Origin of the sequence: Mycobacteroides sp. H001, from assembly GCF_001440005.1 — a bacterium.
In the GTDB taxonomy this organism is placed as follows: Bacteria; Actinomycetota; Actinomycetes; order Mycobacteriales; family Mycobacteriaceae; genus Mycobacterium; species Mycobacterium gwanakae.
In genome coordinates this window covers 1-110,010 of record NZ_LJYH01000029.1, presented here as the reverse complement: position 1 = coordinate 110,010, position 110,010 = coordinate 1, and the positions used below count along the sequence as shown (strand labels likewise).

General features: G+C 64.4%; 123 protein-coding genes, 2 tRNA genes, 1 other RNA gene and 2 pseudogenes (1 of these 128 only partly in view). 45 read left to right on the top strand and 83 right to left on the bottom strand.

What is annotated here, in order from left to right; all coding sequences use genetic code 11:
• Positions 1–289: the start of a PfkB family carbohydrate kinase gene (locus AOT83_RS12775; protein ID WP_057963569.1), read on the bottom strand. 638 nt of this gene lie to the left of the window's left edge; the window shows 289 of its 927 coding nt (coding positions 1–289); its start codon is at positions 287–289; its stop codon lies beyond the left edge, outside the window.
• 49 nt (positions 290–338) lie between these two features.
• On the bottom strand, positions 339–992 hold the full coding sequence (locus AOT83_RS12770; protein WP_057963568.1) for a sensor domain-containing protein: 654 nt from the start codon (positions 990–992) through the stop codon (positions 339–341).
• Positions 993–1,114: 122 nt separating this feature from the next.
• Here AOT83_RS12770 and AOT83_RS12765 point away from each other — a divergent pair, with 122 nt between their 5' ends.
• Positions 1,115–1,729 carry an isoprenylcysteine carboxylmethyltransferase family protein gene (locus tag AOT83_RS12765; protein ID WP_057963567.1) on the top strand — a complete coding sequence of 205 codons (615 nt, stop codon included), beginning with the start codon at positions 1,115–1,117 and terminating at the stop codon, positions 1,727–1,729.
• Here AOT83_RS12765 and AOT83_RS12760 read toward each other — a convergent pair.
• A complete protein-coding gene (locus AOT83_RS12760) occupies positions 1,713–3,038 on the bottom strand; it encodes an ammonium transporter (RefSeq protein WP_030095969.1) in 1,326 nt (441 codons plus the stop codon). The genes AOT83_RS12765 and AOT83_RS12760 overlap by 17 nt on opposite strands.
• A gap of 182 nt (positions 3,039–3,220) precedes the next feature.
• Between AOT83_RS12760 and AOT83_RS12755 the strand changes: the two genes are divergently transcribed.
• A complete protein-coding gene (locus AOT83_RS12755) occupies positions 3,221–4,354 on the top strand; it encodes a nitronate monooxygenase family protein (RefSeq protein WP_030095970.1) in 1,134 nt (377 codons plus the stop codon).
• On the opposite strand, the pseudogene AOT83_RS12750 reads toward AOT83_RS12755, so the two are convergent.
• The 7 genes and pseudogenes from AOT83_RS12750 to AOT83_RS12720 form a co-directional block, all read right to left on the bottom strand.
• Positions 4,329–4,700: pseudogene (locus AOT83_RS12750) on the bottom strand (DUF6199 family natural product biosynthesis protein). The gene AOT83_RS12755 and the pseudogene AOT83_RS12750 overlap by 26 nt on opposite strands.
• Before the next feature lie 8 nt (positions 4,701–4,708).
• Entirely contained in the window at positions 4,709–5,356 is a 648-nt protein-coding gene (locus AOT83_RS12745; RefSeq protein WP_057963566.1) for a sensor domain-containing protein, read from the bottom strand.
• Positions 5,353–5,967, bottom strand: coding sequence for a sensor domain-containing protein (locus AOT83_RS12740; protein WP_057963565.1), 615 nt, complete (start codon positions 5,965–5,967; stop codon positions 5,353–5,355). The genes AOT83_RS12745 and AOT83_RS12740 overlap by 4 nt, the downstream gene beginning before the upstream one ends.
• Positions 5,967–6,395 carry an organic hydroperoxide resistance protein gene (locus AOT83_RS12735; RefSeq protein WP_030095973.1) on the bottom strand — a complete coding sequence of 143 codons (429 nt, stop codon included), beginning with the start codon at positions 6,393–6,395 and terminating at the stop codon, positions 5,967–5,969. Before AOT83_RS12735 ends, AOT83_RS12740 begins: the two co-directional genes overlap by 1 nt.
• Positions 6,396–6,457: 62 nt before the next feature.
• Positions 6,458–7,921 (bottom strand): catalase, encoded by a 1,464-nt coding sequence (locus AOT83_RS12730; RefSeq protein ID WP_057963564.1) that lies wholly within the window; start codon positions 7,919–7,921, stop codon positions 6,458–6,460.
• Between the two features lie 21 nt (positions 7,922–7,942).
• Positions 7,943–8,371 carry a Fur family transcriptional regulator gene (locus tag AOT83_RS12725; RefSeq protein ID WP_030095975.1) on the bottom strand — a complete coding sequence of 143 codons (429 nt, stop codon included), beginning with the start codon at positions 8,369–8,371 and terminating at the stop codon, positions 7,943–7,945.
• Between the two features lie 46 nt (positions 8,372–8,417).
• Entirely contained in the window at positions 8,418–8,768 is a 351-nt protein-coding gene (locus tag AOT83_RS12720) for a DMT family protein (protein ID WP_030095976.1), read from the bottom strand.
• A gap of 56 nt (positions 8,769–8,824) precedes the next feature.
• On the opposite strand from AOT83_RS12720, the gene AOT83_RS12715 reads away from it, so the two are divergent.
• A complete protein-coding gene (locus tag AOT83_RS12715; protein WP_057963563.1) occupies positions 8,825–9,658 on the top strand; it encodes an alpha/beta fold hydrolase in 834 nt (277 codons plus the stop codon).
• Here AOT83_RS12715 and AOT83_RS12710 read toward each other — a convergent pair.
• The 5 genes from AOT83_RS12710 to AOT83_RS12685 all read right to left on the bottom strand — a co-directional run bounded on the left by AOT83_RS12710 (position 9,655) and on the right by AOT83_RS12685 (position 14,220).
• Complete coding sequence (locus AOT83_RS12710; RefSeq protein WP_030095978.1) at positions 9,655–10,140, bottom strand: hypothetical protein; 486 nt, start codon at positions 10,138–10,140, stop codon at positions 9,655–9,657. The two genes, AOT83_RS12715 and AOT83_RS12710, sit on opposite strands and share 4 nt — an antisense overlap.
• A 63-nt stretch (positions 10,141–10,203) precedes the next feature.
• Positions 10,204–11,289: a DUF4185 domain-containing protein gene (locus AOT83_RS12705; RefSeq protein ID WP_308290158.1), complete on the bottom strand. Its 1,086-nt coding sequence runs from the start codon at positions 11,287–11,289 to the stop codon at positions 10,204–10,206.
• A gap of 155 nt (positions 11,290–11,444) precedes the next feature.
• On the bottom strand, positions 11,445–11,858 hold the full coding sequence (locus AOT83_RS12700; protein WP_125911129.1) for a hypothetical protein: 414 nt from the start codon (positions 11,856–11,858) through the stop codon (positions 11,445–11,447).
• A gap of 62 nt (positions 11,859–11,920) precedes the next feature.
• A complete protein-coding gene (locus tag AOT83_RS12690; RefSeq protein ID WP_030095981.1) occupies positions 11,921–12,958 on the bottom strand; it encodes an aspartate-semialdehyde dehydrogenase in 1,038 nt (345 codons plus the stop codon).
• Entirely contained in the window at positions 12,955–14,220 is a 1,266-nt protein-coding gene (locus AOT83_RS12685) for an aspartate kinase (protein WP_030095982.1), read from the bottom strand. Before AOT83_RS12685 ends, AOT83_RS12690 begins: the two co-directional genes overlap by 4 nt.
• An 86-nt stretch (positions 14,221–14,306) precedes the next feature.
• Here AOT83_RS12685 and AOT83_RS12680 point away from each other — a divergent pair, with 86 nt between their 5' ends.
• Positions 14,307–14,909 (top strand): nitroreductase family protein, encoded by a 603-nt coding sequence (locus AOT83_RS12680; protein ID WP_057963562.1) that lies wholly within the window; start codon positions 14,307–14,309, stop codon positions 14,907–14,909.
• Positions 14,910–14,915: 6 nt separating this feature from the next.
• On the opposite strand, the gene AOT83_RS12675 is transcribed toward AOT83_RS12680, so the two are convergent.
• The 4 genes from AOT83_RS12675 to AOT83_RS12660 all read right to left on the bottom strand — a co-directional run bounded on the left by AOT83_RS12675 (position 14,916) and on the right by AOT83_RS12660 (position 19,110).
• Complete coding sequence (locus AOT83_RS12675) at positions 14,916–16,283, bottom strand: FAD-dependent oxidoreductase (protein WP_057963561.1); 1,368 nt, start codon at positions 16,281–16,283, stop codon at positions 14,916–14,918.
• 73 nt (positions 16,284–16,356) lie between these two features.
• Positions 16,357–16,962 carry a TetR/AcrR family transcriptional regulator gene (locus tag AOT83_RS12670; RefSeq protein ID WP_057963560.1) on the bottom strand — a complete coding sequence of 202 codons (606 nt, stop codon included), beginning with the start codon at positions 16,960–16,962 and terminating at the stop codon, positions 16,357–16,359.
• Positions 16,963–17,050: 88 nt separating this feature from the next.
• The gene (locus AOT83_RS12665) at positions 17,051–17,926 is read right to left on the bottom strand and encodes a hypothetical protein (protein ID WP_057963584.1); all 876 of its coding nucleotides are present in this window, start codon (positions 17,924–17,926) and stop codon (positions 17,051–17,053) included.
• Between the two features lie 146 nt (positions 17,927–18,072).
• On the bottom strand, positions 18,073–19,110 hold the full coding sequence (locus AOT83_RS12660; protein WP_057963559.1) for a hypothetical protein: 1,038 nt from the start codon (positions 19,108–19,110) through the stop codon (positions 18,073–18,075).
• Between the two features lie 186 nt (positions 19,111–19,296).
• On the opposite strand from AOT83_RS12660, the gene leuA reads away from it, so the two are divergent.
• Positions 19,297–21,120 carry a 2-isopropylmalate synthase gene (gene leuA / locus AOT83_RS12655; RefSeq protein WP_057963558.1) on the top strand — a complete coding sequence of 608 codons (1,824 nt, stop codon included), beginning with the start codon at positions 19,297–19,299 and terminating at the stop codon, positions 21,118–21,120.
• A gap of 71 nt (positions 21,121–21,191) precedes the next feature.
• Here the strand turns inward: leuA and AOT83_RS12650 are convergent, their stop codons facing one another.
• Together AOT83_RS12650 and AOT83_RS12645 are read right to left on the bottom strand one after the other, a co-directional pair.
• Positions 21,192–21,434 (bottom strand): type B 50S ribosomal protein L31, encoded by a 243-nt coding sequence (locus tag AOT83_RS12650; RefSeq protein ID WP_030095989.1) that lies wholly within the window; start codon positions 21,432–21,434, stop codon positions 21,192–21,194.
• The gene (locus tag AOT83_RS12645) at positions 21,434–22,621 is read right to left on the bottom strand and encodes a GTP-binding protein (RefSeq protein WP_057963557.1); all 1,188 of its coding nucleotides are present in this window, start codon (positions 22,619–22,621) and stop codon (positions 21,434–21,436) included. The genes AOT83_RS12650 and AOT83_RS12645 overlap by 1 nt, the downstream gene beginning before the upstream one ends.
• Before the next feature lie 131 nt (positions 22,622–22,752).
• On the opposite strand from AOT83_RS12645, the gene rpmB reads away from it, so the two are divergent.
• From rpmB to rpsR, 4 genes are read left to right on the top strand one after another with little or no spacing between them, the layout of a single operon-like run.
• Positions 22,753–22,989 (top strand): 50S ribosomal protein L28, encoded by a 237-nt coding sequence (rpmB, locus tag AOT83_RS12640; protein ID WP_030095991.1) that lies wholly within the window; start codon positions 22,753–22,755, stop codon positions 22,987–22,989.
• The gene (rpmG, locus tag AOT83_RS12635) at positions 22,989–23,153 is read left to right on the top strand and encodes a 50S ribosomal protein L33 (protein ID WP_030095992.1); all 165 of its coding nucleotides are present in this window, start codon (positions 22,989–22,991) and stop codon (positions 23,151–23,153) included. The genes rpmB and rpmG overlap by 1 nt, the downstream gene beginning before the upstream one ends.
• Before the next feature lies 1 nt (position 23,154).
• Positions 23,155–23,460, top strand: coding sequence for a 30S ribosomal protein S14 (gene rpsN / locus AOT83_RS12630; protein WP_030095993.1), 306 nt, complete (start codon positions 23,155–23,157; stop codon positions 23,458–23,460).
• Positions 23,460–23,705, top strand: a complete 246-nt coding sequence (gene rpsR, locus AOT83_RS12625) for a 30S ribosomal protein S18 (protein WP_057963556.1) — start codon at positions 23,460–23,462, stop codon at positions 23,703–23,705. The genes rpsN and rpsR overlap by 1 nt, the downstream gene beginning before the upstream one ends.
• Before the next feature lie 7 nt (positions 23,706–23,712).
• Here the strand turns inward: rpsR and AOT83_RS12620 are convergent, their stop codons facing one another.
• From AOT83_RS12620 to AOT83_RS12600, 5 genes are read right to left on the bottom strand one after another with little or no spacing between them, the layout of a single operon-like run.
• Entirely contained in the window at positions 23,713–24,864 is a 1,152-nt protein-coding gene (locus AOT83_RS12620) for a serine hydrolase domain-containing protein (protein ID WP_057963555.1), read from the bottom strand.
• A complete protein-coding gene (locus AOT83_RS12615) occupies positions 24,864–25,847 on the bottom strand; it encodes a DEDDh family exonuclease (RefSeq protein WP_057963554.1) in 984 nt (327 codons plus the stop codon). The genes AOT83_RS12620 and AOT83_RS12615 overlap by 1 nt, the downstream gene beginning before the upstream one ends.
• A gap of 34 nt (positions 25,848–25,881) precedes the next feature.
• Positions 25,882–27,063, bottom strand: coding sequence for an acyl-CoA dehydrogenase family protein (locus tag AOT83_RS12610; protein ID WP_057963553.1), 1,182 nt, complete (start codon positions 27,061–27,063; stop codon positions 25,882–25,884).
• Positions 27,060–28,127 (bottom strand): phosphotransferase family protein, encoded by a 1,068-nt coding sequence (locus AOT83_RS12605; protein WP_057963552.1) that lies wholly within the window; start codon positions 28,125–28,127, stop codon positions 27,060–27,062. The genes AOT83_RS12610 and AOT83_RS12605 overlap by 4 nt, the downstream gene beginning before the upstream one ends.
• Before the next feature lie 24 nt (positions 28,128–28,151).
• Positions 28,152–28,598, bottom strand: a complete 447-nt coding sequence (locus tag AOT83_RS12600; RefSeq protein ID WP_078284953.1) for a MarR family transcriptional regulator — start codon at positions 28,596–28,598, stop codon at positions 28,152–28,154.
• A 285-nt stretch (positions 28,599–28,883) separates the two neighbouring features.
• Here AOT83_RS12600 and AOT83_RS12595 point away from each other — a divergent pair, with 285 nt between their 5' ends.
• The 3 genes from AOT83_RS12595 to AOT83_RS12585 all read left to right on the top strand — a co-directional run bounded on the left by AOT83_RS12595 (position 28,884) and on the right by AOT83_RS12585 (position 31,521).
• Entirely contained in the window at positions 28,884–29,429 is a 546-nt protein-coding gene (locus tag AOT83_RS12595; RefSeq protein WP_057963551.1) for a hypothetical protein, read from the top strand.
• Positions 29,430–29,542: 113 nt separating this feature from the next.
• On the top strand, positions 29,543–30,811 hold the full coding sequence (locus AOT83_RS12590) for a Mur ligase family protein (protein ID WP_109365377.1): 1,269 nt from the start codon (positions 29,543–29,545) through the stop codon (positions 30,809–30,811).
• Complete coding sequence (locus AOT83_RS12585) at positions 30,808–31,521, top strand: type 1 glutamine amidotransferase (RefSeq protein ID WP_030096002.1); 714 nt, start codon at positions 30,808–30,810, stop codon at positions 31,519–31,521. The genes AOT83_RS12590 and AOT83_RS12585 overlap by 4 nt, the downstream gene beginning before the upstream one ends.
• 230 nt (positions 31,522–31,751) lie before the next feature.
• Here the strand turns inward: AOT83_RS12585 and recR are convergent, their stop codons facing one another.
• The gene (recR, locus tag AOT83_RS12580) at positions 31,752–32,360 is read right to left on the bottom strand and encodes a recombination mediator RecR (protein WP_030096005.1); all 609 of its coding nucleotides are present in this window, start codon (positions 32,358–32,360) and stop codon (positions 31,752–31,754) included.
• A complete protein-coding gene (locus AOT83_RS12575) occupies positions 32,353–32,697 on the bottom strand; it encodes a YbaB/EbfC family nucleoid-associated protein (protein ID WP_030096006.1) in 345 nt (114 codons plus the stop codon). Before AOT83_RS12575 ends, recR begins: the two co-directional genes overlap by 8 nt.
• 205 nt (positions 32,698–32,902) lie before the next feature.
• On the opposite strand from AOT83_RS12575, the gene AOT83_RS12570 reads away from it, so the two are divergent.
• The gene (locus tag AOT83_RS12570) at positions 32,903–33,646 is read left to right on the top strand and encodes an Rv3717 family N-acetylmuramoyl-L-alanine amidase (RefSeq protein WP_030096007.1); all 744 of its coding nucleotides are present in this window, start codon (positions 32,903–32,905) and stop codon (positions 33,644–33,646) included.
• On the opposite strand, the gene AOT83_RS12565 is transcribed toward AOT83_RS12570, so the two are convergent.
• Genes AOT83_RS12565 through AOT83_RS12555 form a run of 3 tightly spaced genes read right to left on the bottom strand, consistent with a single transcriptional unit; the run spans position 33,643 to position 36,167 of the window.
• Positions 33,643–34,089 carry an SRPBCC family protein gene (locus tag AOT83_RS12565; RefSeq protein WP_030096008.1) on the bottom strand — a complete coding sequence of 149 codons (447 nt, stop codon included), beginning with the start codon at positions 34,087–34,089 and terminating at the stop codon, positions 33,643–33,645. The two genes, AOT83_RS12570 and AOT83_RS12565, sit on opposite strands and share 4 nt — an antisense overlap.
• A gap of 49 nt (positions 34,090–34,138) precedes the next feature.
• Entirely contained in the window at positions 34,139–34,960 is an 822-nt protein-coding gene (locus tag AOT83_RS12560; protein ID WP_057963550.1) for an enoyl-CoA hydratase/isomerase family protein, read from the bottom strand.
• A gap of 13 nt (positions 34,961–34,973) precedes the next feature.
• Positions 34,974–36,167: an acyl-CoA dehydrogenase family protein gene (locus tag AOT83_RS12555; RefSeq protein ID WP_057963549.1), complete on the bottom strand. Its 1,194-nt coding sequence runs from the start codon at positions 36,165–36,167 to the stop codon at positions 34,974–34,976.
• 91 nt (positions 36,168–36,258) lie between these two features.
• Between AOT83_RS12555 and AOT83_RS12550 the strand changes: the two genes are divergently transcribed.
• From AOT83_RS12550 to AOT83_RS12530, 5 genes are all read left to right on the top strand, one after another.
• Positions 36,259–36,930: a TetR/AcrR family transcriptional regulator gene (locus AOT83_RS12550; RefSeq protein WP_198530407.1), complete on the top strand. Its 672-nt coding sequence runs from the start codon at positions 36,259–36,261 to the stop codon at positions 36,928–36,930.
• On the top strand, positions 36,917–37,891 hold the full coding sequence (locus AOT83_RS12545; RefSeq protein WP_057963548.1) for an aminoglycoside phosphotransferase family protein: 975 nt from the start codon (positions 36,917–36,919) through the stop codon (positions 37,889–37,891). Before AOT83_RS12550 ends, AOT83_RS12545 begins: the two co-directional genes overlap by 14 nt.
• Positions 37,888–39,162, top strand: a complete 1,275-nt coding sequence (locus AOT83_RS12540) for an enolase C-terminal domain-like protein (protein WP_057963547.1) — start codon at positions 37,888–37,890, stop codon at positions 39,160–39,162. Before AOT83_RS12545 ends, AOT83_RS12540 begins: the two co-directional genes overlap by 4 nt.
• Before the next feature lie 76 nt (positions 39,163–39,238).
• Positions 39,239–40,609: an FAD-binding oxidoreductase gene (locus AOT83_RS12535; protein WP_057963546.1), complete on the top strand. Its 1,371-nt coding sequence runs from the start codon at positions 39,239–39,241 to the stop codon at positions 40,607–40,609.
• On the top strand, positions 40,606–41,916 hold the full coding sequence (locus tag AOT83_RS12530) for a class I SAM-dependent methyltransferase (RefSeq protein ID WP_057963545.1): 1,311 nt from the start codon (positions 40,606–40,608) through the stop codon (positions 41,914–41,916). Before AOT83_RS12535 ends, AOT83_RS12530 begins: the two co-directional genes overlap by 4 nt.
• On the opposite strand, the gene AOT83_RS12525 is transcribed toward AOT83_RS12530, so the two are convergent.
• Positions 41,913–43,928: a DNA polymerase III subunits gamma/tau gene (locus AOT83_RS12525; RefSeq protein ID WP_057963582.1), complete on the bottom strand. Its 2,016-nt coding sequence runs from the start codon at positions 43,926–43,928 to the stop codon at positions 41,913–41,915. The two genes, AOT83_RS12530 and AOT83_RS12525, sit on opposite strands and share 4 nt — an antisense overlap.
• 95 nt (positions 43,929–44,023) lie before the next feature.
• Between AOT83_RS12525 and AOT83_RS12520 the strand changes: the two genes are divergently transcribed.
• Complete coding sequence (locus tag AOT83_RS12520; RefSeq protein ID WP_052399521.1) at positions 44,024–44,749, top strand: hypothetical protein; 726 nt, start codon at positions 44,024–44,026, stop codon at positions 44,747–44,749.
• Positions 44,750–44,782: 33 nt separating this feature from the next.
• Complete coding sequence (locus AOT83_RS12515; RefSeq protein ID WP_057963544.1) at positions 44,783–45,439, top strand: hypothetical protein; 657 nt, start codon at positions 44,783–44,785, stop codon at positions 45,437–45,439.
• On the opposite strand, the gene AOT83_RS12510 is transcribed toward AOT83_RS12515, so the two are convergent.
• Together AOT83_RS12510 and ffs are read right to left on the bottom strand one after the other, a co-directional pair.
• Positions 45,436–46,719 carry an aminotransferase class I/II-fold pyridoxal phosphate-dependent enzyme gene (locus AOT83_RS12510; protein WP_057963543.1) on the bottom strand — a complete coding sequence of 428 codons (1,284 nt, stop codon included), beginning with the start codon at positions 46,717–46,719 and terminating at the stop codon, positions 45,436–45,438. The genes AOT83_RS12515 and AOT83_RS12510 overlap by 4 nt on opposite strands.
• Positions 46,720–46,766: 47 nt before the next feature.
• Positions 46,767–46,863: signal recognition particle sRNA small type (ffs, locus tag AOT83_RS26845), an RNA gene on the bottom strand.
• 124 nt (positions 46,864–46,987) lie between these two features.
• Between ffs and AOT83_RS12505 the strand changes: the two genes are divergently transcribed.
• Positions 46,988–47,443, top strand: coding sequence for an acyl-CoA thioesterase (locus AOT83_RS12505; RefSeq protein ID WP_030096020.1), 456 nt, complete (start codon positions 46,988–46,990; stop codon positions 47,441–47,443).
• Here the strand turns inward: AOT83_RS12505 and AOT83_RS12500 are convergent.
• The 6 genes from AOT83_RS12500 to AOT83_RS12475 are packed head-to-tail and all read right to left on the bottom strand — an operon-like array spanning position 47,440 to position 54,463.
• On the bottom strand, positions 47,440–48,390 hold the full coding sequence (locus tag AOT83_RS12500) for an amidohydrolase family protein (protein WP_078285065.1): 951 nt from the start codon (positions 48,388–48,390) through the stop codon (positions 47,440–47,442). The genes AOT83_RS12505 and AOT83_RS12500 overlap by 4 nt on opposite strands.
• Before the next feature lie 5 nt (positions 48,391–48,395).
• The gene (locus tag AOT83_RS12495; RefSeq protein WP_057963541.1) at positions 48,396–50,252 is read right to left on the bottom strand and encodes an anthranilate synthase family protein; all 1,857 of its coding nucleotides are present in this window, start codon (positions 50,250–50,252) and stop codon (positions 48,396–48,398) included.
• Positions 50,249–50,884, bottom strand: coding sequence for an isochorismatase family protein (locus AOT83_RS12490; RefSeq protein WP_057963540.1), 636 nt, complete (start codon positions 50,882–50,884; stop codon positions 50,249–50,251). Before AOT83_RS12490 ends, AOT83_RS12495 begins: the two co-directional genes overlap by 4 nt.
• Positions 50,885–50,887: 3 nt before the next feature.
• On the bottom strand, positions 50,888–51,646 hold the full coding sequence (locus tag AOT83_RS12485; RefSeq protein WP_057963539.1) for an SDR family NAD(P)-dependent oxidoreductase: 759 nt from the start codon (positions 51,644–51,646) through the stop codon (positions 50,888–50,890).
• Positions 51,640–52,821, bottom strand: a complete 1,182-nt coding sequence (locus AOT83_RS12480) for a 3-deoxy-7-phosphoheptulonate synthase (RefSeq protein WP_057963538.1) — start codon at positions 52,819–52,821, stop codon at positions 51,640–51,642. Before AOT83_RS12480 ends, AOT83_RS12485 begins: the two co-directional genes overlap by 7 nt.
• Before the next feature lie 16 nt (positions 52,822–52,837).
• On the bottom strand, positions 52,838–54,463 hold the full coding sequence (locus AOT83_RS12475; protein WP_057963537.1) for a carboxylesterase family protein: 1,626 nt from the start codon (positions 54,461–54,463) through the stop codon (positions 52,838–52,840).
• A gap of 314 nt (positions 54,464–54,777) precedes the next feature.
• On the opposite strand from AOT83_RS12475, the gene AOT83_RS12470 reads away from it, so the two are divergent.
• Positions 54,778–56,064, top strand: coding sequence for a transposase (locus AOT83_RS12470; RefSeq protein ID WP_030096027.1), 1,287 nt, complete (start codon positions 54,778–54,780; stop codon positions 56,062–56,064).
• Here the strand turns inward: AOT83_RS12470 and AOT83_RS12465 are convergent.
• The 8 genes from AOT83_RS12465 to AOT83_RS12430 all read right to left on the bottom strand — a co-directional run bounded on the left by AOT83_RS12465 (position 55,960) and on the right by AOT83_RS12430 (position 67,108).
• Entirely contained in the window at positions 55,960–57,747 is a 1,788-nt protein-coding gene (locus AOT83_RS12465; RefSeq protein ID WP_057963536.1) for a helix-turn-helix domain-containing protein, read from the bottom strand. The genes AOT83_RS12470 and AOT83_RS12465 overlap by 105 nt on opposite strands.
• Before the next feature lie 186 nt (positions 57,748–57,933).
• Entirely contained in the window at positions 57,934–59,310 is a 1,377-nt protein-coding gene (locus AOT83_RS12460; protein ID WP_057963535.1) for a lyase family protein, read from the bottom strand.
• On the bottom strand, positions 59,307–61,247 hold the full coding sequence (locus tag AOT83_RS12455; protein WP_057963534.1) for an FAD/NAD(P)-binding protein: 1,941 nt from the start codon (positions 61,245–61,247) through the stop codon (positions 59,307–59,309). The genes AOT83_RS12460 and AOT83_RS12455 overlap by 4 nt, the downstream gene beginning before the upstream one ends.
• Positions 61,248–62,453, bottom strand: coding sequence for an FAD-dependent monooxygenase (locus tag AOT83_RS12450; protein WP_057963533.1), 1,206 nt, complete (start codon positions 62,451–62,453; stop codon positions 61,248–61,250).
• Positions 62,453–64,018 carry an AMP-binding protein gene (locus tag AOT83_RS12445; protein WP_057963532.1) on the bottom strand — a complete coding sequence of 522 codons (1,566 nt, stop codon included), beginning with the start codon at positions 64,016–64,018 and terminating at the stop codon, positions 62,453–62,455. Before AOT83_RS12445 ends, AOT83_RS12450 begins: the two co-directional genes overlap by 1 nt.
• Entirely contained in the window at positions 64,015–64,563 is a 549-nt protein-coding gene (locus tag AOT83_RS12440; RefSeq protein WP_057963531.1) for an SRPBCC family protein, read from the bottom strand. The genes AOT83_RS12445 and AOT83_RS12440 overlap by 4 nt, the downstream gene beginning before the upstream one ends.
• 124 nt (positions 64,564–64,687) lie before the next feature.
• Positions 64,688–65,662: an NADPH:quinone reductase gene (locus tag AOT83_RS12435; protein ID WP_057963530.1), complete on the bottom strand. Its 975-nt coding sequence runs from the start codon at positions 65,660–65,662 to the stop codon at positions 64,688–64,690.
• 66 nt (positions 65,663–65,728) lie between these two features.
• Positions 65,729–67,108 carry an alpha/beta hydrolase-fold protein gene (locus tag AOT83_RS12430; protein WP_232784681.1) on the bottom strand — a complete coding sequence of 460 codons (1,380 nt, stop codon included), beginning with the start codon at positions 67,106–67,108 and terminating at the stop codon, positions 65,729–65,731.
• A 137-nt stretch (positions 67,109–67,245) separates the two neighbouring features.
• Here AOT83_RS12430 and AOT83_RS12425 point away from each other — a divergent pair, with 137 nt between their 5' ends.
• From AOT83_RS12425 to AOT83_RS12415, 3 genes are all read left to right on the top strand, one after another.
• Positions 67,246–68,427: an MFS transporter gene (locus AOT83_RS12425; RefSeq protein ID WP_057963529.1), complete on the top strand. Its 1,182-nt coding sequence runs from the start codon at positions 67,246–67,248 to the stop codon at positions 68,425–68,427.
• A gap of 5 nt (positions 68,428–68,432) precedes the next feature.
• Positions 68,433–68,521, top strand: a tRNA-Ser gene (locus tag AOT83_RS12420).
• Between the two features lie 25 nt (positions 68,522–68,546).
• A complete protein-coding gene (locus AOT83_RS12415) occupies positions 68,547–69,236 on the top strand; it encodes a hypothetical protein (protein ID WP_057963528.1) in 690 nt (229 codons plus the stop codon).
• Here AOT83_RS12415 and AOT83_RS12410 read toward each other — a convergent pair.
• From AOT83_RS12410 to ligD, 3 genes are read right to left on the bottom strand one after another with little or no spacing between them, the layout of a single operon-like run.
• Complete coding sequence (locus AOT83_RS12410; protein WP_057963527.1) at positions 69,233–69,739, bottom strand: hypothetical protein; 507 nt, start codon at positions 69,737–69,739, stop codon at positions 69,233–69,235. The genes AOT83_RS12415 and AOT83_RS12410 overlap by 4 nt on opposite strands.
• Entirely contained in the window at positions 69,739–70,995 is a 1,257-nt protein-coding gene (locus AOT83_RS12405) for a glycosyltransferase 87 family protein (protein WP_057963526.1), read from the bottom strand. Before AOT83_RS12405 ends, AOT83_RS12410 begins: the two co-directional genes overlap by 1 nt.
• Positions 70,995–72,023, bottom strand: a complete 1,029-nt coding sequence (ligD, locus tag AOT83_RS12400) for a non-homologous end-joining DNA ligase (protein WP_030096040.1) — start codon at positions 72,021–72,023, stop codon at positions 70,995–70,997. Before ligD ends, AOT83_RS12405 begins: the two co-directional genes overlap by 1 nt.
• Before the next feature lie 18 nt (positions 72,024–72,041).
• On the opposite strand from ligD, the gene AOT83_RS12395 reads away from it, so the two are divergent.
• From AOT83_RS12395 to AOT83_RS26840, 3 genes are read left to right on the top strand one after another with little or no spacing between them, the layout of a single operon-like run.
• Entirely contained in the window at positions 72,042–73,106 is a 1,065-nt protein-coding gene (locus AOT83_RS12395; RefSeq protein WP_057963580.1) for an ATP-dependent DNA ligase, read from the top strand.
• Positions 73,103–73,978, top strand: coding sequence for a tRNA glutamyl-Q(34) synthetase GluQRS (gluQRS, locus tag AOT83_RS12390; RefSeq protein WP_057963525.1), 876 nt, complete (start codon positions 73,103–73,105; stop codon positions 73,976–73,978). The genes AOT83_RS12395 and gluQRS overlap by 4 nt, the downstream gene beginning before the upstream one ends.
• A gap of 44 nt (positions 73,979–74,022) precedes the next feature.
• Complete coding sequence (locus AOT83_RS26840; protein WP_075908854.1) at positions 74,023–75,453, top strand: ABC transporter permease subunit; 1,431 nt, start codon at positions 74,023–74,025, stop codon at positions 75,451–75,453.
• Here the strand turns inward: AOT83_RS26840 and AOT83_RS12375 are convergent.
• The gene (locus AOT83_RS12375) at positions 75,450–76,679 is read right to left on the bottom strand and encodes a cytochrome P450 (RefSeq protein ID WP_057963524.1); all 1,230 of its coding nucleotides are present in this window, start codon (positions 76,677–76,679) and stop codon (positions 75,450–75,452) included. The two genes, AOT83_RS26840 and AOT83_RS12375, sit on opposite strands and share 4 nt — an antisense overlap.
• A 63-nt stretch (positions 76,680–76,742) precedes the next feature.
• On the bottom strand, positions 76,743–77,963 hold the full coding sequence (gene tgt, locus AOT83_RS12370) for a tRNA guanosine(34) transglycosylase Tgt (RefSeq protein ID WP_057963523.1): 1,221 nt from the start codon (positions 77,961–77,963) through the stop codon (positions 76,743–76,745).
• A gap of 85 nt (positions 77,964–78,048) precedes the next feature.
• On the opposite strand from tgt, the gene AOT83_RS12365 reads away from it, so the two are divergent.
• Positions 78,049–78,600 (top strand): DUF4334 domain-containing protein, encoded by a 552-nt coding sequence (locus AOT83_RS12365; protein WP_030096045.1) that lies wholly within the window; start codon positions 78,049–78,051, stop codon positions 78,598–78,600.
• 50 nt (positions 78,601–78,650) lie between these two features.
• Positions 78,651–79,112 carry a hypothetical protein gene (locus tag AOT83_RS28175; protein WP_232784682.1) on the top strand — a complete coding sequence of 154 codons (462 nt, stop codon included), beginning with the start codon at positions 78,651–78,653 and terminating at the stop codon, positions 79,110–79,112.
• On the opposite strand, the gene AOT83_RS12355 is transcribed toward AOT83_RS28175, so the two are convergent.
• Positions 79,091–79,181 (bottom strand) — tRNA-Ser (locus tag AOT83_RS12355). The genes AOT83_RS28175 and AOT83_RS12355 overlap by 22 nt on opposite strands.
• Positions 79,182–79,539: 358 nt before the next feature.
• Between AOT83_RS12355 and AOT83_RS12350 the strand changes: the two genes are divergently transcribed.
• Complete coding sequence (locus tag AOT83_RS12350) at positions 79,540–79,836, top strand: hypothetical protein (RefSeq protein ID WP_030096046.1); 297 nt, start codon at positions 79,540–79,542, stop codon at positions 79,834–79,836.
• Positions 79,837–80,027: 191 nt separating this feature from the next.
• Positions 80,028–80,360 (top strand): hypothetical protein, encoded by a 333-nt coding sequence (locus AOT83_RS12345; protein ID WP_057963522.1) that lies wholly within the window; start codon positions 80,028–80,030, stop codon positions 80,358–80,360.
• A gap of 61 nt (positions 80,361–80,421) precedes the next feature.
• On the opposite strand, the gene AOT83_RS12340 is transcribed toward AOT83_RS12345, so the two are convergent.
• Together AOT83_RS12340 and AOT83_RS12335 are read right to left on the bottom strand one after the other, a co-directional pair.
• Positions 80,422–80,880, bottom strand: a complete 459-nt coding sequence (locus tag AOT83_RS12340) for a nucleoside deaminase (RefSeq protein ID WP_057963521.1) — start codon at positions 80,878–80,880, stop codon at positions 80,422–80,424.
• Positions 80,877–81,407 carry a tRNA adenosine deaminase-associated protein gene (locus AOT83_RS12335; protein ID WP_046252206.1) on the bottom strand — a complete coding sequence of 177 codons (531 nt, stop codon included), beginning with the start codon at positions 81,405–81,407 and terminating at the stop codon, positions 80,877–80,879. The genes AOT83_RS12340 and AOT83_RS12335 overlap by 4 nt, the downstream gene beginning before the upstream one ends.
• A 71-nt stretch (positions 81,408–81,478) precedes the next feature.
• Between AOT83_RS12335 and AOT83_RS12330 the strand changes: the two genes are divergently transcribed.
• Positions 81,479–82,438 carry a prephenate dehydrogenase gene (locus AOT83_RS12330; RefSeq protein ID WP_057963578.1) on the top strand — a complete coding sequence of 320 codons (960 nt, stop codon included), beginning with the start codon at positions 81,479–81,481 and terminating at the stop codon, positions 82,436–82,438.
• Here the strand turns inward: AOT83_RS12330 and AOT83_RS12325 are convergent.
• Both AOT83_RS12325 and AOT83_RS12320 read right to left on the bottom strand, forming a co-directional pair.
• On the bottom strand, positions 82,435–82,983 hold the full coding sequence (locus tag AOT83_RS12325) for a putative glycolipid-binding domain-containing protein (protein ID WP_030096051.1): 549 nt from the start codon (positions 82,981–82,983) through the stop codon (positions 82,435–82,437). The genes AOT83_RS12330 and AOT83_RS12325 overlap by 4 nt on opposite strands.
• Before the next feature lie 100 nt (positions 82,984–83,083).
• Complete coding sequence (locus tag AOT83_RS12320) at positions 83,084–83,893, bottom strand: class I SAM-dependent methyltransferase (RefSeq protein WP_057963520.1); 810 nt, start codon at positions 83,891–83,893, stop codon at positions 83,084–83,086.
• A 93-nt stretch (positions 83,894–83,986) separates the two neighbouring features.
• On the opposite strand from AOT83_RS12320, the gene AOT83_RS12315 reads away from it, so the two are divergent.
• Entirely contained in the window at positions 83,987–84,649 is a 663-nt protein-coding gene (locus tag AOT83_RS12315) for a helix-turn-helix domain-containing protein (protein WP_057963519.1), read from the top strand.
• On the opposite strand, the gene AOT83_RS12310 is transcribed toward AOT83_RS12315, so the two are convergent.
• From AOT83_RS12310 to AOT83_RS12290, 5 genes are all read right to left on the bottom strand, one after another.
• Positions 84,581–85,339 (bottom strand): ABC transporter permease subunit, encoded by a 759-nt coding sequence (locus AOT83_RS12310; protein ID WP_057963518.1) that lies wholly within the window; start codon positions 85,337–85,339, stop codon positions 84,581–84,583. The two genes, AOT83_RS12315 and AOT83_RS12310, sit on opposite strands and share 69 nt — an antisense overlap.
• On the bottom strand, positions 85,336–85,989 hold the full coding sequence (locus tag AOT83_RS12305) for an ABC transporter permease (protein ID WP_057963577.1): 654 nt from the start codon (positions 85,987–85,989) through the stop codon (positions 85,336–85,338). Before AOT83_RS12305 ends, AOT83_RS12310 begins: the two co-directional genes overlap by 4 nt.
• Before the next feature lies 1 nt (position 85,990).
• Positions 85,991–87,097, bottom strand: coding sequence for an ATP-binding cassette domain-containing protein (locus AOT83_RS12300; RefSeq protein ID WP_057963517.1), 1,107 nt, complete (start codon positions 87,095–87,097; stop codon positions 85,991–85,993).
• A gap of 4 nt (positions 87,098–87,101) precedes the next feature.
• Positions 87,102–88,034, bottom strand: coding sequence for an ABC transporter substrate-binding protein (locus AOT83_RS12295; protein ID WP_057963516.1), 933 nt, complete (start codon positions 88,032–88,034; stop codon positions 87,102–87,104).
• A 63-nt stretch (positions 88,035–88,097) separates the two neighbouring features.
• Complete coding sequence (locus tag AOT83_RS12290) at positions 88,098–88,718, bottom strand: TetR/AcrR family transcriptional regulator (protein WP_057963515.1); 621 nt, start codon at positions 88,716–88,718, stop codon at positions 88,098–88,100.
• A 71-nt stretch (positions 88,719–88,789) separates the two neighbouring features.
• Between AOT83_RS12290 and AOT83_RS12285 the strand changes: the two genes are divergently transcribed.
• From AOT83_RS12285 to AOT83_RS12270, 4 genes are all read left to right on the top strand, one after another.
• On the top strand, positions 88,790–89,572 hold the full coding sequence (locus tag AOT83_RS12285; protein ID WP_057963514.1) for an SDR family oxidoreductase: 783 nt from the start codon (positions 88,790–88,792) through the stop codon (positions 89,570–89,572).
• Entirely contained in the window at positions 89,569–90,651 is a 1,083-nt protein-coding gene (locus tag AOT83_RS12280) for a dihydrodipicolinate reductase (RefSeq protein WP_057963513.1), read from the top strand. Before AOT83_RS12285 ends, AOT83_RS12280 begins: the two co-directional genes overlap by 4 nt.
• Positions 90,652–90,754: 103 nt before the next feature.
• Positions 90,755–91,123: a lipopolysaccharide assembly protein LapA domain-containing protein gene (locus AOT83_RS12275; RefSeq protein ID WP_046252196.1), complete on the top strand. Its 369-nt coding sequence runs from the start codon at positions 90,755–90,757 to the stop codon at positions 91,121–91,123.
• 22 nt (positions 91,124–91,145) lie between these two features.
• The gene (locus AOT83_RS12270; RefSeq protein WP_057963512.1) at positions 91,146–92,447 is read left to right on the top strand and encodes a threonine/serine exporter family protein; all 1,302 of its coding nucleotides are present in this window, start codon (positions 91,146–91,148) and stop codon (positions 92,445–92,447) included.
• On the opposite strand, the gene AOT83_RS12265 is transcribed toward AOT83_RS12270, so the two are convergent.
• Positions 92,431–93,672: an acyl-CoA dehydrogenase family protein gene (locus tag AOT83_RS12265; RefSeq protein WP_057963511.1), complete on the bottom strand. Its 1,242-nt coding sequence runs from the start codon at positions 93,670–93,672 to the stop codon at positions 92,431–92,433. The genes AOT83_RS12270 and AOT83_RS12265 overlap by 17 nt on opposite strands.
• Before the next feature lie 48 nt (positions 93,673–93,720).
• Between AOT83_RS12265 and AOT83_RS12260 the strand changes: the two genes are divergently transcribed.
• A complete protein-coding gene (locus tag AOT83_RS12260; RefSeq protein WP_057963510.1) occupies positions 93,721–94,413 on the top strand; it encodes an SHOCT domain-containing protein in 693 nt (230 codons plus the stop codon).
• Between the two features lie 17 nt (positions 94,414–94,430).
• Complete coding sequence (locus AOT83_RS12255) at positions 94,431–95,102, top strand: histidine phosphatase family protein (protein ID WP_057963509.1); 672 nt, start codon at positions 94,431–94,433, stop codon at positions 95,100–95,102.
• Here AOT83_RS12255 and AOT83_RS12250 read toward each other — a convergent pair.
• The 5 genes from AOT83_RS12250 to AOT83_RS12230 all read right to left on the bottom strand — a co-directional run bounded on the left by AOT83_RS12250 (position 95,099) and on the right by AOT83_RS12230 (position 99,756).
• Positions 95,099–95,608: a hypothetical protein gene (locus AOT83_RS12250; RefSeq protein ID WP_057990366.1), complete on the bottom strand. Its 510-nt coding sequence runs from the start codon at positions 95,606–95,608 to the stop codon at positions 95,099–95,101. The two genes, AOT83_RS12255 and AOT83_RS12250, sit on opposite strands and share 4 nt — an antisense overlap.
• Entirely contained in the window at positions 95,605–97,503 is a 1,899-nt protein-coding gene (locus tag AOT83_RS12245; RefSeq protein ID WP_057963507.1) for an alpha/beta hydrolase, read from the bottom strand. Before AOT83_RS12245 ends, AOT83_RS12250 begins: the two co-directional genes overlap by 4 nt.
• The gene (locus tag AOT83_RS12240; RefSeq protein WP_057963506.1) at positions 97,503–97,796 is read right to left on the bottom strand and encodes a hypothetical protein; all 294 of its coding nucleotides are present in this window, start codon (positions 97,794–97,796) and stop codon (positions 97,503–97,505) included. The genes AOT83_RS12245 and AOT83_RS12240 overlap by 1 nt, the downstream gene beginning before the upstream one ends.
• 68 nt (positions 97,797–97,864) lie before the next feature.
• A complete protein-coding gene (locus tag AOT83_RS12235) occupies positions 97,865–99,454 on the bottom strand; it encodes a GMC family oxidoreductase N-terminal domain-containing protein (RefSeq protein ID WP_057963505.1) in 1,590 nt (529 codons plus the stop codon).
• Between the two features lie 77 nt (positions 99,455–99,531).
• The gene (locus AOT83_RS12230; RefSeq protein ID WP_044104904.1) at positions 99,532–99,756 is read right to left on the bottom strand and encodes a hypothetical protein; all 225 of its coding nucleotides are present in this window, start codon (positions 99,754–99,756) and stop codon (positions 99,532–99,534) included.
• A 113-nt stretch (positions 99,757–99,869) separates the two neighbouring features.
• Here AOT83_RS12230 and AOT83_RS12225 point away from each other — a divergent pair, with 113 nt between their 5' ends.
• Together AOT83_RS12225 and AOT83_RS12220 are read left to right on the top strand one after the other, a co-directional pair.
• Positions 99,870–100,463, top strand: a complete 594-nt coding sequence (locus AOT83_RS12225; protein WP_057963504.1) for a TetR/AcrR family transcriptional regulator — start codon at positions 99,870–99,872, stop codon at positions 100,461–100,463.
• Positions 100,460–101,023 (top strand): GNAT family N-acetyltransferase, encoded by a 564-nt coding sequence (locus AOT83_RS12220; protein WP_057963503.1) that lies wholly within the window; start codon positions 100,460–100,462, stop codon positions 101,021–101,023. The genes AOT83_RS12225 and AOT83_RS12220 overlap by 4 nt, the downstream gene beginning before the upstream one ends.
• On the opposite strand, the gene AOT83_RS12215 is transcribed toward AOT83_RS12220, so the two are convergent.
• Complete coding sequence (locus AOT83_RS12215; RefSeq protein WP_030096073.1) at positions 101,008–101,439, bottom strand: SRPBCC domain-containing protein; 432 nt, start codon at positions 101,437–101,439, stop codon at positions 101,008–101,010. The genes AOT83_RS12220 and AOT83_RS12215 overlap by 16 nt on opposite strands.
• Before the next feature lie 246 nt (positions 101,440–101,685).
• Between AOT83_RS12215 and AOT83_RS12210 the strand changes: the two genes are divergently transcribed.
• From AOT83_RS12210 to AOT83_RS26835, 3 genes are read left to right on the top strand one after another with little or no spacing between them, the layout of a single operon-like run.
• Positions 101,686–102,594: a tyrosine-type recombinase/integrase gene (locus tag AOT83_RS12210; protein ID WP_057963502.1), complete on the top strand. Its 909-nt coding sequence runs from the start codon at positions 101,686–101,688 to the stop codon at positions 102,592–102,594.
• 24 nt (positions 102,595–102,618) lie between these two features.
• Positions 102,619–102,849, top strand: coding sequence for a hypothetical protein (locus AOT83_RS12205; RefSeq protein WP_057963501.1), 231 nt, complete (start codon positions 102,619–102,621; stop codon positions 102,847–102,849).
• 48 nt (positions 102,850–102,897) lie between these two features.
• The gene (locus AOT83_RS26835; RefSeq protein WP_082628291.1) at positions 102,898–103,167 is read left to right on the top strand and encodes an excalibur calcium-binding domain-containing protein; all 270 of its coding nucleotides are present in this window, start codon (positions 102,898–102,900) and stop codon (positions 103,165–103,167) included.
• Positions 103,168–103,172: 5 nt separating this feature from the next.
• Here AOT83_RS26835 and AOT83_RS12200 read toward each other — a convergent pair whose 3' ends face one another.
• The 13 genes and pseudogenes from AOT83_RS12200 to AOT83_RS12145 all read right to left on the bottom strand — a co-directional run.
• Positions 103,173–103,577, bottom strand: coding sequence for a hypothetical protein (locus AOT83_RS12200; RefSeq protein ID WP_057963500.1), 405 nt, complete (start codon positions 103,575–103,577; stop codon positions 103,173–103,175).
• 143 nt (positions 103,578–103,720) lie between these two features.
• A complete protein-coding gene (locus tag AOT83_RS12195) occupies positions 103,721–104,113 on the bottom strand; it encodes a hypothetical protein (RefSeq protein ID WP_057963499.1) in 393 nt (130 codons plus the stop codon).
• On the bottom strand, positions 104,113–104,328 hold the full coding sequence (locus AOT83_RS12190; RefSeq protein WP_057963498.1) for a hypothetical protein: 216 nt from the start codon (positions 104,326–104,328) through the stop codon (positions 104,113–104,115). The genes AOT83_RS12195 and AOT83_RS12190 overlap by 1 nt, the downstream gene beginning before the upstream one ends.
• The gene (locus AOT83_RS12185) at positions 104,328–104,624 is read right to left on the bottom strand and encodes a hypothetical protein (protein WP_237113717.1); all 297 of its coding nucleotides are present in this window, start codon (positions 104,622–104,624) and stop codon (positions 104,328–104,330) included. Before AOT83_RS12185 ends, AOT83_RS12190 begins: the two co-directional genes overlap by 1 nt.
• On the bottom strand, positions 104,621–104,845 hold the full coding sequence (locus tag AOT83_RS12180) for a hypothetical protein (RefSeq protein ID WP_057963496.1): 225 nt from the start codon (positions 104,843–104,845) through the stop codon (positions 104,621–104,623). The genes AOT83_RS12185 and AOT83_RS12180 overlap by 4 nt, the downstream gene beginning before the upstream one ends.
• 72 nt (positions 104,846–104,917) lie before the next feature.
• Positions 104,918–106,051 carry a hypothetical protein gene (locus tag AOT83_RS12175; protein ID WP_057963576.1) on the bottom strand — a complete coding sequence of 378 codons (1,134 nt, stop codon included), beginning with the start codon at positions 106,049–106,051 and terminating at the stop codon, positions 104,918–104,920.
• Positions 106,052–106,053: 2 nt separating this feature from the next.
• Positions 106,054–107,223 carry an N-acetylmuramoyl-L-alanine amidase gene (locus AOT83_RS12170; RefSeq protein ID WP_057963495.1) on the bottom strand — a complete coding sequence of 390 codons (1,170 nt, stop codon included), beginning with the start codon at positions 107,221–107,223 and terminating at the stop codon, positions 106,054–106,056.
• Positions 107,220–107,465: a hypothetical protein gene (locus AOT83_RS12165; protein WP_057963494.1), complete on the bottom strand. Its 246-nt coding sequence runs from the start codon at positions 107,463–107,465 to the stop codon at positions 107,220–107,222. Before AOT83_RS12165 ends, AOT83_RS12170 begins: the two co-directional genes overlap by 4 nt.
• 136 nt (positions 107,466–107,601) lie before the next feature.
• Positions 107,602–107,955, bottom strand: a complete 354-nt coding sequence (locus AOT83_RS12160; RefSeq protein WP_057963493.1) for a hypothetical protein — start codon at positions 107,953–107,955, stop codon at positions 107,602–107,604.
• Positions 107,956–107,965: 10 nt separating this feature from the next.
• The gene (locus AOT83_RS12155) at positions 107,966–108,349 is read right to left on the bottom strand and encodes a hypothetical protein (protein ID WP_057963492.1); all 384 of its coding nucleotides are present in this window, start codon (positions 108,347–108,349) and stop codon (positions 107,966–107,968) included.
• 14 nt (positions 108,350–108,363) lie between these two features.
• The gene (locus tag AOT83_RS12150) at positions 108,364–109,383 is read right to left on the bottom strand and encodes a hypothetical protein (protein ID WP_240488006.1); all 1,020 of its coding nucleotides are present in this window, start codon (positions 109,381–109,383) and stop codon (positions 108,364–108,366) included.
• Between the two features lie 135 nt (positions 109,384–109,518).
• Complete coding sequence (locus tag AOT83_RS27860) at positions 109,519–109,695, bottom strand: hypothetical protein (protein WP_165589966.1); 177 nt, start codon at positions 109,693–109,695, stop codon at positions 109,519–109,521.
• 18 nt (positions 109,696–109,713) lie between these two features.
• Positions 109,714–110,010 (bottom strand): annotated as a pseudogene (locus tag AOT83_RS12145) (hypothetical protein); the annotation flags it as partial.

Sequence of the window (110,010 nt, the reverse complement as noted above, 5' to 3'; positions counted from 1 at the left end):
GGGCGACACCCAGCTCGTCGACTTCCGCGATGGCCAATGTCGTAGGAACGTCATGACGTATCACCAACGACTCGTCGACACCCGCCGCGGTCAGGTTGTCGATGCACCGGCGCCCGAAGACGTCGTGAGACACCTGCGTGAGAAGAGCGGTTCGCGTGCCAAGCCTGGCGGCGGCGATCGCGGTGTTGTACGGACCACCGCCTGGTACCGAGCGCCACAATCCGTCGGCCGCGGGCACCACGTCGACCAGCGTCTCGCCGCAGACGACGAGGCCATCTCTGTCGGGCACGCATCGAGGCTACCCGAGAGAGGTTTTGTCACAGCATCTTTGAGTGTTCCTACGCCTGAGCCACCCACGGCAGCAGGGCCTGGATGAGGTCGAGTGCACGGTTCCCGTCGCGCTGACCACAAACCCGCACGTCGATAGCCACGTTCCGTAGTGGCGCGAGCGCGTGCTGGCAGTACATGGCTCCGCCGTAATCCGTCGGCCACGCGTACCCGACCACCAGAACCTCCTGCACCTGGACGATCTTGCGAAGCTGCACCCATTCACGACGCGTGCTTCCGTCAGGTTGCGGCAGGAGCGAAGTGACCCGCTGGTTTTCGCAGGCCCGCCAGCGATCCGCCTCACCGAGCGCGAAGTTCGTCGCATCCGACCACTCGGGAAAGATCACCATGCTCTGGTCCACCAAGCGCGTCCAGCTCGGCCCGTCCGTCAATGACCGGTACCGCCCAGACAAGTAATTGGAGGATTCGTAACTGGCTGCCGACGCCAAAACCACACTGCCGCATTCGGGTCTGTCGGTCCGGTCCGACACCAGCCCGGCCCAATCTCCGGACACAGACATGCCGGACCCCATGACGGGACTCACGTCCCCGGGCTCAAGCATCAGACCGGGGAGCGCGTCCACCAGCACCGGTAACTCGTCAGGATTCGCCGAGGCGGTGCCCGACGACGCCGCCATCGCCAGCACACAAAGAACCGACGCCACCCCCAGAACAGACCTCATAACCGCAGGAGCCTAGACGAGCAGCGGGAATGACCCCCTGGGTTATTGACACTCCTCTCGAAATATTGTTCCATGCGAATGTATGCATTAATGGAGGGAAGTTCATGGCCGTGGCAGCGCTCGTCGTCTATCTGGTCTTCATCGCCGCCGGGCTGGGCTGGAAGAGCTACCGACAGTGGCGAGCCACCGGCTCCACCGGCGTCCGCGGATTCCACGGACGCCCCGGGTCACGCGAATGGTTCGCGGGGGTGGGATTCATCGCCGCGATAATCGCCGCCCTGTTCGCACCCATCCTGCAGCTGGCGGGACTTATCGCGCCCCTTCCCGCGCTGGATCATCGATCCCTTCAGATCGCGGGGATCGCACTGGCGGCAACGGGAATCGTCGCCACAATCGGGGCGCAGCAGACCATGGGCGAATCGTGGCGGATTGGCGTCGACACCCGTGAGACCACCACGTTGGTGAGCAGCGGCGTTTTCGGCTGGGTGCGCAACCCGATCTTCACGGCAATGCTGACCTTCGCGGCCGGATCGGTCCTCATGACCCCGAACCTGTTGGCCCTCAGCGGTTTCGTATTGCTCGCCGCCTCGATCGAACTGCAGGTGCGGGTGGTCGAAGAGCCGTATCTACTCGCGACACATGGCAAGACCTACCGCGACTACGGATCCCGGGTCGGACGATTTCTACCCGGGATCGGCAGATTCAGAGCCCCGGGTTGATGAGCCCACCACCGCGGGTGGTGGCCAGCTCATAGGCCGACTCCGCGTGCTCGGCGTCGTCGAGACCATCGGACTCGTGCTGCGGATGCGACCGAATGCCCATGGAATGGCGCAGGCCCAGCCCGATGACCCCGGTGACCGCAACCGAGTAGGCGAGCACCGCCGCCACGCCCACCAGCTGCAGCCAGAACTGATGCAACCCGCCGCCGTACAGCAGCCCATTGACACCGGCGGGGGCCGCGGCACTGCCGACAACACCGATCATCAACGTACCGACCACGCCACCCACCAGGTGCACACCTACCACGTCGAGCGAATCGTCATATCCCAGACGGTATTTCAGTTCGATGGCGAGAGAGCTCACCGCACCGGCCACCGCACCGATCACCAGCGCGCCGATGGGCGTGACCGCGGCGCACGAAGGCGTGATGGCCACCAAACCCGCGACGACGCCCGAGGCCGCACCGAATGAGGTGGGCTTGCCGTGCCGGACCTTTTCAACCAGCAGCCAGGCTGCCATCGACATGGCGCCCGCACCCAGGGTGTTGGCGATGACGATCGCGGCGGTGCCATCGGCGGCCAACGCCGAACCGGCGTTGAACCCGAACCAGCCGAACCACAGCAGCCCGGCACCGAGCATGACGGCAGGCAGGTTGTGGGGGCGCATGGCCTCGCGCGGCCATCCGCGCCGCTTGCCAAGAACGATGGCCAGCGCCAATCCGGCAGCACCCGAATTGATCTCCACGGCCGTACCACCCGCGAAGTCGAGGACGCCCAAGTTCGCGAGCCATCCGCTCTTGTCGGCAGTGGTGCCCTCAACCGCGAATACCCAGTGCGCCACCGGGAAGTACACCAGAGTTGCCCACAGTGCCGTGAACGCGATCCACGGCAGGAAGCGCATCCGGTCGGCAACCGCACCCGCGATGAGCGCCACCGTCACCATGGCGAACCCCGCCTGGAACATGACGAACACCAGCGCCGGAATGTTGGTCGGGCCCCACAGCGGCACCGAGGGGGCCTTGTAGTCGCCCTCGAACAGATGCTGCAATCCGGCGAACTGGAACGGATCGCCGAGTAGTCCGCCACCGATGTCGGTACCGAACGCCATCGAGTACCCAAAGGCCACCCAGAGCACCCACACCACGGCGACGGCCGAGAAGCACATCATCATCATGTTGAGGACGCTCTTGGCGCGCACCATGCCGCCATAGAAGAAGGCCAGCGCCGGGGTCATCAGGAGCACCAGCGCGGCACTCGTCAGAACCCAGGCGGTATTGGCCGCGTCCGGCACTCCCATATGCGGAAACATGCGCTGGCTACTCCCGGCTCGTGCGATTAGGTCAGCGTGAGTGTAGGGAAGCCGCCGGACGGGCGTGCAGGACCTGTTCTAAACTAGAACACGTTCCAGTTTTTAGACCCTCCTACTAGTCCGCTGCCGGGACCCCATCCCGCCATCCGCCTGCCCCTCTTCCCATCACCCAAGGAGAAGTCATGCACACCCCGATCTGCGACGAACTCGGTATCGAGTTCCCGATTTTCGCCTTCACCCACTGCCGGGACGTCGTCGTCGCGGTGAGCAAGGCCGGTGGCTTCGGCGTGCTGGGCGCCGTCGGATTCACCCCCGAACAGCTCGAAATCGAGCTGAACTGGATCGACGAGCACATCGGTGACCATCCCTATGGCGTCGACATCGTCATCCCCAACAAGTACGAGGGCATGGACGCGAACATGTCGGCCGAAGAGCTCACCAAGATGCTCCAGTCGATGGTTCCGCAGGAGCATCTGGATTTCGGCCGCAAGCTGCTGGCCGACCACGGAGTACCCGTCGAAGAGGGCAACGACAACGCCCTGCAACTGCTGGGCTGGACCGAAGCCACCGCGACCCCCCAGGTGGAGATCGCGCTGCGCCATCCCAAGATGACGCTCATCGCCAACGCGCTCGGCACCCCGCCGCCCGACATGATCAAGCACATCCACGACGCCGGCCGCAAGGTCGCGGCGTTGTGCGGTTCGCCCAAGCAGGCCCGCAAGCATGCCGACGCCGGGGTGGACATCGTCATCGCCCAGGGCGGCGAGGGTGGCGGCCACTGCGGTGAAGTCGGCTCGATCGTGCTGTGGCCGCAGGTGGTCAAGGAGATCGCACCGGTGCCCGTGCTGGCCGCCGGGGGTATCGGCAGCGGCTACCAGATCGCCGCGGCGCTGGCCATGGGTGCGCAGGGCGCATGGAGCGGCTCGCAGTGGCTCATGGTCGAGGAGGCCGAGAACACCGCGGTGCAACAGGACACCTACGTCAAGGCCACCAGCCGCGACACCGTGCGGAGCCGGTCCTTCACGGGCAAGCCGTGCCGGATGCTCAAGAACGATTGGACCGAGGCCTGGCAGACCGAGGGCAATCCCGAACCGCTGGGAATGCCCTTGCAGTACATGGTTTCCGGGATGGCGGTGGCAGCCACTCACAAGTTCCCGGATCAGACCATCGACGTCGCCTTCAACCCGATCGGCCAGGTCGTCGGCCAGTTCACCAAGGTGGAGAAGTCGGCCGCGGTCATCGAGCGTTGGGTCCAGGAGTACCTGGAGGCCACCAACACGCTCAACGAACTCAATGAGGCCGCCGCGTCGGTGTAAGGACCAATCGAGTGTGTGGATCGTGTCGCTTTCCGGCCGGATGTCGACACGATCCGCACACTCAACTATCCAGCGCGCTTGTGATCGACGCAGAGCTGGCCGGCGGCATCAGATCTCGATACTTCCGGTCGGCCTGCACCATCTTGTACCCAACCACCACCAGCACGACCAGACCCACAACACCGCCGATCCGCGTCATCGCGTAGGCGGCCTCGCTGGGCTCGTTGGCTTCGGGGTTCCGGTATTTCCAGGAAGACAGCACCTGCCACTGGCTCTTCGGATCAAAAATCGACCACAACAAAAACGGGACGACGATAAGCCCCAGAAAAAGAAGCAATCCCCCCACACCTACCCCTACTGGCCCAGGCCGTTTTGCATCGTGTTGGCCAGCACGTTCACCGCAAGGCTGCCGTTCCCCGGCTGGCAGACCTTGGCCTGAAGCAACACATTCTCGCGCCTGCGGGTCTGGTTGAAGCAGCGACGGTCGAGACCGGCCTCCTCCTTCATCCACGCGGCGTCGGCGGCACCGGCCGCGGGTCCTGTGAATGTCCACACCTCGCGTCGGCCGTCATTCAGGAGCAAGGTGGCCGTCTGACCGGAGCATCCTTGAGTGCGGTCCACCACTCGATGGAATGCGCGGTCAGCGGCATCGTTGTTGGCGAACACCCCGATCGACTGCTTGACCAAATGCGTTGCATCCGTGGCCGAGTCTTGCGTCGTCGCACCCCGGAACGAGGCCAGATCCGGATCGGCGTACACCTCATCGAGCCCAATATCCGACCAGTTGTTGCATTCGGGGATATCCACCGAGAACGCCTGGAACGGCTGGGTGAACTCACTATGCGACCCGAGCTGCGCCCCCAGGACATTGCTCACCGATCCGCGCGCGAGCACCGCATAGTTCACGACGCCCGGATCGGATGGACGAGCTCCCGCAACGGGGGCCAGCGCGAGCGCGACCACCGTCGCAGTAGTCACCGCCGAGGCGATCTTGATGGTCATGCCCGTCCCTCCATGGCATCGGCGAGGGCTGCGGCGATGTTCTCGCCATTCTTCGGCACACACGCCTTCACCTGCAATAACACCTCGCGCTTCGCACGCATCTGCACGTAGCAAGTAGCCCCGGTGGCGCTGGCCATCGACCAGCTGGCCGTGGTGTCTCCCGACTTGCCCTTGGTGATGGTCCATGTTTCCCGCGCACCCTGACCATCGGTCACATCCAGAGGTACGCCGTAGCAGTTGTCCATGAACAACAGCGCGACAACCGGATCCACCGCGGCGATCGGGCGCTGAAAAACCCCCACCGCCTGCTTCACGGAATACGTTGTGTCCGAATTTGATTTCCGTGACGTCTGCCCGCGATACTCGGCCAATTCGCCGTTACCGTTGAACACCTCGTCCAGCCCCACATCGACGAAGCTCAGACAACTCGGTTCGCTCACCTGATAGCCGGCCGTCGGAGATTCGACAGTCCGGATGACGGGAAGCTCGGTGCCGACGATCGAATTCACCACCTTGGGCTTAAGCACGACGGCATCCGGGCCAACCGCCTGGGCCGCCGGCGCGAACACCAAGGCCAGCGCCGATACCCCCGCGACGACGAACCCGCGCATCAGACCCGCGCCTTGACCGTCACCTCGATGTTGCCGCGGGTCGCGTTGGAGTACGGGCACACCTCATGCGCCTGCTCCAACAGGTCATCGGCGACCTCCTGGGACAGCCCCGGCAGGTAGCCATCCAGCTCGGCCGACAGATCGAATCCGCCCTCCGGGGTCTTGGAGATTCCCACCTTCGCGGTGATCGATGTCGCGGGGTCGAGCTGCACCTTCGCGATACGCGCCACCAGATTGAGTGCGCTCAAGAAACACGCCGAGTACCCGGCCGCGAACAACTGCTCAGGATTGGTGCCTTCGCCGTTGCCGCCCATTGCTTTTGGAATTCGGGTGTCTAGATCTATCCGGCCATCCGACGAGCGCACATGCCCGTCACGGCCTCCCCCGGTCGACGTGGCTTCTGCGGTGTAGACGGCCTCATTGGACATACGACGAGCATACGGATGGCGCCGGCCCCCTTGAAGAGAACCGGCGCCATCCAAGAACTCCCCTACTGCGCGTCGAGACCGGCGCGAACACCCTCTTCGACGGCCTTGCCCAGCTCCGGATCTACGTTCTTCCAGTATTCGAACACCCGGGACAGCACGGGTTCACTGACGCCGCCCAGCACATGGCCCACGATGTTGCTCGCCAGCCGCGCGCGCTGTTCATCGTCCAGCACCTCACGGACCAAGGTTCCGGCTTGGACGAAGTCGTCGTCCTCGGCGTGCTGGACATACCCGGCACGCACGGCGGTGCCGTCGAAATCCCACACCCCCAGGTCGCCCGCTGCCTGCGGATCGGCATGCGGACCCCCGAAAGAGTTGGGGGCGTATACCGGAACCTCGGGATCATTGAAGTGATATCGCATCGCGCCCTCCTTGGAGTAGGAATTCACGGTCGCGGCCCGCGCCTCGTTGGGCGGCAACTGCGCATAGTTGGTGCCGATCCGGTACCGATGTGCGTCGGCGTAGGCAAACACCCGGCCGAGCAGCATCTTGTCGGGTGAGAAGCCTATTCCCGGAACGATATTCGATGGTTCGAAGGCAGCCTGCTCGATGTCGACGAAGTAGTTCCCCGGGTTGCGATTGAGCGTCCACTTGCCGACCTCGATCAAGGGGTAGTCCTTCTTGGACCAGACCTTGGTCAGATCGAACGGATTGAACCGGTATCCCTGTGCCTCGGCCACCGGCATGATCTGCACATGGAGGGTCCAGCTCGGAAAATTGCCTTGCTCGATCGCATCCCACAGATCGCGACGATGTGCGTCGGCGTCGGATCCGGCGAGTGCATCCGCTTCCTGCTGGGTCAGGAAATCCTGGCCCTGATCGGTCCGGAAGTGGTACTTCACCCAGAAACGCTCCCCCTCTGCGTTGACCCACTGATAGGTGTGCGAGCCGTATCCGTTCATGTGGCGGTAGTTCTTCGGGATCCCGCGATCACCCATCAACCAGGTGACCTGGTGTGCCGTCTCGGGACGCAGCGTCCAAAAATCCCACTGCATGTTGTGGTCCCGCAATCCTGATCCCGGCAACCGCTTCTGCGAGCGGATGAAGTCCGGGAACTTGATGGCATCGCGAATGAAGAAGACGGGGGTGTTGTTACCGACCAGGTCGTAATTGCCGTCCTCGGTATAGAACTTGATGGCGAAACCACGCGGGTCACGCCAGGTATCGGGACTTCCCTGTTCGCCTGCCACCGTCGAAAAGCGCACCAGTGACGCTGTTTTCGCACCCGGCTGAAACAGCTTGGCCTTGGTGTACTTCGAGACGTCCGCGGTGACGACGAGCTCTCCGTACGCGCCGGCACCCTTGGCGTGCACGATGCGCTCGGGAACGCGTTCCCGGTTGAACTGCGCAAGCTTTTCGATCAGATAGTGGTCATGCAACAGAACCGGGCCCTGGATGCCCGCGGTCAACGACTCATCGTCGCTCTCCACTGCGATTCCGGTGTTCGTGGTTGTACGGATGGACATGAAAACCTCCTCGAAACCTGATTAATTGGGCTGACATTCGGGGCACAGGCCCCAGAACACGATTTCGGCCTCGTCGACCACGAACCCCGCGGTGTGTGACGGCTCCAGGCACGGCGCATGCCCGACGGTGCAGTCCACATCGGTGACGGCACCGCAACGGCGACAGACCAGATGGTGATGGTTGTCGCCGATACGCGTCTCAAAGAGCGCCGCGGAACCAGCCGGTTCGATACGTCGCACCAGCCCGGCGCTCACACAGGCCTTGAGCACGTCATAGACGGCCTGTGTGGACACCTTCCCAAGATCGGCACGCACCACCATCGCGATGACATCTGCGGTTGAATGTGGATGCGCCGCAATCGCGTTCAGAACCGCGACGCGCGGAGCCGTGACACGCAGTCCCGCCCTGCGCAATGCAGCGGCTGGGGCGGGGGGCTGTACTGCGGTCACCTCACCAGTATGCGCCTTTTCTGGAATGAGTCAAGAAATGGTGTCTCTATCCGAACGGGCCGTTGAATACGAAGTAGGCCCCGGCGGCGATCAATACGAACCCCACCAGGTGATTCAGGGTGAGCTTCTCCCCCAGGTACCACACCGCGAAACCGAGAAACACCGTCAGCGTGATGACCTCTTGCATCGCCTTGAGTTCGGCGCCCGAATACACCTCACTGCCAAGACGATTCGCGGGAACTGCCAGGCAGTACTCGAAGAATGCGATGAACCAGCTGACGAGCACCACCACCCACAACGGGTGATCCTTGAATTTCAGATGCCCGTACCAGGCAAAGGTCATGAAGATGTTTGAGCAGATGAGCAGCACTGGCGGCAGGAACCGGGCAGCAATCATGTCCACATTCTGCAGATCTTCCCTGTCAACCGCCCACAACCGCTAGCCTGCTGCGCATGAGCGGTGCCGCATTGCAGGACCGGTACGTCCAGAGCTGCCTCGGCGGACTGCATGTGCGGGTCGGCGGTAACGGGCCCGCCATCCTCTTCTGGCCCAGCCTGCTGATGACCGGGTCCATGTGGACCGAACAGGCCCGATACTTCGCCGACCGCTACACCGTGATCCTCGTCGACCCGCCCGGCCATGGTGACAGCCAGGCCCTGCACCGAATGTTCCGATTCGAAGACTGCGCACACAGCATCGAACAAATCCTCGACACCCTCGGCATCGAGCGCGCACACATCGTCGGCAATTCCTGGGGCGGAATGATCGGGGGAACCTTCGCGGCACTGCATCCCGGCCGTGCCGGAGCGTCCGTCTTGATGAACGCCACCGCCTCGCGCGCGAACATGCGTCAGACCGTCGAGTTTCGGCTGCTCACCGAGATAGTCCGGCTGCTGGGCAGATTCCGCGAACCGCTCACCACCCGCGCTGTGAAGGCCTTTATCGGCCCCACCATCATGCGCGAGCGCCCCCAGGTAGAACAGGCGATCCGCGCCGAACTGCGCGATCTCAACGTCGACTCGGTCTATTGGGCGGTCAACAGCGTGGTTCCGGCACGGCCCGACCAACGCGAGCTGTTCGGGCGCATCAGCACACCGATCCTGGTTGTCGCCGGGCGTGAGGATCCCACCTTTCCCGTCGCCGAGACCGAGCTGATGGCCGAAGCGATCCCCGGCGCCGAGTTCGTGATCATGGAGAACACCGGACATCTGGCCGCATTGGAACGCCCCGACGAGGTCAACGCACTGATCGACGAGTTCCTCAAGCGGCACCCGCTGGAGGGCTAGAGCGCCCGTGCCCTGCGCATGTCCTCGATGGCCCCGGCCCGGTCGCCCAGCTCGTTTCGGATTACCGCACGCAGCGCGAGCGCATCGGCGAATCCGGACTCGATATCGAGGGCCTCATCGACCGCCGAGAGGGCTTCGTTTGGTTTGCTGGCGCCCTTGAGCGTCCACGCGTGGGCGTAGTGGTTGATGGCGTCATGGCCGCCGTATCGCACGGCAGAGAGTGCGCAATCAATCGCATCGAAGTGCCGCCCCATGCTGCCGAGGCAGTAGGCCAGAATGCGCCAGGCCCGGGAATTCTTGTGCTCCAGCTCCAGTGCGTCATTGGCGAGACGCAACGCCTCGCTGTCGTCTCCTGACGCCAGAGCCTCGCTTGCGCGGGTTGCCAGCTCCTCAGCGTCCACAGATTCGAAGGTACGCGAACCCTGCCCGCCGGTTATCCACTCATCGGCGGCGATGTCGATCAAGGTTCCGCTAGCAATCATCGGCAACCATCCTAACCAGCCGTCATAGACGTGTCGATAACTCTGGTGACAAGCGGATGTTAGTTAGCCCACACCGGCCCGCAACGGGTTCACCGCGAATTCGATCACCCGATAGGGGGCATGGTCGCGCGAATCGGTGTTCCACTGGCTGACGTAAATGCTGAGCCGATCAAGCGTGGAGTCCGGCCCGATATATCCGCCATACGGCTGGGCCAAGGTGTTGTCCCACGACTCGGGCAGCTCGTCGGCGACCTCGGGCCAAGCCCCGGCGTTCACCACCGTGGTCGCCGGTACCGCGCCGAGCCGCGTGGGGTTGTCGGCAACCCGCACCTCGACGTTGCCCGTGGTCTGGTTGAAGTAGGACAGCACCGCCTGTCCGTCGACCATCTTCATGCTCAGCTCGCCCAGGTGGTCATCCCACAACGGCGTCACGGTGGCACCCCAGGTCCATCTGCCCTGAGCGTCGGCGCCCCACCCCTGCCACGTCGCGCGGTCGGTGAACGTGTCCGGCTTGGCCCGGTACAGAACCACGGGTCGCGAACGATCGAATCCGTCGCTGACGATGTACACCCACCCCTTCGGCGACTCAGGGGTCCATAGCGGGTCGTAATAGCCGCTGATCTGAGTCTGCTGGCCATTCGCGTAATCACCGGGTCGTACCGATCCGGGCACCGTCGGCCATCCGGCACGGAAGGGGTCAGGCTTCACCAACCGTGTCGACTGCGGAACCAAGTTCTTGGTGACGGCGATGAACAGCCAGTTAGTGCCGTTGATGTCGATGACGCCCGAGGGAAGTTGCGAGAATCCCGGCGGCGTCGGGTCTTCCAAAAGTGGGCGGTCGGTGCCCAGCACACCGGAGTGACGCACACCGGATGCGTTCGGCACCGTTTCCGTGTCGACGCGTAGCGCCACCGGCGAGTACCAGCCGCCGTATCCCACGCCCTGCCCTGCGAAGCTGTCACCACAGATCTGCAGCATGCCGCCGGTGAAAACCATGAACTCACACAGATCGGTGGCACCCAGGTTGTAGTCGGAGGTCGCGGTGCCCGTTCCCGCGACCGGTCCAACGCGCACCACCTCACCGGGGTCCAGCGCAGGCAGCGACGCGGGCTGCAGCGGGTCAGCGAATGCGGCTGGGAAGCAGGGCAATTGCAGGCTTGTGAACGTCAGGAGCGCGGTCAGCAGGATCGTGCTGCCCCTGATGCGCCGCACGCCTCATCTCCCATCCGACGCCAAGGCGCCACTAACCATCCCAGGACAGGGTAGCCAGTGGCGCCGGGCAGTCGGATCGCGATGGACCCGGGTCAGGGGCGCGGCGCGGAGGGTGCGGGTGGCGTGGAGGGCGCGGGCGGCGGCGGCTGGTCGCGCCGGTCCTGACGCTCGGGCGGCTGCGGCGGGATGAACGCGGGACCGCGCTCGATGATGACCGGCCCACCAGGGGGAAGCATCGGAGGCTGACCGTCCCGCTGGAACATCATGTGCCGGCCGTGCTCACCGGGGCCACCAGGACCGCCGTGCCCACCATTCCCGCACTGCGAGCCGGCCAGCACGCCGAGACCGAAGGTGACGCCGAGGATCACGAATGCACCCGCGACGATGCCGACAACGGCGGCGATCTTCACCAGCAAGGTGTTACTCGCCGAACGCGGCGCGGGTGCGGGTGCCTGCGGAACAGACACCGGATTCGTTGGTGTATCGGGATTGTCTGGAGTTGTCATGCCCCGAGCATGGCCGAACCGACTGACCATTGCCCAGGGAAAACCCGTGAAGTTCCTGTGAGTCAGCTAGCGACGAGCAGTTCGGCGATCTGAATCGTATTGAGCGCGGCACCCTTCCGGAGGTTGTCTCCAGAAATGAACAGCGCCAGACCGCGATTACCCGGAACGCCCGGATCCTGACGGATCCGGCCCACCAGGGATTCGTCGGCACCCGCCGCGGCCAGCGGCGTGGGTACGTCGGCCAGGGTGACGCCCGCCGCCGCGCCAAGCAGCTCAGCGGCACGCGCGGGCGTCAGCTCACGCTCGAACTCGGCATTGATCGAGAGCGAGTGCCCGGTGAATACCGGAACCCGCACACACGTACCGCTCACCAAAAGCTCTGGGATACCAAGGATCTTGCGACTCTCATGACGCAGCTTCTGGTCTTCATCGGTCTCACCGGAGCCGTCGTCGACCAGCGAGCCGGCCAGCGGGATCACGTTGAAGGCAATGGGTGCAACATATTTCACCGGTTCCGGGAAGCTGACGGCAGAGCCGTCGTGCACCAGTTGCTCACCATCGGCGATACCGGCGCGCACCTGAGTGGCCAACTCTTCCACGCCGGCCAGGCCACTGCCCGACACCGCCTGGTAGGTCGACACGATCAGCCGGGCGAGGCCCGCCTCGTCGTGCAACACCTTGAGCACCGGCATCGCAGCCATGGTGGTGCAGTTCGGGTTGGCGATAATGCCTTTCGGCAGCTTCACGCCACGCACGTCGCGATCGAAGTTCACCTCCGAAACCACCAACGGAACGTCCGGGTCCTTGCGCCAGGCCGACGAGTTGTCGATGACGGTGACGCCTGCCTCGGCGAACCGTGGTGCCTGCACCCGGGACATGGTGGCCCCGGCGGAGAACAGCGCGATATCCAATCCAGAAGGATCCGCGGTCTCGGTGTTCTCGACCTCGATCTCCTGGCCGCGGAACGTCAGCTTCTTACCCTCGGAGCGGGCAGACGCGAAGAACCGCACCGATGACGCCGGAAAGTCACGCTCTTCCAACAGCTTTCGCATGACGGCCCCGACCTGGCCGGTCGCGCCGACAACACCAATGGAGGTCATCGCCCGGTACCTCCGTACACGGTGGCTTCCTCTTCGCCACCGAGTTCGAAGGCGTCGTGGATGGCCTTGACCGCGGTGTCGAGCTCATCGTCCTTGACCAGCACCGAGATCCGGATCTCCGACGTCGAGATGAGTTCGATGTTGACCCCCGCCTTGGCCAGCGCCTCACAGAAGCCGGCAGTGACACCCGGGTGGCTGCGCATACCCGCACCCACCAGCGACACCTTGCCGATGTGATCGTCGTAGAGCACCTGCGAGAACCCGATCTCGTTCTTCAGCGAGTCCAGCTTCTCGACCGCGGTGGGCCCGTTCTCCTTGGGGCAGGTGAAGGTGATGTCGGTCTTGCCGTCCTCGACCTTGGAGATGTTCTGCAGCACCATGTCGATGTTGATCTCGGCATCGGCCACCGCACGAAAGACCTTGGCGGCGTATCCGGGTACGTCGGGAATCCCGACGACGGTGACCTTGGCCTCGCCACGATCGTGTGCGACACCGGTGAGAATCGCTTCTTCCACAGGAATGTCCTCCATTGATCCGCTGACGATCGTGCCTGGCTTGTCGGTATACGACGAGCGCACGTGAACCGGAACGTTGTATCGCCGGGCGTATTCCACGCAGCGCAGCATGAGCACCTTTGCTCCGGCTGCCGCCATCTCCAGCATTTCCTCGAAACTGACCTTGTCCAGCCGGGCCGCATTCGGCACGATCCGCGGATCGGCGGTGAAGACCCCGTCGACGTCGGTGTAGATCTCGCAGACGTCGGCCTTCAGCGCGGCGGCCAGCGCGACGGCGGTGGTATCAGAGCCACCGCGTCCCAACGTGGTGACGTCCTTGCTGTCTTGACTCACACCCTGGAATCCGGCGACCAGCACCACCTGGCCCTCGTCCAGGGCGGAGCGCAACCGGCCGGGAGTGACGTCGATGATCTTGGCGCTGCCGTGCCTGCCGGTGGTGATGACACCGGCCTGCGATCCCGTGAACGAGCGCGCCGAGGCCCCCAGCGAGTGAATGGCCATCGCGACCAGGGCGTTGGACATCCGCTCACCGGCCGTCAGGAGCATGTCCAGCTCGCGGGGCGGCGGTGCCGGGCAGACCTGTTGAGCCAGGTCAAGCAGCTCGTCGGTGGTGTCACCCATGGCCGAGACCACAACGACGACGTCGTTGCCGTTCTTCTTCGTCTCGACGATGCGTTCGGCCACCCTGCGGATGCGTTCGGCCGTTGCGACCGACGATCCGCCGTACTTTTGGACGACGAGCGCCACGGCATACCTTCCTGCTGTTCGGCCAGGGTCGGGAGAGATCCAGTCATCAGGATAAGGGGTTACGACAACTCGATAACCTGGCCCGTATGGGCAACCCGACCGAACGTACCGCCATCACCTCGGTTCCGATCCAGCCGCTGATCGCCTCGCGCTGGAGTCCGCGGCATTTCGATCCCGGCGCAAACCTGGCTCCCGAGACCCTGACAGCCCTGCTCGAAGCGGGTCGGTGGGCCGCCAGTTGGGGTAAGCGCTTCCCCGTCCGATACATCGTGGGCCTGCGCGGTGACGCCACCTACGAGGCACTGGTCGAGCTGCTCAATCGGGGAAACTCTTACGCAAAAGTTGCGGCAGCGCTCGTCCTGGTGAGCACCGACCTGGGTGATGATGACAACACCGCCGTCTACGCGGCGGTCGATGCCGGACTGGCGATTGCCCAGCTGGGTGTCGAGGCGCGCTCGCACGGTCTGCACACCCATCCGATGGCCGGATTCCGGGCGGACGACGCACCCGGCGTCTTCGGGATCCCCGAGAACGTGCGGCCCATCGCCGTCGTCGCGATCGGACCTGTTCTCGAGGATTACGCCGGTGCCGACGAATCGACCGTCGAGCGCGATCACGCCCCCCGGCAACGCCCCGCGCTGAGCGACATCGCCTTCACCGAGCGCTGGGGCGAGAGTTTCGGCGGTTAGCCCGCCTCACCCGGCGGCCAGCACCTCTTCGGCTGCCTGCCTGCCGGATCGGACCGCTCCGTCCATGTAGCCGCTCCAGACCTGCGCCAGCTCCGCACCCGCCCAGTAGATACGCCCGACGGGTGCGGTCAATGCCTTGCCGTACTGCGTCCATACGCCCGCACCAAGACGTCCTCCGTAGCATCCGCGGGTGAATTCCTCTGCAGTCCAGTCCTGTTCGACGATATCGAATGGTTCCGCGGCCTTCGGGCCGAAGTACTTGATCAGAGCGTCGACAACGATCTGACGCCGTTGCGCGACAGATAGCTCTGCGGCGGAGCGCGCATGAGCCCCTTCGAGGAACCCGACCAGCACTCCACACGACCCGTCCGGCGGCGAGTTGTCCATGACGGGACTGAACGCGTCGTCAAGGCTGGCCACAAATCCACTGAGTCCGTCCTCGCGCCAGAACGGCGTCTGGTACCCGACCTGAAACTTGATGACCGCTCCGGCGGGGATCTGCTGAGTGAGACCGTCGCGGGAAGCGGGCAACGCCGGCAGATAGCGAATCCGTCCCGCCAGGGTCGGCGGGACGGCGACAACGACATGCCGTGCACTGACAACACTCCTCGTGGCGGCATGGAAGTCCTCATACGAGACCGCAACCCCGTCCGCGTCCTGCGTGATAGTGCGGACGATGGCACCGAGCTGGACCCGGTCGCCGAGTTCGGCCGCCAGGCGTTCGGAGATCTGGTGCGTGCCGCCGACGACTCTGCGCTCCTGGGCGCCCCCGCCGATGGCAAGCAGCGCTGCCAGGTTGTTGCCCGAGGATTTGACATACATCAGGAAATGCAGAAGCGACATCTCGGGCGCCTCCGCGGAGAACACGGCCGGCACCAGAAACCGGAAGAAGCGGATCGCGACACTGTCGGCGCTGTTGGCCGTGACCCACGCGTCGAAGGTCTGGCGATCCAACTCCGCGGCACCCGGCGCCTGCCACGGCGATTCCGGGGGCACTGTCGAGGCCAGGGTCTCGATCTTTACCCACAGTCGTCCCACCTCGGCCAGGGCTTCCGGCGAAAGTCCGAAGAGCCCGTCGCGATATCGGATCGCCTGGCCGTCCAGGACGGTCAGCGCGTCGCCATCCTCATAACTCGGGAAAGTCTCCAGGCCAAGCTCCGCGATGAGGCCGAGCACGGCGTCCTGGGTGGGCCCCACCCATTGGCCGCCCTTTTCCACCGGCACGCCGTTGCTCAGAAACCCGCCCAGGTTGCGGCCCGCGACTCGGTCCCGGGCCTCGAGGACACGCACGGACTTTCCCGCGGCAACAAGCGTGCGGGCCGCGGACAGCCCCGCGAGACCGGCGCCGACCACCACGACATACACATCCGTCATGCCCTCTCCTTCCAAGTCGGTCGTATGACTTAATTCAGAGTAAGGCGAGAAGCGGATCCGGGCAAGGGAGCCGCTAGGCGGGCGTTACCGCCGCGAGTGAAATCAACATCGCGGTCAGGGAGTCGAGGTCTTCGGCGGAACGAGCCGGGTCCGGATTGACGACATGCTGCAGGATCAGGCCGTCAATTCCGGCCACAAGCACCCGAGCCAACCGTTCGAAAGGCACCGCACAACGCTCTCCGGCCCGTCGCGCCGCCTCCTGGCACCAGTGGGCGACGACCTGGGTGTAACGCTCGTACTGCCAGGCCGGGAGATCCTCCAGGCCTGGTGTCCGAAGTGCATGGGTGACGAGTTCGTACTGGACCAGCTGCAGATCGCGATGCTCGTCGACCAGCTGTGACCAGAAATTCCGTACGCCGTGCCGGATCGCGTTCTCCAGGCCGGTTTCGGTTTCCGAGACACCGCGCAGAACTCCCGAGATCTCCTCCACGACATCCTCGATCACCGCCTTGAGCAGGCCCTGCTTACTCGGAAAGACGTACTGGAGCGTCCCCAATGGGATGCCCGCCTCCCCGGCGACAGCGCGCATGGTGGTGCGGCCCACCCCTTCATGCATCAGCACCACACGCGCGGCCGCGACCGCTTCCCTGGTCCGCTGCGCCGATTCGACGTAGGGCATCACAGAACTCCTGTCAGTAGCAGAGCCGATACCTGCCCCTCGATGACCGCGGCGCTGTCCATGACGCCATTGTGTCCCGGTGCACGCCTCAGTCGAACGAACCCCGGAAGATCCCTACCGCCTTGTCGATCATCGCGCGGGTAGATCCACAGTTCCCGGCCTTCAGTGAGAAGCTCAGCACCTCGATGAAAATCCGCTCCGGGGTGCTGTTCTCCTGCATGGCACCACCCGGGACGTCGCGGGCGTACAACGGCTTACCCAGACGCACCATGCTGGTGCACATGCTGCCGTCTTGACCGTGGAAGTACTCGACACCGTCCCGAATTTCCTCGTGCAGCCTCGACGGCGGATCGACGCCCGTCCTGATGGTGAATTCGAATTGAGTATCGCTGTCTTTCAACGAGAATCGACATGAGAACGGGTCGCCAAATAGGGACGGTCTCAGATCATCTACCCGGCCCGGATACTCATCGAGAATCTCGCACGGATCCCGCTCGGCGATCTTGATCGGATACGCGCTCAATGCCTCACGCACGGGCATATCGGCCGGGTTCAGCGTGGCCAGCACACCGATAACTGGCTGTGCCATCTTGCAATTCGGTGCGGGCACGCCCCTGGCGCCGTCGACGACCACAACGCGCAGTGCCGGCACCCGCGTCCCCTTCAACACGGGCGCATTCGGAAGCTTGTTCAACGCGATCGGAAATTCGTACAGACACGTGCCCACGCTGTGAAACACCGGTGCGCCACCGATCGTGAATTCGGGCCGCTCCCGCGAATAGTCACCCAGTACCAGTGACAGACCCACACTCGATGGGGACGCCGTGCCGGTCACCTTGATGGAACCGAAACAGCCACCCACATCTCCCGAAATGTAGGTTGGAGCGCCAATGTCCTTGAGCATCAACAAAAGACCACATGGATCGATCCGTCGCAACGCCCGCAGATAAGCCAACAGGGTCATCTGCGTTTCCGTGAAGGTTTGACCGTATGTGGCCACCTCGCCGACGAACAGACTCGCGCCCGTGAGCGCGGGCGATCCCCCCTTGGCCGAACCGGATACCACGTTCGCACACCCCGCGATCGCCAGTGCGGCGACGAGGCCCAGCGCTATCGAGCGGAGTTTGCGAATAGTCGCACCGCCTTGTCCAAAATCTCCCGCATCTGCCCGCAATCGGTCCGCCCTTCTTCCGTGAAGGCGCTCGCGACCACGGCCGGAAAATAGGCGTCAGCATCGGTATTCGCCGCACCGCCGCCGACATCCTTGGGGTACAACGGATCTCCCACCAACGCCAGCGCGTGACACCCCGTCAGCTGATTCGGATCCTCGTTATGGAAATACGTCACGCCGCCGCGGGTCGATTTCGTGTACTCCTCCGGGAAGTCATCGACGCTGCTCGTCAGCTGCACGGTGTACTCGATATCGGTTTCCGATAGCGAGAAATCACACCCGAAGGGATCGCCCAGCAGGTCCACGGAGACCTTCTGCGCCTTTCCCGGATACTCCCCGAGGATCTCGCACGGATCGCGTTCGGCAAGTTTGATCGGATATGCGCTGAGCGCAGAACGCGCCGGCAATCCCGACGGCAGCTCCTTGGCGATCGCGGTCATCACCTGCTTGGCAAGCCGGCAGTCCGGGTCCGAGTATTCATCCGACCCGTACAGGTACGCACTGACCGACAGCATGGCCTGCATCGTGGGGTTCGAGGGCGCCCCCGGCAGCCGCTCCAGGCCCAGCGGTACCTCGTACTCGCAATCTGCTCCGGTCTCGTAGACCGGGACAGACCCCACCACGAAGGCCGCGGGGATGTCCCGCTTGTCCTGCATCGAGTACGCGTAGGAGACCTCGGTGAGACCGGGATCACCTGTGACCTTCACGCTGGCATAACACATCGGAAAGTCGCCAACGACCTGTCCAGGGTCTCCGAAGTCCTTGAGACTGGCGGCGAATCCGCAGGGATCCACCCGCCGTAGCGCACGCGCATAGGCCAGCGTCACCTTCTCGGTGGCATTGAGCTTCTGTCCATAGTCGGGCTGGTCGCCGTGAAAGAAGGAGTCGGCGCCGGGCGCGGGTTCTCCTCCGCGCGGCTGTCCGCTGACAGTGCGCGCACAACCGGTGACCACCAGCAGAACCAGCAGCGTCACCATCCCCCGCCGTACCCACATGCTCTGCGAGCTTGCCAGATGATCGGGCTTCTTGCGGCTGGTAGAGTCCCGTCTATGCAGCGGGCGCTCCTCCTCCGACGCCGCGACAGGGTCTAATCCAGACCGGCTTCCTGTCGCGGGTTGTTGGCGTGCCGGTCGAGATACCCCTCAAACTCCCGGAGCCTTCCCATGACTAGCTTCTCTTCAGACGAGTTCAACTACACCCCCCGCAGCATCGTCACCCCGAATGGACCCATTCCCGCCGACCAACCGGCGTGGAACACCCAGAAGAACAGCTCGATGCCGGTGCATCGGTACCGCTCGTTCGCCGATGAGGTCGAAAAGATCGAGCTGCCCGACCGCACCTGGCCCGACAAGGTGATCACCCGCGCACCACAGTGGGCGGCGGTCGACCTGCGTGACGGCAACCAGGCCCTGATCGACCCGATGAGTCCCGCGCGTAAGCGCCGGATGTTCGATATGCAGATCCGGATGGGCTTCAAGGAAATCGAGGTCGGGTTTCCCTCGGCCAGCCAGACCGATTTCGATTTCATCCGCGAGCTGATCAGCGAGAACGCCATCCCCGATGACGTGACCGTCCAGGTGCTGACCCAGTGCCGACCGGAGCTGATCGAACGCACGTTCCTGGCCTGCGAGGGCGCCGCCAAGGTGATCGTGCACTTCTACAACTCGACGTCGATCCTGCAGCGGCGCGTGGTTTTTCGGGGCGAGAAGGACGCGATCCAGAAGATCGCCACCGATGGTGCCCGCAAGTGTGTTGAGGAAGCGGCCAAATACCCCGATACGCATTGGCGTTTCCAGTACTCCCCGGAGTCGTACACCGGCACCGAGCTGCAGTACGCGCTGGAGGTGTGCAACGCCGTCGGCGACATCATCGAGCCCACACCGGACAACCCGATCATCTTCAATCTGCCGTCGACGGTTGAGATGACAACCCCCAATGTGTACGCCGATTCCATCGAGTGGATGAGCCGCAACCTGGCTCGTCGCGACTCGGTGATCCTGAGCCTGCACCCACACAACGATCGTGGAACCGCTGTCGCCGCAGCAGAATTGGGTTACCAGGCAGGCGCCGACCGTATCGAGGGATGTCTGTTCGGCAACGGCGAGCGCACCGGAAACGTGTGCCTGGTGACGCTGGGGCTGAACCTGTTCAGCCGCGGGGTGGACCCACAGATCGATTTCTCCAACATCGACGAGATCCGGCACACGGTCGAGTACTGCAACCAGCTGAAGGTTCCCGAGCGGCACCCGTACGGTGGCGATCTGGTCTACACCGCCTTCTCCGGCAGCCACCAGGACGCCATCAACAAGGGCCTGGATCAAATGAAACGCGATGCGGACGAGGCAGATTCCGACGTCGACGACATCCTGTGGCAGGTGCCATACCTGCCCATCGACCCCAAGGACGTCGGCCGCAACTACGAGGCCGTGATCCGGGTGAACTCGCAATCCGGCAAGGGCGGCGTCGCCTACATCATGAAGTCCGATCACGGATTGGTGCTGCCGCGCCGTCTGCAGATCGAATTCGCGCAGTCGATCCAGCGGATCACCGACGGCGAGGGTGGTGAGGTGAACCCGAAGGAGATCTGGGACGTCTTCGCCGAGGAGTACCTGGCGCCGATCACTCCGCTGGAGCGGATTCGCCAGAAGGTGACCGCATCCGAGGAGGATGGCGGCACGGATTCCATTGCCGCCGTGGTGAAGATCGACGGTAAGGAAACTGAAGTCCACGGTACGGGCAACGGGCCGTTGGCCGCCTTCGTCGATGCGCTGTCGAGCGTGGGCTACACCGTCAACGTCTTGGACTACTCCGAGCACGCCATGAGCGCCGGTGACGATGCGCAGGCCGCGGCCTACGTGGAAGCCATGGTTGTCGGCCCCCACGGCGGCGAGGCACAGACCGTGTGGGGTGTCGGTATCGCACCGTCCATCACCACCGCCTCACTGCGCGCGGTGGTATCGGCCGTCAACCGCGCGGCGCGCGCCTAGCCCTCACATCGAGAGCGAGCCTGGCGGGGATTCTTAGCCAATTTTCCGCGCCAGGCTCGCTCTCGATTCGATTAACGAGTCCCGTAGCGCCTGCGGAACTTCTCGACCTGGCCAGCGGTATCCATGATCCGGCGATCGCCCGTCCAGAACGGGTGCGAGTCCGCCGTCACTTCAACGGTGATGAGCGGGTACTCCTGGCCCTCGAACTCAACGGTGCGGGTGCTCGTCGCTGTCGAGCGGGTCAAGAACATTTTTCCGGTGGTGGTGTCCTGGAAGACGACCGGGTGATAATCGGGGTGGATACCGGGCTTCATCAGTGGTTCCCTTCTGTGTTGTTCTCGCCGTAGGACAGGAAGGCCTCAAGCTCGGACACGTGTTCGCACGGATCCTCATGCCAATCGCCGAACGGATCCTCGAATTCATGCCACCTTGCGGGGCTTGCCATTTCGGCATCGGTGAGCAGCGCCCCACGCAATGCGTCCAGCACCTCGGCGCTGTCGGCCCCGCATACCAGCACCGTCATCGCGGTGTGACGGTCGCCGAAACGGTAGTCCCACATGAGATCGGCGAATGCCCGACGTTCCGGATCGGATCGCAGCACCTCATCGGAATCCATTGCGGCCAGCCATTTCCCGGCCGCCGAAACTCTGAGGCCACCACCCGCCGACTCCAGCCACATCGCCTGTTCATCCTGCGTGGCCAACCACAACCGGCCCCGGGTACGGATCACTCCGTCGAGCAACAGATCAATCGCGGCATGCAATCGTTCCGGATGGAAGGGCCTGCGCGCGTTGAACTCCACCAGTGCGATGCGACCGTCAACGGCCAGCGAGGGCTGCCCGCCGAGTAGAGCGCCATGCGGATTGTCGGACCGGCCGCACCGTGCATCCTCTTCCAGATGATCAAGGGCCTGCTCGACACGACCGATGCGGGCAGTGATGCGGGCCCGTGGCGACAAGCGCCGCAGTACCGACAGCACTTCGGGCTCTGGATTGCGAACCACAAGGACGTCGGCGAACTCGGCCTGTCCGATCACCACCTGTGCGACAGTTCGGCCATCTTCGAGTTCGTCGTCACCGAGCGCTTGCTGCAACCAGTTCACGCTGTCCACACAACTGACCACCCCGGCGATCTCGACATCACGGGCGGCCGGTCCGTCGACGAACCCCGGTCCGACACGAACGGGCACGGTGTTGATCGCCCAGCAGATGGGATCAGCTTCCAGCCATGGCTCCAGGTGCAGGACGATCCGCCCGACGTCGTCCCGGCGATGGAGCTTGCGCAGCAGAACGAGCAGGTCATCACGGACTGTGCAGGACACGCAGCCGTGAGCCAGTTCCAGAACGGACTCCGCAGTTCCCCGGATCCCCGCGACGGTCCGTTTGACGATATGCCCGTCGAATCGGTGCGTGACGATGACAGTTCCCGGGTCGCGCGCCAACACGTCCACGACCGCGTCGGTATCGGTCTGTCCGGACACGAGTAGCACCGGCGTGCGCATGACTCTCCCTTTTCCAGCCCTTTTGCACCTAAATGCAAACGATTGTCATTACTAACAGCTTCACGGTACAGTCCCAAGCAACACTTGTCGAAAACGATTCCCATTATCAAATGGGCATGAATGGAGGTCCGTTGTCCGCGCATTGCGAGGTGACCGGACGGTCGCCGGGCTTCGGTAACGCGGTGTCGCATTCACACCGCCGCACCCGTCGCCGCTGGTCACCCAATATCCAGCTCAAGACGTACTACCTGCCCTCGGAGGACCGGCGCATCAAGCTCCGGGTGAGCACGAAGGGCATGAAGGTGATCGACCGAGACGGTATCGAGGCTGTGGTGGCACGGCTGCGCGCGCAGGGACGGAAGTTCTGATGGCGCGCAACGAGATCCGCCCCATTGTGAAACTGCGGTCGACCGCGGGCACCGGATACACGTATGTCACCCGGAAGAACCGGCGCAACGATCCGGACCGGATGGTGCTGCGCAAGTACGACCCCGTAGTGCGTAAGCACGTGGAATTCAGAGAGGAGCGCTGAGATGGCCAAGAAATCCAAGATCGCCAAGAACGAGCAGCGCCGCGCCATCGTCGAGCGCTATGCCGAGCGGCGCGCAGAGCTCAAGGAGATCATCCGGCAGCCATTGAGCACCCAGGAGCAGCGCATAGCGGCACAGGCCGAGCTGGCCCGCCAGCCGCGCGATGCCAGCGCGGTGCGGCTGCGCAACCGCGATGCGGTGGACGGCCGACCCCGTGGTTATCTGCGCAAGTTCGGACTGTCCCGCGTGCGAGTCCGTGAACTCGTGCACGACGGGTCGCTGCCCGGCGTCCGGAAAGCGAGCTGGTGATGGCCGCCAAGACATCCCGCAATCGTCGCGCCAAGGTCGCCGATACCAAACCCAAGCCCAATCTCTTTGCCAAATTGGGTCTTTCAGAGGTCGACTACAAAGACACCAACACCCTGCGCCTGTTCATATCCGAGCGCGGCAAGATCCGTGCCCGCCGGGTGACAGGCCTGACCGTGCAACAGCAGCGCCAGGTCGCCACCGCGATCAAGAACGCCCGCGAGATGGCGCTACTGCCCTACGCCTGACACCCGATCAGCGCGGCTGGGGAATCGCGTTCTCCAACAGGAAGACGTGATCCGGACTGATCACCTTGGTGATAGCGGTACCGAACAAGGTGCTGGGCTGCGCGGGTTGCTTGGCCACGTCGGTATTGAGCAGCGCCACCACGGTGGTCTGTTCGGCGGGCGAGTAGATGGCGAGCGTCTGGTAACCGGGGATGCTGCCGTTGTGGCCGATCCATCCATGCGCATCGAAAATCCCCAGGCCGTAACGGATATCGTCGGGAACCGGCGGCATCGCCACGGTCTGCAACCGCTCCTGCTGGGTGGCCGGTGTCAGAAGCTTGCCCGTTGCCAGCGCGGGCACCCAGATCCGCAGGTCCTCGAGCGTCGAGATCATCGCGCCCGCCCAGGACGCCCACGACGGACTCCAATCCGTGCTGTCGATGAGCGGCCCGGTCGGCGTCAGCTGCGTGTATCCCTGCGCGTGCGGATCGGGGATGGTGCTGGTGTCGGGGAAACTGCTGTGTTTCAAGCCGAGTGGCTCGGTGATGTGCTCGCGCACGAATGCCGGCAGGCTCTGCCCACTGACCTTCTCGACCACCTGTCCCAACAGCACGGCGTTGGTGTTGCTGTACTCGTAGCCCTGGCCCGCAGGGAAATTGGGCGGTTGCGCGAAGGCGTAATCGAGCAGCTGTTGGGTGCTGTAGCGGCGCCGTGGATCGGCCTCCAGGTCACGGTTGAAGACCAAGGACATCGAATAGTTGAACAGTCCGCTCTGCATCCGGGCGAGCTGACGCAGGGTGATCTTGTCGCCGCCCGGAACCTTGTCGACATACTTGGCAATCGGATCATCGAGTCCCACCTTGCCCTCATCGACAAGCTGCAGCACCGCGGTAACCGTGAAGGTCTTTGTCACACTACCGATTCGGTGATAGAAATCGGTACGCATCGGTGCGCGGGTCGTCGTGTTCGCGAGCCCGAATGCCCGTACATACTGCCCCTTGGGTCCCCACACCCCGACGATCGCGCCGGGAACCGCCGCGCTCGAGAGCACCTCATTGATGGCGGTGTCGAGCTTGGCCGACATCTGCGCGTCCAGGTCTGCGACGGCAATGCCCGAGTGTGTCCCACACCCGCTGACGAGCAGCGCAAGCGCGAGTACCGCACAGAGGATTCGGCGCATCAGAACAGTGAGTACTGCGCTCCGGCGCGGCTGGGAACCGTGAACTGCTCGACATCGGTACCGCCGACAACGCGCCGCACCTCGATCATGAACGTCTCGTCATCCAGCAGCGGCACGCCGAGCGACCGAGCATGAAAGCCCTTACCCTGCTCGGGATTTGGCTGGTTACAGATCACCACCGAGGTGTCTTCGTCGACCGTGTCGGCATAGGCGAGGCCGGCCTGCATGATCTGCTCGACCAGCTCCTCATGCGTGCGAGCGACCTCGGAGCTCAAGGCCACCCGCATGCCCTGCACCAGCGGCTGACCGGCGACGAACGGGCCGGGATTGAGCCAGTGACACGGCTGACGAGACGCCACAGTCTTGAGGGAGCGCAGCTCCTCGTGTGTCACACGGCCGTTGGGCCAGCGCTTGCGGGTGGTCTCGCGGATAGGGAGCCACGTTCCCCGTTCCCGCGCACGGTCAAGCACCTTCGGCAATACCTCGGCCAGTACCCGAGCGTCGTCATACGCGTCATGGGCCTTGAGCTGCTCGACGCCCCAATGCGCGGCGAGGGTTTCCAGCCGCAGATTGGGCGTATCCAGGTCGAGACGCCGGGTCAGCTCAACCGTGCACATCACCGCCTCGGTGGGCAGCTCGGCACCGGCCAGTTCGGCCTCCGCCGCCAGGAACGAGTAGTCGAACCCGACGTTGTGGGCGACCAGTGTCCGGCCTCGCAGCAGCGCGATGAGGTCAGGGACGATATCGGCGAACTCGGGCTGTCCCTCCAGCATCTCCGGAGTGAGGCCGTGCACATGCGTGGGGCCCGGATCAACACCCGGATTCAGCAGACTCACCACACTGTCGGTGATGCTTCCGTCGGCATCCAGTGCCAACGCCGCGACACTGATGACACGCGCCCGACCTGGCTGAAAGCCGGAAGTCTCCAGGTCAACCACTACCCACTTGGGGCTGTGGTCGGGCGTCTGCCCCCAGATCGGCATGACTCAGGATGGCATGTGGGACCGACAAGCCGCTCTAGGCGCGCGGGGTACGCAACACCTGACGGCCGATGGCGTACTTGTGCACCTCGGTGGGGCCGTCGTACAGACGGAAGGCACGCATATCGCGGAAGATCATCTCCACCGGCGTCTCGTCACTGATGCCGATACCGCCGAGCACCTGCACACACCGGTCGGTGACCTTGAACAGCTCCTCGGACACGAACGACTTGGCCATCGAGCTCTCGTGCCGCCCCTTGGCGCCGTTGTCCATCATCCAGCAGGCGTGCCAGATGGTGAGACGACATTGATGCAGCGCGATCTCATTGTCGGCGAGCATGAACGAGACTCCCTGATGCTCGCCGATGGTCTTACCGAACGAGGTCCGGGTGCGCGCGTAGTTCACGGCGATGTCCTGAGCGCGGGCGGCGGCCCCGAGCCAACGCATGCAGTGCGTCAACCGCGCCGGTGCGAGCCGCAGCTGCGCGTACCGGAAGGCCTGGCCGGTCTCCCCGAGCAGCGCCTCTCGCGGCAGAGTCAGATTGTCGAACCGCACCACCGCGTGCCCCTCGGCGTAGTTGCGGTCCATCGTGTTCATGATCCGTTCGATCACAATGCCTTCGGTGTCACCGTCACACAAGAACAGCGTGGGCCCCTCGGGCAGATGATCGTTGGCCTCCAAGTTGGCCATGATGATCCACGTCTTGGCGCCGCGCGCGCCGGTGATGAGCCACTTACGCCCGTTGATGACGAAGTTCTGGCCATCGAAGGTGGCGGAGGTCTTGAGCTGTGACGGGTCCGATCCGGCGCCATCGGGTTCGGTCATCGCGAACGCCGAGCGCTGATACCCCTCGATGACGGGGCGCAGGAATTTCTCCGACTGCTCCTCGTTGGTGATCTTGCCGAGCAGGAACATGTTGCCTTCATCGGGCGCAGCGCAGTTCATCGCGATGGGGCCCAAAGTGGACCAGCCCGCCGCCTCGAAGATCACGGCTTGACCGATATGCGAAAGGCCCCAACCCCCATAGGATTCCGGCGCCTGCACGGTCAGCAGCCCGGCATCTCGAGCCTTGCCGACAAGCTCGGCGCGCAGTTCATCGGTGGGTCCGTGCGCAGTCAGCCGAGGATCGCGCTCGTAGGGAATCACAATGTCGGTGACGAACTCACGCACCCGCTGTGCCTTCGTGGCCAACTCTTCCGGAACGCTAAAATCGATCATATTTCTCCCTCGGTGAATTGTGTTGCCGCCCAACTAAGGACAGCCATGGCGATGTCTTCGAAATCCGCGTATCCGGCGCCGACGAGGTCGCCGCACTGCCACTTGCGGTACAGCTGCATCCACGCGACACCCAAACGGAGCCGCGCGCACGCCACCTGCCAGTGCAACGGGCGCGGCCGCATTCCAGCCACCGTGAAGTAGGAATCGATGACGTCCCGACGACTCGCGAACCCTGTTGTCGTGGTAGGCATCTGATTGACGGCACGCACCGCGGTCGGGTCCCCCGGCTCCATCCAGTACGACGTCAGAATTGCCAGGTCGAAGAGCGGGCAGCCCCGGGTGGCCATATCCCAATCGATCACGGCGTTGGGCGACAACGTTTCCCGGTCGACGAGCATGTTGTCGAGTTTGAGATCCATATGCAGTAGCGAGACCCGCGACTGCTCGGGGATCTGCTGTTCTAGCCGCGAGGTCAGGTTCGTGACGACGGCAGGCAACCCCTCGGGCCACACCGCATGTGCCCGGCGCGTCCAGCCGGCGAGCTGACGTTCAAGGAAGCCCTCGGGCTTGCCGAGATCGCCCAAACCCACCGATTCCGGCTTCACCGCGTGCAGCGAGGTCATCGCCTCGATCAAGGTGGCAGTGATGCGCTCCGGAGCCTCGCCCGGAAGACCTGCCGGCAGTTCTCCACCGATCACCAACCCCTCGCGATACTCCAGAAACTGGAAGGGGGCGCCGAGCACGTCAAGATCATCGCAATACAACAAGCCTCGCGGAGCGAGGGCGAATCCCGCATTGAGCCTCGAGAGCACCCGCCATTCGCGCGCCATATCGTTGGCGCCCTCGGCGATCGGGCCAGCGGGTGGGCGGCGAAACACAGCCGGCCGTCCGTCGAGGGCCACCAGATAGTTCAGATTGGCCTTACCGCCCGCGAACTGTCGCGCCGCCGAGGCATCGAGGACGTGTCCCTGCCGCGCTACCCAGGACGACAGCGCCGACCAGTCTTGCGTCGTCGTCTCGGCTGTGGCGCGGAACACACGCGTTACCCTAGCCGCGTACCTCAACCGGCTGGTTGGTTGGGTGGATGGTCACGCGTTTTCGCCGGTAGCGTCGATCAGTCGCCCCAGTATCCGTCTGAGTTCGCCCTGATCCTCGGCGCTCAAGCGGCCGAACATCTCGTCCTCGGCGGCCCGGATTGCCGACTCCACGCGTTTGAGTAACGCCTTGCCCTTGGCGGTGACCCGGGCCGGCAACGCTCGCCCCGAGGCCGGCACCGTCGGCCGGGACACCAGCGCCACGTTCTGCAATCCGTTGAGAACCTGATTCATCGCCTGTGCCGAGACGTTGTGTTCGCGCGCCAGCTCAGCGCTGGTACGCCCGGGGCTTTCGTTGAGCATCCGCAGGCACATGAACTCCGGCATCCCGAGCCCGAGCGGCCGCAACGCAGCAAGGACCTGCGGACGCATCACGGCACCAGCCCGGAACATCAGGTACCCCAGTGGCTCGACCTCATCGGATTCAGTCATCGCAAGCATCCTGGCATGAACCTTCCAGGACGCACGCAGACTCGCACCCTTTGGCTGGGCACGCTCGGAGGGTAAGCCCAGGCAACTCGGCCTTTCTACCGAGGATGACCAGGCCGCGACATGGACAGCACGAACAAACTGTTGCCGTGCAATGGATTATCGCTCACTACGAAATTCTCAGCCAACTCATATCAAGAACCTTGACATGCTGGATTCAGCGCAGGTATCAAGGAAGTTGATACAGGTTCAGCGGGCAACACGTCAGCTGCCTGATCTTCAGAGAAGGAGAATTAGATGTCTGATTCATTCGCAGGCTTCGAAGGTCACGGTCCCGGCTTCGGCGGACCCGGCTTTGGCGGCCCGGGGTTCGGCCCCGGCGGTCCCGGCGGTTTCGGATTCCGCATCAAGCGCGCCGTCACCGCCTCACTGCTGCTCGACGGGCCCGCCAGCGCCGCGCAGATCGTGCAGCGCGTCTCGGATGCAACCGAGGGTGAGATCACCCTTCCCGAGCCCGTGGTCGAACGTGTCCTCGAACGGCTGGCTCATCGCGGCGTGGTGAAGACCGACGACGGCGTGGCCACCCTGACCGACTTCGGCCGGACGGTGCTCGCGAAGCGGGGCATCACCAGCCAGACCGCGCAGGCACTCCGGACCAAGTTGTTCCCCAAACTCGTCAATGTCCTCAAGCTCCGCTCGGGGCTGGCCGAGATTGCCGGGCTGGCGCGCGTCATCGCCCTGACCGGTACTGCCGAGCAGAAGGAGCAGCTGGCAGAGGCCAGCGCCACGCTTCTGGCCACGGTCAACGACGTCAGGCAGTCGCTACAGCGCGCCGTCGCCTAGAGGCTGGATCTGCACTGCCCGTGCGGCCATCGCCTCCGGTCGCACGGGCAGTGCACACCTGCTCCACGACGGCGACATCATCGCCTCGCAGGGGCCTCCAATAAACTGCGCGGATGCCCATCGAGCACCTATCGCTGCGCGGCCGAATCGCGCTCGCCGCGGGCTCCGCCGCGCGCTGGGCCTCGCGCGTCAGTGGTCGCGGCGCGGGGTCAATGATCGGCGGGCTGGTTGCCCTCAAACTCGACGGCGGCATCCTGGCCGAACTGGGGGTCGGCCGCCGCACGGCCATAGTCACCGGCACCAACGGCAAGTCCACCACCACCCGCATGCTGACCGCGGCGCTCGCGACCACCGGGCCAGTGGCCACCAACACTGAGGGCTCGAACATGGACGCGGGTCTGGTGGCGGCGCTGGCCGGAACCCGCGAGGCCGAGCTGGCGGTGCTCGAGGTCGACGAGATGCATGTGCCACATGTCGCCGACGCGATCCGCCCCGCAGTCATCGTGCTGCTCAATCTCAGCCGCGATCAGCTTGACCGCGTCGGCGAGATCAACAACATCGAGCGCACCCTGCGCAAGGGGCTGTCCCGGCACCGTGACGCGGTGATCGTCGCGAACTGCGATGACGTCCTCATGACATCGGCGGCCTACGACAACCCGAATGTCGTCTGGGTGGCCGCCGGCGGCGGCTGGGCCGGTGATTCGGTGAGCTGTCCACGCAGCGGCGAGCTCATCGTGCGCGACGGAAACCATTGGCACAGCACCGGAACCGACTTCTCCCGACCGGACCCGGACTGGTGGTTCGACGACGACCGCATCTATGGGCCCAGCGGAATCAGCCTACCGATGTCGCTGACGCTGCCCGGTACCGCCAACCGCGGAAACGCAACGCTCGCGGTTGCCGGGGCAGTTGAACTCGGCGCCCGCCCCGGCCCTGCCGTCGATGCCGTGTCCGCGGTCGATCAGGTGGCCGGCCGCTACCGGAGCATCGATCTCGGGGATCACACGGTCCGACTGCTGCTGGCCAAGAATCCGGCCGGCTGGCAGGAAGCGCTGTCGATGGTGGACACCGACGCCGACGGACTCGTCATCGCGGTCAACGGGCAGGTGCCCGACGGCGAAGACTTGTCCTGGCTATGGGATGTCAACTTTGAACATTTCGCGTGCGATAACCCGCAGACCACCGTGCCGCCCGTCGTCGCTTCGGGCGAACGTGGCACCGATCTCGCGGTGCGGCTGACTTATGCCAGCGTCACGCACACCTTGCATCACGACCCTGTTCAGGCCATCAGAGCCTGTCCGTCCGGCAAGGTCGACGTGATCGCCAACTACACGGCGTTCCTCAACCTCAACCGCGCGCTGGCCAAAGGCGGCGCGGTATGAGCGAATCCACCGTTCGAATCGGCCTGGTACTCCCCGACGTGATGGGCACCTACGGCGATTCGGGTAATGCCGTGGTGCTGCGGCAACGCCTGCGGATGCGCGGAATCGACGCCGAGATCGTGGAGATCACCCTGGCCGATCCCGTCCCCGACTCCCTGGACGTGTACACGCTGGGCGGGGCCGAAGACTACGCACAACGGCTCGCCACCCGTCACCTCATCGCGCATCCGGGCCTGCAGCGCGCCGCCGAGCGCGGTGCACCGGTGCTGGCGATCTGCGCGGCAATTCAGGTGCTCGGCCATTGGTACGAAACGTCATCCGGTGAGCGCGTCGAAGGCGTCGGCCTGCTCGATGTCACCACCAGCCCGCAGGACAAGCGCACCATCGGCGAATTGGCCGGCGTGCCCATCATGGACGAGCTCGAAGACACCCTGACAGGATTCGAGAATCACCGCGGTGGAACAGTTTTGGGACCCGCAGCGGCCCCGCTGTCCAAGGTCGGCCGAGGCGCCGGGAATCGTGCCGGCGACGGTGCAGACGGTGTGGTGCAGGGCAGCGTGATCGCCACCTACATGCACGGTCCGTGTCTGGCCCGCAATCCCGAGCTGGCGGACCTGCTACTTGCGCGCGCCATGAATGTGCCGCAACTGACCCCGCTGGACCTGGACGAGGTAGCGCGGCTGCGCCGAGAGCGCTTGTCCGCCCGCTAGCCTTCCCCCGCCCTCGCATGGGCAGAGCACTAGGTACCGAAGCGGATCGGTCGGCGCTAACGGCGCAACCACCGGCGTGTTTTCGTCCTCATCGGACTGCAGTGGACCGGGGCCTCAACCGACCCCGGGCGCACCCGGTGATCCGGGGACATCGGTGACGGTGTCGGGAGCACAAGGCAATCCCGGCCAGGCACAGTTCCTCATCGTCCCCTGAAGGTAAGCAAGGGAATTCAGAGGGGGCGGCGGCCGGAGAGGGCGCGCCCGAGGGTCAACTCGTCCGCGAATTCCAGGTCGCCGCCCATCGGCAGACCGGACGCCAAACGGGTGACGGTCAGTCCGGGGAAATCGCGCAGCATCCGTACCAGGTAGGTGGCCGTCGCCTCACCCTCGGTGTTCGGGTCCGTGGCGATGATGACCTCGGAAATGGAGACCCCGTCTTCGTCGGTTCCGATGCGCGTCAACAGCTCCCGAATCCGCAACTGGTCGGGACCGACACCCGAGAGCGGGTCCAGCGCGCCACCGAGCACGTGATAACGACCGCGGAATTCCCGGGTGCGCTCGACCGCCTGCACATCCTTGGGTTCCTCGACAACGCAGACCAATGCCAGATCGCGCCGTGGGTCCGAGCAGATCCGGCAGCGCTCCTTATCGGAGACGTTCCCGCAGACCTCGCAGAACTGAACGCCATCGCGAACCCGCGTCAAGGCTGCGGTCAGCCGATCGATATCGGGAGCCTCGACACCCAGAAGATGGAAGGCGATGCGCTGCGCGCTCTTGGGTCCAACCCCGGGCAGTTTGCCCAGCTCGTCAATGAGGTCCTGGACCGGGCCCTCAAACACCGGGCAATCCCAGCCCTCCGCCAAGATCGCCGAGGCCACCCGCGAGCGGGCCCAGCCGCTGGCTCGCCAGTTCCTGTGTCTTCGAGGTCAGATCGGCCAACGCACCGATGATCAGGTCCTGCAGTGTCTCGACATCTTCGGGATCGACGATCTTCGGGTCGATCTGCACGTTGATCACTTCGCCACTGCCCTTGCCGGTGATCCGCACCAGGCCGCCACCGGACTCCCCGGTGACCTCGGCCGCCGCGATCTGCGCCTGAGCGGCCATCAGCTGCTGCTGCATCTGCTGTGCCTGCGCGAGCAGGGCTGACATATCCGGGGCGCCTCCGGGTTGCATGAAATCTCCTTCTCGCCTCAAACGACCGGGTATCAACTTGGTCACGCTCGCCGGGCCTCGGCGGGTCGTCAACAAGGGTAGCCGCCGTCCGGGCTACCGTGGCCAGGTGCGAGTGAGTTTCGGACACCAGATGTCGCGTGCCGTGCCGCTCCGTCGCGCCATGGGCCTGGCGGGAACGGCGCTGTTGACGGCGGCATCGGTCACGGTGCTGCCGATCGTGACGCCGGCGGCGCCCATCGCCGCGGCCGCACCCGGCATCGCCGGACGCATCGTCGTGCTGGACCCCGGGCATAACGGGGCCAATGACGGGTCGATCAACAACCAGGTGCCCGACGGTCGGGGCGGCACGAAGAGTTGTCAGACCAGCGGCACCGTTACCGATGGCGGGTACCCGGAGCACACCTTCGCGTGGAACACCGTGCTGCTCATCCGTCAGCAGCTGACCCAGCTCGGCGTGCGCACCGCGATGACCCGTGGCGACGACGACAAGCTCGGTCCGTGCATCGACAAACGCGCGGAGATCGAGAACAGCTTCAACCCCGATGCCGTCGTGAGTATCCACGCCGACGGCGGCCCGGCCGGTGGTCATGGCTTCCATGTCAACTACTCGAATCCGCCGGTAAACGCGGTACAGGGCGAACCGACGCTGCGCTTCGCCAAGACCATGCGTGACAGCCTGCAAGCCGCCGGCCTGACACCGGCGACCTACATCGGCACCGGCGGGCTCTATGGCCGCTCTGACCTGGCGGGCCTCAACCTTGCCCAGCACCCGAAGGTTCTCGTCGAGCTCGGCAACATGAAGAACGCCCAGGACTCGGCGATGATGACGAGCCCCGAGGGCCGCGCCAAATACGCGCAGGCCGTGGTTCAGGGCATCGTGGCATACCTCAGCGGTACCGCACCGGCGCCGGGTGTAGACCCGGCGGCGGCGCCTGCACCCGGCGGTTAGGTCGCCGAACCTTCGACCGTCTTCTTCAGGTTTTCCAGCACTTCGGCCTGAATTTTCTTGAGCCCCAACGGCGCAAAGGTCTTCTCGAAGAATCCCTTGATGCCACCGCCGCCCGTCCACGCCGTCTTGGTGGTGACCGTCGAGCCGGTTCCGGCAGGTGCGACGGTCCAGCTGGTCACCAGTGTGGAGTTGGCATCCTTCTCGATGACGGTGTGCCCGGCGACGCTGACGCTGGACTTGATGTCCCGCACGCGCGACTCGGTGGCCTGAAGCTTCCAGGACGCGACGGTGCCCTCACCCTGACCGCCCTCAAGCACCTGGTAGTCGCGGTAATGGCTGGACAGGATCTGCGGGCGCACATTCTGGTAGTCGGCAACAGCGGCGAGCACTGTCTCTGGCGTCGCGTTGATCAACACCGAACTGGACGCACTGACCTGACCCATGAGTTCTCCCTCGCTACGACTTGGTTCTACTACTGGTTGTAGTCGCAGTCTAAGGGTCGGCCACGAGATCGCCGAGGCGACGTTCACCGTCCACCGTCTGACCGCCCCGTTGCAGAAAGCGCGCGATTCTCTGGGTGCTGTGCTCATCCTTGAATGCGGCGACGATGGCTGCCCGCTCCGCGGCCAACCCCGGCTCCAGGTCGGTGACCAGCGCATCGACCGTGCTCTTGGCACCCGCGATCAGTTCGAGCGGATTGACGGCGATCCGCCGGGCAAGCCGATTCACGAACGGCCACCCCTCATCGGCGTCCAGAGCACGGTTCACCCAGCCGTATCGTTCCGCGAGATCGGCATCGAAATCCTCATGACCCAAAATCACCTCAAGCGCACGCGCCCGACCCAGCCCCTGGAGAAGGTGCTGCGGACCAGATCCCGCCGGGACGATCCCCAGCCCCGTCTCCACCTGATTGAAGATGGCGTGGCCACGGACCGCGAAACGCATGTCCAGGTTGAGGAGGAACTCACTTCCCCCGCCCGCGACCCTGCCCTCAACCAGTGCGATGGAGGCCTGGCGCAGCCCGCGGAACCTGCCGACCAACCGCTGGAAGGATTCGACCGAATCGGCAGTACGGGCCGAATCCGATTGCAGAATCTCGACATTCAGGTGTGCGATGAAGAAGTCGGGATTGGCGCTGCCGAACAGCACCACCGTCACGTCGTCGCGATCGGCGAGCCAACGAGCCAGCCGTGACAGGCTCGACATGAGTGGCCCGTCCAGCAGATTGAGCGGACCGTTGTCGATCAGGACAGTCAGGACACGATCGTCGCGCGCACACCGCAACCCGTTGAGTTCGGGCACCTGCGTATTCACGAGCCAGTGCTCATCAGAACGCGACAGATCCCGGCGGCAGTCCCAATTCCACCCGGCCGAACAGCTCGTAGGCCGAATCCGTGTCGTAGACAACGTGTGTGGACAAGGTGTTCACATCGCGCAAGTGGCGCTGTAACGGCGAGTCCTCGTATTGCGCGGAGGCACCGCATGCCTCGACCGCCTCGGCGATGGCCTGTTTGCAGACTTCGACAACGTAGGCACAGTTGCGGCGCACAGCCACCCGATCCTCGGTGGCCAGCCCCTCGCCGGAGCGCAGCTTATCCTCCACATCTCGCACCGTCTGCAACAGCAGGGTGCGTGCCGACTCGGCCTGCGCCGCAACATGTCCCATGCGCCGGTGCGCGGTGGCCAGCTTAGACTGCTCCTGCATCGAGTACCGCATCACCCGGGTCTTGATCTTCTCGGTGAACAGCTCCACCGTCCCCAGCGCCATCCCTACCGCCGGCGCGGCCGCGACATTGGAGAGGGCGCAGAACAGGGGTATCCGATAGATGGCAGACCCGTGCAGTTCCGCCGAGGGTGACTGCCCGCGCGCCAGCGGACCGAACTCCTGCACCCGATGCTCGGGGACGAAGACGTCGCTGACGGCAATGTCCATGCTCCCGGTACCCCGCAGACCGGAGGTATACCAGGTGTCGATGACCTCCAGATCGTTCCTGGGAATCATGAAGGTGCGCAGATCCGGATACTTGGGCGGCTCGTCATGCTGCACCACCGCGGCAACCGATGCCCACGACGAATGCCAGACACCACTGCCGAATTGCCAACGCCCGCTTATCTTATAGCCGCCCTCGACGGGAGTGGCGATACCCGATGGCGACCAGCTGCCCGGAAACAGCAACGGAGACCCCGGCGGAACCGAGCCGAACATCTCGTCCTGCAGCTCCTCGGGAAACAACCCGGCGAGCCAGTTGTGGATTCCGTAGATACAGAAGGTCCAGGCGGTCGATCCGCAGACCTTGCCCACCTCGATGACCGCGCTCACCAAGGTCTCCAGACTGGCCTCGTCGCCCCCATAGCGGCGCGGCGCCATCAGGCTGAACAGACCCGACTGGGACAGCTCGGCAATGGTCTCGTCAGGCATCCGGCGCAGGCGCTCGGCCTCGAGGGCCCGTGCCGCGATAGCGGGTGCGAGGTCACGCGCACGCTGAACGGCATCGGCCTGCACTGCTGTCGAACTCGTCATCAAAACCTCGCAACCTGCGCAATCATTAGCGAATGACACGCGATCGGACTGAAACTGAATCTAGATTCAGATTTAATGTAGCCTTGGCGGGGTGGTGATGTCTAGCGATTCAGCGATCCGGCCCGTGGCCGCCGAGCAGCCCTCGACACAACGTGGCCGCAGCACGCGCCGCGCCCTGATGGATGCGGCACGTGAGGTCATCTCCCGGGTCGGGTACTCCGAGGCGCGGGTCATCGACATCACCACCGAGGCAGGGAAATCCGTCGGGGTTTTCTACAATTACTTCACCGACAAGGCCGAGCTTCTCCGCACCATGGTCGATGAGTTCCGCGATGAGGCGTACACCCGCGGCGACACCGTCGAGACGGGCGATCGCGCACCATATGACGTGATCCGGGACATCGTCACGGTGTACTGGACCACCTATCGCGACCATGCCCCTGTGCTCTCCGGGGTATTCCAGGCCGCGCAGATAGACCCGACATTCGTCGAGTACTGGCGCGACCTGCGCGCCCCGGCACGCACGATGATCGCCGACAACATTCGGCGACTGCAGAAACACGAGTACTCCCCGGGGATGGATCCCGATATCACCGCATCGGCGATCGGGGCGATGATGGACTACTTTTGTTACGTCTGGCTGGTAGAGGGTGGGGAGACCGGACGCAGCTCGGTCACCGACGAGGAGGCCATCGACACACTCGCCCGCATCTGGTTCAACGCGCTGTGGTGGAAATCCGAAGGTGCGCATGGCACCACCTGACTGGGTGGTCGAGCTTCTCTCGCACGCCGGACTTGTGTCTGTGGAGGCACAACCATTGACCGGAGGGGTGTCCTCCGACGTGTGGCGTGTTCGGCTGAGTTCGGGCGAATCAGTGGTGGTCAAGCGGGCCATCGAGCGGCTTCGGGTGCAGGCTCACTGGGTAGCACCGTTGCAGCGCAACATCTTTGAGGCGCGTTATCTCCGACGCGTGGCGACGATCGTTCCGTCTTTTACGCCCCGGGTTGTCCTGGCCGTCGAAGATCTGCACGCGTTCGCGATGACAGATCTGGGGCCCATTGCCTCCTGGCGCGAAGATCTTGCGAACGGGCGTATCGATCCGGAGGTGGGCAGGGAACTCGGCGTACGCCTCGTTGCCGTGCATGCGCATACGGCCGGGGACGCCACGGTGGCAAGAGAATTCGCATCCGGTGACCTGTTCGAGGCGTTACGAATCGAGCCGTATCTGCGCTACCCGGCAGAGCGCCTGCCGGATAACGCCGATGCCCTTTCCCAACTGGCCGATGACCTCGCCGGTACGCACATCGCACTGGTGCATGGAGATGTGAGCCCGAAGAACGTGATCGTCACCGCGGATGGACCGGTGCTGACCGATGCCGAATGTGCCTGGTACGGAGACCCCGCCTTCGATCTCGCGTTCTGCCTTAATCATCTGCTGCTCAAGCGGATATGGAAACCGGAGTACCGCGAATTGTTGCAGGAGACGAGTCGCCGGCTCTGCACCGCGTACCTGGCGGGCGTCTCCTGGGAATCGCCGGATACGGTGGCCGCCCGGACCGCGCGCCTCCTACCCGCGTTGGCTCTCGCTCGCATCGACGGACGATCGCCCGTGGATTACTTGTCCGCCTCTCAACGCGATTCACTGCGCGCCCGCGCAGGGCAGGCCTTGCATGAATCGGCCACCGATCCGCTGGCCGTCACACAACAGTTAGAGGGAACATGACCGGAACACACATCAGTGGTGTGCACGCTCGACGCGTATGGGATTCACGCGGGCGGCCGACCGTCGAGGCGGAGCTGCTGCTGGGCGATGGCAGCATCGGGCGGGCGATCGCTCCCGCGGGTGCGTCCCGGGGCAGCGGCGAGGCCGCCGATCTACGGGACGGCGGCAGCCCTTTCGCCGGTTACGACGTGACCGCTGCGGTGGCAGCCGCCCGCGCTCTGACCGAGCATCTGGTCGGCATCGACGCCACCGACCAGAAGGCCGTCGACACGGCGCTCACCGCGGCTGACGGGTCGGACGCGTTCGCGCTAATCGGCGGTAACACGTCGGTGGCCATGTCGATGGCGGCCGCACACGCCGCAGCCGCATCGCACGGTATTCCGTTGTGGCGCTATCTCATCGGTGATCGAACGGCCGCCATGCCGCTGCCGGAGATTCAGGTGATCGGCGGGGGCGCCCATGCCGCGCGTCGCACCGATGTTCAAGATTTCATGGTGGTGCCCGCGGCAGCCGACAGCATCGAACAGGGCCTCAACTGGGTCGCCGAAATCCATCGCGCATGCGGGGCTTTGCTTTCCGAGCGAGGCCGGCTCGCCGGGGTGGCAGATGAGGGTGGATGGTGGCCGGTGGTGGACTCCAACGAGGACGCACTGGAACTGCTGGTCGCCTCCATCGAGCGGGCCGGATTGCAGCCGGGAGCCCAGGTCACGATCGCGTTGGACATCGCGTCGAGCGAATTCGGCAGCGGCGGCCGCTACCGTCTCGGGCTCGACGGCACCGAGCTCGACTCCGATGCGTGGGCAGAGGTTCTGATCGGGTGGATAGATAAGTATCCGATCGCTTCCATCGAGGATCCGCTCGCCGAGGACGATCCCGCTGCCCTGGCGGAGTTCACCCAGACAGTGGGACACCGCGTCCTGGTAGTCGGTGACGATTTCACCGTCACCAATGCCGAGCGGGTGCGCCGAGCAACCGAGGCCGGAGCGTGTACCGGATTACTGGTGAAGCCCAACCAGGCCGGCACACTCAGCGCCGCCAAGTCGGCGCACGACACCGCTCACGACTGCGGATGGGACACCATCGTGTCTGCGCGATCGGGTGAGAGCGAGGATGTCACCATTGCGCACCTGGCGGTCGGGTGGGGTGCCGAGCAACTCAAGGTCGGCTCCATCACCAGATCCGAACGCACCGCGAAATGGAACGAGCTGCTCCGCATCGACGAACAGCTTGGCGGAGCACCGATTCGGCTAGGACGATTGACCCTGGATTAGTTTCCGACAGTCACGCTTGGCATCCGAATCACGTTCTCGGGTGCGCCACGCGCAGAACCGGGCTAGCGTAGGAATTGTGCCTATCTCGTCAGGATCGGCGCACGCCGAGGGAGTAAACCGGCTACTACGGAGTTACCGGGCCATTCCCACGACGGCGACCGTGCGTTTGGCTAAGCCCACCTCAAATCTGTTCCGCGCAAGGGCAAAGTCGACTACACCGGGCCTGGATACCTCGGGCCTCACCGGTGTCATCAGTGTGGACACCGTCAATCGCACGGCCGACGTGGCCGGCATGTGTACCTATGAGGACCTGGTCGCGGCCACCCTTTCCCACGGACTCGCACCGCTGGTAGTGCCACAGCTCAAGACCATCACACTGGGTGGCGCGGTCACCGGGCTCGGAATCGAATCCGCGTCCTTCCGCAACGGGCTTCCGCACGAGTCGGTTCTCGACATGGACATCCTCACCGGCGCGGGCGAAATCGTCACCGCATCGGCGCACGAACACGCAGATCTCTATCGAGGCTTCCCCAACTCGTACGGCACGCTGGGCTACTCGGTGCGGCTACGCATCGAGCTCGAACCCGTCGGACGGTTTGTTGCCCTGCGGCACATCCGATTCCATAGCCTCGATGAACTCGTGGCAGCGATGGAGTCGATCGTGGATTCGGCGACCTTCCAGGGCGAACGAGTGGACTATCTGGACGGTGTGGTGTTCACCGACGAGGAGTCCTACGTGTGTCTGGGCACCCAGACGGATGCGCCCGGCCCGGTGAGCGATTACACGGGACAACAGATCTACTATCGCTCGATCCAGCATGCGGACGGCACCGGTCACGATCGGCTGAGCATCCACGACTACCTATGGCGTTGGGACACCGACTGGTTCTGGTGTTCCCGCGCGTTCGGCGCGCAAAATCCACGCATCCGCAGGCTGTGGCCGCGAAAGTATCGGCGCAGCAGCGTCTACTGGAAGATGATCGGCCTTGATCAGCGTTACAACATCGCCGACCGCATCGAGAAGTTCAACGGGCGCCCAGCCCGGGAACGCGTCGTCCAGGACGTCGAGGTACCGATCGGTCACACCGCGGAATTTCTGCGATGGTTCCTCGACGAAGTACCCATTGAACCGGTATGGCTGTGTCCGTTGCGTTTACGCGACAACGCAGGATGGCCGCTGTATCCGATACGCTCGGGCCAGACGTACGTCAACATCGGCTTCTGGTCCTCGGTGCCCGCAGGCGCCGTCGATGGAGCCACCAACCGGCGGATCGAGCACAAGGTCAGCGAACTGGGTGGACACAAATCGCTGTACTCCGAATCCTTCTATCCGCGTGAAGAGTTCGAGGCTCTGTATGGCGGCGAGCACTATCGGACGTTGAAGAAGATGTACGACCCCGATAACCGATTGCTGGATCTCTATGCGAAGGCGGTACGGCGACAATGACGACGACTCAGGCCAAGAACGACCGGGGCGAGAACGGCAAGCTCTCGCTGGCCGAGATTCTCGAAATCATGGCGGCCGGAGACCTGCCGCTGCGCTTCAGCGCCTACGACGGCAGCAAGGCCGGACCGGAGAATGCCGAACTGGGGCTCGATCTACTGACGCCGCGCGGCACAACGTATTTGGCGACGGCGCCGGGTGACCTGGGGCTGGCGCGGGCGTATGTTTCCGGCGATATCGAAATGCAGGGCGTGCACCCGGGCGACCCTTATGAACTGTTGAAGGCCATGGCCGACAGACTGGATTTCAAGCGACCGCCCGCGCGCGTGCTGGCCAACATCGTCAGGTCGATCGGTTTCGAACATCTGCGGCCCATCGCACCGCCGCCGCAGGAGGCACTGCCCCGTTGGCGGCGGGTCGTCGAGGGATTCCGGCACAGCAAGACCCGCGATTCCGAGGCCATCCATCATCACTACGACGTCTCGAACGCGTTCTACGAGTGGGTACTCGGCCCGTCCATGACCTACACGTGTGCCTGCTATCCGAACGCTGAGGCCACGCTGGAAGAGGCACAAGAGAACAAGTACCGGCTGGTTTTCGAGAAGCTGGCGCTCAAACCCGGAGACCGGTTGCTCGACGTGGGTTGCGGCTGGGGATCGATGGTCCGGTACGCCGCACGGCGCGGCGTACGCGCCACCGGTGTCACCTTATCGGCCGAGCAGGCCGCCTGGGCACAGAAAGCCCTTGCCGACGAAGGCCTTTCGGATCTAGCGGAGGTCCGCCATGCGGACTATCGCGATACCACAGAAAGAGAGTTCGACGCGGTCTCGTCGATCGGGCTGACCGAGCACATCGGCATCGCGAACTATCCCGCCTACTTCCGGTTTCTGCAGTCGCGACTGAAGACCGGCGGCCTGCTGCTCAACCATTGCATTACCCGGCCGGACAATCGAACCTCGGCCGTCGCAGGATATTTCATCGACCGCTACGTCTTCCCCGACGGGGAGTTGACTGGGTCGGGGAAAATCATCACCGAGATCCAGAACGTTGGCCTGGAGGTGCTGCACGAGGAGAATCTGCGTCACCATTACGCACTGACCCTCAAGGAGTGGTGCGCCAATCTCGTCGAACACTGGGATGAGGCAGTCGACGAGGTAGGCGAGGCCACCGCGAAGGTGTGGGGCCTGTACATGGCCGGTTCACGACTGGGCTTCGAGCGCAATGTCGTTCAGCTACACCAGGTACTGGCCACTAAACTTGATGCGCGCGGCGGGTCCTCGCTGGCGCTGCGCCCGTGGTGGCAGCCCTAGCTGGGGTCAATCTTGCGAGCGCCCAGCTCGTTCTGAAGTAGTTCCAGCGCAACCTCTTCGGGATCGCGTCGCGGACCCGCCTCGCCCTGCCCGGCCTCGGCGAGCATCTGCTCCTCCTCGTCCTCCGGGGACGTGGGTTCCGGTTCAGGTTCGGGTGCCGGCTCGGGCTCGGGCGTCGGGCGGCTGGGCCGGGTCACGACCCGCGGTGGGGCCTTGTTGACTTTCGGCGCCTGGGCGGGGGCGCCGGCGTCCGCACTGCCCGCCTCGCAACGGATCTCCCAGTCCACCCCGAGCGCATCCTTCAACGCTTCCCGGATGACCTCGGCATTGCGCGACTCGGTGATGCGCTTGGCCAATGGTGGCGAATCATGGGACAGCACCAGGGTCTTGCCCTCGATGGCACGCACGGTGGCACCGGAGAGCATGACCTCGGTGGTCCGGCTGCGGTCCCTGACCTTGGATCGGATCTCGGCCCAGGCGTTGCGCACGGCAGTGGTGTCAAGGGCCCCCGGCTGACGCGGCTCGGGGGCAGGTTCCGGTTCTGGCGCTGGAACTGGCTCTGGTTCCGGTTCCGGTTCCGGTTCCGGTTCTGGTTCCGGAACGGGCGGTGAGGGCGGCTCCGGGGCCGGCTCGGGCGCCGGAGCAGGTGCCGGGGTTGGCTCAGGCTCTGGCGCTGGAACTGGGTCCGGTTGCGGGGTGGGTTCCGGAGCCGGAGCGGGTGTAGGCGGCGGAGTCGGCGCGGGAGGCTCGGGCGCCGGGGCCGGCGGTGCGGTTGTTTCGGCGGCCGGGGCGGCGGGGGCCTGGGACTTGCGGACAAAGCGCGGCGACGCGCCTGCCCCACCGGCCTCGGGCACCGACATGTCCAGACGCTTCTCGATGCGCTCGACACGTTGCAGCACAGCAGATTCCGCGTCTGTGGCCGAGGGCAGCAGCAGTCGGGCGCACACCACTTCCAGCAGCAGCCGAGGTGCCGTCGCGCCCCGCATCTCCCCGAGCCCGGCGTGCAGCACCTCGGCGTATCGGGTCAAGGTCGCGGGCCCGATGCGCTCGGCCTGCTCGCGCATCCGCTCCAGCACGTCCTGTGGCGCATCGACCACACCGCGCTCCACTGCATCCGGAACCGCTTGCAGAACAATAAGATCGCGGAAACGCTCGAGCAGGTCGGTGCCGAATCGGCGCGGGTCGTGTCCGGCATCCATCACGCCTTCGATGGCTCCGAACACCGCCGCGCCGTCACCGGCCGCGAGCGCGTCCACCGCATCGTCGATCAGTGCGATATCGGTGACGCCCAGCAGTGCGAGAGCCCGCTGGTAGGTCACGCGTTCCTCGTCCGCACCGGCGAGCAACTGGTCCAGTACCGACAGGGTGTCTCGAGGGGATCCGGCACCGGCGCGGATCACCAGCGGGTACACCGGATCGTCGACGGCGACGTTCTCCTGCGCACAGATGGCCTCGACAAGCGTCCGCATCGTCTTGGGCGCCAGCAGGCGGAACGGATAGTGATGGGTGCGCGACCGGATGGTCGGCAGCACCTTCTCCGGCTCGGTGGTGGCGAAAACGAAGATCAGATGTTCGGGTGGCTCCTCCACAATCTTGAGCAGCGCGTTGAAACCCGCGGTGGTGACCATGTGCGCTTCATCGATGATGAAGATGCGGTAGCGCGACTGCGCGGGTGCGTAAAAGGCCCGATCACGCAGCTCACGGGTGTCGTCCACACCACCGTGGCTGGCGGCGTCCAGTTCGATGACATCGACGTTGCCCGATCCGTTGGGCGCCAGCGCCACGCACGAATCACAGACCCCGCACGGCGTCGAGGTGGGCCCCTGCACGCAGTTGAGCGAGCGGGCCAGGATGCGGGCCGAGGACGTCTTACCGCAGCCACGGGGCCCCGAGAACAGATAGGCGTGGTTGATGCGGCCCGCGTCCAGCGCGGTGGTCAACGGTCCGGTGACGTGCTCCTGGCCGATGACTTCGGCGAAGGTCGCCGGGCGATACTTGCGGTACAGGGCCACGGAGAGCAAGGGTACCGGCGACCGCAGACGACCTTGGCGGGCCACCTGACGAACAAACGGCCACATTGGGTGATCTTGTTCGCTAAAGTCCGCGCATGAGGACACGTCGCGTTGATATGAACACTGTGTTGGCGGTTGGCGCGAGTGTCATCGCACTCGCATTCACCTCCGCTTGTTCCAAGGAATCGCCGAGTGAGTCACCGGCGCCGTCGTCGAGTACCCAGAAGGCCGACGAACCGACCGTGAAGTTGCCCGAGGGCCCGGCGACCGCACTTTTGCTGACCCGGGAGGACTTCCCCGCCGGCAATGGGACGTTCACCATCGAAGACAAGCTCAAACTCGACAAGGACAAGGCGGACAAGTCCAAGCCGGAGAAGGTCAACCCGCCCGGGTGCTACGAGTTCATCTCCGAGGGAGACGGCGACTACGACAGGGCGCGCGCCAAGTACGACTCGGACACCGTGATGGCGGAGAGCAGTGTCGGGCTCGGTATCAAGCAGTCCTTCGACGACCTCGCGAAGCGCGCCCAGGAATGCGCATCCGTCCAGATGGAGGGTGACGGGGTGGCGATGAAGGCGCATGTCTCCATCTCCGATTTGCCCGGTGCATCCGCGGAGACCAAGTTGGTCAAGGTCGGCGGTCTTCTCGGACCTGAGGGCGACCAGATCGGCGTCGAGTCGCACATCGCGATCGCGCATCCCCGGGGCACGACCGTCCGCATTGAGGTCGACCGATTCATCGAGCCGTGGACTCCCGAACAGGACGCACTGGTGTTGGATCTACTCAACAAGCAGATCGCCAAGGTGCAAAAGGCGCCCTAGGCGAATCCGCACATGACGGATGGGGGAAGTCCCGTGGCTCGCACGCTGTCCATCAGCGCGATATCCGCCGCACTGATCCTCGTATCGGCGTGCACCAGCGTCGTCTCGGGTGAACCGAAGTCGGACGGTTCACCCGGGCTGCCCAAGGGTGATCCCGCCAAACTCCTGCTGCCCCGCCAGGACTTCCCCGAGGGCTCGGGCACCTATGAGGTGCTTGAGCGCCCGGGTGATGACGGCCCGACGGTCAGCCCATCCGAGTGCAACATGTTCGTCAACCACGACACGGTCGCCTTCGATCAGGCCGCCGCACAGTACGAGGACGGGTCTCTTCGTGTGGACGTCGTGGTTGGCAAAGGGATTGCCGATTCGTTCCAGACCATCCAGGAGAAGGCGGGGCGGTGTGGGTCCGTCACGCTTGACCTCGACGGGATCGGCGGGACCGGCAGCGTCAAGACGGAGAAGGTCTCGGGAGCGAGCGTGGACGCGATCGCAGCCGTCTTCACCGGCGGCCTGGGCATGGACGGTGAACAGACTGTCGAGATCAACGTCAAGACGCTCACCGCACATCCGCGCGGCACCACGGTGACCGTCAAGGTCCTTCACGCCATGGAGCCCTGGACCAGTGACAACGACAAGCTGGCGCTGACGCTGCTCAACAAACAGATCGACAAGGTGCAGCAGGCGCCCTAGTTGGCACGCTCCAGCAGCTTCTCGGTTGCCGCCAGCAGCGCGCACGTCGCCAGACCATCGACGGCGGCGCCGACGGTCTCCAGCGGCGGGAACGACGGTGCCAGACGAATGTTCCTGTCATTCGGGTCATTTCGGTACGGGAACGTGGCGCCCGCCTCGGTGAGCGCGATCCCGGCCTCCTTGGCCAGGGCCACCGTGCGTTTGGCGGTGCCGTCCAGCACGTCGAGGCTGATGAAGTATCCGCCCTTGGGCTCACTCCACGATGCGATCTTGCTCTCGCTCAATCGGTCGTCCAGGATCTCAAGCGCCAGCTCGAATTTGGGCGCGAGGATCTGCTGATGTTTCTGCATGTGCAGCTTGACGCCCTCGGCATCGCCGAAGAAGCGCAGGTGCCGCAGCTGATTCACCTTGTCGGGCCCGATGCTGCGCTTACCGGCGTGCTGCAGGTACCACGCGATGTTGGCCAGTGATCCGCCCATGAAACTGACGCCGGCTCCGGCGAAGGTGATCTTCGAGGTGGACGCAAAGATCAACGGGCGGTTGGGATGTCCGGCGGTCTCGGCGAGCCCCAGCAAGTCCACATTCCGGACGAAATCATGCGTCAGGGTGTGTACCGCGTAGGCGTTATCCCAGAACAGCCGGAAATCCGGTGCCGCCGTATTCATCTGGGCCAGCCGGCGAACGACCTCCCACGAGTAGACGGTTCCGGTGGGGTTCGAGAAGACGGGAACGCTCCACATGCCCTTGATGGTCGGGTCGGAGGCGACGAGCTCCTCGATGAGGTCCACGTCGGGGCCGTCCTCGCGCAGCGGTACCGGAATCATCTCGATGCCGAAGGATTCGGTGATTGCGAAATGACGGTCGTATCCGGGCGCCGGGCACAGGAACTTTAGTGACGGCTCCTCAACCCACGGCCGGGGTGAGTCGACGGTTCCGTGCAGCAGCGCGTACATGATCACGTCGTGCATGAGGGAAAGGCTGGCGTTGTTGGCCGCGATCAGGTTGGGCGCGGGAACACTGAGTAGCTCACCGAAGATCGCACGCAGCTCCGGAAGGCCGTTACCGCCGCCGTAGTTGCGCGTATCGGTGCCATTGCCGTCGAGGTAGTCGCCGTCACCAGGCAGCGCCAGCAGGCCGTTCGACAGATCCAGCTGCTCGGGTGCCGGCTTGCCACGAGTGAGGTCCAGCGAGAGCCCCTTGGCCTTGAGCTGGCTGTAGTTCTCCTGCTGCAACCGATGCTGAGCTGCGAGTTCGTCGGGTCCGAGCGACAAGAATGACACGGCTTTCCCCTATTCGCCCTGCGGGGCATCTGGAGGTCGCAATCTTCGGAAAGGGGACCCCGCGCACCCGACAGAGCCCGTTGACCCTTGCTGCCTTCCAGCCCTGGGGGAGTTCACAGGATAGACGCCGCGCGGGGTCCAGCGATCAGTCTAGTGGGTGGGCCATACCGCCCCCAACCGTGGTGGGTGTTACCTTCCGATATCGTGAAATCGGATTGAGGCAATACCGTCTGTGCCCTCGAATTCTCTTAGGAAAGGACCAGCGGGAATGGCTGAAATTCCAACTCTTGCAGAGTTTCCGCTGCATTCACACGACAAGCTGCGTTATGCCGATACGGACCGGCAAGGACACATCAACAATTCCGTTTTCTCCACCTTGCTGGAAACCGGGCGAGTCGAGTTTCTACACGACAGCACAAGACGAATCCTGGAGCCAAACAGGGCGTTTGTTATCGCACGTTTGGAGATCGATTTCCTGGGCGAGATGCTATGGCCAGGCCAAGTAACTATCGGCACAGCGGTGGATTCCGTCGGGCGCAGTTCACTCAAACTCCGCCAAGCCATCTTTCAGGAAAACCGGTGTGTCGCGAGAGCCCTCTCTGTCATTGTTTTGATGGATGAAAGCTCGCGCCTCTCGACACCATTCTCCGAGGATGTTCGGTCACGCCTTTCCGAGTCGGCATCGAATAGCGCACCGCAACCGCACTCCGATACAAACGCCTAATCGCCGACCAGCCCCAGCAGCTCAGCTCCATTGCGATCCAGGATCAGCGACGCTTCTTCGGCCGACAGACCCTCCTGGATGTAGGTCGCGGAACTGACGTACCGGGGGCCTCCCTGGTACGGGAAATCCGATCCGAATACCAACCGGTCGGCGCCGAGCGATGCGACAGCGGCCCGCAGCGCGGGAGTGTGGTCATGCCCCACCGTGTCGAACCACAGCCGCCGGGCGGCATCCTTGGGTGCTTCCGGACAATGTGTCGCTTCCCATTCGGTCACCTGACGGTTCGCGCGCTCCAGCACCATCGGTAAGGCCCCGCCCAGATGACACGTCACGATCTTCATATCCGGATAACGCGACGGGATGCCCGCGACGATGAGGTGCATGATGGCGATCGTGTCCTCGATCGGCGCCCCGATCGACCAGGTGAGCGAGTGATCGGTGATCAAAGACGAGTCCGCACCGCACCCTGCTGGATGCACGAAAAGTATTGCGCCCCTGCTATTCAGTTCCTCGTACAGCGGATCGAATAGCGGATCGGCTATCGACCGGCCAAGTACCGAGGTCGTGATCGACGCGCCGTACATGCCCAGATCGTCGATCGCACGGCTCAGCTCCTCCAACGCCGCCGGGATGTGGGGTAGCGGCAGTGACGCCAGCGCGCGGAACCGTCCCGGATACTCACTGGCGAGCTTCGCGTACTCGTCGTTGACGAACCGGGCACTCTCGACGGCGGCCGTCTCGTCCTCGAAATGAGGCGATGCCGGTGTAGCCGAGAGGATCTGCAGGTCGACACCCGCTTCATCCATCAGCGCGAAACGTCCATCCAAATCGGTACGCGTCGCCCCGGCACCCAGGCCCCGATGGACATCGGTACCGGCCCTCCCATACTCGTCGAGCAACGACAGATAGTCGTCAGACCACAGGTGAGCGTGAATGTCTATGCGCACGCTCGTCATGCTAGTACCGGAACACCCGTCGCCAGCGGCGTGAGCAGCTCACCGAAGATTCCCACGCCATCGCGAGTGAGGATGGACTCGGCGTGGAACTGGATGGATGCAAACCGCTTGGCGCGCACAGCATGCACCTCGCCTGTCACGGCATCGGCACTGATCTGCACCCGTCCTGCGGGCGTATCGACCCACTCGCCGCTCGTCACCGCGGCGAAGGTGTTGTAGAACCCGACATGTCGCTCGGTTCCGAACAAATCGATCTGCCGCTGCACACCCTGATTGGGCTGCTCTCGACGACGAACGGGCAGGCCCAACTGCCGGCAGAGCACCTGATGACTCAGGCAGATCGATAGGAACGGAATACGCTGAGTCAGTGCGGTCTTCGTCAAGGCGGTCAGTGTCGCGATCTTCGGAACATCGATTGCCGTCGGATCGCCCGGGCCGGGGCCGAGCACCAGGATGTCATGTGCGCCGGGTTGGATATCCTCGTCAAATCGGCGGATATCCACGCGTAAACCCAAGGCCCGCAACTGCAATCCGATCATCGAGGTGAACGTGTCCTCGGCGTCGACCACCAGCGCGGTGCGGCCCACCAGACTCGCGGCGTTCTCTCCCGATCCGTGTCCCAGCCAGAATGTCCCGATACCGGTGTTGCGGCTAGCCAGCGCCTCCGTAACTCGGGGATGGCTGCGAAGTTCCCGGCGTGTCGTCAGAGCGGAGAGCAATCCGGCCGCCTTGCTGCGGGTTTCAGCGGCCTCGCTCGCGGGATTGGAATGCCGAACGATGGTGGCGCCGGTGCCGGCGGTAAGCGCACCATCCGGTGCGATCTCCGCGGTGCGGATCAAGATGGCCGAATCCAATTGCCGCACACCGGCGGTGTCTGTGCTGACCAATGCGGCAACGCCGCTGTAGTACCGGCGGCCCTTGGGTTCATACCGTTGAATGACACGGCACGCGTTCTCCAGTGGGCTTCCCGTCACCGTCGGCGCGAACATCGTCTCGGCCAGAATCTCACGCGGATCTCGATCAGTAACACCGGAAATCAGATACTCGGTGTGCGCGAGCCGCGCCATTTCCTTCAGGTATGGTCCCTGCACCTGCCCACCGTCCGGGCAGATTCGGGCCATCATCTTCAGCTCTTCATCGACCACCATGTAGAGCTCGTCGGATTCCTTGGTGTCGGCGAGGAACTCCATGACCGCATCCAGGTTCGGGCCGTTGGCACCGTATCGATATGTTCCGCTGATCGGATTCATCACGGCCAACGAATCCTGCACACTGATATGGCGTTCGGGGGTCGCGCCGATGAATACCTGCTCGCCGGTACTCACCAGGAACGTCCAGTACGCGCCCTTCTCCCGTTCCAGCAGTCTCCGAAAGAGCGTCAGCGCGGTGTTGATCGAATAGTCGTGCAACTGGACCAACAGGTTCCGCTTGAGCACGAAGTTGGCGCCCGCCCCCTGGCCGATCTCCTCGGCGATGATTCCCGAGGCCAGACGCGCGTACTCCTCGTCGTCGATGTCGAAATCGCTGTGGCCCACCACTACCGGATATTCGGGAATTCGGTCCAATACCTCCGACAACGGCGCCGACTCCTGCTGCTCGACGGCAAGCGCCAGTAGTGGAGCACCGTCATCGGGCGCTACAAATCCGCGCTCGGCAATCTGCCGGTACGGCACCAAGGCCAGCAGGTCATGCCCACTGTGCCCGTCGCGCAACGGAAGGTCGGCGATCCGCTCGACGGACGTCACCGTGCCGGTGACGACGTCGACGGCGTCGGGTGCGCCGGATTCCGGGCGGTACAGCAAGGCGAATGGCCCGGTTGCTCCCGCCAATACACGTCCCAGTAGATCGCTCATGTCAGCACCTCGTCCGTGACGGTCAGCACGGCGCACCGTCGTGCCGCGTATTCCAAAGCCATCCAGTGTGATTCGTCATCGAAATCGGCGATCGCGTCGGCAACCAGGAAGGTCTCGATATCGTTGGTGAACGCGTCCACCGCCGTCATCAACACACCCACATGTGCGTAGACGCCGCAGATCACCAACTGGTCACGTCCCGCTGCGTGCATCCGTTCCAACAGCGCCGAACGGTGGAAGGCGCTGTAGCGCCACTTGGTGAAGACCCAGTCACCCGCGTCGGGTGCGATCGGATCGACGATCTGACGGTGCTCTTCGTCCACACGCATCCCGGGGCCCCAGAAGTCCTTGAGCAAGCCACGCTGCTCCTGGGTCATGCTGCCAGGCTGAGCGGTGTAGGCGATCGGGATGCCCGCGGCCACCGACCTGTCGCGGATGGCCGCCACATTGCTCACCAGTTGATCACGCAACGACACAGGCAGCGGCGCCAGGAAATAGCGCTGCATGTCGTGAATGAGCAATACGGCGCGTGCGGGGTCGATCTGCCATGTCGCCGTGTTGGCAGGCAGTAGATCCACGGTCGGCAGGTCGTACTCGGCGATGATCGGGATGCCGCGGGTGGCAGTGGTCATTGGTCAAACCCCTAACGTCGCGCCGCCATCGACCACCAGCGTGTGCATGGTGATGTGGGCGGCTTGGTCGGAAGAAAGAAAGGCCACAGCGTCGGCGATGTGTTGTGGTTGTGCGATGCGCCCCAGGGGAATCCCCGGCTTGAAGTCGTCCAGGCTGCCGGCAACCAATCCGGAGTCCGAGGAATCACCCAGCATGGCGCGCAGCATGGGAGTGTCCGTCGAGCCGGGTGCCACTACGTTGCATCGGATTCCGTGCTCGGCGAGTTCCAGCCCAAGGCTCTTGGTGAAGGCGTTGGCCGCAGCCTTGGATGCGGCGTATGCCGTCATCCCCTTGCGGGCCACCAGGGCGGCATTGGAGGCGATCGTCACGATCGACCCTGCGCGGCGCGGGATCATGTATCGAGCCACCTCACGGCTCAGAACAAAGGGAGCGCGCACGTTGACGTCGAAGGTCCGTGCCCAGTCGGCATCGGAGAACTCCACCGCTGCACCTGTTCTCAGCACTCCAGCACCATTCACCAATGAGGTGATCGGTCCGATCCGAGACTCGATGTCCGATACCCCGACGGCCACCGCGGTGTCGTCGGTGATGTCCAGCACCTGTCCGATGATGTCCAACCCCTCGTCGGCGGCATACTCGACGAGCTGTTTGATGGCGACCTCATCGATATCCACCGCGACAACCCGCTCGTCCCGACGAGCCAAGGTAGTCACCACCCGAGATCCGACTCCCCCGCCTGCGCCGGTGACCACCGCTACCATGCCGACACCACTTCGGTGGCCTGCGCGGTATTGAGGCGCGGATCGCACAGCGTCGAATACCGCTGACCTACCTCGTGATTCTGCGAGCCGTCGAGGACGCACTCGACCACGTCGTCAGGTGTGGCTTCCAGGTGCAACCCACCCGCGTGCACACCCGCCTCGGCAAGCACCTCGCGGAAGCCGCGGACCTCATCGATGGCCGTCTGGACATGCCTCGTCTTGTACCCGGACTCGGTGGACACGGTATTGGCGTGCAGCGGATCGCACAGCCAGATAACGGGGTGTCCGGATTCACGGACCGCGGCAACCAATTCCGGCAGTTTGTCGCGCACAGCCGACGCACCCAACCGGGCGATCAGCGTCAACCGCCCACTCTCGTGCTCCGGATCCAGCTTGTCGCACAGCGCGAGGAGATCCTCGGTCGTCATCGACGGCCCCACCTTGCATGCCACAGGATTGGCGATGCGCGAGAACAATTCGACATGCGGACCGTCCAGATGCCGGGTCCGGTCACCGATCCAGGGCCAGTGCGTGGACGTGAGCACCATGCGGTTCTCGCCGTCGCGGCGCAGCTGCGGAGCCTCGTAATCCAGCAGCAGCGCCTCGTGGGACGTCCACACCGGCGGCTCGATGACCGAGAGCGAGGACGGCACCCGCCAGCCCAGATGACCCATCACCCGGTTCGCGGCCCAATAGCCGGCGAGCATCCGATCCGGATTGGCGCGCCGATGCACCGGATGAGGTTGCGGACCATTGACGAGATGTCCGCGGAAAGAGGGAAGTTCGACACCGTCGATCGTCTCGGTGGGCTTGGACCTCGGCTTGGCGTATTGGCCGCCGATGCGTCCGACCCGCAGCACCGGCCGGTGAGTCTTCATCCGCATCGTGCCGGCGAGTACGTTGAGCAGTGCCACCTTGCGGGCCACGTGCGCATTGGTCGACTCCTGCGGATCCTCCGCGCAATCGCCCGCCTGAATGATGGTGGCGCGGCCCTGAGCGACGGTGCTCAGCAGCGTGCGCAGGGTCCTGATCTCGTCGGCCCCGATCAATGCGGGCAGCTCGCTGAGTTCGGCACGCACACGTTCCAGGTGTGCATGGTTCTCCCAGACCGGTTGTTGTACCGCACGTCCCGTGTCGAGCAGCAGTGATGGCGCAGTCATTCCCGTGATCTCCATTCGATTGATTTCTGATTCACTTGCCCCACTGGACTGCGTCAAGAACGCCCAGCTGTGTGGTCTTGGTAGGGGTGGCAATTGTTCCGGCACCGTCCCGCAGCACGAGCTGCCGCAAGTCCTGGCCAACCGGATCCCATTGCGGAAGGCGCGGACTGGCCGGTGCGCGGCCATGTACGAACTCCGCGACCAGATCCATGAAAGCGGCAGAGGTTTCCCGCTCCTTCGGCCCGTCGCCGAACTTGGCCACATTGGAAGGGTGCGCGTAGGTGCCGAAGAGGAAAGGTGACGTCGATTCGTGCGGTACGCCGAAGTATGGGGGCTTCACCGGGTGTGCGTACTCCATCAGATACAGCGGCGCACGCCGCTCGATCGTCGCGCGGCGGGTGAAGGCAAGGATGCCGTGCCGGATCAGCGCATCGCCCCACAGTTCGGTCCACAACGACAGCGGATCGTTTGGCCGACCATCTTGTCGTGCCGAATCTGCATAGACGGCAACAGCATCGGCAACGGTCGCATCGGATAACGGCGATACGCCCTGCTCGAGGATGTCGCGGAAGGCAGCGTGCAGTGACGCCGCATCCGTCGGCTGCGGTTGCGGGTCGGGCGCGTTGGGGCCGGTGAAGAATGACCCCTCCGTGCTGGTGTAGATGGAGATGGTGGGGATGTCCGGTATCGGTTGATTGACGTCGAAGGCGGGAAGCAACACCGGATCCAGAACCGGGCCGCGATACTGCCGACCGCTCTTGACCACGCGCTGCGACCTCGGCAAGGCGAACTGCCCCACCCACCAGTCGCGGATTCTGTCGGCCGGGACCTCTTTGAGGTTCTTGACCGAAACCCCCTGCGCCGCGGCCAGGGCGTCGAATACCGCCGTCGCATCGTCGGGCGTCAAGCTCAGATACGGGCTCCAGACATGAGCCTGGCTGACGCTGATCATTCGGCGTAGCAGCGGCCTGGTCTGCGGGTGCAGGGCCAATTGCCAGGTGCTGGCACCGCCTGCCGAGGTGCCGACGAGCGTAATGTTGGCCGGGTCGCCGCCAAAAGCCTTGGCATTCTCACCAACCCACCGCAGCAGTGCGATCTGGTCTTGCAGACCCCAGTTGGTGTGCAGTCCGGTGTCAGGATCTTCGAGCGCGGGATGACCGCAGAAGCCGAAGGCACCCAGCCGGTAGTTGAAGTTGACGACGACAGCTCCGGCGCGTTCGGCGAGTGCCGCCCCGTCGTAGACCGGGAGACTGCCCGCTCCCCGGGACCAGCCGCCACCGTGGATATAGACGATCACCGGCAGCTTGGCTCCCGCGTCCACCGTGGGCGTCCAGACATTGGTATACAGCGCGTCTTCCTGGCGCACCGGGTCACCGCCGGCCGGCTGGATGAAGTCAGAGCCGAACCGTGTGGTGTTCAAAGTATTTCGCCACGGAACCGCCGGGCGCGGGGAACGAAATCGATTCTCCCCGGTCGGCGGCTGCGCATAGGGAATGCCGCGAAAGACGTGAACCTTTCCGGCCGTCCCCCCGCGGATCGCACCACCGGTGACCGAAACTTGCGGATCCGCCGCACTGGCCTGCGAGCCGCAGCCCGCAAGTGCCGCCGCCCCAGCCAACGCAAATGTCGTGCCTAGCAACGCCCGCCGGGTAATCACCTCTCTATCTTCGAGATGGGGCGTCGCGCACCAAACAATCGCGAATTCAATTCGTCAGTTCGGAGACAATCCGTCAAGTTGACCCCCCAAGCACCCCATTGCGCCACCTAGTGACTCAGGATGCGGCTAATCATTCGCTGGTCACGGGGTTGTTCACATATCTGTCATCACCTATTCGTCCACCGCGTTGGGTGTAGCGGGCCACACGCGTAGTCCGTCACTTTGTGTGGTGCCAATACCTGTTCCCAGGGCCGCATCTCGCCCATTCTGAGGTCGACATCGATCACCCGCTAATTCATTGAGGTGCTCCAGACATGACATCTGCGACCAAGGTGCAGGCCGCACCCGAACTGTTCGACACACGTCCTCGTGTTTCTCCGGTCGACGCCATGGCGTCGGTGGCAGCGCACGTGTGCCCCGACGTGCTGCGATCACTGCCACGGTGCGACCAGCGGGCCAAGGGTGAGGACTATGTGACCGGTCTGCTGAAGGTCCGTGGCCGCAAGTCCGCGCGGAACATGGCCGCCACCATGGGCCAGTCCATGGGGCGCGAGGTGAGTGAGCAGAACCTGCATCACTTCGTCAACAGCTCCACGTGGGACTGGTGGTCGGTCCGTCGAGATCTGACGAGCTACCTCACCAGCGCCTATCACCCCGCCGCCTGGGTGGTCACGCCGATGCTGATTCCCAAGGCCGGAGTGCACTCGGTGGGAGTGGACCGCCGCTACTGCCCCCGCGCCGGGCGCGCGGTCAACGGTCAGCTGGCACTCAGCGTGTGGCTGGCGGCCGACGGCTTCGCGGTGCCCGTCAGCTGGCGTTTGCATCTCTCGCAGCCCTGGCTGGAATCGGCCACCAAGAAGTCCAAGACCTCGATACCCGAGGACTACCCGCTGGAATCGGTCAGCGGATGCGCACTCACGGCTTTCCAGGAGTTCCTCAAGGTAGCCCGGCCGTCGAATGCCCCGGTGGTCTTCGACCTGCTGGGCGCCAACAGCGCAGATCTGACCCAGCTGTTCGGCAGCTTGACCCACCAGGTCGCGACCTCACGTGTATCGGGTGACCTGCAACTGCAGATTGTCGACCCGGCGTTCGTCGGCTATCAGGGCCGGGTACTTCCGGCAGCACAAATCGTGCAGGCCACCAAGGGCTCGCGACGCACCGAACAGTACGTCTACCAGGGGCGCCGCCACCTGATCAGCATCGCGAAGGTTCAGCTGGCCGACCCGTCCGCTGCCCGTTCACGGACACCGTTGACTCTCGTCGGCATGACGCCGCTGGATCATTCGCGGGCTCGCACCGAACTCTGGCTGACCAACGACCCCGAGTTCTCCACCTCGTCTCAGGCGCACCAGGTGGCGCTGGCCGATCACGTGCAGCAGGGATACCTGCACCTGGCGAACCGCATGGGCATGCAGGACTTCGCGGGGCGCTCGTTCACCGGATGGCACCGTCACGCCACCCTCGTGTCGATCGCCGCGACGGTGGGATGCCTGGTGTCACCCGGTCTGGCGAGTGAGCAGCGAACCACGAACTTTCCACAGCTTGATGGCGAGCTGCGTGTCCAGGAGGCGCTCGGCATCCTGCCAACCGTCACCCAGTAATTCGTTCACCCGGTCCAGCCGGCGCACCACCGTGTTGGGATGTGTGTGCAGGATCTTGGCGGCGCGGGTGGGGCTGGCACCGACCGTGAAATACACATCGAGCGTCTGGAGTAGGTCGGTATCACGCTCGTCGTCATAGTCGATGACGGGACCGACCATCGATCTGACGAATCCCTCCACGTCTTGGTGGCGCGACAACAGCACCCCCAGGAATCCGAGTTCGTTTGCGGCAGCCGCTGTTCCGAGTGCACCCAGCGCACTCATGGCGTCCATACAGCGCAGCGCGTCCTGATAGGTCTCCTCGATGGACTCGACACGGTCCGAGGGCCCCGCCGAGGACACCGTGACCGGCATGCGCAGGTGCGTGGTGGTCTCGTCCCATACCGCCTGTGCGGTCCGGCCCGGGTCAGATCCAGGAACGAGCAGCACCACCACCTCGTCCTGGGTGGCACGTAGTCCACCCACCCGAGAGGCGAACGACGCCGACCACAGTGCTGCGCGGTCTAGTCCACCACGTTCGGGTCGAACAATCACCACAATATGCGGCTGGTTGAGATCCAAAGACAAACGGCGGGCGTAGGTTTGAACCAATCGATTGTCGCGCTGACGCGAATCCAGTACATCGTGGAGCAGGTCGTCACGCAACTGGGAGACCGACAATGACATCCGATTATCGCCGGACATGACCACTGCGGCCGTGGTGGCCAGATCCTGGAGCTTCAGCGGGTACACCGAGACCGGCGTGTCGTCCAGACTGGCCACCGACAGCTCGCCGTGGTAGTCATCGCCCACTGTGAGCGCGGTCGTCACATAGTCTTCGGGGTCGGATTCCCATTTGTACGAGGCGATCTCGGCGCTGTCATGTCCGGTCACCCGCATCGCGACTCCCAAACGTTCCGCCGCCGCAAGGACAAAGCTGTCCATGCCACCTGGGCCGGCTCCGGCGTCCAGAAGCTTGGTCCGCAGCTCGATGCGCTGCTCCAACTCACAGATTTGCGCGGTATTGCTGGAGAATTCGTCGGCGCGCGCCAGCGCGATACCCGCGAACGAGCAGAGACTCACGAAGAGGGACCGCTCGGCGGCGGTAAAGCTGCGCACCGTCCGTGAGCCGACATAGAGGTTCCCGAAGTGCTGACCCTCATGCTCCATCGGCATGATCATCAGGCTGTGCACTCCTTCGGAGCGCATGGCGGCGTCGCCGTCGCTGGCCCGGCTGAACCGGGTGTCGGACGAGTAATCCGCGGTCCACACCGGACCGTGGCCGGGCCGGTACTGACTCACCAGTCCGATGTCGTCGCCGATCGGGAAGTACAGGCTTCGATTGATCGCCGTGGTAGACCCATCGACGTAGCGGACATGGTGTCGCACCTCGGGTCCGGAGTCATCGCGCACCGAGATGAACGCGAAGTCGGCGTCGAGCATGATCCGCGCCCGCTTCACCAGAGTGGTCGAGGCCTCGTCGATATCGTGGCATCCGAGCAACTCGATGGCCACGCCGACCAGGTTGGACAGCCGGGCCTCACGTTGATTCTGTGTCTCAATGAGCCCGTAGATGCGTTCGGCGTATCCACGGGCACGGTGTAAATCCGCAGCACTCCATGGTGGCGAGGATTCCCGGGCGATCTCCCTGAGCCGTGCTTCGAAGACATCGGGCGCGGTTCCCGATGCCAACAACCGCAGCACAGCTAACGCGGTGGGACCTCCTTCGCGTGCCCCACTCACCTGTATGTCAGTCAATACCAACTACCCGTCTGCCGTGTGTGCGTGGCAACGGTAAGGGCGGGGTAGGGCACCGTCAAGACTCTTGCGCGCGAACAGTTCGCAAAGAATCGACGTGAGGGAAAATTCCCGCAGGTGGTTCCCTCAGAATTAGCGCTCGATGACCCCCTCAACCAACTGACCTGCAGCTCCGACATAGGTGACCGGGTCCAATAGTTCATCGATCTCGGTCTCGCTCAACCACGCGGTGATCTCGGGCTGGGCAACAGCCACCTCGCGCAAACTCACGCCGCGCCCCACCGCCGCGTCGACGACGGCGGAGACGGCGGCCTTCGCAGCACCCTTGCCCAGTCGCGGGGACAGTGCCGCCGAGAGCCGCTCGGCCGAGGGCTGCCCACCGAGCAACGCAAGGTTGTCTGACATGCGCTGCGCACGCACCTGCAGTCCGCGGCTCAGGTCGACGGCCGTCTGTGCCGCGCCTCCGGTGAGACGCAGACATTCGCGCAAAGCCAACCATTCCGCATGCCATCCTCCCGCGGACCGTTCGTCCTCACTGAGTAACGAGTTCGTGAGAATGGTGCTCAGCGCCGGAACCTGTAGTGCGGCCGATCTGATCATCGTGGCCAACACCGGGTTTCGCTTATGTGGCATGGCCGAGGAAACACCGCGCCCTGGTGGTGCGGGCTCGGCGATTTCGGCGATCTCGGTGCGGCTCAGCGTCAGAACGTCGATGGCGAACTTGCCGAGGGCACCCGTCACAAACGCCGTGGTGCTACCGATATCGGCTATCGGGGTACGCAACGCGTGCCAGGGCAACCCGGACGAGGCCAGTCCGGTCCGGGTTGCGAAGGCGGCGTTCAGTTTCTCGACGAACGCCCCGGGTTCGGCGCCCTGCGGTCCGGCGTACTCGAGGTACCCCGCCAGGGTGCCCGCCGCGCCCCCGAGCGATACCGGAAGTGCGGCTGCCACCGCGAGCACACGTGTACGTGCCTCGAGAATGAGCTCCCGCCAACCAGACGCCTTGAGCCCGAACGTCGTCGGCACCGCCTGCACCGCCAGTGTGCGAGCGGCCATGACGGTATTCCTGTGCTCGATCGCCAGGACGGCGAGTGCCTCGGCCACATAACCCAGGTCCGTGGCGACAAGTGCCAGTACGCGCTTGGTCAGGATCATGGCGCCGGTATCGAGGATGTCCTGACTGGTCGACCCGCGGTGCACGTAATCGGCCGCGCTCGGATCGATCTCACCCACCACTCGGGTCAGTTCTTTGATCAGACCCACAACGGGATTAGCGGTCTCCCGCGCGGACAGTGCCACGGCGCGGACGCCGATATCGTGGGTGGCCACGGCCTTGGCGATGACATCCGCGGCCCCCCTGGGCAGGACTCCGATATCGGCCTGCGCGGCAGCCAGCGCGGCCTCCGCGTCGAGCATCGCCTGCAGCCACGCGGCATCGGTCAACTCAGCCTCGGCGACAGTGCCAGCGCTGACAGGTGAGAGCAATCCGGTCTCCAGGAAACCGCTCACACCAACACCCCGTGATCACCCACATCCGCGACCGGGCTGGGTGCGCTGGCCAAGGCGGCGCGCGCAATGGCATCGGCGTCGCCCAGGGTCACCGAATCCACACCCGGCCTGATTCCCGCCGCCGTGACCCAGTGCACCGACTCGGTGGGAACTCCGTAGGCGAACCGGCGCGGATGAACTCTGCCGTCGGCCCCGATCAAGCGGTACGGGCGCTCGGTCACCGCCAATCCCTTGGTTTGGTAGGCCTTGTGATCATCGGTGGGAATCTCGTAAGGGCGGCATTGACCGGTCTCCTGCAGGAAGATCAGCAGTGGATCGCTGCTGCGGCGCAGATCCGGTTCGTGCAATCGCGCCTCGATGAGGCTGCGCGTCCTGACGGCCGAGCCCGGCACCAGGGGTGACTCGATGACCACGGCCGGATCGTGAGTGTCGAAGCGCACCTGCATCTGTGGTCCCACCAGATGCATGACCCCGGCCTCCACCAGCGCGATGATCTCTTCGATCCGCTGGGCCGGAGGACCGATGGACAGAAAGGCATTCAACGGGGTGTACCAGCTCTCCAACTCATCCCGGTACGACTTACCGTCGAGCCCACCGTGATCCACCGCGAGCCGGATCTCGTTGCGCAGGTCCCGCAATACATCCAGTGCGGCCTTCACCGGACCGTCGACGTTGCCCTCGCGCGCCATCACCACATCGGCACGCAGGTGCTCGAGAATCCACGCGGTGAATTCATCCGGACCGCTGAATATGCGCTTACCCCAAGGGCGGTCGAGGTCGTCCCATTCCCAGGCGATCTCGAGCAGGTCATGCTCGGACAAGATCGCGTGCAGTTCGCTCTCGTCAGCGTGCAGGTACCGCTCGGAGAAGGCTTGCACCGACAGCCCCCGCTGCGTCAGATGCCCTTCGTAGTAGACACATTCCACCTCTCGCGCGATGAGCGGCCACAGATCGCGGCGGAACTGCAGAAGACCGCCGAGGTTCTCGCGGAGCTGGGCGATGCGTTCCACCGTGAGCAACCGCGGAAAGTAACGACCTGAAGATCCCTTCTGATTCTCACCCCGTGCGTGATACGGGATCCCGCGGCGCGAGCTGGCATACAGAATGGGTTCCTGCCCCGACGCGCGGTACACCAGCCGGCCTCCGTCATCGCCGTTGTCCCGGAAAAACTTTCCGCCCCGCCCAACCGTCAGCAGTGCCATGTAGTCGAAGAAGTTCAGCCCCAGCCCCCGAACCGCCACGGGCTCACCGGCTTTGATGGTGGACAGATCGATATCGGCCGGGTTCGCCGGTGTGACGTACGTCAGCCCATGAATACGGGCGAGGGAAGCAGCTCGAGCCTCGCCAGGACGCAGACCGGCGGGCACGTGACCGACAGCGAGAATAACGGCACTGAGGTCATGCAACCTGGTGCCATTCTCCAGCCGAACCCCCTGCGGCCCATCGATATCACCGTGGGTGTCGGCCAACGCCACCGCACGGGATCGATGGACTCGCACCGTCATGTGCTCGGGCGCCCACCCGACGACACGCGCGAAACTGTCACTGAGGTAATGACCGTAGAGGGCACGCGTGGGATAGGAGTTGGATCGCAGCGTGCGTGCCTCCGCGATGGCCTTCTCACCGCTACGCGACGGATCACCCAGCAGGGCAAGGCTTTGTGCCCACTCATAAAGCGTCGGCCCCGGTTCGATGGGCCCTTCGATGGCGACGCTGTCGTCGGTGAACACGGTGATCTGCGATGCCACGGTGTTCATCAACAGATGCCAGGATTGATCGGTACGCCAGACAGATCCGGCGCCCGGCGAATAGGGATCGACAACGTGCACGACGATTCGGTCCGCGCTGGGCGCTTGACGCTCGTTGGCGCACAGACGCTCCAGCACCGCCAGACCGCGCGGCCCCGCACCGATGATGCATATCTGTTGGTCCGACATTTATCGCGCCCCTACCGCCGAGGTGACTGCCGCCAGCCCAAAATCGGTGTCACCATGCATCCAGGCCAACTCGTCATGCAGATCGGAATCACGCATGGCACCCAATTTCTCGTTACGTTCGATAGCGGCGTCGCCCGCCGCATGCCAAATGCCGATGCTGTCCCGTGCCGCGAGTGTCACATCGGCGGTGCGGTCACGCCGCGCCTCGACGTACCTGGTGAATCTGCCGGGCAGCCTGTCCGGGTCAGCGCCGATGAGCGCGCCGAGAACCACCGCGTCCTCGAGCGCCTGACTGGCACCCTGCGCCGCGTAGTGCAGCATCGGATGCGCCGCATCGCCCAGCAACACGACGCGGCCATCGGACCACTGCCGCACCGGGTCGCGGTCCACGAGCGACCAGGATCTCCACTCCCGCCCCAGTTCGAGCAGACTGCGGGCCGTTCCACGCAACGGCGCCAGCTCCCGCAATACTCGCGCCTCACTGACCTCGACGCCTGAAAACGCGTGTGTGACGCCATCGGTACGACTTGCCGCCAGATTCAGCAGTGAGCCCCCCGCGATGGGATAGGTCACCAGGTGGCATCCAGGTCCGGTCCACCAGGTGACCGAGTTGGATTGCAGGCTCTCGTCGACCTGGTCGATGGGCACCGTGGTCCGGTACACCGTGATACCGGCGACTCGTGGTTCACCGTCGGCGAGTAGCACCCGCCGGATCGACGAGTTGATGCCGTCGGCGCCGATGAGACCGTCGCCGTCCACGCTGCTGCCGTCGGCGAGCAGTGCGCGCACTCCCCCGGCATCCTGTTGGTATCCGAATACCTCACTACGGCTGCGTAGTTCGATACGTGGGTCCGAGGCACACGCGTCCACCAGGATGCGGTGCAGCTCCGCGCGGTGCACCACCAGGTAGGGGCTGTCGAACCGATGCTGATAATCCGCGCCCAGGCTCATGGCGTTGATCAACCGGTCGACGGTGGCATCGAAGAGTCTCAACGAATCGACCTGAACGCCGATCCGCTCAATCTTCTCACCCACACCGAGCAGGCCGAGAGCATGTAATCCATTGGGTGCAAGCTGGATACCAGCGCCGATCTCGGCGAACTCGCGTGCCCGCTCCAACACGACCACGTCGTTACCGGAGGCTGCGGCACTCAACGCGATGGCAAGGCCACCGATACCGCCGCCGACCACAATGAGCCGCGACATCAGATGGCCCCCGCACCGATCCGCGCCGACAATTCCAGTCTCTTGATCTTGGTGGTCGCTGTCTGTGGCAGCTCATCAAGACGCAGATGCAACGGCGGAGCCATCGGCGGCAATTGTGCTGCCGCCGCATCCCACGCGTTCAGATTCAGCGGCACATCATTTTTCGTGCACACGACCGGTTGTGCGAGCCCGCCCGGGCCGGCCACGATGATCACCTCGCTGAGCTCATCCACCGCCAGGAACAGGCGATCCTCGGCGGCCAGGGTGCTGCCGAAACCGTCGATGAGGTCTACCTCGCGGTCCAGCAGATGGATGCAGCCCCAACGGGTGCGGTAGCCGACATCGCCCATCCGCCACCAACCGTCGTCGAGCTGCTTGTCGTAACGATCTTGCTCGCCGAGGTACGTACGGATTCGCCCGTCGGTGCGCACCTCGATGTAGCCCGGATTCTCCGCCGACGGCGGCTGCCCATTGCGCGACACGATCCGCACATCGGTCATGCCCGGGAACGGATAGCCAACGCACCGTCCATCGGAATCGGCAGAGCGTAGGCGGCTGAAGCCACGTGCGACGATCGGCCCCACCTCGCTTTGACCGTAGAGCTGCCCGAAGAGCGGGCGCCGGCGCTGCGTGGCCGCCAGCAGGGTACGCACGGTGCGCGGGTGAATGGCATCGAAGGTGCTGCTGAAGTACTTGACCGAGGCCAGCGGGCGCCGCGGATCGTCGGCCAGCACTTCCCAGTTGATGAATGTGTTCGGATGGGCCTCAAGAATTCCCGGCTTCACCCGCAGGAAGATCTCGGCGGCGTGCTCGGGTTCGTCGTCGACGAGCACCACCACGGGGAAACCACGCAGAATCGCGATGGCCAGCGCGGTCACCAGGCGCGAATGTACGAAGGAAACGTGGATGACCAGGGGTTCGCGGCGGCGCACCAGTGCGGCTACGGCGGCTTGCGGCCGATACCGCGCCTCGAAGGTGAAGTTGGTGTGCACGGCAAGCTTAGGCACCCCGGTGGTCCCGGAGGTGTGGGTGATGAGTGCGGGATCATGCGGGCTGGGCACGACGGCGGGTGCGGCCGCGGCGGGAGTAAGTGCCGACAGCGTCACGGCCTGGGGATGCTCACCCTCGGCGAGTAGCACGCGGGAGGTGAGTTCGGCGATGGGCTGACCCGCCAGGTCACCATCCAGTTTGGCGGCATCGGTCAGCAGGGTCGGATTGCCGACGCGCCCGATGAGGGTCGCCACGGTCAGGCCATCGAGTTTGGGGGACAATAGAACCGGCACCGCACCGATGCGGGCCGCGGCACAGGCCGCCAGCGTGATATCAAAACCGTCGGACTTGTGGATGACCAGCTTGTCTCCCGGCACGACACCGGCGGCGCGTAACCGCCGCCCGATGTCATCAACGGCCGCCGCCACCTGAGCGATGGTCGACGTGCCTTCCAGTTGCGGGGCCAGCGACGGTCGATGGTCCAGCGTCAGCGTGTTGGAGGGGTGCTTGCGTGCCGCGCGCTCGAAGAGCGTACCGAGCTTGATACCGCGGTTTCCGATGCGCTGCAGAATCATTGGGATACTCCGGCTTTCTGGACAACACTGGCTTCCTCGGTGATGCGCGCGATGGCGTCCACGGTGGTCTGCATATCGGCGCGGAGTTTGTCGCCCCATTCGCGGACAAAACGTTCCTTACCCTCTTCGTCGAGGTGGGACATGATTTCGGTGATGCCCTCGGTGGGCCTACCCATCCGGTAGTGGTGCCGCAGGATCGATCCGCCCTCGGCAGCGTCGACGAAGTAGCTCCAGACACTCTCCTGCAGTTCACCGGAACGGTTCAGGATCGACCAGCTGAATTGCTTCGGCGCTTCGGCCGCCACAATCTCGCTTTCGGTCTGCCAGCCGCCGCGCACCACAGGCGCCCAGGCGACGACATCGGTCGCACGGTTGTTGTTTCCACGGAAGCGGGCACCAACCTGGCCCGGTTCACCTGATATCCATTGTCCACCAATGCATTCAGGGCTCCAGCGACCACTCTCGGGGAGGTCGCTGACCAATGCGTACAGCTCGTCGGGGGAAGCGGTGCAGAAGGCGCTGGTTTCGATTTCAAAGAGGCTCACGCATCAAAGGCTGGCACCGGCGGTAGGGGGCAGCGATGTATCCGCGAAAGGTCCGTCAAGTTGGTTTTCGGGTCCGTCAAGTCCACCAGCCGGATCGACGCAAACGCCTGGTCGTGGCCGGGAATCAGGCGGGAAGCAGAACGAGACGGGTGCCGCCCATGACTTCGGTCTCGATACGTCGATGGGCCCTCGCGGCTTCCGAAAACTGCATCAAATCAATGACATTCGGAACAAGCTCGCCTTCGGCGAGCAGGACCGCCATGCGCTGGGCCGCGGCGGCGAGTTGGCGGGTCGAGGCCCTGGACATGACAAACCCGCGAATGGACCCGCTCTTGCGGTACAGCGGCCCAAGTGGGACAGGCCGCTGTGTCTCCGGAGTTCCGTCACCCGATATCAGGACGATTCGGCCGTGCGGTGCAAGCAGATCCACCGCCGCGACGACGTCGTTGACACCCGAGGTGTCGAGGTAGATGTCGATGGCACCATGATGTGTCTTGCTGACCAGCGGTACCCAATCGGCGGCGTAGTCGTACACCTCGTGAGCGCCGAGTTGCAGACATCTGTCCCGGCTCCGCGCCGATGCCACCGCGATCACCGTCGCGCCGGATCGCGCCGCTAGGGCAACGGCAGCCGACCCCACGTTCCCGCCGGCGCCGACGATCAGCACCGTCTCCCCTGCCTTGATCTCGCCGTACTCGACGGTCGCCAGGTAGGCGGTAGAGGCAGGGTGTGCCACCGCGACGGCCGTCACCGGATCTACATCGGCGGGCAACTCGTACAACCTGCCCACCGGGACTGCGGCGAACTCCGCTGTGGCCCCTTGCCGTCCGTCATACCCGAGACTTGTGCACCACACCCGATCGCCGGCCCGAAAGCCCCCAGACGGCTGCGCGACCGTGCCCACCAGGTCGCGTCCCACCACAAACGGCAGTGGAATCGCGGTGGGGTACGAGCCTGAACGCACAAAGGTATCTACCGGGTTGACCGCCACCGCGTCGACCTTGACGAGCACTTCATCGGGCGAGATGTCGGGTTCGGGAAGCGTGCCGTACCGGATGTTCTCGGCGGGTCCCCGCTGCTCGATGTAGGCGGCGCGCATGCACACATCTTGCGGTATGTCTGGCGCACCCACAATGTGACGGATTACGTTGCCAATGCTTGCCATTCACGCATTGGGCACGGGCAACGGGGCACGTGGTACCCCGGGAGTTCCTAGCCTACCGGCGATCCATGGAAACGCCTGGGCAAATGCGTCCTGCGCATATGCCCAATCGTGGTTGCCGGTGCGCCTCACCACCGCGCAGTCGATCCCCACGGGCACCGCCGCGTCGCACAGCCGGGCAGCCGCGATCGGGCCGGTGAGCTGCTCCTGCCCCGCCCTGATCTTCGCGGTTGTCGAGACGTCCAGCCACCCCGCCACGTCCTGGTATCGACGGTGACTGTGTAGGGCCGTGAGCGTGTCGAACAGTGCCCATTGCCTTTCGTCGCCGCCGTAGAGCCGCTCCACGGTCTGCTCCTTGGTCCCCGCATTCGGAGTGAGGTCACCGGCCATATCGATGAAGGAGTGAAACAACTCCGGGTGGGTGATGACCAGATCGGCCGCGCACGTGCCGCCCATCGACCACCCGGCGACGCCCCAGTTCTCGGGATTTGGACTCGTCTCGAATTCGGAATTCACATATGGGATAACTTCTTTGGTGACGTGAGCGGCCACGTTTCCACGAGGACCGTCCACGCATTCGGTGTCGTTGTTGAAGGTTCCACCGGTATCGACGAAGACCAGTACCGGGCTGACTCCGTCATGAGACTGCGCGAAACGGTCCATGGCTCCTGCGGCGTTTCCCTGACGGACCCAGTCGGCCGGTGTCGACCACGCTCCGGAAATCATGACCACCGCGGGAAGCTTCGGCGGCGCGGGACTCGCGAACCAGGCGGGCGGCAGATAGACGTACTCGGTTCGGTGTTGGAAGCCCGCAACATCCGCCGGGATGTCGACCGGAACCACATGCCCGGTTGCCGTGGGCCCCTTGCCTTTCAGATCCTGCACCGCAGCCATATCGGTCTCACCGGGCAGCGGACCTGCGGTCACCGCGGCCCACGCCAGACGCAGCGTGTCGTAGTAGTCGATCCACTGATTCAGCACGGTCAACGCGGCCAGCAGGCACAGTGGGGCGGCCAGCACCATCACGCCTCGGCGCAGCCACCGCGTGCCCACCCAGCCGACGATCGCGATAACCAAAGCCACTGCGGCAAAACCGATCCAGATCCACAACATGAGCGGCGGCGGGTTGTCCGCCATCCCCTGAGAGGTGATGTACCAATACGCCAGTGCGCCTGCGCCCGCACCACATACCGCGGCGCCCGGCCCCCACACCCGCAGCCAGCTGCGCGGTCGGCGATAGAGCCCAACCACCAGGGCCAGCGCCGCCACGACCTGAATCGCCACCGGGAGCCAGCCATGGATCAGGGAGGGGCCCGCGTACAGCGGATTGTTGCGCGCGTAATCAGGCAACGCGGCCAGTACCCATGTCCCCGACGGCGGCACGCCATGATTGTCGGTGCCCTTCCTGTAAGAAGATTCCGCGCATTCTGGAGAATTGCTGGGAATCGCCGAATCTTGGAGGTGACGGACAATGCCCATGGTGGTTGCCGGTGAACCCCCGCCCGACAAATAGTGCAGAAATGACGCGGGTTGTCCTGATCGTGCTGTGCGCGCTACAGGTCACCATGCAGCTCTACGTGTGGATTCCGATCCACGATGCCGTATCGGAGTCCTACGGCGGACATAACATGACGCCCGCCCTCTCCTCTGCACTCTTCGGATACGCGGCCGGATTCTTGCTGTTCGGTCCCGTCACCGATCGATTCGGACGCCGGCGTGTGCTGATCGCCGGGGTGTCGGTGATGGCCTTGCTTACCCTTCTGGTGCCGTGGGCTCCCACACCGGCGTTGCTCGGATTGATCCGTGTGCTGCAGGGTTTCGCCGGTGGTGCGTTCTCTCCGTCCGCCTTGAGCTATCTCGGAGAGGCGCTGCCCCGCCGGACGGCGACTACCGCGATCGGTGCGGTATCCACCGCGTATCTGATGGCCGGCGTGCTCGGGCAGGTGATGGCCTCCCTCATCACCCACGCGAGGGGCTGGCAATGGGTGTTCTGGGTCAGTGCGGCCGGACTCGCGCTGAATGTCCTACCGCTGGCATTCGTCATGCGGGAGCAGCGCGGCGGCGATCCCTCGGCACGGGTGGTGTCCGGTTTCGCCGCGCAAGCCCGTCTACTCACCCGCCGAGACATCGCGGTTCCGCTGGCTGCGGTGTTCGTGCTGATGTTGTCGTTCGTGGCGATGTACACGAGCCTGGCGACCCAGTTGGTGGATGCGTTGCACTTGCCCGAGTCCATAGGCACCACCATTCGGCTGGCAGGCATTCCCGGGATGCTGGTCGCCCCGTTCGTCGGCTCCTGGGTGGGCAAGGTCGGTACCGAAACCGGTGCGTTGGTCGGGTACTCGCTGGCCGCTGTCGGGCTTGCGGTGGAGGCCCTGGGCGCGGGCTCCGTTCCGGTCATCATCGTGGGCAGCAATATCTTCGTCGCCGGTATTGCCATCGCATCGACGGCGATGGTCACCATGTTCGGCGATCGGGCGGCGCCCCGACGCGGTGCCGGTACCGCCCTGTACGGCTTCACGGTTTTTCTCGGCGCCAGCGCCGCGCCTTACCTCGCCCACGCCCTCGGATTCCGGCCCCTGCTCGGGGTGCTGGTGGCGGCGCTGATCGGCGGAGCAGTGCTCGTCGCGAGCTCACGACGGAATGCATCTGGGCCGGTCAAGACGACGGTGGACATAGGCACCCAGCGCAGTCCGCTACCATGACCGACGGAGGATTCGCCTAGTGGCCTATGGCGCTCGCCTGGAACGCGGGTTGGGTTAATAGCCCTCAGGGGTTCAAATCCCCTATCCTCCGCCACTGCAGGACCGCATCAAGGAGGGCAATGGCTGCCGGACGCCGGACGGCGACCATCGTTCTGACCAGCAGCCATGCCGCTCTCTCCTTGATCGCGGGACTGCTTTTTTTCTTTTTCGTGCTGCCCCGCTGGCCCGAACTGAACGGGACCACCAGCCACGCCTTAGGTACCGGCCTGCGCATCGTCTCCGGGGTACTGCTGGCGGCCGCCGGTGTCCCCGCCCTGATCCGGTGGCGACAGACCCGCCGGCCTGAGTTCGCGACACCGCAGCTCGCGCTCACGCTGCGGGCGGCGGCCTTCATCGGCCATTTCCTGGCCGGTGCGCTGATCATCGGCACGGCGACCGCCGAGATCTGGTTGAGCCTAGATCGGTTCGGCATCTGGGAGTTCGGGGCGTACGGCGCGGCCGGGGCGATCGGAATCCTGGCCTTCGCCGCCTATCACCTGGCATTCGTGGCCGAAAGCCCGGAAAAGGAACGCAAGCCCCGCCCGGCCAAGAAGAAGCCCACCGAGGTCACCGAGCCCACACTGGACACGGACGAGACCGCGAAGGCCGACGAACCCCCTGCCGAGGAGTCTGCGGTTGACGAGGCAGTCGAGGCTGCCACTCAAGACACCGAGACCACCGAGGACACCGAAGCCACCCCGGGCATCGAGGACGGGGAAGCGCTCGAACCGGCACGCGGTCTACGGAACCGTCGCACCCGCAGGTCCTAGATCGCGTCCTTCCCCTGGGAGGACAAGACGAGCACCGAACCGTCCTTAGGCGCGAACGCTTTGACCTCCCATCCGCCCTTCGCGGTGTTGGTGGACAACATTCGATCAAGGTCATCGCTGCGTTCGAACTGCGCGGAGGACGGCACACCCGCATCGAGTGTCTTCCACAGACGTGGCCTGGTAGCCAGGACCATGCTGGAGCGGAAGGGCGCCACGTACGCGGCCAACTGCTGAGGTGGCATTTCGATGATGGCGTCCACCCAATACGTGGTGTTCGGACCGGGCAGGGGCTCGTCGCCGAAGAAGCCCTGGACCCACTCACCGGTCACCGGCTGCGGCAATTTCGGAAAACGCTGCTCCAAGGGTTCGGAGTCGTAGCGGATCGGCGACGCTCCGGTCTTTTGCGGCGTATAGGAGGTTTGGGTGGATTTGGGCTCATCCCAGGCCGAGCAGCCGCTCACCGCGAAAAGCGCCACGGCACAGGCCACCGCCCAACGTTTCATTACTGCACGGTACCGGCAGGACGAGATCGCGTTGCCAGTATCCAAATGGCCACCGCAAGGAACACCAACGGAAAGAAGGCCGAGTCGAAAACTCTTTCACCACGCGACATCTGTGCGATCACGGCGTCCCACGCGGTGATATACGACTCGAAATCGGGGTTTATCCGCATCGCGCGGACGTACAGCACCAGATACCACCACATGGACACGATCGCCGCGATCACAACCGTCACCGCCGTCCACCGCCACCGCTGGGCACCACGAGCGATCAGGATCTGGTTGACCAACAACACCATCAACGGCACCGTCCACACCCAGTGATGACCCCATGCCAATGGAGAGACCACGCACCCGACCATGCCGACCACCGTGACGGCCAGCAGCTCCCGCCCGTCTCCGTGCGCTCTGCGGGCGGCGGCCATTCCCAGCAGCGCGGCTCCGCCCGCGAGCAGCACCCACAACCACGTCGGCATCGATTGCGGTGCATAGATATTCGATAGTGCACCACCTATCGATGCATTGGCAGGATGATCCAGGGAACCGATGTGGCCGGTGGTACGCACCGCACCCAGCCAGTAGTCGGACGAATCCGAAGGCAGCACAATCCATCCCAGTACCACCGTGCTCACGGCCGTGACCATGGCCGTCACCGCCGCCCTCCACTGCCGGGAGATCAGCAGGTAGGGAACGAAAATGATGGCCGTGAGTTTGACGCCCGAGGCCACACCCACCGACCAACCGCGCCATCGCGCATCCGCTGGCCTCGTGAGATCCCAGATGATGAGCGCGGCCAGCACGAGATTGACCTGCCCCTGCCACAGGGTTCCATGGACTGGCTGAATATCCCAGGCCACCAAGTTCATTCCCACACACGCGACAGCCAACGGTCCATCGGCCGAGAATCCAAGAACCCGCCAGCACCGCCAGATGATGGCGAACAGCGCCCCTAGATTCACCAGGAACCAGATAACCTTCGCCGTCCCCAACGGCACGAAACCCAGAGGGGCGAAGAGTAATCCTGCGAACGGCGTGTACGTGAACCATCCGGCATCCGGAATCTCTGTGGCGTACAGCGGCTCACCGTGCAGAACCCGCAGACCCCCGAACCGGTAGGTCATCAGATCGCCACCATTGCTGAACAGTCCGAAGCTGTTCGGGGCGTTCAGCGGTATGAGCCAATGCTGGAGCAGCACCGCCACAACGCCGACCGCCAGCCATAAGCCAGCCGCCCGCCACGACATCCTGCGGACCGTCACTACTGCTTCCTATCGGTATCCCGGGACGGCTGAACGCGTTTCGGTTCTCCCGGCATCTTCGGGTAGTTCGGCGGGTAGGGCATATCGCCCAGTCCGTTTGCCTCGTCCCGTTCTACCATCTCAAGCAGCGGCTCGATCGACTGCGGCGCATCATCCATATCGGCCATGGGGTCCGGACGTTTCCGGAGCAGGTCGGGCACGGTCGCGATGGTGAAGTCGTCGGGCTCGGCATCGGCGAGTTCTTCCCACGTCAACGGCGTGGAAACGGTGGCGATCGGCGTGCGCCGCACCGAGTAGGCCGATGCCATCGTGCGATCACGCGCGTTCTGATTGAAGTCGATGAAGATGCGCTCGCCGCGTTCTTCCTTCCACCACGAGGTTGTCACCTGCCGGGGTGCGCGCCGTTCCACCTCGCGAGCCAGCGCGATACCGGCACGGCGCACCTCGATGAAATCCCAGCGGGTCTCGATGCGCAGATAAATGTGGATGCCGCGACCGCCGGAAGTTTTCGGATAGGCGACAAACCCCAGCTCATCCAGTAGTGGACGCAGCACATCGAGCGCCACCGATTTGGCTTCGTCGAATCCGGTACCCGGCTGCGGGTCCAAATCGATACGCAGCTCGTCCGGGTGGTCCAGATCGGGATATCGCACCTGCCACGGATGCAACGTCACCGTGCCCATCTGCGCCGCCCACACGATCGCGGCGGGCGTGGTCACCCGCAGGACCTCGGCAGTGCGGCCGGACGGAAACGTCACCTCGCAGCTGTCCAGGTAGTCGGGATAGTGCTTGGGCAAGCGCTTTTGGTAGATCTCCTCGCCGTCGATGCCGTCGGGGAAGCGCTGCAGATGCGTGGGACGCTCCCGCACCGCGTTCATCATCGGGCCGAGCGCGACGGTGCGGTAGTACTCGGCGAGATGTCGCTTGGTGCCGCCATCAGCCCCCAACTGAGGGAAGTACACCTTGTCAGGGTTGCTCAGCCGGACGGCGATGCCGTCGACATCCAGTTCCTCGGCGGGCGTGGGCATTACCGTCATCATATGGGAATGGACCTGCCCGTCATGCCTCCTATCGCGCCAATGCTTGCGAAACCTGTCGCGAAAATCCCGGCCGACGCGTCGTACGAGCCCAAGTGGGATGGGTTCAGGTCGATCGTCTTTCGCGACGGCAACGAGGTGGAGCTGGGCAGTCGCAACGAAAAACCGCTGACCCGGTACTTCCCGGAGCTGGTGACGGCCGTGCTGGCCGAGCTACCGCCGCGGTGCGTTGTCGACGGGGAGATCGTGATCGCCACCGAGTCCGGGCTGGACTTCGAGGCGCTGCAGCAGCGGATTCATCCGGCCGATTCCCGGGTGCGGCTGCTGGCCGAGCAGACGCCCGCCTCATTCATCGCTTTCGACCTGCTCGCGCTGGGTAACGAGGACTTCACCGGACGACCGTTTAGCGAGCGCCGCGCCGCCCTGACGGATGCGCTGTCCGGGTCAGGCACCTCGATTCATCTCACCCCCGCCACCACCGATCACGTCACGGCACAGCGCTGGTTCGAGGAGTTCGAGGGTGCCGGAACCGACGGCCTCATCGCGAAACCACTGGCCCTCGCGTACCAGCCCGACAAACGGGTGATGTTCAAGATCAAACCCGAGCGCACCGCCGATTGCGTGGTGGCCGGATATCGGGTGCACAAGTCCGGTGATGACGCCATCGGATCGCTGCTGCTCGGCCTGTACCAGGACGACGGTGTGCTGGCCTCGGTCGGCGTGATCGGCGCGTTTCCGATGGCCGAACGCAAGCGGCTCTTCCAGGAGCTGCAACCGCTCGTCACCGATCTGGAGGATCATCCTTGGAACTGGGCGGCTCATCAGGCCGGTGAACGCACTCCGCAGAAGAACGCCGGCTCACGCTGGAATGCCGGCAAGGACCTCTCGTTTGTCGCGCTGCGCCCCGAACGGGTGGTGGAGGTCCGCTATGACCACATGGAGGGCGTGCGGTTTCGCCACACCGCGCAATTCAACCGCTGGCGGCCGGATCGCGATCCACATTCCTGCACCTATGAACAGCTCGAACGGCCAGTTGCGTTCAGTCTCAACGAGATTGTTCCGGGCCTAGTGTGACAGGCGCCGGACGATTCGCGCCGAGCCCTTCCGGTGACCTGCACATAGGCAACCTGCGCACGGCGTTGTTGGCATGGCTGCTGGCACGCTCGACCGGCCGCAGGTTCCTCATGCGGGTGGAAGACCTGGACACCCGCACCAGCTCCACCGTGGCACGGCGCCAGCTGGCCGACCTCGCCGCGATCGGTCTGGAGTGGGATGAACCCGTGGTCTGGCAGTCGGATCGGAACACCGCCTACGACGAGGCGCTGGCGACACTGCGATCTCACGACCGGTTGTACGAATGTTATTGCAGTAGAAAAGATATCGCCCAGGCGCCCACGGCGCCGCATTCGCCACCCGGCGCATACCCGGGCACCTGCCGAAACCTGTCGGAATCTCAGCGAGCACAACACCGCGCCGCCCGCCCCGAACGCCCGCCCGCCCTGCGGCTGCGCACGGAGAACTCTGCCTTCACCGTGCAGGATGCGCTACACGGTGAATACACCGGCCTCGTTGACGATTTCGTGGTGCGCCGCGGCGACGGTGTGGTCGCCTACAACGTCGCGGTGGTGATCGACGACCACACGCAGGGCATCGACCAGGTGGTGCGCGGCGATGATCTGCTGGCCTCCGCGCCCCGCCAGGCCTACCTTGGTGCGCTGCTGGGCTACCCGGTGCCGACGTACGCCCATGTTCCGCTGGTTCTGAACACCACGGGCGCGCGGCTAGCCAAACGCGATGGCGCGGTGACCGTTGCCGATCTGGGTGCGCGGCGGACCTTCGATTTGATATGCGACTCCCTCGGATACGAGGCCGCCAATGCCGCGGAGCTGCTGGGACAGTTCGATGTGCGGTGCATCCCGCACGACCCGTGGATATACCCGGGCTGATCCGAAGCAGCCTGTCTGCACCGGAACTGTGTTAGCCTCCCGCGGTGTTTCGTGCCCTCGCGCTCGCACTTCTAACACTGCTGGCAGTAGCCGGGTGTGGGGGCCAAGCACAAGAATCGCTGCGGGTGGGCACCGAGGGCGTCTACGCGCCATTCAGTTTTCACGATGAGCGCACCGGGGAGCTGACCGGATACGACGTGGATGTCGCCCGCGCCGTCGGCGAGAAACTTGGCCGACCCGTGGAGTTCGTCGAGATCCCGTGGGACGCGATCTTCGCCGGGTTGGACGCCGAGCGGTTCGACGTGGTGGCCAACCAGGTGACCATCACCCCGGAACGTCGGGCCAAGTACGACCTGTCCACGCCGTATGCGGTCGGCGAGGGGGTGATTGTCACCAGGGCCAACGACAACACCATTCACAGCCTCGCCGATATCCGCGGCAAGGTGGCGGCTGAGAATGCCACGAGCAACTGGTCCCAGATCGCCCGCGACGCCGGCGCCCGGGTCGAAGCCGTCGAGGGCTTCACCCAATCCATCACGCTGTTGAGCCAGGGCCGGGTCGATGTCGTGGTCAACGACAGCATCGCGGTCTACGCCTACCTGGCCAGCACCGGTGACCCCGCGGTGAAGATCGCCGGGAGCACCGGTGAACGCAGCGAGCAGGGGTTCGCCGCCCGTAAGAACAGCGGTCTACTACCCGAGTTGAACAAGGCACTGGAGCAGTTGTCGGCCGACGGCACACTGACCCGCATCTCCGAGAAGTACCTCAAGGCGGATGCCAGCGGGACAACCAAAACCGAAGCTGCACAGGGCAGATCAAACACTCAACTGGTGCTGGACAACCTGTGGCCGATGGCTCGCGCCATGCTCACGGTTACCCTGCCGCTGACCGTCATCAGCTTTACGATCGGGCTGGTCATCGCCCTCGGGGTGGCGCTGGCCCGCATGTCCGATCGTCGGGTGCTCTCCGGTCTTGCCCGCATCTACATCTCGATCATCCGGGGTACCCCGCTGCTGCTTCAGCTGTTTCTGATCTTCTTCGCGCTGCCCGAATTCGGGGTGAAGATCAGTCCGTTTCCCGCCGCGGTCATCGCCTTCAGCCTCAACGTGGGCGGCTACGCCGCCGAGATCATCCGGTCGTCCATCCTGAGCATCCCCCGCGGGCAATGGGAGGCCGCCTCAAGTCTGGGCATGAGTTACCGCACCACGTTGTGGCGCATCGTCATTCCGCAGGCCAGTCGGGTCGCGGTGCCCCCACTGTCCAACACGCTGATCTCCCTGGTGAAGGACACCTCGCTGGCATCGGCAATCCTGGTGACCGACGTGATGCGCACGGCACAGGTTGCCGCGGCCCCCACCTTCCAGTTCTTCACGCTCTACGTCACCGCCGGCGTTTACTACTGGATCGTCTGCATGGCGATGTCGGTGGTGCAGGACCGCGTCGAGGAACGTCTAGCCAGGTCTGTTGCCCACTAGGTGATGCGTACCGGAAGGTCGGCCAGTCCGCGCAGCGTGACGTTCGGCTTGTAGCTGGGCTCACCGGTCAACCGCACATCGGGGAACCGTGCGGTGATCGAGCTCAACGCCAGCTTGGCCTCCAACCGCGCAAGCGGAGCGCCCAGGCAGAAATGTGGTCCGTGCCCGAAGGCCAAGTGTTTGATCTCGGCGCGATCCGGATCGAAGACGTCCAGATCCGGGCCGATCTCCGGATCACGTTGCGCGGCAGCAAGCATCAACAGCACCCACTCACCGCTGGGGAAGGTGAAGCCACCAACCGTCATATCGCCGTCGGCGACCCGGGCCACCATATGCACGGGCGGGTCATAGCGCAGTATCTCCTCGATGACCGCCGCCGCGCGATCAGCGTTCTGTCCCAACAGTTTCCACTGCTGCGGAGTCTGCAGCATAGCGAGCGACGCGTTGGCGATGAGGTTGACGGTGGTCTCGTGCCCGGCGATGAGCAGCAGCGTGCAGGTGGAGATAATCTCTTCCTCGGTGAGCTGGTCACCGGCCTCCTCGACCTGGATCAGGGCCGACAGCAGATCATCTCCGAGGTTGCGACGGCGGGCCGCTATGAGATTGGCAAAGTAGTCCCACATCCAATGGGCCGCCTGGAATCGTTCGTTCATGTTGGCGGGCGCCTGACCGGTCAACGCGAAAACCGGATCCAGCCCTTGACCCAGCAGCGCTGAGGCCCTGCCGAATTCAGGCTCGTCCTCGATCGGTACCCCCAGCATCCGGCAGATCACCGCGACGGGCAGCGGATAGGCGAAATCTGTGACCAGGTTGACGGTGCCGCGCCGCGCGATGTCTTCCAGAAGCTGATCGACGAGGGCCTGTACGTCTTCGGCCATCGCATTGATCACCTTGGGTGCGAACGCCTTCGCAGCCAGCTTGCGCAGCCGGGTGTGATCGGGGGCGTCCAGCCCCAAGAACGAGGGCCTGGCGATCAGGTTGGGATTCTGTGCGAGCTGTCGCTGGACGATCTTCGACTTACGGCGATCCGACGACGCTTGCGGGTGGCGCAGCACAGCGTTGCAGTCGGCGAAGGTCGCCAGCACGCTCACGTCCATGCCCGGCGGGTGCACCGGGCCGGCCTGCGTCTGCTCGACCAGCTGGCGGTACACCGGGTATGGATTGGCACGATTGGCCGGGTCGAGCACCTGAAGTAGCAGGGTGCCCGGGTCAGTCGTAGTAGGCATGTGTCCAGTGTGCGCCTGGATCTGGAGATGCGCCCGAACCGCAGGCGCTCCGGCCGTCGGGATTCAGCGGTAGTAGCGCCCCAGGGTCTCTTCGCGCAGCTCCTCGAAGCGACCGTCCACGATGCTGGCCCGAATGCGGTCTACCAGCCCGATGGTGAATCGTTCGTTGTGGATGGTGGCCAAGGTGGATGCCAGGATCTCCTTGGCCTTAAACAGGTGGTGCATGTAAGCCCGGGTGTAATGCGCGCAGGTGTAGCAGTCGCACTCGGCGTCGATCGGGGTGAAGTCCCGGCGGTACTTGGATCCGGTGATGTTCACCCGGCCGTCGCGGGTGTAGACGGCGGCATTGCGCGCGACCCGGGACGGGGACACACAGTCGAAGGTGTCCGCACCGGCGGCCACGGCCGCGAACAGGTCATCGGGCTCGCTGATCCCGAGGAGGTGGCGCGGTTTATGTTCGGGCAGTTCGGATGTCACCCATCCGACGATGGTGCCGAGGTTCTGTTTTTCCAGCGCGCCACCGATCCCGTAGCCGTCGAAGCCCCGGCCTTCCTCGCTGACAAGCGATTCCAATCCGCGTGCGGCCTGACGCCGCAAATCCTCGTACTGTGCGCCCTGCACCACGCCGAACAACGCCTGATAGGGCTTGTCGGCACGCTCGCGCGTCAGCTTCTCGTGCTCGTCGAGGCACCGCTGCGCCCACTCGTGGGTGCGCTGTACCGAATTCTCTTGATACTCACGGGTGTTGATCAACGTGGTGAGCTCGTCGAAGGCGAACATGATGTCGGCGCCCAGCTGATGCTGGATCCGCATGGACACCTCCGGAGTGAACCGGTGCGTCGACCCGTCCAGGTGTGACGTGAAGGTGACACCCTCATCGTCGACGTGGGCAAGCTTGTCCTTACCGGCAACGACGTGATTGTCGGCGCGGGCCCGGTCGACCTCCATCGCCATCACCTTGCGTGCCCCGGAGCCGAGGGAGAGCACCTGAAACCCGCCGCTGTCGGTGAACGTAGGGCCCGGCCAGTTCATGAATGCACCGAGCCCTCCGGCCTCGTCCACGATGTCGGGGCCGGGCTGTAGATACAGGTGGTAGGCGTTGGCGAGCACGGCCTGAGCACCGAGAGCGGCCATGGTCTCGGGCAGGACAGCCTTGACGGTGGCCTTGGTTCCGACGGCGATGAAGGCGGGAGTTTGGATGTCCCCGTGCGGGGTGTGGATCACCCCGGCCCGGCCTGCGGTTCCCGGCAGGGTGGCGTCGATGGAGAAGTACTGGTCAGTCATCGGAGGCTATTTTGCCCTGGGCGTGTCGGCCTCCCGGCTTTCGGCTCTTCGCCCACGCGGCCTATCGCAGTCGTAGGCTCGGGGCATGACATCGACGTCGGATCTGCACGCGCTGGAGCAGGGCACCACTACCCAGGAAGCCCTGGTCTTCTTCGACAACCTGGAGCCCGTGCGATCAGAGGAGCTGGTCGGCCAGCGCTGGCACGGCGGCGAGGTGCCCACCGGGCATTCGATGGACGGCATCCTGACGGTGTCGGGGTGGTACGGCAAGCAGTTCGACGATGTGGACCATGTGCATCCGCTGCTGTTCAGCGATGGTGGCGGCGATATCTTCGCGGTCGATCCGATGCTGGCGCCGATGGGGCTCGCGGGCCGGATCAGCGGGCTGACCGAGTCCCCCATGGTGAAGCGGACGTCACCGACCGCATTGTCGGCGCTCAAGCCGCTGATCCGGACCAACAAGCACCGCGCCCGGCTGCGCAATATCGAGTTCCGTGGCGCCGTCAGCGCGGCAATGGTCTACGACCACAAGGCGATCATCGACCATTTCCGGAAGGTGGATGACGACACACTGCTGGGCATCATGGACCTACGGGACATGGACCAGCCGTACTTCTTCACGTTGCGCCGCGACTGAACACGGTTGCCCGCAATCGCCGTCTAAGCTGCGCGGGTGAGGGCGCCGAAATGATCTTGTTCGAGCGGTCTTTCGCCTACGCACCGCTTCAGGTCTGGAGTGTGATGGTCGATCCCGATCTGTGGTCCCTCCAGACCACCGGGTTCCGGCCCGAAGTCGGTTGCCGGTATCGAATCACCCACCCGGCCATCCTGGGCACCCGCCTGCTCGGCACCGGGGACTGCACGGTCGTCGCCGCGGATCCCGGCGAACTGCTGTCGGTGGACTTCGTCGGCACGGTGCGCGAGGGCGATCCGGCCCGCTGGACCATCAGTCACCGTCTCACCGCCGCCGAGCACGGGACCACCCTCACGACATACCTCAAGGGGGTCGATATCAACGATCACTCCGAGAAGGTGCTGATGCGCATCGTGACCGACAGTACGGCGCGATCCGCGCACCTGCTCGAAGAGTGGCTTGCGAATCGCTACCGGGTACCCGGCGAAGAATATGGCGGTGGCGGAGGGATTTGAACCCTCGGACGGGGGTTACCCGTCACACGCTTTCGAGGCGTGCTCCTTAGGCCGCTCGGACACGCCACCGCCGAAGAGACTACAGGCCCCCGGGCCCGATCCCCCAATCGGTTGACTCGACTACCAACGACAGAAGGCCTGTCGCCACGGGTGAGCGTGCTTTATCGCGCCATCACCCGACAGCGTTAGCAACGCATCGTCCATATGCGTGAAGTCGCATGGCTGGCAGGAAACTCCCAGCGTGCTGTACGAATTCGGCGGCGCGGCTCCAAGGAAAGTGGTTTTCCATCAAGCATGTGCAGGTTCCTCGTCGGCATCTCACGGCATCCGCCTCGTCGGGGCGGGCGGAAGCCGTCGGGCGGTCGATACCAGATCGGGGATCGGCACAACTGAGATCAACACCATCAAGTGTGGAAGGCCCTGACCAATGAAGATTCTTGTAGGAATCGCGGCATCCGCCGCCATCGCCGCGAGCGCGCTCGGGTTGGCAGCGACAGCCAATGCAGCACCGGCACTGCCCGCCCCCAACTACCACTGGTGCCCGGGCGAGTTCTGGAATCCCATCTGGGGATTCAACTGGGAATTCGGCGAATGCCACGACGACTGGCACCGCGACCGCGACGGCGACTGGCACGACCGTGATTGGCACGGAGACCGTGGCGATTGGCATGACCACGACCGCGGCGACTGGGGACGTGGCCACGACCGCGACTGGAGGCCGTAACCCCCTTTTCGCCGATAAACAACCCCGCCCGCCGGATTCACTCCGATGGTCGGGGTTGTTTGCCATGTAACGGCATAGCCAGGAATGACAACGACTATCTGGCAACCAAATATATTGATTGACAGCAGTTTTACAGCGCACTGTACGCATAGTGGCCAGATATTGCCAGCCTTGCATGCTTTGCTTTCTTTATGAAAATTCTCGTTGGAATCGCCGCTTCCGCTGCCATAGCCGCCGGCGGGCTCGGCCTCGCCGCCACCGCCAATGCCGCTCCGGTTCCAGAGCTTCCGGCGCCCACCTACCACTGGTGCCCCGGCGAGTTCTGGAACCCGATCTGGGGCTTCAACATGAACTGGGGCGAGTGCCACGCCGACGGCATCCTGGACCGCGACCGTCCCGGCGACTGGCGCGGTGACGACGGCCGCTGGCGCAACAACGGCCCCGGCCCGGGCGACAACCGCGGGCCTGACCGTGGACCCGATCGCGGCCCTGACCGCGGACCCGGCAACGACTGGCACCGGTAAGCCTCCCGAATCGGCCCGTCCGGCGCGCGACCCCGACCACTCACAGCGCCGGGCGGGCCACTTACCTTTTAGCCACGAAGAAGTTCTCGAGCAGGGCCGCGCATTCCTCGGCGAGCACGCCGCCGCGCACCTCGGGACGATGGGCCTGGCGCCGGTCACGCACCACATCCCACAGCGATCCCACGGCCCCGGTTTTGGGCTCCCACGCCCCGAACACCACCCGGCCGACGCGCGCCAGCACCAGCGCCCCCGCGCACATGGTGCACGGTTCAACGGTCACCGCCAGCGTCGCGCCCTCCAGCCGCCACCCGTCGCCATGTTTCGCGGCGGCCTCACGCAGGGCAAGAACCTCCGCATGTGCCGTCGGATCGCCCAGGCGTTCACGAGCATTGGCGGCGCGCGCCAATTCGGTACCGTCCGCGGCGTAAATCACCGCACCGATCGGCACATCCTCGGCACCGGCTTGCGCGGCGGCTACCAATGCGGCGCGAATCAGCGCCTCGTCATCGGGAAACGTCACCGATCCAGCTTGTCGAGCACCGCACCGAACTCATCGGCAAAGCCCATACGCGCGGCGATCATGCCGAGCTGCTCATCGGGGTAGAGATCGGTCTCGCTGAGAATCACACTGAGCACCGGCTCGGGCAGCCCGATATCGGAGAGCAGGCCCAAATCGCCTTCCTCCCACGGATCGACTTCGTCCAGCTCATCGGAATCGAGCTCCGGGACAGGAATATTCAGCCTGTCGAGCACCTCGACGGCGATGTCATAGTCAACCGCCGCCGTGGCGTCCGAAATCAGCAGGTGCGTTCCCGAAGGCGCCGGGCGGATGATGATGAAGAATTCCTCGTCAACATCAAGCAGGCCGAACACTGCACCAGCGCTGCGCAATTCACGTAACTCGGTTTCCGCCGCCGCCAAATCGGTAAGCGCCCCAGCCTTCAACGATGTCACTCGCCAGCGGCCCTCTTCACGAACGACGGCCACGCCGAAACCCTCCAGGCTTTCGGCGCTGGGCCCTGCGGCCTTGGCACGTTGTGCGTCCATGGGCAATACGGTAATGCCCCAACCTGGGTTGTGACCACAAACAACTTGGTCACGTATGCCAACCTGGTGTGGTGAACGCCGCCGAACACGACCACCAACGCCCCCCGATCTGCGTACTTGGCCTCGGACTCATCGGCGGATCCCTGGTCCGCGCGGCCACCGCCGCAGGGCGCCACGTCTGGGGGTACAACCGCTCCACCGAGGGCACCGAGGCCGCGCGGGCGGCCGGTTTCGATGCCACCACCGACCTGGACCTGGCGCTGCGGCGCGCGCGCAACGCCCAGGCACTCATCGTGCTCGCGGTGCCGGTCCCGGCCCTGTCCGCGCTGCTGACCCGCATCGCGGAACTGGCCCCGGAATGTCCACTCACTGATGTCACCAGCGTGAAATCCGCTGTACTGCAACAGGTATCCGAGCATGGTTTGGCACAGCGATTCGTCGGTGGCCATCCCATGGCGGGCACAACAGAGTCGGGCTGGGTCGCCGGGGACGCCAAGCTTTTCCGCGACGCGACATGGGTCGTCAGCGTTGACGACGACGTCGATCCGCAGGTGTTCGCACAGGTGACTCGGCTGGCCCTGGATTGCGGGTCCGTGGTGGTTCCGGCCCGCTCAGATGAGCACGATGCCGCCGCCGCCGCCATCTCACACCTGCCGCACCTGCTCGCCGAAGCCCTGGCCGTCACCGCCGACGGAGTGCCGCTGGCCTACTCACTGGCCGCCGGATCCTTCCGGGACGGCACGCGAGTCGCTGCCACCGATCCGTCACTGGTGCGCGCCATGTGCGAATCGAATCCACACGGCGTGCTGCCGGCCCTGGAGGAGGCCATGGCGCTGCTGGCGGCAACGTGGAACACCCTGAACGCGGAGAATTCGGTCGAGCTGCTGGTGGAGGCCGGCTACGCCGCGCGGCAACGCTACGAGGCGCACACGCGGTTCGACATCAGCGGCGTAAGCCGAACCGACGCAGACTGGCGCGAGCGGCTCGCCGAAGCCGGACGGCAGGGCGGCGTGCTGCGGGTCGTCCCCTAAATCCGGACGGCAAGCCCGGGGTATTCCAGCAGGAACCCCTCGTCATCGACGGTGACCGTGGTGTCTGCGACCGGCGAGACCACCTTGATGCCCTTACCGTCGTTGCGGTAGCTGATGGTGGCGGGGCTGACCACCAGATCAGGCAGGGTCACGTACACAACCGGCAGCACTGTGCTGCCTTCTTGCTGATAGAGGCCGGTGCGACGGATCGGAAGCGCGTTGAAGAAGGGGCTGAACACCACGTCGACGTCCAATGCGCCGTCGAAGGCCGAGCGTGTCGCGCCCTCGTGGTTCTGCACGGTCCACATGCCTTCTTCGTCCCGGGCGATCGACAGCTGCCGCTCCCGTTCGGCCACGGTGGTCGACAGGGACAACCGATTGGTGGATCCCGTCTCGTCGGTCACCAGGTCGTACGAGGCACTGAACGCGGGGTGCGCCTCGGATGCACCGGCCACAAAACGGCCGTGTGCACGGATGCGTCGACCCGATAGTTGAACGCGGGTGGATTCCATGCGCGACGCGTCGTGGGCACGCCAGGTCAGCACGGCGGGCCCAGTCGCCGGGTCCATCGGGCTGGGATTACTCACCCGTCTACCGTAGGCGACCGCGCAAATTGATCCCTCGTGAGCCCTTGGCGCCTCCGAATCACTTCCTCGTGTGCGCGACGTACAGCAGGTACTCCCAGTCCATCGACAGCCGCCCGTCGCCGCGATCATGCCGTCGCCCCAGTTCGACAAGCGCATCGTCGAGTTCGGCGGTCTTGTCCGCATCACCGGCGATACCGGCATAGACGGCGATCGTCGGCCCGTAACAAGCCTTGAAGAAGTCGCGGAACTCCTCGGCGGTGGCGAATCGGTCCACCACCAACGTCCGCGGCTCCACCGTGACCTCGGTGACCCTGTCCGCCAGCAGTGCTCGCACATGAGCCGGGTCTCCCCACAAGGGCGGAGGTTGTGCACCGGGCGCCGCGGGAGCCGCGAACGGCTTCATGGTCGCGAACATCTGGCCGATGAATCCCTGCGGTGTCCAGTTGATCAGACCGATGGTTCCGCCCGGCCGGCAGACGCGGATCAGTTCATCGGCGCTGTCCTGATGCCGCGGAGCGAACATCACCCCGACGCAGGACATCACGACATCGAACTCGTCGTCACCAAACGGGAGCGCCTGAGCGTCCGCGACCCGCCAATCGATTTCTGCACCGGACCGCGCCGCCACGGCACGCCCCACCTCCAGCAGCTCGGGAGTCAGGTCGGAGGCCACCACCTTCGCGCCGATACCCGCGGCGGGGATCGCCGCATTCCCGGATCCGGCCGCAACATCCAATACTCGGGCGCCGGGGACGACGCCGGACTCCTCAACGAGGACCGGCCCCAGCGGTGCGATCACCTCAGAAGCCACCGCGGCGTAGTTGCCCAGGGCCCACAGCGAAACTCTTTGGGCTGTTTCTGTGTTCATACATACAGACGCTAGGCAGATCGCCGCACCTGGGCTAGTACAAGATCTGTACTGGGGCTGGTCACCGTGACGCCGGCGGCCTACCGTTCATCCATGGGTGCGTCGTATTACCAATTCTGCCCCGTCGCCAAGGCGATGGAGCTGCTCGACGAGCGCTGGACTCTGCTGATCGTGCGTGAATTACTGCTCGGCAGTGAGCATTTCAATGATATTCGGCGCGGAGTGCCCCGCATGTCCCCGACCCTGCTGTCCAAGAGGCTGGACCGGCTGGTGCGCGCCGGGATCGCCGAACGTCACGACAACCGCTACGTACCCACGGATGCCGGCCGTGAGCTGCGCCCCGTCGTCGAGATGTTGAGCCAGTGGGGGATCCGGTGGATCGGTGAGATCGGGGACGAGGATCTAGACCCCAAGTTGCTGCTCTGGGATATGCGCCGTCACGTCATCGGCAGCGCGGTTCCCGAGGGCCGCACCGTGCTGCATTTCCGCTTCGGCGACGTCACCGCCGACAAGCGGCACTGGTGGCTCATCATCACGCCCGAAGGCGCCGACCTTTGCGATGCCGACCCGGGCTTTGACGCGAACATCGGCGTAACGGCTCAGCTCCGCAGCCTGACTCGAGTGTGGCGCGGCGACTCCGCGTGGTCGGATGTATTGCGCTCCGGTGAGGTGGCCTTCAGCGGGCCGTCACGGTTGTGTCGCGGCCTGCCGACGTGGTTCGACCCGCCCCTCTATGCCGCTGTCCCCCGCCCCTGAGTCACCGCCGAGATCACGCGGAGCCCATCGCAGCCGCCCGGTGCCCGGAGCTGACAGCCACACCGCCAAGGCAAGGAACGCATCCAGCAGCAGCGCCAGCGCGGTCACCAAAAGGGCGCCGACCAATGCCAAGTGGAACTGCCGCACCTTGATGCCGTCGATGAGGTACCGGCCTAGTCCGCCGAGGCTGGCATAGGCGGCTACGGTCGCCGTCGCGACGATCTGCAAGGTCGCCGTCCGCAAGCCCGACAGAATCAGCGGTAATGCGTTGGGTAACTCGACACCGAAGAGCACCTGACGTTCCGTCATCCCCATGGCCCGCGCGGCCTGCACCACCGTGCGGTCCACGTTCGCGATGCCGGAATAGGTTCCCGCCAGCAGCGGCGGCACCCCGAGCAGGAGTAGCGCGACGGTGGGCGGCACCAAACCCAGGCCCCACAGCAGCACACCCAACAGCAGCACGCCCAGTGTCGGCAGTGCGCGCAGCGCATTGACCGCGCTGACCACCAGAAAGGTGCCACGGCCCGTGTGCCCGATGATCAGACCAATCGGCACCGCGATAATGACCGCGGCCAGCACCGCGATCGCGGTGTACTGCAGGTGCTCACCGATCCGCACACCCAGCCCGCTGTGGCCCGTCCAATTGGATGCGGTGAATATGTAGCCGAGCGCATCGGAGAGAAAGTTCATCGTGCACCCACGACTTTCGCCGCTCTGGTCCACGGCGTGGCAGCGCGGCCGAGAACAACCAGGAGTGAATCCACGACGACGGCCAGCAGGAAGATCGCGACGATTCCAGCGATGATCTGGCTGCTCTTGTTGGCCTGGTAACCCTCGGTGAACCAGGTGCCCAGGCCACCGATGCCGATCACCGAACCCACCGAGACCATCGAGATATTCGTGACGGCAACAACTCTCAGGCCTGCCACCAGCACCGGTACGGATAGCGGGAGTTCGACGCGGACGAGGCGTGCCAGCGGGCGGTATCCCACTGCGGTGGCCGCGTCGAGCACCTGGGGAGCGATGGCGTCGAGCGCCTCGGGCACGGCCCGAATGAGCAGCGCCGTGGTGTACAGCGTCAGCGCCACCATCACGTTGGCCTCGTCGAGGATCCGGGTGGGAATGATGAGCGGCAACGCCACGAACAACGCCAGTGAGGGAATGGTGAACACAATGCTGGCGATCACCGTGGTAACCCGCCGTACCGTGCGGTGCCGGTGAATCAGTGCGCCGCACGGAATCGCGATGGCCAATCCGATGAGAATGGGCACCAGCGACAGCCGCATATGGATCAGCGAGAGCTGCCAGGCATCGCCGAGATGAGTAAAGAGATAACGCATCTCACCGCTGCCCGGTACGGCGTTGCCGGTCCAGCGCGATGAGAACGTCATCCCCGCGGACGCCGCCGCGGACGCGGCCATCCTCATCGGTGGCCACCCCGAACCCCGACGGCGAAGACAGCGCGGCATCCAGGGCCTGCCGCAATGTCCCGTCCGGTCCGAACAATGATCCTCCGGCGATCACACTGTCGTACAACGATTTTCCGGACCGGTAGACCTCCGCGCCTGCGTCGTCCATCCAGCCGAACGGGGTGCCGTCGGGATTGCAGACAAGCACCCAGCTGCGCGGCGCGAGGATGAGGTCGTGGACCTCGGATTCGAAGATCTGCCTGATCTCGTACAGCGGCAGATCGCCCGCATCACGAAACTGCAGTCCCCGATAGCCCCGGTCGCGACCGATGAAGCCGGCGACGAAATCGCTTGCCGGATTCGATAACACCCGTTCGGGCTCGTCATACTGCTGCAGCACGCCGCCCGGCCCGAAAACCGCCACCTTGTCCCCGAGCTTGACGGCCTCGTCGATATCGTGCGTCACGAAGACGATGGTCTTGTTGAGTTCGGCCTGCAGGCGCTGCATCTCGGCCTGCAGGTCATCGCGCACATTCGGGTCGACGGCGCTGAACGGCTCATCCATCAACAGGATCGGCGGATCGGCGGCGAGGGCACGCGCCACACCGACACGTTGTTGTTGACCTCCCGAGAGCTGCGCCGGGTACCGGCTGGCCAATTTGGGATCGAGCCCCACCCTTTCCAGAACATCAAGAGCTGCCTTGCGTGCGGCACGCCGGGATTCGCCGCGCAACACCGGCACCGTCGCCACATTGTCGACGACGCGCTGGTGCGGCATCAGGCCCGCGTTCTGAATGACATAGCCGATGCCCAACCGCAGTTTGACCGGATCCACGGTGCGGACATCTGCCCCACCGACAGTCAGTACCCCCGACGTCGGGTCCGTCATCCGGTTGATCATCCGCATGGAGGTGGTCTTGCCGCAGCCCGACGGCCCCACGAACACCGTGAACGAACCCTCGTCGACGTGCATGGTGAGATCATCGACAGCGGTGGTCCTATCGGGGTACTTCTTGGTGACGTTCTCAAAGGTGATCACGCGATCAGTTCCCTATCGGTTTGTCGAAACCTTTGTCCGTCAACCACTTCTGCGCAGCTTCCTTGGGGTCGACACCGTTGTTACCGGAGACTTCCGCATTGAGCCTGGTGAGGTCCTCCGTCGTCAAACGCGCGGAGAGCGCGTCGAGCACCTTCTTCAGTTTCTCGGATTTCTTCTGCGCGTTGACCAACGGCACCAGATTGCCTGCCGGGAAGGTGAACTTGGGGTCCTCGAGCACCACCAGATCATGCTCGGCGATGGCCGGCGAAGTGCTGAATATGTTGGCCGCGGTGATCGTTCCGTCCAACAGCGCCCGCACCGTCGCCGGTCCGCCACCATCGCTGATGGCCACGAATCGCGATTCCGGAACATCCAGGCCGTAATTGGCCTTGAGGCCGGCCAACCCGACACTGCGGTGCAGGAACTCCGAAGGTGCGCCGACTGTTACCTCCTCCGAGTGCGCGGCGAGGTCGGCGATGGAGTGCAGATTCCATCGGTCGGCGGTGGCTCTGGTGACGCACAGCGTGTCGGCGTCCGAGGCCGGTGACGGGGACAGAATGTCCAGATCGCCATCGAGCTTGCGTAGCAGCGCCAGCTCGACATCATCGGGCCTGGTAGCGGTGGCCTCAGGATCGAAGTAGCGCAGCAGATTTCCGGTGTAATCGGCGATCAGGTCGATCGAATGGTCCTTAACCGCCGGGATGTAGGTCTCGCGGCTACCGATGCCCAGCTGCCTGGTGATGTCAAAACCATTGGTCTGCAATATCTGTGCATACAGCTCGGCCACGGTCTTAGATTCGGGGAAGTCGGCCGAGCCGACGATCAGGGTGTTGAGGTCACCCGAAAGCGGGCCTCCGCCCAGAGGATTGGCGCTGCCACAGCCACTGAAGACAACCGCTGCCATGACGGCAGCGAGGAGTCGTGCGGCCCTGCGCATCCTCCGACAGTAACCGGGCAACCGCCGTCATGCCCGGCTTTAGCGTCAGGAAGATTCCGGTGGCTAACCCGGCGACGCCGCCGCCGCGGGTCCTTCGGCCGAGCCCGCCAGGAGCTCTGGCAAATATTTGATAACCGCCTCCGCCTGGTCGTCGGGTAGCAGCTGGCGCGCGAGGACATTCGCTCCGATGATCATCAACATGGTGGCGTTGGCCCGGTCGTGGGCCTCCTGCTGACCAACGTCCGGACGCTGTGCACGCATCACCTGCGACAGCAATTCGGCACCCGTCTCGCCGAAGCTTGCCCACAGCGCCTGCCCCAGCTCGGGGTCGGTACGCATCTGGCCGAGAAGGGCGGGGGCGGCCGCAATGACATCGGGTCGCTCGAAGAGTTCCGCTGTGTACGAGCAGGATTGGCGTACCCAGTCGCCCACTCCTGCCGCAGCGCTTATCTCCCGGGTGGGTGCGGTCCAACCGAACACCGCCTCGAAGACCAGGTGCGCACGGGAGGGCCACCGCCGGTACAGCGCGGGCTTTCCCACGCCGGCCCGCTCGGCGATCGCAACCATAGTGGTGGCATCCCACCCCTGCTCCACCAGGAGCTCACGCGCGGCAGCAAGCGCCTTGGTGTCGATATCGGAACTGCGGCGGCGCCCCCTGCCCGCGGGTAACTCGTCAGTAGTCATTGCAAATAACGGTACACCATGTTACGTATTAAGAAGGTTGGTGGCGTGGGTCACAGAGAGAAAGGCAGCCGATGACAGGACTTCTTTCCGGAAAAACGGTGGTGATATCCGGTGTAGGTACCGGATTGGGGCGGGAGGTCGCGCTCAAGGCGCACCAGGACGGCGCAAATGTGGTGCTCGGCGCGCGAACCCAGGAAAACCTCGAAAAACTCTCCGCCGAACTCGATGATTCGGGCGGCACCGCTGCCTGGGCGGTCACCGACATCACCGACGCGTCCGCGTGCCAGGGCCTTATCGACACCGCCGTCGAGCGGTTCGGCACGGTGGACGCACTGGTCAATGTCGCCGCAAAAGAGGACGTGTTCGGCGGCATCGAGGGCGCGGATCTGTCCCAGTGGCAGGCGATGCTCAGCACGAATGTCGTGGGCACGCTTCAACTCGTTCAGGTGGCCGTCCCGCAGCTGAAGAAGAACGGCGGATCGGTGGTCTTCATCGGATCGCAGTCGGCGTTCCATCCGCAGCTACCCCAGTCCGCGTATGCGACATCCAAGGGAGCGTTGCAGAACGCCATGTATCAGCTCGCGAAGGAGCTGGGGCCACACAAGATTCGTCTCAACATGGTGGTGCCGACGTGGATGTATGGCCCGCCGATTCAGCTGTACATCGGCCTGGTCGCCCAGCAGCGCGGCATCACGCAAGAGGAAGTACTGGCCGAACTGACGGCCAAATTCCCGTTGGGCGAGATGCCCGCCGATGAAGACGTCGCCGATGCGGTGGTGTTCTTCGCATCCGACCGGGCCCGGATGGTGACCGGGCAGACCTTGTTCGTCAACGCAGGAGAGTTTTTCGCATGAGTGATAAGTATCCCGTCATCGTTTGGGGCACAGGGGTTGTCGGCAAGCTGGTGATTCGCGAGCTACTGGACCACCCGGTATTCGAGCTGGCTGCCGTACTGGTGCACGATCCGGCCAAGGACGGTGTGGACGTCGGAACACTCGTCGGTAGCCATCCGACCGGACTGGCCGCCACCACCGACATCGATGCCGCGTTGGGCACCGAGGGCACGGTCGCGTACTTCGGGCCGACGGCGCAGTACGCGCTGGAGAACATCGACAACATGTCCCGCGCACTGCGCAGCGGGCACAACATCGTCTCCACCGCGATGACACCGTGGGTGTACCCGCAGGTGTGCCCACCCGAGATGCTCGCCGATATCAAACAGGCCTGCGAAGACGGCCAGACCTCCTGTTTCACCACCGGCATCGACCCCGGCTTCGCCAACGATCTGTTCCCCATGACCCTGCTCGGCGTGGGTGGACGGGTGGATTCTGTTCTGGTACAGGAACTCCTCGACTACCAGTACTACAACGGCGATTTCAGCATGCCGATGGGACTGGGCGCGCCCATGGACCAACCGGCGGTGCTGGAAATACCCGAGGTGCTGATCCTCGCGTGGGGCCACACCATTCCGATGATCGCCGACGCCGTCGGAGTCAAACTCGACAAGATCGACACCGTCTACGAAAAATGGGCGACGCCAACCGAGATCGCCTACGGCGCGGAACCCAACACCGGCATCATCGAGGCGGGCCACTGTGCCGCGGTGCGATTCGAGATCCGTGGGTGGGTGGGCGGTAAGCCGAAGATCGTCATCGAGCACGTCAATCGGATCACCAATGACACCGCACCGCATTGGCCGCGCGCACAGTCCGTCGACAACGATGCCTACCGCATCGAGATCAAGGGCAGTCCGAACATCACCCAGGAGACGGTGTTCCGCGACGAACGCACCGGCGACGGCGCGATCGGCGGCTGCCTCGCCACCGGGATGCGGGCCATCAACGCCATACCAGCGGTCATCGGCGCTAAACCGGGCTTCCTGACACCGCTGGATTTGCCGTTGATCGCGGGCCAAGGAACTATCCGCGCCTGACCTGCGCCAAGCGGCGGCTTTTCGCGGTATCCGCGGGGCATTTTCCGCGAAAAGCCGACCGTGGGCGCTTGCAATAGCCGCCTATGTAGCAAATGATGGACATATGACCAGTGACCCCGGTACGACTCCGGACTCTCCGGTTGCCGACACATCCATCGATGTCCCCGTTGGCGAGCAGGCGCCTCTGCCCCCCGCGAAGGCCGTCAAGAAGGAGGATGCGGTCAAGCGGACCCGCGCGGCGGCGACCTGGACCGGCGTCATCCTTGGCCTGCTGATCCTGATTCTGCTGCTGGTGTTCATTCTGCAGAACCTGACGGACACGACCACCCACTTCCTCTCCTGGGAGATCCAGATGCCCTTGGGCATCACGGTGTTGTTCGCGGCCATTACCGGTGCTGCGCTCACCGCCCTGGTCGGTGGCGTGCGAATCATCCAGCTGCGGCGCGCGGCGAAGAAGAACCTGAAGGCCTGACACCCCGACTACAGTTCGGCGCATGACGGCGCTGACCGGGCGTGGACGGGTGCAGACACTTGTCCGGAGGGCTCTCAAGGACAAGCCCGTACCCCTGGCTGACGCCAAGCATTTCGACGACGCCGAAGTTGTGACGATGTTGCGCATGCTCGGTATCGCAATGCTGGAAGTCGGTCAGCCCACCAACCTGGTGTTGGCCAAATTGCATGACATCGCACCGCAGTACACCGACAAAGAACTGCGCGCCGTCGTCTTGCCGACGGTGCTGATCATCCAGATCGACGGCGTCACCGGCCAGCTCGAAGTGGAGGAATCCACCCGCAGCACAGCACAGTTGGACCAGGCCGGCCACATCGACACCATCGCCGACATGGCCGTCGCCGGGGCGATCGCCCCGGCGGACGCGATCGCACGAATCTACGAGATCCGCTGTTTGAAACCCCGTTTCGGGACGGTCGTCACCGTCATCGGACACACCATCTTGACCCTCGGCTTCGGGCTTGCCCTGGCACCAACCTCCTCGGCTCTGCCCGCCTATCTGGTGCTGGGCCTGATTGTCGGCGTCCTGATGCTGGCCACCAACCCCATGCCCACCCTCGCCGCCACCATGCCCGCCGTCGCCGCCTTCGTGGTGACGGTCATCAGCACGTTCATCGTGGCGAACGTGCCCAGCGAGGGGCTTGCCCGCGTGGTGGCGCCCGCCCTGATCGCCGTGCTGCCCGGGGTGACCCTCACCATCGGGGCGCTGGAGCTGACAAGCACCCAGCTGATGGCCGGGTCCACGCGCATCGTGTACGGCATCGCGCAACTGATGCTGCTGGCATTCGGGGTGGTGATCGGCGTGAAAGTCGCTGGACCGCCGGAGCCCTCGCCGCTGGGACCGCCGCTGGGCAGCTGGACGATCGCCCTGGCCGTACCTGTTATAGCGGTGGGGTTTTACCTGTACAAGTCCGCGCCCCGCGGATCACTGATCTGGTTGGTGCTGGCGATCGGGGTCGCCATGCTGGGACAGCGCCTCGGCGGTCTCTTTCTGGCACCCGCCATGACGGGCTTCATCGGGGCGGTCGCTGTCGTTCCCTTCGCCCTGTTCGCGGCACGCTTCAAGGGGGCTCCTTCGGCAATCGTGTTGCTACTGGCCGCCTTCTGGTGCCTGGTGCCCGGCGCGTTGAGCTTCGTGAACGTCAGCGAGGTCGCGGCCACCGGACATGCGAACCTCACCGCACTGCTCGATACCTGCATGGCGATCTTCTCGATCGCGCTCGGGCTTCTGGTGGGGGCGAGCCTGCACCGTGGGATGCGTTACGCGCTCACCGTCCGTCGGTAGCGTATTTCGCCAGCTCGATCCGGGCCACGACACCGCGATGCACCTCGTCGGGGCCGTCGGCCAGCCGCAGCGCGCGGGCGTTGACCCACGCGGCCGCCAACGGGAAATCGTTGGAAAGTCCTCCACCACCATGGATTTGGATAGCCATATCGATGACCTGCTGAGCCATGTTCGGTGCGGCCACCTTGATTTCGGATACCGCCGACAGCGCGCCCATGATGCCCACGGTGTCTAGCAGCCAGGCAGCATGCAGCACCAGCAGCCGGGTCTGGTTGATGGCAATGCGAGCGTCGGCGATGCGCTCCCGGTTTCCGCCCAGGTTCACCAACGGTTTTCCGAACGCGGTGCGGTCCAGTCCCCGTCGGCACGCATGCTCGAGGGCCACCTCGGCCAGGCCGATCAGGCGCATCGCATGATGCACACGGCCCGGCCCCAACCGCCCCTGGGCGATCTCGAATCCCTTGCCCGGTCCCGCGATGAATGCATCGACGGGCAGCCGTACGTTGTCGAACGACACCACGCCGTGTCCACCCGGCTCGTCGTAGAACCCCATCGTCGGCAGCATCCGTTCGACGGTTACGCCCGGTGTGTCCATCGGGACGAGCACCATCGAGTGGCGCGCGTATCGATGCGCGTCCGGGTCGGTCAACCCCATGAAGATGATCACCTTGCAATCGGAATGACCGACACCGGTGCTCCACCACTTGCGGCCGTTGATCACCACCTCGTCGCCGTCGACGATGGCCGTGGCCGCCATGTTCGTGGCATCAGAGGAAGCCACGTCGGGCTCCGTCATACAAAACGCGGACCGGATATCGCCCTCCAGGAGCGGTTCGAGCCAGACCTCCTTCTGCTCCTGGCTGCCGTACCGGTGCAGCACCTCCATATTTCCCGAATCCGGTGCGTTGCAATTGAACACGGTGGGGGCGAACAGCGACCGTCCCATCTGCTCGGCCAGCGGCGCGTACTCGGAATTGGACAGGCCGCCGCCTAACTCCGGATCCGGCAGGAAGAGGTTCCACAACCCGGCGTTGCGCGCCTTCGCCTTCAACCTGTCCAGCTCCGGTGGGACCTCCCACAGCTCGGCCGTCGTGCCGGTGCGCGCACCCAGCAGCGCGTCGTGGTGGGCCAGCACCGTACGTTCCACCGGCATGATCTCCCCGTCGATGAACTCGCGGACGGCGGAGGTCAGTTCGGCGGCGCGGGCGGAGGGAGCGAAGTCCATCTGTCCGATGCTAGGGCGGTTGACGCGACACGTGACAGACTTCGGCACATGAGCATGCGCCGGGCCTCGGTACTGGCACTGACCACGATGACCATCGGTGGGGTCATCGGCGTCATCGCCACCCTCATCCTGAACGTTTTCGTGTTCGACAAGTTCGACGCCTACGGCGAGGTGAAGATCCCGGGCAACACCCAGCTGGAATTGCCGGCCGGCGAGGTGACTGTCAGCTTTCACTCGTGGGTGTCCGGCGATAACGGGCTGCTCATCCCCCAGCTCGGCATGTCGCTCTTTCCGCCGCCCGGGGTGGCCGAACCCCAGGTGCGCGAGAGCATCGGAAGCTCGACGACAGTGAACGGCGATGCCCGCCGACGGGTGTGGGTCGCGCGGATCCCCGCCGCCGGTACCTACAACGTGCAGGTCGACGGTGACGTGAGCGGGTTCGTCAGCCCGCGCCTGGCCTTCGGGCACGGCAGTCCCTATTGGCCGCTTACCTGGGGCTTCGCCGGATTACTCGGAGTGGCAGCGCTCGGCTGGATCGCCTACGTACTGACGAGAGTGCGTTCCACCCGTTCCTCGCCACCATCACCGCTGAACAATCCGCAGCCCACATCCTCCTATGAACCCAGTGACGACGGTGTGCGCATCGAACAACTTAAATCCCTTGCTGCCCTGAGAGATTCCGGAGCGCTTACCGAAGCCGAGTTCGAGGCCGAGAAGCGGCGGGTCCTCGGCGGCGGCTAGTCGATACGATTGCCCGCATGGGCGTCATCTACCTGGTCCGGCACGGTCAGGCTGCCAACTACTCCAGCAGCCCCGATAGCCCGCTGACCAGCGCCGGACAGCGACAGGCCGATACCGTGGCAGCCGAGCTCGCCCGCCGCGGCCTGAGCGGCACCCGGCTCCTGCACGGCGGAATGAAGCGACAGCGGCAGACCGGCGAGGCCATCGCGCTCGCGCTGGGATCCGAACCGCAGCAGGATGACCGCTGGGACGAATACGACTACAAGGAGATCGTCGGCAATTCGCGGATGCGACGTCTGGCGTCGGTGAACACCGTCAAGAGCCTGGCCAAGGGTGACACGCAGGCCATCCTGGAGGACGGTCTGGCGCAATGGGCCAGCACCGATTCCTCCGGCGGATACGCGGAGAGCTACACCAGGTTTCAGCAGCGCGTGCTCGACGCCATGTCCGACGCCGCCAAACGTGACGGTGACACCGTGGTGGCCACCTCAGCCGGGGTCATCGGGATGATCGTCGCCGATCTGTGGGGCGGAAATGTCTCGAATTGGCTTACCGCACAACGTGTTGTCATCAATTCGTCGATCACGTCACTGGTCAACGGTAAGCGCGGCTTAAGCCTGCTCTCCTTCAATGACCACACCCACCTGATCGGTGACGGCGGCGACAGGGATCTGGTGACCTACCGCTAGTCCTCGTTGGCGCAGGGAGACGACGCGGTGACGACATACACCCGAACCCCATTGCCGCGAATGTCTTCGCGGGCGCTCACGATGTAACCGGCATCATCACGATAGGTCCGGCTGTTCACCGGCTCAGGCTCCGGCCGCTTGCTTTCTTGACGGCGAAAGCCCTTGCTGGACAGCGATTCGAGGCGATCCAGCACGCCCGAGATCAGCTCCGGGGTGGGGTCCGCGAAATCGCGCTGCAGGCGCAACCACCACGGTGGCCCCTCCGGGAGGGCCGAGTTGTAGCTCGTGCGGCAGCCCATCCGCTCGACGTCGTTGACACCCGGCTGCACCTTCTCCGCCGTGACGAACGACAGATTCTCGGCCGTGACCCGCAGCGCATCGGACATTTTGACCGTCGTGGGTTCCATGCTCGTACTACCTCCTTGCTCGCCGCCCGCACCGGGATTGCACGACACCGCAGTCAGTATCGTCAGCCCCGCCATCGCAATCGTCCATGCACGCCTCATCGGACCTGCACCTTCCGGCCAAGACCGGGGTTGTCGGTGACGTGCGGATTGCCGTAGGGGTCTTCCCATTTGGGATTGGTCGGCAACGTGATCGGGCCGATCTTGGCCCCCGACAACCATTGATCGCCGTACGCCTTGGCGATGTCCTTCACCGATTCGTTCAGGCTGCTGTCGTCTCCCAGGTTGATGTCGACGTTGTTCGACTCGATACCCCGTTCGACGTACGTGGTCACCTCACCGCCCCTGATCACGTTCGCCATGTTCTGGAAGGCATCAGATTTCGGGTCGTCCCAGTAGCTGCCGTGCCCCTTGGGGCCGAACACCACCTCGCCAGGATGATCCTTGTTGTCGTCGCTGTAGTAGCCAGTGTCCAGCCGGGTGACGCCGGGAATCGAATCCGGGTCTCCACCAAGCGGATTACCCGCGTGCGGGTTGCCGATATCACCGTCCGGCGCCCGTGGAATCACCGGCGGCAGATCCAGATTCACCCCGGGGAACGGGGAGAATCTGGTGGGGATATCGCTGTCACGGGGCGCGAGTTGTGCTGCGCCGATGAGGTCGCCGGGGGCAGTCATGGAGAACCGCTGCACATTCGGGTTGGGGTTATGCCACTCGGTGCTGAGGATGCCCGTGCCTGCGGACGAGGCGTACAACACGCGGTCGGCGCGCAGACCCATCTGTTCGGCGGTGCCGACAACAGAGCCGCCATACGAGTGTCCGATGTACGTGGTTGGCGTACCCGGCGCATGGCGGGCGACCTCGGCGTCGAGTTCCTTGCCGAACGAGACGAGTTGCGGCGCCATCGCCAATCCGTAGGACGGGTCTGTCGCTTTGTCCAGCCCCTGCGGAAAATCGTTCTCCATATAGAGGAAGACCGGCGACCCACTCTGCTTGGCCAGGTTGACGGCTGAGTCGTGGTTGCTTCTGCTGCCGTTGAGGTTGGTGTTGGTGCCGGGCACGTAAACCCCGACGCCGGGTGCGCCGGGCTTGAGGTCCCCGATCTGTTCGATCATCCGGCCATTGCCCTCGGTCGAGAACATCACAAATTTACGATCGATCTTGAAGTCGGCGGGAGAGCCTCCGGCGGGGATCGTCGCGAACGGATCATCCATCGGTTCGAGCATCGCCCGGAGCTGATCGACGCGCGCTTGATTGGGTGACGGGTTCTGCAGCTCGTCGGTGAGCGCGTTCCTGATGTTGATCTCGTTGGCGTCCGCGCGGACATCGAAAGGGACACCGTTGGTGTTCCCCATGAACTCGGGATCCGCGATGACCATCTGGTGCACCGTCTCGGGGGGCAGACCCTCCAGGAACGCGCGGCGCTCTTCCTCGGACATGCCGCGAACCCGGTCGACCAGTGCATCGGGATCGATCTTCTCGCCCGTCGGCAGCGTGACATCCTGCTGTCCGTCGCGCATAGCCTCCAGGTCGTTGACGGCCTCCCGCAGCTTCCGGCCGTACAACTCGTCCAGACGGGCCACCTCGTCGAGGCCCGCCTGAATCCGGCGCTGGTGGTCGGCGGCCGCCTGTGCCTTCGCAGAATCCGGGTGGCTGACTTCTCCGGTATCGGTGACCGTGAACCCTTCGGCGACCGCGGCGTCCACGTCTTGAAGCGTGTATTCCTTGGCGTGCTTAAGAGTTCGTCCCGCGTCCTCGGCATCGTCGGATAACCGGTTCAGGACATTCCGGACCTCGCGACCGTGGTCGAGTTCCTGGTCGACCTTGATCCGGGCCGCGTCGTGCGTCTTGCCAAACCAGCCCGATGCGTCGTTGAAGACGCGGTCGCACGAGTCCAAGGACGCATCCAGCGTCCGGGCGTTGTCGCGGGCGATGTCGGCGGCCTTGCTGAGCGCGTCGAGATTCCAGCCGCGGAGCTGACTGATCGTCGGGCGCATCAGCGTGGCTTCAGCGCATCGAACGACGTGGCGGTCTTCTCGTCCTGCGCCGTCACGTTGGTGCCGAAGGTATCGACGAGCCCCGCCATGTCGGAGAACCTGCGGGCAATCGAGGACATCGCCTTGATTCCGGGAGAGGCGGTGTCACGGATGGCGGCCAGGACTTCGCTTCCCGAACCCGAGGCGTCCTGAAATGACGTCCATGGCATGTCGTTGATGTGCAGCGTCTCACCCAGCCATGTCTTGGAAATGGCCGCGAGCTCCTCGGTCCGGACACCGAACTCGTCGCTCATGATTTCCCTCCGCTAACTCCTCAACTGCTGACTCTATCCAGTCAGACGTTCGGAAACGCGGATCGGTTTCATGCTTGTGGAGAAAGAATCAAATCGGCAGCTTTCTCACCGAGCAACACCGACGGAGCATGCGTGTGACCACGGATGAGGCTCGGAATCACCGAGGCATCGACCACCCGCAATCCCTGCACACCGCGCACCGTGAGATCCGGAGCAACCACACTGGCCTCGTCCGCACCCATCCGACAGGTAGCCACGGGGTGATAGAGGGTGTGTGAGTTGCTCTGCAGCGCAGCGACCAGAGTCTCCTCCAGGTTGTCGCTGGGATTCCTCGGCCGCAGGATCCTGCCGAGTATCGCCCGCATCGACGGCGTCTCGGCGATACGGGCGGTGGTCCGTAGCCCGAACATCATCGCGGCGCGGTCCTGTCCGGCACTATCACTGAGGTAGCGCGGGTCGATGCGCGGCTTGGCCAGCGGATCGGGCGAGGTCAGCGTGATCTCACCGCTGCTCTCGGGCTTGAGCAGGATCGGGCCCATCACGATGGCGTGCTCGGTGGCTTCCCCCAAGCCTTCATCGAAGAATGGCGCGGGGGCGAAGATCAGCTCCAGGTCGGGTAGCGCGAGATCTGCCCGGCTGCGCAGGAATCCGTAGGCCTCACCGACATTCGAGGTGAGCATGCCGCGATGGCGCAGGAAGTAGTTGGCGAGCTGTAGCGGCTTTTCCGCGCTGTACAGCGAGTCGGCCTCGACCTCGTAACCCACCGGGCAGCACAGATGGTCGAGCAGATTCTGGCCAACCTGCGGGGCGTCGTGCACGATCGGGATTCCCAACTCACCAAGGTGCTTGGCGTCACCGATACCCGAAAGCATCAGCAGCTGAGGAGAATTGATGGCACCGCCGCTCAAGATCACCTCGCGCCGCGCGCGCACGGTGTGTGTGATGCCATCGCGCACGTACTCCACACCAATGGCTCTGGTGCCGTCGAACAGCACCCGGCGCACCTGGGCCTCGGTAACCACGTTCAGGTTCCGGCGCCGCAGACCCGGCTTGAGGTAACCGTCCGCGGTGCTCCACCGGCGTCCGCCGCTCTGGCACACCATGGTCTCCGAGAAACCCTTGGGTTCAGGAGTATTGGCCCGCTCGACGTCAAATCCCGCTTCCTTGACGGCCTCCAGCCACGCCGCAGTGCTGGAGCGGGGGCTGCGCTGTTTGGAGATCTTCAGCGCGCCCTCGGTGCCCTCGTCGCTTTCGGTCGCGCCCTCCACCGTCTCGATGCGCTTAAAGTAGGGGGCAACGTTGGCGAAAGACCACTGATCGCCGGCCACCGCCGCCCAGTCGTCGTAGTCGGCCGCGAATCCCCGGACCCACATCATCGCGTTCATGGACGACGAGCCGCCCAGCGTTTTGCCTCGCGGCCAATAGATCTGGCGATTGTTCAGCTCGGGCTGCGGCTCAGTGAGGTAGTCCCAGTCGACGTCGCTGCGGAACAGCTTCGAGAACGCGGCGGGAATGTGGATTCCCATGTCCTTGTCCTTGGGCCCCGCCTCCAGAACCAGCACCTGGTCGTTGGTGCGCTCAGCGAGCCGGGTGGCCAGCGGAGCCCCCGCCGATCCCGCGCCCACGATGACGTAATCAGCTGTCAGGTCCTCAACCATGAGGGGGACGGTAGCGGACTGGACACCGCGCGGGGAAGCTTCTGGTACAGGACGTCCCAGGTGCCACCCTGGCGCGCTTACGGGTACACCCGGTAGCAGTTCGTCCCTCCGATGCCGAGCACGTACACGGTGTCGCATCGAGTGAAGCTGCCATCGGGCGCGAAGTCCGATTCGCACACGCCGCCGCCGTTACCCCACACCACAACCTTGCCGCAGGGCGCCGCCGCGGCGGGACCGGCAAGGGCAATGCCCCCGGCCGCCAGTACGGCGGCGATGCCCAGTGAGGCCAGTGCTTTCCTCATGTCAATCGCCTCTTCTTCGTGCCCCCGGCCTCACCGCGACGCCGGACATACCCGTAGAACGCTTCCGTTTTTGGAAACGTTTCCCAATACGGAAGGTTTGTTACGATGGCCACATGCCACCGCCCAATGGCCTGCGCGAGCAGAAGAAGTCCGAGACCAAGTTGGCGTTGAGCCGCGCCGCACTGGAGCTGGCACTGGAACGCGGAGACCTCGCCGCCGTCACGGTCGACGACATCGCCGACGCGGTACGCGTCTCGTCCCGCACGTTCCGCAACTACTTCACCAGCAAGGAAGACGCCGTCTTGTTTTCGTTGCGCGGGATCGAGGACAACGCCGTCGAACTACTGCGCCGGCGCCCCCCTGAGGAGCCGGTGATCGACTCACTGGAAGCCGTGATGCTGGATCTGGCGACCTCCGAGGCATTCAGCACCGCAGTGGCCGTCACGCGGTTGTCCGCACAGAATCCGGGCTTGGCCGCACACGACGCGGCACGGTCCGACGACGTGGGAACTGTGGTGCTCGCCGAAGTCAGTCGACGCACGGGCCTGGATCCCGATACCGACCTGTATCCGCGATTGGTCTGCAACGCCGCGTACGCGGTACTTGGCACCGTGATCCAACTGGCGGTATCCGATTCCACCGTGCCCAGAAGCCCCGGCGAACTTGTCGCCCAAGGCTTTCAGCGTCTGCGCGATGGCCTGATATGACCCTGGCGTCGGACCGGATCGACGCCGGTGCCGTGGTGCTCCGCAAGGCGCGCGACACGGATCGCGACGCGCTGATCGAGATCATGACCGACCCGGACGTGCGGGCATATCTCGGTGGGCCACGCCCCCGGGCCGAGATAGAGCGCATTCTCGATGAACGCGGAACTCAGGCGGCCACCGCGGCAGCAGGGGCGTTCGTCGTAGCCGACAACTCCAACGACCGGTTCGCCGGAACCATGGCGCTCGAGCGCCGGCATTCAGAGCTTCCCGGACACGTGATTCTCGATGGCGACGAGTTGGAACTGTCCTACGTCTTCCGCCGCGACTCCTGGGGGAAAGGCTGGGCCTACGAGGCCGCGTCCGCACTACTGAGGGCGGCTGCCGCCGAACTACCCGATCAACCGGTGCTCGCGGCGACCCAAAGCGCGAACACGCGTTCCCTCAACCTCCTGCGGCGGTTGGGGTTCGAACCGGTGTCGACCTTCGTTCAGTTCGACGCCGAGCAGACCTTGGCGACGGCTCCTCTGCATCGCCTCGCACGAGATCACGGGCGCGGCTGATCCAACAATTTGGCGATGCCGTGCAGTTCGGTCGCCTGAATCTCTTTGACGACGCGGAGCAGAATCCGCTCGTCGACGTCATCGAGATTGACGCCCCGGTTCGTCACCGTCAATAAAGTGCCGCCCTCGTGCTCACGAAAGGCCACATGGCGCGTCCACCGCGCCGACTGACCAGTAGACGCGTGGGCCAGCAGGCCCAAGGTCAAATGCTCGTAGGGGGCCGCGTCGAGAAACTCAACCTCGAAGACGCCGTTGAATCGCGTGCCCACCACGGGAACGGTGGTCATGGTGAAAGCGCTCCCCACCGTGACATCAGCCGGCGGGGTGTCAGGCTTGCCCCACCACGATGCCGGATCGACCAGAGCCGACCACACCTCGTGGGGAGGGTGCGGGAAATATCGTTGAACCTGTGTCATTGCTTCTCACTCACTCGTGAAGAAGTCCTGGTGCGCCCGAAGGGATTCGAACCCCTAACCTTCTGGTCAGGGGTTCGACCCCTGACCGAAGTGCGGGTTTCGGAGCATCCCCCCCTTCTGACCTTCCCGCCTCGTGCAGCGTAGACGCGCCGTGGTTACCGACGAGACTCGGCAGGCTCACAGCTTCATCACAGGGTGCGAGATCCTCAAGAAACATGATCATCGTCAACCTACGGTCGGGCGCTTATGACCTCACGCAAGAAGACCGGCCCCGCACCACTACCCGTGCCTACCGGATGGGACACCCTCATCAAGGGGTACCGGCAACATCAACTCGCAGCCGGACGGCCCAGTACCACCATCGCCACACGTCTGTCCCACATCGCTCGGATCGCGCGAGCTCTCGACACCCCGCCGACGGCCGTCACCGGTAACACCCTGCAGGCGTGGTTCTCCACGCAAACACAATGGAGCATCGAGACCCGGCGCGGCTACCGCAACTCAGCGCGCAGCTTCTTCGGCTGGGCGCACGAAGACGCACGGATTGCGGCCAACCCTGCCACCGCACTGCCCCATATCCCCGCCCCGGTTCCCCTGCCCAAGCCGGCACCCGATCGCATCTGGAAAGAAGCACTGATCGCCGCCGACGCACGCACCACCGTCATGCTGCACCTGGCATGCGGTGCCGGGATGCGCCGCGCCGAGGTCGCTCAGGTCCACACCAACGACCTCATCGAATCCTTCGACGGCTACCAACTCATCGTCCATGGCAAGGGCAACAAGAAGCGTGTCATCCCCATCACCGACGAGATCGCCGCCATGATCCAACGCGGCGCGGCCGGACACACCCCCGGCTCCAGCCCGACCGGCTGGCTGTTCCCCGGCAACGACAACGGCCACCTGTCCCCTCGGTGGGTGGGGACACTGTGCGCGAAGGTCATGCCCGAAGTCTGGACCATGCACAAGCTGCGGCATCGCTTCGCCACCCGCGCCTACCGCGCCACCCGCAACATCCGCGCCGTGCAACGCCTACTCGGCCACGCCTCCGTGGCAACCACCCAGATCTACACCGCCGTCGACGACCACGAGATGCGGGCAGCTGTCGTCGGCGCGAGTGGATCGGGTGTCCAAACCCCCTGGCAAACCGCCGCATGACCCCCACAACCGAAGGAGTGCTCGATGATCGCAGCAATTGAACGTGCGGCCCATGCGGCGGGCTGGCTGGCCATCGGGGGTGAGGACGGGGCACGCATCTACCGGCGACCCGGCACCCCGTCATGGGTGAGCATCACGTACGCGCACACCGGCGTGATCCTGTGGGCCGACGGACAGGACTCGCGGCGTACTTCCCGGCACTTCGCCGGGATCGACAAGGTGGATCGGCTGGTGTCGTTCCTGGCGGGTGGCTGACAACCGTTCGCCTACGAGGCAGCGCGCGGTTCTTATAGTCTGCGCCCCATGCGAGTGGGGCTGCGGTACGCGCTCGGCGGGGTGTTTGTCGCAGAGCTGGCGGCTGGGCTCGCGGTAGCGATGTGGTTAACGCCGTGCGAAGATCCACCCCCGGTGCACCCGGTGCACCGGATATTGCCTCCACCACCCGGCGCACACCCGCCAGCCTCATGCAAAGACACGCCACGTCGGGATATTCCACGCGGTGATCCAGACTATGCGCCATGGCTCGACGGTGACGGTGACGGCATCGCCTGCGAGAAGCCGCGCCGCAGATAACGACGCTATGGGCAGTAGTTCCGCACGTCGGCTGGTACGCCGTGCCCGGCCAGTGCGTTTTGAATTGCATCGAGCTCGGCGGTATGGTCGACGGCAATCACCCAGTGCTCATTGGTCAGCACCGTGTAATTAGCGTTGATGTAGCCACCCTTGCATGCCATGGCTCGGGAGCCACTCTGCCGGGTCCACGACTCACCGGCGCCGAGCTTGAAGCCGATGCCGCTTAGTACGCACTTTTGTTCGCCGCGCTTGTCGGGTTGGCCGCAGCTCCCGCCTGCAGTTGTGATTGCCTCGACAATTCCCTTTGGTGCTTGCGCCGAGCTGGTAACCGCGCCTGCCTGCCTCTCTGAATTGCCGCACGCCGCCATTAGTAGCGGGCCAGCAATGGCGAGAACGATCTTCATCTTCATAATCAGCCATCATCACAGAGATCCCGCCCGTTAACGGACGAAATGTAGCAGTTCGCCGCGGTGGTAATTTCTTGGTCCGCAACGACGAAACGCGCCCCCACCGGTGAGGGTGAGGGCGCGTTCGGTGTCACTGAATCAAGAGGCTACTCGTCGTGGTGTTCTGGTCCGGGCTGTTTTCGGTCGCGTTGTTGTTCGCGCCACAGACTGATCAGCATGGGGATGTAGACGATGGCGCCGAGGGTGTAGATGATGTAGCGGACCTGTTGGCGCAGTGGGAATTCCGCGTCCCACCAGGATGCGAGCACGATCTGCCACAGCACCAGTGCAAGCACCACGCTCTTGACGAGGAACACCTTGCCGATCCGGTTCGATCCCGGCCGCGACCGGAGCCCGTACAGCAGCGTGAACGCGGTGACGAATACCGCGGCGAAGATCAGTGACAGGTTGGCGCCGAGCCGGTAGTCGATCGTGAACCACACGTCGGAGATGAACACCCCGACGATGATCAACAGTCCGGTCACATACACCCAGCGCATCAGCTACCCCTTTGCATTGAGGCTAGGAACAATTCGGTCCATCCGTTCTTGGCGATCTCGTGGTGCAGCACCGTGCGGGCGCGGCGGGCACGTTCGACGACCTCGGTAGCGGCTTGGCTGCGGGCCTGCGACTCGGCCAGCTTGCGGTCAGCGTCGTCGATTGCCGTGTCGTGTTCATGCCCGCCGGCGGGGCGCGAGCGCTTCCGGGGCCACATCAGCCGTCACCCGCTGCGATCGTGGCCGCATCGCGCAGTGAGGTGATGATCGGTATCAGTTCCTCGGCCGGGCTGGGGTCTTTCTCGCGCAACAGGAATGCGATGGTTCGCGCGTCGTTGGCGGCGCGCGCGTCCATGCGTTCCACGATGGCGCCGTGGGTGTGTTTCATCTGCGCGATTTCGGCACGATGAGTCGGCCCGAGCACAATCCAGCCCCGCAACTGCGCGACCTGAAACATGACCAGCAGCGACAAGACTCCGACGCCGTTCCACATGGCCGGGTCTAGGAACCTCACTGGCCATCGTCGGCGTCGTCGGTGCGGCGGTCCTGTGCGAGCTTGAGTCCGGCCAGGCCGGTGCCGGCCAACCCCGCCCCGGTGATCACCCACTGCAGAGCGTCGCCAGATTCGGCCTTGCCGAGTACGACGAGCAAGACACCGCCAACGAAGATGGTCACGAACAGAACGGCGTAGATCACCAGGCGGGTGGTGTCGTTCTGGGGCACAGGATTGGGCATGACGGGATGTCCTTTCAACTAGACAGATATGCGCAGTTCAATGGCCTACATGGCTTTACAGTTGGTTTAGAGCTAGGGCAGTTTCCAGGCGGTCCAGGCTGGCGGGCCGTCGTTCCACCATGAGACGGTGCCCGGCACGGTGAAAACCGTTGCATTGTCAACCTTCTCGGTGATGATCTGTGCGGCGCAATCCACAGCGGTCAGCCCGCGCCAAAATGGCTCGGGCTGGTCGTGGTAGTGGAAGTGTGCGTTGGTCTGCACGAATTTGAGTGCGGCGGCGATGGTTTGGATGATCTGCGGCAGCAGCGCGAACAGTTTCATCACGTCGAGGATCTGGCCGCCGACCTGGTTGGTCGGCCCGGTGGTGACCAGGGCGGCCACCGTCGACAGCGCGCCAGCCCCCGGGAGCGCCGAGGCCAGTAGCCCGAGCAGTTGTTTCCCGACGGTGGAGATGAACAGGTTGAACAGGTAGGCGGCGAAGTCGAGCGAGATCTCCATGCGGGTCAGGATCTGGTACAGCCACGGCAGTAGACCAACGGCGTTGGGGTACATGTCGCCTTCGTGGGTGAACTGGTAGGTGATCGGCACGGCCCAATCCGGCCCGAACACACCCGAGATGCCATCGCCGCCCGGGTCGTTGCCGAGCAGTGTGGGGCCGGGCCGCCGGGATGGGCCACCGAATCCGATGATCAGCTTGATTTCGTCGCGCCGGTCCTCGGGCCATTGCAGTAGCGCGGTGTTCACCACGTCATCGCCCATGCTGTAGCCGATCCAGATCTTGGGCACACCGACCATGGGCAGCGCCAGCCGTAGCAGCTCGGCGGCGCCCTCGGTGCGCGCGTCGACGTAGGAGTGCGTGGGGTCGCCCATCAGGAACGCATCGGTGCAGAACCCAACACCCTGTTGCATGAACCGTTTCGCCGGCGCCTTCGGCGCGACGAGCACGACACCGAGGCGGGTCTTGCAGTCGTAGGTGAGCACCCCGGGCTTGCTGTTGTACTTCGGATCTTCGTGCTCGGCGAGCCAGCGCTGCATGGTGCGCAAGGCCCGGTCGGTCGCCGCGTCGAAGACACCGGACTCGATCACGCCCTCGTCGTGCGCACCGCTGTTGGTGGCGTACGCGAACAACAGGCGGTGTTGTAGCTTGCCGATCTCGTCGGTCGGGCCCATCAGCGGATCGGCCAATTGCGGCTGTTGCCAGGCCATCATCATGCGTCCTTTCCGATTGGCGCGAACCCGTCGATGCCGAGGTGCTCGCCGATGACCGCGACGGCGTTGACGAGGGTGCGGTCGCCGAGTTGGGGCCATTGGATGCGCAGCTGGTCCCAGGTCTCGCGCACGTAATCGGGTGCGGGAGTGGTCGGCCAGGTCGGGGTCGATCCGGTGTCGGCATACTTGGCGACCGCGGCGGTGAACACATCCCACGGGAAGTTGTCACCGACATCGGTGTGTGTGCCGTCGCCGAGGACCTTGGTCACGTAGCGGTGATCGGAGATACCGGGCAGGCGGCCGGTGTACGGGGGTGCGATGACCCTCATGGCGATCCCGTACTTGCGGCAGTCCTGCACGGCCAGGTAGGCGGCCACGTCGATCGCGTGGGCTTGCTTCATCCACTGCTCGCGGGTCCAGCTCGCCCGTGATCCGGCGAAGCACAGGTTGATGCTGCGATTGTTGGCCGAGAGCACCGACCATGAAGCGCTGTCGGTGTCCACCACGTCAACGACGGTCACCCCGCCGTCGGATGCCTGGCTGATCGTGTAGTGGTAGGACACCTGGTTGGCCGGGTTGCCTAGGTACTTCGCCAGATCCTCGGCCGCCGAGTTGCCCCCGCCGCCCTCTTGAGTGTGCAGGAAAAAGGCGTCGATCTTGGTACCGCTGCGGCTCTGGCTGTTCGGTGAGTAGAGCCCGAATTCGTTGAAGTCAGGGCGGTTGTCGGTCGCGGGCACGGTGGTTCCTCCGTTGGTGGTGGGCCAGAACTTGTCCAGGTAGGGGGTGACGGTGGCGATACGCGACTTGATCTCGGTGAGGTACGCCTTGCGGCCGTGCTCGTACCAGTACTGGGCGCTGTCCCAGTTCGGGCGCTGTTGCATCCACGCGATGTTGAGCCAGATGTCGCTGCTGGCACCGGGCTTGCGGCGCCAGATATCGAGCTTGCCGAAGAACGCCTTGACCTGTGCCGCTGCGCCCTTGAATCGATCTGGGTAGCTGGCGTCCTGTTGGGCGACACCAAAAGTGGTGTACGTCGGGTCCCATATCGTCTCGTCCCACTCGGACTCCTGATAGAGCGTCGAGAGTTCGGCCAGGCATTCATCGCGCGTGTGGCCGCGTGCCTTGGCTTCGGCGACGATGAGTTGGGCCACTTGATCTTTGGTGGTCATCGCTTGAACCCCAGGAACTTGCTCACCAGATCGGGCAGCATCCGGGCTATCCGGGACGCAAGGTTGTCGAGCACCTTGTCGTCGAGGGTCCATGGCGTCAGATCGGTCACCTGGTCAACAATCTTGGGCACCTTGTCGATGGTGTCCCGGTAAGGTTCCAGATCGGTCAGCAGCCGAGACCGTAACCGGTCATAGAGCCGATCGGCGACCCAATCAATCAGCCGCCCTGCGATATTCACCATCGATATTTCCCTTCACCAATGCGCGGGTCGAATTTGTCCATGCGGTCGCTGACGTAGTGCGCGGCCCACCAGCCGATCCGGAAAGAGACGGCAGCTATTGCGACGTAAAATGCTGCATACCTTCCTAATTGGCCACTCATTCCGTGACCGCCCATTCCCGACGCGGTGAAGTTGCGAGCTGGAAGTTCCGGGTCAGGGGGTTCGCTGCGTGTAGTCGGCGCAGCTCGCCCAGAAGGCGCCGCGCGTCGTCCTCGTCGGCGGCGATCGACCGCACGCTCTGCCAGCGCTGCGGGTTGACCAGGTCGGCATCGATTAGGGCCTCGTGGGCACTCAATGCCTCGACGTATTGCGCTCTGATCGAGGCATTTTCGGCTTCTGCATCGGGATGCGACCCAAGTTCGACGTAGGTCGGCGGTTCGGGCTTGGCAGCGAGGATCTCGGGGTCGGGTGTGGCGGCTTCCCATTGCACTGCCCAATCGAGTTCAGACATGACAGTTCTCCTATGCGGCTAGCGGTGCGAGTGAGAGGGTGTCGGAGTTGATGCGGATGATGTCGCCGCTGGCGCCCGACTTGGATACGGTGGCCTGCGAGGACCACAAGAAATTTCCGGCCGTGGGGTGATCCCAGAACGACACCCCGGCAATGGTTTCCGTGGCACCGAGGGTGTGCTCGGGGGTGTTGGATTGGCTGATCGAACCGGCCGCAGCAGCGTTGAACGCACACGGGTAGCGGGTGGCCACCGAGGATGCGTTGGCTGTTCCGTTCGCGCCGGGATCGCCGGTGTGCATCTTGGCGTACACGGTTGCCGGTGGTGTGTAGGCCACGTTGCGGCAGATGTGATCGAGCAGTTTGTTCGCCAGGTACGACGAAATTCCCCAGGCCATAATGGGTTTCCCTTCTATTGGTAGGACCGGATATGGGCGACGCCCGTTCCGCCGAGGCGTCCGGGTTTGGCGATTCCGAAGACGCCGCCCGAGCCGGGACCGCCGCCACCTCCGGGCGCGTTGCCGTTAGTGTTGGTGCCTGCCTGTGCGCCGCCGGTGTAGGTCTGGCCGTTGATGGTGGTGTTGCCCGCAGCCTCGCCGGGCTGGTTGAGTCCGTTGCCGGCGTAGGCGCCTTTACCGCCGGCGCCGCCGGCACACGTGGTGGTGACCCCATCGATCAGGAACGTGGTGTCACCGCCGGCGCCGCCGTCCTTCTCCTTGGCCCCCGCGGCTCCGGGCGCGCCCACCATGCCGGTCAGGGTCAATGCGGAGCCGGGGATGTCGATGTTGCGGGCCACGGTGCGCGCATTCCATGCGCCTTTGCGGCCCCCTTGTGCGGTGGTGCCCAGGCCGCCGTCGCCGCCTCCCCCGCCGCCCCCGGCACCGCACCCCACGGCGTCCATGTAGTCGCAGTTGCGCACGATGTTGTGAGTGAACGCACCCGCGCTCGTGTAATTGGCCACGGCGGGCAGCCCGCCCGGCGGGTAGCCGAGGCTGCAGGCGCGCGCCATCGTCACCGTGAGTGCGGCGTCGATCTTGGCGACCCGCTCGATCACCAGCGCCGATGACATCGTGACGGTGCGTGTCAGATTGACGGGCAGCAGCTTGTCGAAGCTGATCACACGCGGCACCGTCACGTTGCGCGTCAAGTCGATCGGGGCTACCCGGGCCAGGTCGAGGGTGCCGGTCATACTCACGGCTTGCGCGAGATCGCACCCAACGACCTTGGCCAGGAACAGTGCCCGTTCCATGGAGACGGCCAGCGCGAGATCCTGTTGGAACGTGGCCTGTAGTTCCAGGTTCCGGGTCAGAAGAATTGGCCGATCGACGACCAGCTTGCACACCGCCTGTAGCGCCAGATCCCGGGATAGATGAATCGACTGCACCACCCCGAGCGCCTGCATGGCCGTCAGCTCGACCTCGCCGACGCACATAATCGCCAGCGATGCGTCTAAGCCGATTACCGCATGCCACCTACCGCCCGCCTGTGGCGCCGGTGCTACCGGATTGGGCGACCACCTACCGCCCGACTGCCGGGGAGGCACAGTCGGGTTTGGAGACCAGGGCATTTATGGGCCAGCGAAACCTATGCGCGAGACCACCTGCGCCTCTTCGGCATTCTCGGCGTCGCGAGTGCCGGTAATTTGCATCCAGGACGGGTTAGGCTTCCCGTCCGGGTCGAGCCCTCCGCGCTCTACCGTGAATGTGATACCGGGGAGTTCGGGCATGGTGAACGTTGTAGCCATCTGTTGCGCCTCTCTGGGTTATGCGATTCGGCGGCCATCGAATGTGGCGATGCCGGATAGGGCTGTGATGCTTCGCGACACAACCCTTTCCGAGCCCGTTGAGCCGTCGGACCGTACGTCGTAGTCGACCGCGATGAATCCCGGCTGCACCACATCTCCAGCCACAAGAGGGATCTCAAACGGGCAACCTGACACAATGGCGCCGGTGATCCGGGTGCCGTTCTTGTACACCACCCAATAGGGCACAGACGTACCCTTGGCAGTGACCGATCGGTACGTGGTGCTGATCCGGTACAGGCCGGTGGTGGCAATCTC

What these genes read in the sequence shown, in the direction of transcription:
- AOT83_RS12765 (WP_057963567.1), top strand. Translation starts at nt 1,115, where the DNA reads ATGGCCGTGGCAGCGCTCGTCGTCTATCTGGTCTTCATCGCCGCCGGG.
- AOT83_RS12760 (WP_030095969.1), bottom strand. Translation starts at nt 3,038, where the DNA reads ATGTTTCCGCATATGGGAGTGCCGGACGCGGCCAATACCGCCTGGGTT.
- AOT83_RS12755 (WP_030095970.1), top strand. Translation starts at nt 3,221, where the DNA reads ATGCACACCCCGATCTGCGACGAACTCGGTATCGAGTTCCCGATTTTC.
- AOT83_RS12745 (WP_057963566.1), bottom strand. Translation starts at nt 5,356, where the DNA reads ATGACCATCAAGATCGCCTCGGCGGTGACTACTGCGACGGTGGTCGCG.
- AOT83_RS12740 (WP_057963565.1), bottom strand. Translation starts at nt 5,967, where the DNA reads ATGCGCGGGTTCGTCGTCGCGGGGGTATCGGCGCTGGCCTTGGTGTTC.
- AOT83_RS12735 (WP_030095973.1), bottom strand. Translation starts at nt 6,395, where the DNA reads ATGTCCAATGAGGCCGTCTACACCGCAGAAGCCACGTCGACCGGGGGA.
- AOT83_RS12730 (WP_057963564.1), bottom strand. Translation starts at nt 7,921, where the DNA reads ATGTCCATCCGTACAACCACGAACACCGGAATCGCAGTGGAGAGCGAC.
- AOT83_RS12720 (WP_030095976.1), bottom strand. Translation starts at nt 8,768, where the DNA reads ATGATTGCTGCCCGGTTCCTGCCGCCAGTGCTGCTCATCTGCTCAAAC.
- AOT83_RS12715 (WP_057963563.1), top strand. Translation starts at nt 8,825, where the DNA reads ATGAGCGGTGCCGCATTGCAGGACCGGTACGTCCAGAGCTGCCTCGGC.
- AOT83_RS12710 (WP_030095978.1), bottom strand. Translation starts at nt 10,140, where the DNA reads ATGATTGCTAGCGGAACCTTGATCGACATCGCCGCCGATGAGTGGATA.
- AOT83_RS12700 (WP_125911129.1), bottom strand. Translation starts at nt 11,858, where the DNA reads ATGACAACTCCAGACAATCCCGATACACCAACGAATCCGGTGTCTGTT.
- AOT83_RS12690 (WP_030095981.1), bottom strand. Translation starts at nt 12,958, where the DNA reads ATGACCTCCATTGGTGTTGTCGGCGCGACCGGCCAGGTCGGGGCCGTC.
- AOT83_RS12680 (WP_057963562.1), top strand. Translation starts at nt 14,307, where the DNA reads ATGGGCAACCCGACCGAACGTACCGCCATCACCTCGGTTCCGATCCAG.
- AOT83_RS12675 (WP_057963561.1), bottom strand. Translation starts at nt 16,283, where the DNA reads ATGACGGATGTGTATGTCGTGGTGGTCGGCGCCGGTCTCGCGGGGCTG.
- AOT83_RS12670 (WP_057963560.1), bottom strand. Translation starts at nt 16,962, where the DNA reads ATGCCCTACGTCGAATCGGCGCAGCGGACCAGGGAAGCGGTCGCGGCC.
- AOT83_RS12665 (WP_057963584.1), bottom strand. Translation starts at nt 17,926, where the DNA reads ATGACCCTGTTGGCTTATCTGCGGGCGTTGCGACGGATCGATCCATGT.
- AOT83_RS12660 (WP_057963559.1), bottom strand. Translation starts at nt 19,110, where the DNA reads ATGGTGACGCTGCTGGTTCTGCTGGTGGTCACCGGTTGTGCGCGCACT.
- leuA (WP_057963558.1), top strand. Translation starts at nt 19,297, where the DNA reads ATGACTAGCTTCTCTTCAGACGAGTTCAACTACACCCCCCGCAGCATC.
- AOT83_RS12650 (WP_030095989.1), bottom strand. Translation starts at nt 21,434, where the DNA reads ATGAAGCCCGGTATCCACCCCGATTATCACCCGGTCGTCTTCCAGGAC.
- AOT83_RS12645 (WP_057963557.1), bottom strand. Translation starts at nt 22,621, where the DNA reads ATGCGCACGCCGGTGCTACTCGTGTCCGGACAGACCGATACCGACGCG.
- rpmG (WP_030095992.1), top strand. Translation starts at nt 22,989, where the DNA reads ATGGCGCGCAACGAGATCCGCCCCATTGTGAAACTGCGGTCGACCGCG.
- rpsN (WP_030095993.1), top strand. Translation starts at nt 23,155, where the DNA reads ATGGCCAAGAAATCCAAGATCGCCAAGAACGAGCAGCGCCGCGCCATC.
- rpsR (WP_057963556.1), top strand. Translation starts at nt 23,460, where the DNA reads ATGGCCGCCAAGACATCCCGCAATCGTCGCGCCAAGGTCGCCGATACC.
- AOT83_RS12620 (WP_057963555.1), bottom strand. Translation starts at nt 24,864, where the DNA reads ATGCGCCGAATCCTCTGTGCGGTACTCGCGCTTGCGCTGCTCGTCAGC.
- AOT83_RS12615 (WP_057963554.1), bottom strand. Translation starts at nt 25,847, where the DNA reads ATGCCGATCTGGGGGCAGACGCCCGACCACAGCCCCAAGTGGGTAGTG.
- AOT83_RS12610 (WP_057963553.1), bottom strand. Translation starts at nt 27,063, where the DNA reads ATGATCGATTTTAGCGTTCCGGAAGAGTTGGCCACGAAGGCACAGCGG.
- AOT83_RS12600 (WP_078284953.1), bottom strand. Translation starts at nt 28,598, where the DNA reads ATGCTTGCGATGACTGAATCCGATGAGGTCGAGCCACTGGGGTACCTG.
- AOT83_RS12595 (WP_057963551.1), top strand. Translation starts at nt 28,884, where the DNA reads ATGTCTGATTCATTCGCAGGCTTCGAAGGTCACGGTCCCGGCTTCGGC.
- AOT83_RS12590 (WP_109365377.1), top strand. Translation starts at nt 29,543, where the DNA reads ATGCCCATCGAGCACCTATCGCTGCGCGGCCGAATCGCGCTCGCCGCG.
- AOT83_RS12585 (WP_030096002.1), top strand. Translation starts at nt 30,808, where the DNA reads ATGAGCGAATCCACCGTTCGAATCGGCCTGGTACTCCCCGACGTGATG.
- AOT83_RS12575 (WP_030096006.1), bottom strand. Translation starts at nt 32,697, where the DNA reads ATGCAACCCGGAGGCGCCCCGGATATGTCAGCCCTGCTCGCGCAGGCA.
- AOT83_RS12565 (WP_030096008.1), bottom strand. Translation starts at nt 34,089, where the DNA reads ATGGGTCAGGTCAGTGCGTCCAGTTCGGTGTTGATCAACGCGACGCCA.
- AOT83_RS12555 (WP_057963549.1), bottom strand. Translation starts at nt 36,167, where the DNA reads ATGACGAGTTCGACAGCAGTGCAGGCCGATGCCGTTCAGCGTGCGCGT.
- AOT83_RS12545 (WP_057963548.1), top strand. Translation starts at nt 36,917, where the DNA reads ATGGCACCACCTGACTGGGTGGTCGAGCTTCTCTCGCACGCCGGACTT.
- AOT83_RS12540 (WP_057963547.1), top strand. Translation starts at nt 37,888, where the DNA reads ATGACCGGAACACACATCAGTGGTGTGCACGCTCGACGCGTATGGGAT.
- AOT83_RS12530 (WP_057963545.1), top strand. Translation starts at nt 40,606, where the DNA reads ATGACGACGACTCAGGCCAAGAACGACCGGGGCGAGAACGGCAAGCTC.
- AOT83_RS12520 (WP_052399521.1), top strand. Translation starts at nt 44,024, where the DNA reads ATGAGGACACGTCGCGTTGATATGAACACTGTGTTGGCGGTTGGCGCG.
- AOT83_RS12505 (WP_030096020.1), top strand. Translation starts at nt 46,988, where the DNA reads ATGGCTGAAATTCCAACTCTTGCAGAGTTTCCGCTGCATTCACACGAC.
- AOT83_RS12495 (WP_057963541.1), bottom strand. Translation starts at nt 50,252, where the DNA reads ATGAGCGATCTACTGGGACGTGTATTGGCGGGAGCAACCGGGCCATTC.
- AOT83_RS12490 (WP_057963540.1), bottom strand. Translation starts at nt 50,884, where the DNA reads ATGACCACTGCCACCCGCGGCATCCCGATCATCGCCGAGTACGACCTG.
- AOT83_RS12485 (WP_057963539.1), bottom strand. Translation starts at nt 51,646, where the DNA reads ATGGTAGCGGTGGTCACCGGCGCAGGCGGGGGAGTCGGATCTCGGGTG.
- AOT83_RS12480 (WP_057963538.1), bottom strand. Translation starts at nt 52,821, where the DNA reads ATGGAGATCACGGGAATGACTGCGCCATCACTGCTGCTCGACACGGGA.
- AOT83_RS12470 (WP_030096027.1), top strand. Translation starts at nt 54,778, where the DNA reads ATGACATCTGCGACCAAGGTGCAGGCCGCACCCGAACTGTTCGACACA.
- AOT83_RS12455 (WP_057963534.1), bottom strand. Translation starts at nt 61,247, where the DNA reads ATGTCGGACCAACAGATATGCATCATCGGTGCGGGGCCGCGCGGTCTG.
- AOT83_RS12450 (WP_057963533.1), bottom strand. Translation starts at nt 62,453, where the DNA reads ATGTCGCGGCTCATTGTGGTCGGCGGCGGTATCGGTGGCCTTGCCATC.
- AOT83_RS12445 (WP_057963532.1), bottom strand. Translation starts at nt 64,018, where the DNA reads ATGATTCTGCAGCGCATCGGAAACCGCGGTATCAAGCTCGGTACGCTC.
- AOT83_RS12435 (WP_057963530.1), bottom strand. Translation starts at nt 65,662, where the DNA reads ATGCGCGCCGCCTACATCGAGCAGCGGGGACCCGCCGAGAACATCCGG.
- AOT83_RS12425 (WP_057963529.1), top strand. Translation starts at nt 67,246, where the DNA reads ATGACGCGGGTTGTCCTGATCGTGCTGTGCGCGCTACAGGTCACCATG.
- AOT83_RS12415 (WP_057963528.1), top strand. Translation starts at nt 68,547, where the DNA reads ATGGCTGCCGGACGCCGGACGGCGACCATCGTTCTGACCAGCAGCCAT.
- AOT83_RS12410 (WP_057963527.1), bottom strand. Translation starts at nt 69,739, where the DNA reads ATGAAACGTTGGGCGGTGGCCTGTGCCGTGGCGCTTTTCGCGGTGAGC.
- ligD (WP_030096040.1), bottom strand. Translation starts at nt 72,023, where the DNA reads ATGCCCACGCCCGCCGAGGAACTGGATGTCGACGGCATCGCCGTCCGG.
- AOT83_RS12395 (WP_057963580.1), top strand. Translation starts at nt 72,042, where the DNA reads ATGGACCTGCCCGTCATGCCTCCTATCGCGCCAATGCTTGCGAAACCT.
- AOT83_RS12375 (WP_057963524.1), bottom strand. Translation starts at nt 76,679, where the DNA reads ATGCCTACTACGACTGACCCGGGCACCCTGCTACTTCAGGTGCTCGAC.
- tgt (WP_057963523.1), bottom strand. Translation starts at nt 77,963, where the DNA reads ATGACTGACCAGTACTTCTCCATCGACGCCACCCTGCCGGGAACCGCA.
- AOT83_RS12365 (WP_030096045.1), top strand. Translation starts at nt 78,049, where the DNA reads ATGACATCGACGTCGGATCTGCACGCGCTGGAGCAGGGCACCACTACC.
- AOT83_RS28175 (WP_232784682.1), top strand. Translation starts at nt 78,651, where the DNA reads ATGATCTTGTTCGAGCGGTCTTTCGCCTACGCACCGCTTCAGGTCTGG.
- AOT83_RS12350 (WP_030096046.1), top strand. Translation starts at nt 79,540, where the DNA reads ATGAAGATTCTTGTAGGAATCGCGGCATCCGCCGCCATCGCCGCGAGC.
- AOT83_RS12345 (WP_057963522.1), top strand. Translation starts at nt 80,028, where the DNA reads ATGAAAATTCTCGTTGGAATCGCCGCTTCCGCTGCCATAGCCGCCGGC.
- AOT83_RS12335 (WP_046252206.1), bottom strand. Translation starts at nt 81,407, where the DNA reads ATGGACGCACAACGTGCCAAGGCCGCAGGGCCCAGCGCCGAAAGCCTG.
- AOT83_RS12320 (WP_057963520.1), bottom strand. Translation starts at nt 83,893, where the DNA reads ATGAACACAGAAACAGCCCAAAGAGTTTCGCTGTGGGCCCTGGGCAAC.
- AOT83_RS12315 (WP_057963519.1), top strand. Translation starts at nt 83,987, where the DNA reads ATGGGTGCGTCGTATTACCAATTCTGCCCCGTCGCCAAGGCGATGGAG.
- AOT83_RS12310 (WP_057963518.1), bottom strand. Translation starts at nt 85,339, where the DNA reads ATGAACTTTCTCTCCGATGCGCTCGGCTACATATTCACCGCATCCAAT.
- AOT83_RS12305 (WP_057963577.1), bottom strand. Translation starts at nt 85,989, where the DNA reads ATGCGTTATCTCTTTACTCATCTCGGCGATGCCTGGCAGCTCTCGCTG.
- AOT83_RS12295 (WP_057963516.1), bottom strand. Translation starts at nt 88,034, where the DNA reads ATGCGCAGGGCCGCACGACTCCTCGCTGCCGTCATGGCAGCGGTTGTC.
- AOT83_RS12290 (WP_057963515.1), bottom strand. Translation starts at nt 88,718, where the DNA reads ATGACTACTGACGAGTTACCCGCGGGCAGGGGGCGCCGCCGCAGTTCC.
- AOT83_RS12285 (WP_057963514.1), top strand. Translation starts at nt 88,790, where the DNA reads ATGACAGGACTTCTTTCCGGAAAAACGGTGGTGATATCCGGTGTAGGT.
- AOT83_RS12280 (WP_057963513.1), top strand. Translation starts at nt 89,569, where the DNA reads ATGAGTGATAAGTATCCCGTCATCGTTTGGGGCACAGGGGTTGTCGGC.
- AOT83_RS12275 (WP_046252196.1), top strand. Translation starts at nt 90,755, where the DNA reads ATGACCAGTGACCCCGGTACGACTCCGGACTCTCCGGTTGCCGACACA.
- AOT83_RS12270 (WP_057963512.1), top strand. Translation starts at nt 91,146, where the DNA reads ATGACGGCGCTGACCGGGCGTGGACGGGTGCAGACACTTGTCCGGAGG.
- AOT83_RS12265 (WP_057963511.1), bottom strand. Translation starts at nt 93,672, where the DNA reads ATGGACTTCGCTCCCTCCGCCCGCGCCGCCGAACTGACCTCCGCCGTC.
- AOT83_RS12260 (WP_057963510.1), top strand. Translation starts at nt 93,721, where the DNA reads ATGAGCATGCGCCGGGCCTCGGTACTGGCACTGACCACGATGACCATC.
- AOT83_RS12255 (WP_057963509.1), top strand. Translation starts at nt 94,431, where the DNA reads ATGGGCGTCATCTACCTGGTCCGGCACGGTCAGGCTGCCAACTACTCC.
- AOT83_RS12250 (WP_057990366.1), bottom strand. Translation starts at nt 95,608, where the DNA reads ATGAGGCGTGCATGGACGATTGCGATGGCGGGGCTGACGATACTGACT.
- AOT83_RS12245 (WP_057963507.1), bottom strand. Translation starts at nt 97,503, where the DNA reads ATGCGCCCGACGATCAGTCAGCTCCGCGGCTGGAATCTCGACGCGCTC.
- AOT83_RS12240 (WP_057963506.1), bottom strand. Translation starts at nt 97,796, where the DNA reads ATGAGCGACGAGTTCGGTGTCCGGACCGAGGAGCTCGCGGCCATTTCC.
- AOT83_RS12235 (WP_057963505.1), bottom strand. Translation starts at nt 99,454, where the DNA reads ATGGTTGAGGACCTGACAGCTGATTACGTCATCGTGGGCGCGGGATCG.
- AOT83_RS12230 (WP_044104904.1), bottom strand. Translation starts at nt 99,756, where the DNA reads ATGAGGAAAGCACTGGCCTCACTGGGCATCGCCGCCGTACTGGCGGCC.
- AOT83_RS12225 (WP_057963504.1), top strand. Translation starts at nt 99,870, where the DNA reads ATGCCACCGCCCAATGGCCTGCGCGAGCAGAAGAAGTCCGAGACCAAG.
- AOT83_RS12220 (WP_057963503.1), top strand. Translation starts at nt 100,460, where the DNA reads ATGACCCTGGCGTCGGACCGGATCGACGCCGGTGCCGTGGTGCTCCGC.
- AOT83_RS12215 (WP_030096073.1), bottom strand. Translation starts at nt 101,439, where the DNA reads ATGACACAGGTTCAACGATATTTCCCGCACCCTCCCCACGAGGTGTGG.
- AOT83_RS12210 (WP_057963502.1), top strand. Translation starts at nt 101,686, where the DNA reads ATGACCTCACGCAAGAAGACCGGCCCCGCACCACTACCCGTGCCTACC.
- AOT83_RS12205 (WP_057963501.1), top strand. Translation starts at nt 102,619, where the DNA reads ATGATCGCAGCAATTGAACGTGCGGCCCATGCGGCGGGCTGGCTGGCC.
- AOT83_RS26835 (WP_082628291.1), top strand. Translation starts at nt 102,898, where the DNA reads ATGCGAGTGGGGCTGCGGTACGCGCTCGGCGGGGTGTTTGTCGCAGAG.
- AOT83_RS12200 (WP_057963500.1), bottom strand. Translation starts at nt 103,577, where the DNA reads ATGAAGATGAAGATCGTTCTCGCCATTGCTGGCCCGCTACTAATGGCG.
- AOT83_RS12195 (WP_057963499.1), bottom strand. Translation starts at nt 104,113, where the DNA reads ATGCGCTGGGTGTATGTGACCGGACTGTTGATCATCGTCGGGGTGTTC.
- AOT83_RS12190 (WP_057963498.1), bottom strand. Translation starts at nt 104,328, where the DNA reads ATGTGGCCCCGGAAGCGCTCGCGCCCCGCCGGCGGGCATGAACACGAC.
- AOT83_RS12180 (WP_057963496.1), bottom strand. Translation starts at nt 104,845, where the DNA reads ATGCCCAATCCTGTGCCCCAGAACGACACCACCCGCCTGGTGATCTAC.
- AOT83_RS12175 (WP_057963576.1), bottom strand. Translation starts at nt 106,051, where the DNA reads ATGGCCTGGCAACAGCCGCAATTGGCCGATCCGCTGATGGGCCCGACC.
- AOT83_RS12170 (WP_057963495.1), bottom strand. Translation starts at nt 107,223, where the DNA reads ATGACCACCAAAGATCAAGTGGCCCAACTCATCGTCGCCGAAGCCAAG.
- AOT83_RS12165 (WP_057963494.1), bottom strand. Translation starts at nt 107,465, where the DNA reads ATGGTGAATATCGCAGGGCGGCTGATTGATTGGGTCGCCGATCGGCTC.
- AOT83_RS12160 (WP_057963493.1), bottom strand. Translation starts at nt 107,955, where the DNA reads ATGTCTGAACTCGATTGGGCAGTGCAATGGGAAGCCGCCACACCCGAC.
- AOT83_RS12155 (WP_057963492.1), bottom strand. Translation starts at nt 108,349, where the DNA reads ATGGCCTGGGGAATTTCGTCGTACCTGGCGAACAAACTGCTCGATCAC.
- AOT83_RS12150 (WP_240488006.1), bottom strand. Translation starts at nt 109,383, where the DNA reads ATGTGCGTCGGCGAGGTCGAGCTGACGGCCATGCAGGCGCTCGGGGTG.
- AOT83_RS27860 (WP_165589966.1), bottom strand. Translation starts at nt 109,695, where the DNA reads ATGGCTACAACGTTCACCATGCCCGAACTCCCCGGTATCACATTCACG.